General features: G+C 49.9%; 105 protein-coding genes and 1 tRNA gene (2 of these 106 only partly in view). 64 read left to right on the top strand and 42 right to left on the bottom strand.

Features of this window, described 5'->3' with window-relative positions; translation table 11 throughout:
- The 4 genes in view from thrC to moaE are tightly spaced (at most 18 nt apart) and all read left to right on the top strand, a layout consistent with a single transcriptional unit that may run on beyond the window.
- Positions 1-514, top strand: partial view of a threonine synthase gene (gene thrC / locus Q8M75_RS05955; protein WP_305487336.1) — the 3' end only. Its footprint begins 929 nt before the window's first position; only the last 514 of its 1443 coding nucleotides appear in the window; its start codon lies beyond the left edge, outside the window; it ends in the stop codon at positions 512-514.
- A 7-nt stretch (positions 515-521) separates the two neighbouring features.
- Positions 522-1760, top strand: coding sequence for a gephyrin-like molybdotransferase Glp (gene glp, locus Q8M75_RS05960; protein ID WP_305487339.1), 1239 nt, complete (start codon positions 522-524; stop codon positions 1758-1760).
- A gap of 18 nt (positions 1761-1778) precedes the next feature.
- A complete protein-coding gene (gene moaD, locus Q8M75_RS05965) occupies positions 1779-2036 on the top strand; it encodes a molybdopterin converting factor subunit 1 (protein WP_305487341.1) in 258 nt (85 codons plus the stop codon).
- Positions 2037-2504: a molybdopterin synthase catalytic subunit MoaE gene (gene moaE, locus Q8M75_RS05970; RefSeq protein WP_305487343.1), complete on the top strand. Its 468-nt coding sequence runs from the start codon at positions 2037-2039 to the stop codon at positions 2502-2504.
- Here the strand turns inward: moaE and Q8M75_RS05975 are convergent.
- Entirely contained in the window at positions 2470-2718 is a 249-nt protein-coding gene (locus Q8M75_RS05975; RefSeq protein WP_305487346.1) for a GIY-YIG nuclease family protein, read from the bottom strand. The genes moaE and Q8M75_RS05975 overlap by 35 nt on opposite strands.
- A gap of 123 nt (positions 2719-2841) precedes the next feature.
- Here Q8M75_RS05975 and clpB point away from each other — a divergent pair, with 123 nt between their 5' ends.
- The 4 genes from clpB to Q8M75_RS05995 all read left to right on the top strand — a co-directional run bounded on the left by clpB (position 2842) and on the right by Q8M75_RS05995 (position 8851).
- Entirely contained in the window at positions 2842-5442 is a 2601-nt protein-coding gene (clpB, locus tag Q8M75_RS05980) for an ATP-dependent chaperone ClpB (protein ID WP_305487348.1), read from the top strand.
- A 40-nt stretch (positions 5443-5482) separates the two neighbouring features.
- Positions 5483-6733, top strand: coding sequence for an MFS transporter (locus Q8M75_RS05985; protein WP_305487350.1), 1251 nt, complete (start codon positions 5483-5485; stop codon positions 6731-6733).
- Between the two features lie 299 nt (positions 6734-7032).
- Positions 7033-8331 (top strand): isocitrate lyase, encoded by a 1299-nt coding sequence (gene aceA, locus Q8M75_RS05990; RefSeq protein ID WP_305487352.1) that lies wholly within the window; start codon positions 7033-7035, stop codon positions 8329-8331.
- Positions 8332-8422: 91 nt separating this feature from the next.
- Positions 8423-8851 carry an HIT family protein gene (locus Q8M75_RS05995; protein WP_305487353.1) on the top strand — a complete coding sequence of 143 codons (429 nt, stop codon included), beginning with the start codon at positions 8423-8425 and terminating at the stop codon, positions 8849-8851.
- Between the two features lies 1 nt (position 8852).
- On the opposite strand, the gene Q8M75_RS06000 is transcribed toward Q8M75_RS05995, so the two are convergent.
- From Q8M75_RS06000 to Q8M75_RS06020, 5 genes are read right to left on the bottom strand one after another with little or no spacing between them, the layout of a single operon-like run.
- On the bottom strand, positions 8853-9284 hold the full coding sequence (locus Q8M75_RS06000; protein WP_305487356.1) for a DUF1841 family protein: 432 nt from the start codon (positions 9282-9284) through the stop codon (positions 8853-8855).
- Entirely contained in the window at positions 9271-9927 is a 657-nt protein-coding gene (gene nth, locus Q8M75_RS06005) for an endonuclease III (RefSeq protein WP_305487359.1), read from the bottom strand. The genes Q8M75_RS06000 and nth overlap by 14 nt, the downstream gene beginning before the upstream one ends.
- A complete protein-coding gene (rsxB, locus tag Q8M75_RS06010; RefSeq protein ID WP_305487360.1) occupies positions 9924-10622 on the bottom strand; it encodes an electron transport complex subunit RsxB in 699 nt (232 codons plus the stop codon). Before rsxB ends, nth begins: the two co-directional genes overlap by 4 nt.
- A gap of 35 nt (positions 10623-10657) precedes the next feature.
- Positions 10658-11953 carry a polyhydroxyalkanoate depolymerase gene (locus tag Q8M75_RS06015; protein WP_305487362.1) on the bottom strand — a complete coding sequence of 432 codons (1296 nt, stop codon included), beginning with the start codon at positions 11951-11953 and terminating at the stop codon, positions 10658-10660.
- Positions 11954-11984: 31 nt separating this feature from the next.
- A complete protein-coding gene (locus tag Q8M75_RS06020; RefSeq protein WP_305487364.1) occupies positions 11985-13184 on the bottom strand; it encodes an amino acid aminotransferase in 1200 nt (399 codons plus the stop codon).
- 146 nt (positions 13185-13330) lie between these two features.
- Here Q8M75_RS06020 and uvrB point away from each other — a divergent pair, with 146 nt between their 5' ends.
- From uvrB to fdx, 8 genes are all read left to right on the top strand, one after another.
- Positions 13331-15475: an excinuclease ABC subunit UvrB gene (gene uvrB / locus Q8M75_RS06025; protein ID WP_371131773.1), complete on the top strand. Its 2145-nt coding sequence runs from the start codon at positions 13331-13333 to the stop codon at positions 15473-15475.
- A gap of 117 nt (positions 15476-15592) precedes the next feature.
- On the top strand, positions 15593-16168 hold the full coding sequence (locus tag Q8M75_RS06030) for a Fe-S cluster assembly transcription factor (RefSeq protein ID WP_305487369.1): 576 nt from the start codon (positions 15593-15595) through the stop codon (positions 16166-16168).
- 38 nt (positions 16169-16206) lie between these two features.
- On the top strand, positions 16207-17466 hold the full coding sequence (locus Q8M75_RS06035) for an IscS subfamily cysteine desulfurase (RefSeq protein ID WP_305487373.1): 1260 nt from the start codon (positions 16207-16209) through the stop codon (positions 17464-17466).
- 28 nt (positions 17467-17494) lie between these two features.
- Positions 17495-17881: a Fe-S cluster assembly scaffold IscU gene (gene iscU, locus Q8M75_RS06040; protein ID WP_108469385.1), complete on the top strand. Its 387-nt coding sequence runs from the start codon at positions 17495-17497 to the stop codon at positions 17879-17881.
- Between the two features lie 24 nt (positions 17882-17905).
- Entirely contained in the window at positions 17906-18229 is a 324-nt protein-coding gene (gene iscA / locus Q8M75_RS06045) for an iron-sulfur cluster assembly protein IscA (protein WP_305487375.1), read from the top strand.
- On the top strand, positions 18207-18734 hold the full coding sequence (gene hscB, locus Q8M75_RS06050; RefSeq protein ID WP_305487376.1) for a Fe-S protein assembly co-chaperone HscB: 528 nt from the start codon (positions 18207-18209) through the stop codon (positions 18732-18734). Before iscA ends, hscB begins: the two co-directional genes overlap by 23 nt.
- A gap of 11 nt (positions 18735-18745) precedes the next feature.
- A complete protein-coding gene (gene hscA / locus Q8M75_RS06055; RefSeq protein WP_305487378.1) occupies positions 18746-20611 on the top strand; it encodes a Fe-S protein assembly chaperone HscA in 1866 nt (621 codons plus the stop codon).
- Between the two features lie 21 nt (positions 20612-20632).
- Complete coding sequence (gene fdx, locus Q8M75_RS06060) at positions 20633-20971, top strand: ISC system 2Fe-2S type ferredoxin (protein ID WP_305487380.1); 339 nt, start codon at positions 20633-20635, stop codon at positions 20969-20971.
- Between the two features lie 28 nt (positions 20972-20999).
- Here fdx and Q8M75_RS06065 read toward each other — a convergent pair whose 3' ends face one another.
- On the bottom strand, positions 21000-21887 hold the full coding sequence (locus Q8M75_RS06065) for a LysR family transcriptional regulator (RefSeq protein ID WP_305487381.1): 888 nt from the start codon (positions 21885-21887) through the stop codon (positions 21000-21002).
- Positions 21888-21971: 84 nt separating this feature from the next.
- Between Q8M75_RS06065 and Q8M75_RS06070 the strand changes: the two genes are divergently transcribed.
- The 7 genes from Q8M75_RS06070 to Q8M75_RS06100 all read left to right on the top strand — a co-directional run bounded on the left by Q8M75_RS06070 (position 21972) and on the right by Q8M75_RS06100 (position 27463).
- Positions 21972-22703, top strand: a complete 732-nt coding sequence (locus Q8M75_RS06070; protein ID WP_108469381.1) for a succinate dehydrogenase/fumarate reductase iron-sulfur subunit — start codon at positions 21972-21974, stop codon at positions 22701-22703.
- Complete coding sequence (locus tag Q8M75_RS06075) at positions 22700-23068, top strand: succinate dehydrogenase (RefSeq protein ID WP_305487383.1); 369 nt, start codon at positions 22700-22702, stop codon at positions 23066-23068. The genes Q8M75_RS06070 and Q8M75_RS06075 overlap by 4 nt, the downstream gene beginning before the upstream one ends.
- Positions 23065-23424: a succinate dehydrogenase, cytochrome b556 subunit gene (gene sdhC / locus Q8M75_RS06080; protein WP_305487386.1), complete on the top strand. Its 360-nt coding sequence runs from the start codon at positions 23065-23067 to the stop codon at positions 23422-23424. The genes Q8M75_RS06075 and sdhC overlap by 4 nt, the downstream gene beginning before the upstream one ends.
- A gap of 11 nt (positions 23425-23435) precedes the next feature.
- Positions 23436-24311, top strand: a complete 876-nt coding sequence (locus Q8M75_RS06085; RefSeq protein ID WP_305487388.1) for a fumarate hydratase — start codon at positions 23436-23438, stop codon at positions 24309-24311.
- 8 nt (positions 24312-24319) lie between these two features.
- Entirely contained in the window at positions 24320-24931 is a 612-nt protein-coding gene (locus tag Q8M75_RS06090; RefSeq protein WP_305487390.1) for a fumarate hydratase C-terminal domain-containing protein, read from the top strand.
- Complete coding sequence (locus Q8M75_RS06095) at positions 24928-26664, top strand: L-aspartate oxidase (RefSeq protein WP_305487393.1); 1737 nt, start codon at positions 24928-24930, stop codon at positions 26662-26664. Before Q8M75_RS06090 ends, Q8M75_RS06095 begins: the two co-directional genes overlap by 4 nt.
- Before the next feature lie 124 nt (positions 26665-26788).
- Complete coding sequence (locus Q8M75_RS06100; protein ID WP_371131774.1) at positions 26789-27463, top strand: sulfite exporter TauE/SafE family protein; 675 nt, start codon at positions 26789-26791, stop codon at positions 27461-27463.
- Here the strand turns inward: Q8M75_RS06100 and Q8M75_RS06105 are convergent.
- The 3 genes from Q8M75_RS06105 to Q8M75_RS06115 form a co-directional block, all read right to left on the bottom strand.
- Entirely contained in the window at positions 27446-28873 is a 1428-nt protein-coding gene (locus Q8M75_RS06105; RefSeq protein WP_305487395.1) for an FAD-binding oxidoreductase, read from the bottom strand. The two genes, Q8M75_RS06100 and Q8M75_RS06105, sit on opposite strands and share 18 nt — an antisense overlap.
- A 7-nt stretch (positions 28874-28880) precedes the next feature.
- Positions 28881-30518, bottom strand: coding sequence for a thiamine pyrophosphate-binding protein (locus Q8M75_RS06110; protein WP_305487397.1), 1638 nt, complete (start codon positions 30516-30518; stop codon positions 28881-28883).
- A 98-nt stretch (positions 30519-30616) separates the two neighbouring features.
- Positions 30617-31606 carry a Bug family tripartite tricarboxylate transporter substrate binding protein gene (locus Q8M75_RS06115; protein WP_371131755.1) on the bottom strand — a complete coding sequence of 330 codons (990 nt, stop codon included), beginning with the start codon at positions 31604-31606 and terminating at the stop codon, positions 30617-30619.
- Between the two features lie 148 nt (positions 31607-31754).
- Here Q8M75_RS06115 and Q8M75_RS06120 point away from each other — a divergent pair, with 148 nt between their 5' ends.
- Genes Q8M75_RS06120 through Q8M75_RS06140 form a run of 5 tightly spaced genes read left to right on the top strand, consistent with a single transcriptional unit; the run spans position 31755 to position 35951 of the window.
- Positions 31755-32690: a hydroxyacid dehydrogenase gene (locus Q8M75_RS06120; protein WP_305487400.1), complete on the top strand. Its 936-nt coding sequence runs from the start codon at positions 31755-31757 to the stop codon at positions 32688-32690.
- A complete protein-coding gene (locus tag Q8M75_RS06125; RefSeq protein ID WP_305487402.1) occupies positions 32687-33697 on the top strand; it encodes an Ldh family oxidoreductase in 1011 nt (336 codons plus the stop codon). The genes Q8M75_RS06120 and Q8M75_RS06125 overlap by 4 nt, the downstream gene beginning before the upstream one ends.
- A gap of 29 nt (positions 33698-33726) precedes the next feature.
- Positions 33727-34008, top strand: coding sequence for a UxaA family hydrolase (locus Q8M75_RS06130; RefSeq protein ID WP_305487404.1), 282 nt, complete (start codon positions 33727-33729; stop codon positions 34006-34008).
- Positions 34009-34047: 39 nt separating this feature from the next.
- Positions 34048-35220 (top strand): UxaA family hydrolase, encoded by a 1173-nt coding sequence (locus Q8M75_RS06135; protein ID WP_305487405.1) that lies wholly within the window; start codon positions 34048-34050, stop codon positions 35218-35220.
- An 11-nt stretch (positions 35221-35231) separates the two neighbouring features.
- Positions 35232-35951 (top strand): GntR family transcriptional regulator, encoded by a 720-nt coding sequence (locus Q8M75_RS06140; protein ID WP_305487407.1) that lies wholly within the window; start codon positions 35232-35234, stop codon positions 35949-35951.
- A gap of 24 nt (positions 35952-35975) precedes the next feature.
- On the opposite strand, the gene Q8M75_RS06145 is transcribed toward Q8M75_RS06140, so the two are convergent.
- On the bottom strand, positions 35976-37727 hold the full coding sequence (locus tag Q8M75_RS06145) for a hypothetical protein (RefSeq protein WP_305487408.1): 1752 nt from the start codon (positions 37725-37727) through the stop codon (positions 35976-35978).
- A 15-nt stretch (positions 37728-37742) separates the two neighbouring features.
- Complete coding sequence (locus Q8M75_RS06150) at positions 37743-38741, bottom strand: AAA family ATPase (RefSeq protein ID WP_305487410.1); 999 nt, start codon at positions 38739-38741, stop codon at positions 37743-37745.
- A gap of 225 nt (positions 38742-38966) precedes the next feature.
- Here Q8M75_RS06150 and xsc point away from each other — a divergent pair, with 225 nt between their 5' ends.
- A complete protein-coding gene (gene xsc, locus Q8M75_RS06155) occupies positions 38967-40775 on the top strand; it encodes a sulfoacetaldehyde acetyltransferase (RefSeq protein WP_305487413.1) in 1809 nt (602 codons plus the stop codon).
- 41 nt (positions 40776-40816) lie between these two features.
- On the opposite strand, the gene Q8M75_RS06160 is transcribed toward xsc, so the two are convergent.
- The 6 genes from Q8M75_RS06160 to Q8M75_RS06185 are packed head-to-tail and all read right to left on the bottom strand — an operon-like array spanning position 40817 to position 47670.
- Positions 40817-41395 (bottom strand): nitroreductase, encoded by a 579-nt coding sequence (locus tag Q8M75_RS06160; protein ID WP_305487415.1) that lies wholly within the window; start codon positions 41393-41395, stop codon positions 40817-40819.
- Positions 41396-41409: 14 nt separating this feature from the next.
- Positions 41410-42342: a DmsC/YnfH family molybdoenzyme membrane anchor subunit gene (locus Q8M75_RS06165; RefSeq protein WP_305487416.1), complete on the bottom strand. Its 933-nt coding sequence runs from the start codon at positions 42340-42342 to the stop codon at positions 41410-41412.
- Positions 42332-43030: a 4Fe-4S dicluster domain-containing protein gene (locus tag Q8M75_RS06170; protein WP_305487418.1), complete on the bottom strand. Its 699-nt coding sequence runs from the start codon at positions 43028-43030 to the stop codon at positions 42332-42334. The genes Q8M75_RS06165 and Q8M75_RS06170 overlap by 11 nt, the downstream gene beginning before the upstream one ends.
- Before the next feature lie 19 nt (positions 43031-43049).
- Positions 43050-45920, bottom strand: coding sequence for a molybdopterin oxidoreductase family protein (locus Q8M75_RS06175; RefSeq protein WP_305487420.1), 2871 nt, complete (start codon positions 45918-45920; stop codon positions 43050-43052).
- Between the two features lie 31 nt (positions 45921-45951).
- The gene (locus Q8M75_RS06180; RefSeq protein ID WP_305487422.1) at positions 45952-46854 is read right to left on the bottom strand and encodes a bifunctional enoyl-CoA hydratase/phosphate acetyltransferase; all 903 of its coding nucleotides are present in this window, start codon (positions 46852-46854) and stop codon (positions 45952-45954) included.
- Between the two features lie 15 nt (positions 46855-46869).
- Positions 46870-47670, bottom strand: coding sequence for an IclR family transcriptional regulator (locus Q8M75_RS06185; protein WP_305487424.1), 801 nt, complete (start codon positions 47668-47670; stop codon positions 46870-46872).
- Positions 47671-47839: 169 nt separating this feature from the next.
- On the opposite strand from Q8M75_RS06185, the gene Q8M75_RS06190 reads away from it, so the two are divergent.
- Genes Q8M75_RS06190 through Q8M75_RS06200 form a run of 3 tightly spaced genes read left to right on the top strand, consistent with a single transcriptional unit; the run spans position 47840 to position 51849 of the window.
- Positions 47840-48823, top strand: a complete 984-nt coding sequence (locus tag Q8M75_RS06190) for a tripartite tricarboxylate transporter substrate binding protein (RefSeq protein ID WP_305487426.1) — start codon at positions 47840-47842, stop codon at positions 48821-48823.
- A gap of 42 nt (positions 48824-48865) precedes the next feature.
- Positions 48866-50269: an aldehyde dehydrogenase family protein gene (locus Q8M75_RS06195; protein ID WP_305487428.1), complete on the top strand. Its 1404-nt coding sequence runs from the start codon at positions 48866-48868 to the stop codon at positions 50267-50269.
- Positions 50270-50304: 35 nt separating this feature from the next.
- Entirely contained in the window at positions 50305-51849 is a 1545-nt protein-coding gene (locus Q8M75_RS06200; RefSeq protein WP_305487430.1) for an AMP-binding protein, read from the top strand.
- A 5-nt stretch (positions 51850-51854) separates the two neighbouring features.
- Here Q8M75_RS06200 and Q8M75_RS06205 read toward each other — a convergent pair whose 3' ends face one another.
- The 6 genes from Q8M75_RS06205 to Q8M75_RS06230 form a co-directional block, all read right to left on the bottom strand.
- Complete coding sequence (locus tag Q8M75_RS06205) at positions 51855-53138, bottom strand: SulP family inorganic anion transporter (protein WP_305487431.1); 1284 nt, start codon at positions 53136-53138, stop codon at positions 51855-51857.
- A 57-nt stretch (positions 53139-53195) separates the two neighbouring features.
- A complete protein-coding gene (locus Q8M75_RS06210) occupies positions 53196-54800 on the bottom strand; it encodes a GMC family oxidoreductase (RefSeq protein ID WP_305487434.1) in 1605 nt (534 codons plus the stop codon).
- Positions 54801-54806: 6 nt separating this feature from the next.
- Positions 54807-55640, bottom strand: a complete 834-nt coding sequence (locus Q8M75_RS06215; protein WP_305487435.1) for a 3-keto-5-aminohexanoate cleavage protein — start codon at positions 55638-55640, stop codon at positions 54807-54809.
- 130 nt (positions 55641-55770) lie between these two features.
- Entirely contained in the window at positions 55771-57081 is a 1311-nt protein-coding gene (locus Q8M75_RS06220) for a TRAP transporter large permease subunit (RefSeq protein WP_305487438.1), read from the bottom strand.
- Position 57082: 1 nt separating this feature from the next.
- Positions 57083-57646 (bottom strand): TRAP transporter small permease subunit, encoded by a 564-nt coding sequence (locus tag Q8M75_RS06225; protein ID WP_305487440.1) that lies wholly within the window; start codon positions 57644-57646, stop codon positions 57083-57085.
- A 52-nt stretch (positions 57647-57698) separates the two neighbouring features.
- Entirely contained in the window at positions 57699-58721 is a 1023-nt protein-coding gene (locus tag Q8M75_RS06230; RefSeq protein ID WP_305487442.1) for a TRAP transporter substrate-binding protein, read from the bottom strand.
- 418 nt (positions 58722-59139) lie between these two features.
- Here Q8M75_RS06230 and Q8M75_RS06235 point away from each other — a divergent pair, with 418 nt between their 5' ends.
- The 4 genes from Q8M75_RS06235 (at position 59140) to Q8M75_RS06250 (ending at position 63109) form a co-directional block, all read left to right on the top strand.
- A complete protein-coding gene (locus tag Q8M75_RS06235) occupies positions 59140-59889 on the top strand; it encodes a sulfite exporter TauE/SafE family protein (RefSeq protein ID WP_305487444.1) in 750 nt (249 codons plus the stop codon).
- Positions 59890-59982: 93 nt separating this feature from the next.
- Complete coding sequence (locus Q8M75_RS06240; protein ID WP_305487446.1) at positions 59983-60759, top strand: ferredoxin--NADP reductase; 777 nt, start codon at positions 59983-59985, stop codon at positions 60757-60759.
- Positions 60760-60907: 148 nt separating this feature from the next.
- Positions 60908-61909, top strand: a complete 1002-nt coding sequence (locus Q8M75_RS06245; RefSeq protein WP_305487448.1) for a tripartite tricarboxylate transporter substrate binding protein — start codon at positions 60908-60910, stop codon at positions 61907-61909.
- Positions 61910-62071: 162 nt separating this feature from the next.
- Positions 62072-63109 (top strand): TauD/TfdA family dioxygenase, encoded by a 1038-nt coding sequence (locus tag Q8M75_RS06250; RefSeq protein ID WP_305487450.1) that lies wholly within the window; start codon positions 62072-62074, stop codon positions 63107-63109.
- 114 nt (positions 63110-63223) lie between these two features.
- Here Q8M75_RS06250 and Q8M75_RS06255 read toward each other — a convergent pair whose 3' ends face one another.
- The 5 genes from Q8M75_RS06255 to Q8M75_RS06275 all read right to left on the bottom strand — a co-directional run bounded on the left by Q8M75_RS06255 (position 63224) and on the right by Q8M75_RS06275 (position 69210).
- Positions 63224-63784 carry a YggT family protein gene (locus Q8M75_RS06255; RefSeq protein ID WP_305487452.1) on the bottom strand — a complete coding sequence of 187 codons (561 nt, stop codon included), beginning with the start codon at positions 63782-63784 and terminating at the stop codon, positions 63224-63226.
- Positions 63785-63799: 15 nt separating this feature from the next.
- Positions 63800-65350: a lysine--tRNA ligase gene (gene lysS / locus Q8M75_RS06260; protein ID WP_305487454.1), complete on the bottom strand. Its 1551-nt coding sequence runs from the start codon at positions 65348-65350 to the stop codon at positions 63800-63802.
- Positions 65351-65373: 23 nt separating this feature from the next.
- Positions 65374-66478 (bottom strand): peptide chain release factor 2 gene (gene prfB, locus Q8M75_RS06265; RefSeq protein WP_305487455.1). Its coding sequence is split into 2 segments (ribosomal slippage): positions 65374-66396 and positions 66398-66478, totalling 1104 coding nucleotides; the frame shifts between segments, so codons are not numbered across the junction.
- Positions 66479-66505: 27 nt separating this feature from the next.
- Positions 66506-68272, bottom strand: coding sequence for a single-stranded-DNA-specific exonuclease RecJ (gene recJ / locus Q8M75_RS06270; RefSeq protein ID WP_305487457.1), 1767 nt, complete (start codon positions 68270-68272; stop codon positions 66506-66508).
- The gene (locus tag Q8M75_RS06275; protein WP_305487459.1) at positions 68269-69210 is read right to left on the bottom strand and encodes a hypothetical protein; all 942 of its coding nucleotides are present in this window, start codon (positions 69208-69210) and stop codon (positions 68269-68271) included. Before Q8M75_RS06275 ends, recJ begins: the two co-directional genes overlap by 4 nt.
- 68 nt (positions 69211-69278) lie before the next feature.
- Between Q8M75_RS06275 and Q8M75_RS06280 the strand changes: the two genes are divergently transcribed.
- The 4 genes from Q8M75_RS06280 to Q8M75_RS06295 are packed head-to-tail and all read left to right on the top strand — an operon-like array spanning position 69279 to position 74549.
- Positions 69279-70541 carry a lipoprotein-releasing ABC transporter permease subunit gene (locus Q8M75_RS06280; RefSeq protein WP_305487462.1) on the top strand — a complete coding sequence of 421 codons (1263 nt, stop codon included), beginning with the start codon at positions 69279-69281 and terminating at the stop codon, positions 70539-70541.
- Complete coding sequence (locus tag Q8M75_RS06285; protein ID WP_305487465.1) at positions 70534-71235, top strand: ABC transporter ATP-binding protein; 702 nt, start codon at positions 70534-70536, stop codon at positions 71233-71235. Before Q8M75_RS06280 ends, Q8M75_RS06285 begins: the two co-directional genes overlap by 8 nt.
- 3 nt (positions 71236-71238) lie before the next feature.
- Positions 71239-72063 (top strand): TatD family hydrolase, encoded by an 825-nt coding sequence (locus tag Q8M75_RS06290; protein WP_305487467.1) that lies wholly within the window; start codon positions 71239-71241, stop codon positions 72061-72063.
- Positions 72064-72068: 5 nt separating this feature from the next.
- A complete protein-coding gene (locus tag Q8M75_RS06295) occupies positions 72069-74549 on the top strand; it encodes a DNA internalization-related competence protein ComEC/Rec2 (protein ID WP_305487470.1) in 2481 nt (826 codons plus the stop codon).
- A gap of 19 nt (positions 74550-74568) precedes the next feature.
- On the opposite strand, the gene Q8M75_RS06300 is transcribed toward Q8M75_RS06295, so the two are convergent.
- The 3 genes from Q8M75_RS06300 to Q8M75_RS06310 form a co-directional block, all read right to left on the bottom strand.
- The gene (locus Q8M75_RS06300; protein WP_108469342.1) at positions 74569-74751 is read right to left on the bottom strand and encodes a hypothetical protein; all 183 of its coding nucleotides are present in this window, start codon (positions 74749-74751) and stop codon (positions 74569-74571) included.
- Positions 74752-74806: 55 nt separating this feature from the next.
- A complete protein-coding gene (locus Q8M75_RS06305) occupies positions 74807-74977 on the bottom strand; it encodes a hypothetical protein (protein ID WP_305487473.1) in 171 nt (56 codons plus the stop codon).
- Positions 74978-75116: 139 nt separating this feature from the next.
- Positions 75117-75193: transfer RNA gene (locus Q8M75_RS06310), tRNA-Met, on the bottom strand.
- Between the two features lie 154 nt (positions 75194-75347).
- Between Q8M75_RS06310 and Q8M75_RS06315 the strand changes: the two genes are divergently transcribed.
- The 3 genes from Q8M75_RS06315 to radA are packed head-to-tail and all read left to right on the top strand — an operon-like array spanning position 75348 to position 79179.
- On the top strand, positions 75348-77294 hold the full coding sequence (locus Q8M75_RS06315) for a potassium transporter Kup (RefSeq protein ID WP_371131756.1): 1947 nt from the start codon (positions 75348-75350) through the stop codon (positions 77292-77294).
- Positions 77291-77800, top strand: a complete 510-nt coding sequence (locus Q8M75_RS06320; RefSeq protein WP_305487474.1) for a hypothetical protein — start codon at positions 77291-77293, stop codon at positions 77798-77800. Before Q8M75_RS06315 ends, Q8M75_RS06320 begins: the two co-directional genes overlap by 4 nt.
- A gap of 11 nt (positions 77801-77811) precedes the next feature.
- On the top strand, positions 77812-79179 hold the full coding sequence (gene radA, locus Q8M75_RS06325; RefSeq protein WP_305487475.1) for a DNA repair protein RadA: 1368 nt from the start codon (positions 77812-77814) through the stop codon (positions 79177-79179).
- 43 nt (positions 79180-79222) lie between these two features.
- Here the strand turns inward: radA and prmB are convergent, their stop codons facing one another.
- The 3 genes from prmB to dapD are packed head-to-tail and all read right to left on the bottom strand — an operon-like array spanning position 79223 to position 82117.
- Positions 79223-80131, bottom strand: coding sequence for a 50S ribosomal protein L3 N(5)-glutamine methyltransferase (prmB, locus tag Q8M75_RS06330; protein ID WP_305487477.1), 909 nt, complete (start codon positions 80129-80131; stop codon positions 79223-79225).
- A 4-nt stretch (positions 80132-80135) separates the two neighbouring features.
- Positions 80136-81287 (bottom strand): succinyl-diaminopimelate desuccinylase, encoded by a 1152-nt coding sequence (gene dapE / locus Q8M75_RS06335; RefSeq protein ID WP_305487479.1) that lies wholly within the window; start codon positions 81285-81287, stop codon positions 80136-80138.
- 2 nt (positions 81288-81289) lie between these two features.
- A complete protein-coding gene (gene dapD / locus Q8M75_RS06340; RefSeq protein WP_305487482.1) occupies positions 81290-82117 on the bottom strand; it encodes a 2,3,4,5-tetrahydropyridine-2,6-dicarboxylate N-succinyltransferase in 828 nt (275 codons plus the stop codon).
- A 175-nt stretch (positions 82118-82292) separates the two neighbouring features.
- Here dapD and smc point away from each other — a divergent pair, with 175 nt between their 5' ends.
- From smc to Q8M75_RS06360, 4 genes are all read left to right on the top strand, one after another.
- Positions 82293-85814 carry a chromosome segregation protein SMC gene (gene smc, locus Q8M75_RS06345; protein WP_305487484.1) on the top strand — a complete coding sequence of 1174 codons (3522 nt, stop codon included), beginning with the start codon at positions 82293-82295 and terminating at the stop codon, positions 85812-85814.
- Positions 85815-86849 (top strand): cell division protein ZipA C-terminal FtsZ-binding domain-containing protein, encoded by a 1035-nt coding sequence (locus Q8M75_RS06350; protein ID WP_305487486.1) that lies wholly within the window; start codon positions 85815-85817, stop codon positions 86847-86849. It abuts the gene before it with no gap.
- A 9-nt stretch (positions 86850-86858) separates the two neighbouring features.
- Complete coding sequence (ligA, locus tag Q8M75_RS06355) at positions 86859-88880, top strand: NAD-dependent DNA ligase LigA (protein WP_305487488.1); 2022 nt, start codon at positions 86859-86861, stop codon at positions 88878-88880.
- Between the two features lie 104 nt (positions 88881-88984).
- Positions 88985-89503 (top strand): NUDIX hydrolase, encoded by a 519-nt coding sequence (locus Q8M75_RS06360; RefSeq protein ID WP_305487490.1) that lies wholly within the window; start codon positions 88985-88987, stop codon positions 89501-89503.
- On the opposite strand, the gene Q8M75_RS06365 is transcribed toward Q8M75_RS06360, so the two are convergent.
- Both Q8M75_RS06365 and map read right to left on the bottom strand, forming a co-directional pair.
- Complete coding sequence (locus Q8M75_RS06365) at positions 89500-92094, bottom strand: [protein-PII] uridylyltransferase (protein WP_305487493.1); 2595 nt, start codon at positions 92092-92094, stop codon at positions 89500-89502. The two genes, Q8M75_RS06360 and Q8M75_RS06365, sit on opposite strands and share 4 nt — an antisense overlap.
- 30 nt (positions 92095-92124) lie before the next feature.
- Positions 92125-92952 (bottom strand): type I methionyl aminopeptidase, encoded by an 828-nt coding sequence (gene map, locus Q8M75_RS06370; RefSeq protein WP_305487497.1) that lies wholly within the window; start codon positions 92950-92952, stop codon positions 92125-92127.
- Between the two features lie 251 nt (positions 92953-93203).
- Here map and rpsB point away from each other — a divergent pair, with 251 nt between their 5' ends.
- The 16 genes from rpsB to Q8M75_RS06450 all read left to right on the top strand — a co-directional run bounded on the left by rpsB (position 93204) and on the right by Q8M75_RS06450 (position 108201).
- Entirely contained in the window at positions 93204-93953 is a 750-nt protein-coding gene (rpsB, locus tag Q8M75_RS06375; RefSeq protein ID WP_108469329.1) for a 30S ribosomal protein S2, read from the top strand.
- The gene (gene tsf, locus Q8M75_RS06380) at positions 93953-94834 is read left to right on the top strand and encodes a translation elongation factor Ts (protein WP_305487499.1); all 882 of its coding nucleotides are present in this window, start codon (positions 93953-93955) and stop codon (positions 94832-94834) included. Before rpsB ends, tsf begins: the two co-directional genes overlap by 1 nt.
- A 167-nt stretch (positions 94835-95001) precedes the next feature.
- Complete coding sequence (gene pyrH / locus Q8M75_RS06385; RefSeq protein ID WP_108469327.1) at positions 95002-95712, top strand: UMP kinase; 711 nt, start codon at positions 95002-95004, stop codon at positions 95710-95712.
- Positions 95713-95724: 12 nt separating this feature from the next.
- On the top strand, positions 95725-96285 hold the full coding sequence (gene frr, locus Q8M75_RS06390) for a ribosome recycling factor (RefSeq protein WP_305487502.1): 561 nt from the start codon (positions 95725-95727) through the stop codon (positions 96283-96285).
- A 31-nt stretch (positions 96286-96316) separates the two neighbouring features.
- Positions 96317-97090 (top strand): polyprenyl diphosphate synthase, encoded by a 774-nt coding sequence (gene uppS, locus Q8M75_RS06395; protein ID WP_305487504.1) that lies wholly within the window; start codon positions 96317-96319, stop codon positions 97088-97090.
- 8 nt (positions 97091-97098) lie between these two features.
- Positions 97099-97929, top strand: coding sequence for a phosphatidate cytidylyltransferase (locus Q8M75_RS06400; RefSeq protein ID WP_305487506.1), 831 nt, complete (start codon positions 97099-97101; stop codon positions 97927-97929).
- Positions 97926-99152 carry a 1-deoxy-D-xylulose-5-phosphate reductoisomerase gene (gene ispC, locus Q8M75_RS06405; protein WP_305487509.1) on the top strand — a complete coding sequence of 409 codons (1227 nt, stop codon included), beginning with the start codon at positions 97926-97928 and terminating at the stop codon, positions 99150-99152. Before Q8M75_RS06400 ends, ispC begins: the two co-directional genes overlap by 4 nt.
- 9 nt (positions 99153-99161) lie before the next feature.
- Positions 99162-100277, top strand: coding sequence for an RIP metalloprotease (locus tag Q8M75_RS06410; RefSeq protein WP_305487511.1), 1116 nt, complete (start codon positions 99162-99164; stop codon positions 100275-100277).
- A gap of 77 nt (positions 100278-100354) precedes the next feature.
- The gene (gene bamA / locus Q8M75_RS06415; RefSeq protein ID WP_305487512.1) at positions 100355-102613 is read left to right on the top strand and encodes an outer membrane protein assembly factor BamA; all 2259 of its coding nucleotides are present in this window, start codon (positions 100355-100357) and stop codon (positions 102611-102613) included.
- Between the two features lie 16 nt (positions 102614-102629).
- Positions 102630-103157, top strand: coding sequence for an OmpH family outer membrane protein (locus Q8M75_RS06420; protein WP_305487513.1), 528 nt, complete (start codon positions 102630-102632; stop codon positions 103155-103157).
- 3 nt (positions 103158-103160) lie between these two features.
- Entirely contained in the window at positions 103161-104228 is a 1068-nt protein-coding gene (lpxD, locus tag Q8M75_RS06425; protein WP_305487515.1) for a UDP-3-O-(3-hydroxymyristoyl)glucosamine N-acyltransferase, read from the top strand.
- Between the two features lie 60 nt (positions 104229-104288).
- Positions 104289-104738 carry a 3-hydroxyacyl-ACP dehydratase FabZ gene (gene fabZ, locus Q8M75_RS06430; RefSeq protein WP_305487518.1) on the top strand — a complete coding sequence of 150 codons (450 nt, stop codon included), beginning with the start codon at positions 104289-104291 and terminating at the stop codon, positions 104736-104738.
- Entirely contained in the window at positions 104738-105535 is a 798-nt protein-coding gene (lpxA, locus tag Q8M75_RS06435) for an acyl-ACP--UDP-N-acetylglucosamine O-acyltransferase (RefSeq protein WP_305487521.1), read from the top strand. Before fabZ ends, lpxA begins: the two co-directional genes overlap by 1 nt.
- Positions 105495-106763 carry a lipid-A-disaccharide synthase gene (lpxB, locus tag Q8M75_RS06440; protein WP_305487523.1) on the top strand — a complete coding sequence of 423 codons (1269 nt, stop codon included), beginning with the start codon at positions 105495-105497 and terminating at the stop codon, positions 106761-106763. Before lpxA ends, lpxB begins: the two co-directional genes overlap by 41 nt.
- A complete protein-coding gene (gene rnhB, locus Q8M75_RS06445) occupies positions 106763-107359 on the top strand; it encodes a ribonuclease HII (protein WP_305487525.1) in 597 nt (198 codons plus the stop codon). The genes lpxB and rnhB overlap by 1 nt, the downstream gene beginning before the upstream one ends.
- Positions 107356-108201: an RNA methyltransferase gene (locus tag Q8M75_RS06450; protein ID WP_305487527.1), complete on the top strand. Its 846-nt coding sequence runs from the start codon at positions 107356-107358 to the stop codon at positions 108199-108201. The genes rnhB and Q8M75_RS06450 overlap by 4 nt, the downstream gene beginning before the upstream one ends.
- 15 nt (positions 108202-108216) lie before the next feature.
- On the opposite strand, the gene Q8M75_RS06455 is transcribed toward Q8M75_RS06450, so the two are convergent.
- Entirely contained in the window at positions 108217-109044 is an 828-nt protein-coding gene (locus tag Q8M75_RS06455) for a pyruvate, water dikinase regulatory protein (RefSeq protein WP_305487529.1), read from the bottom strand.
- Positions 109045-109149: 105 nt separating this feature from the next.
- Between Q8M75_RS06455 and ppsA the strand changes: the two genes are divergently transcribed.
- Entirely contained in the window at positions 109150-111540 is a 2391-nt protein-coding gene (gene ppsA, locus Q8M75_RS06460; RefSeq protein ID WP_305487531.1) for a phosphoenolpyruvate synthase, read from the top strand.
- A gap of 79 nt (positions 111541-111619) precedes the next feature.
- Here the strand turns inward: ppsA and Q8M75_RS06465 are convergent, their stop codons facing one another.
- The 4 genes in view from Q8M75_RS06465 to Q8M75_RS06480 are tightly spaced (at most 36 nt apart) and all read right to left on the bottom strand, a layout consistent with a single transcriptional unit that may run on beyond the window.
- Positions 111620-112447, bottom strand: coding sequence for a proteasome-type protease (locus tag Q8M75_RS06465; protein ID WP_305487533.1), 828 nt, complete (start codon positions 112445-112447; stop codon positions 111620-111622).
- Between the two features lie 36 nt (positions 112448-112483).
- Positions 112484-113281 carry a transglutaminase family protein gene (locus tag Q8M75_RS06470; protein ID WP_305487535.1) on the bottom strand — a complete coding sequence of 266 codons (798 nt, stop codon included), beginning with the start codon at positions 113279-113281 and terminating at the stop codon, positions 112484-112486.
- Positions 113282-113301: 20 nt separating this feature from the next.
- On the bottom strand, positions 113302-114279 hold the full coding sequence (locus Q8M75_RS06475; protein ID WP_305487537.1) for an alpha-E domain-containing protein: 978 nt from the start codon (positions 114277-114279) through the stop codon (positions 113302-113304).
- Positions 114280-114281: 2 nt separating this feature from the next.
- A protein-coding gene (locus Q8M75_RS06480) for a circularly permuted type 2 ATP-grasp protein (RefSeq protein ID WP_305487539.1) crosses the window boundary here: on the bottom strand, positions 114282-115343 show its 3' portion. 351 nt of this gene lie beyond the right edge of the window; the window shows 1062 of its 1413 coding nt (coding positions 352-1413); its start codon lies off the right edge, out of view; it ends in the stop codon at positions 114282-114284.

Consider the following 115343-nt stretch of genomic DNA (forward strand, 5'->3'; position numbering starts at 1 on the left):
GCGCAAATCTGCTGAGACCTTGCACACCTCGAGCCCATCGATGGATATTTCCAAAGCCAGTAATTTTGAGCGCTTTGTTTTTGATTTGCTTTCGCAAGACGGCAAGCGAACAGCAGCTCTTTTTAAGCAAGTTGAAGACACCGGCGGCTTTGATTTATCGAGCGATCCTGCCTATGCGACGATGCAGCAGTTTGGGTTTGCCTCGGGCCGAAGCACCCATTCTGATCGCTTGAAGACCATTCGGGATGTGGACGGCAAGTATGGCGTGATGATTGATACCCATACTGCAGATGGCGTCAAAGTAGCGCGCGAGTATTTGCAAAAGAATATTCCAATGCTGGTGCTAGAGACTGCTCTGCCGATCAAGTTTGAAGAAACGATTGAAGAGGCCCTGGGGCGTCCCGCCGAGTGCCCACCGGCATTTAAAGACATCAAATCACTTCCCCAGCGGGTTGAATATATTCCGGCGGACGTTACAGTGGTGAAACAATTTATTGTCCGGCACGTCTCCTAAGTCTGTCATGACAAAGCCACCGATGTTGACAGCAGCGCAGGCACGCGAGCAGTTGCTCATGCCAGCAGTTCCTGTCTCCGAAGTGGAGTTGGTCCCCATGCAGGCAGCCCTTGGGCGCGTTTTGGCGGAAGATGTCGTTAGCTTGGTTGATGTGCCGCCGCTAGACAATACATCGATGGATGGTTATGCCGTCCGCACTGCGGATACCCAAAATCCTGGAAGCGTCTTAAAAATTGCACAACGTATTCCGGCGGGTTCAGTTGGCACAGAACTCCAAGCAGGAACTGCTGCTCGTATTTTTACAGGCGCTCCTGTTCCTCCAGGTGCGGACGCCATAGTCATGCAAGAGGATTGCTCTTCCCCTGAAGGTTCAATTGATCAAGTACAAGTCAATATTGCGCCTGCATTTGGCCAGTGGATTCGTCGTCGGGGCGAAGATTTAACTACTGGCAAAGTGGCTTTAAGTGCCGGTTGTGTATTGCGTCCGCAAGAACTGGGGGTCGCAGCATCGGCTGGTTTAACGCACCTGCCCGTAAAGCGCCGCGTACGGGTTGCCGCATTTTTTACCGGGGATGAACTATCGCTTCCAGGGGAGCCATTAAAGCCTGGCGGTATCTATAACTCGAATCGCGATACTTTACTCGCCTGCATTAAAGCCTTGGGTTGCGATGCGACGGATTTAGGTATCGTGCCCGATCGGCTTGATGCGACGCGCGCCGCTTTGCGTCAAGCAAGCAAAGATCACGATTTGATCATTACCTCTGGCGGGGTATCAGTTGGTGAAGAAGACCACATTAAGCCAGCCGTGACTGCGGAAGGCGAACTTAATTTATGGCAGATTGCCATTAAACCTGGCAAGCCCCTGGCATTTGGATCGGTGCGCCGAGAATCGAATCCAGGGACATCAACTTGGTTTATCGGCTTGCCTGGTAACCCCGTTTCGAGCTTTGTCACTTTCCTATTATTTGTTAGGCCATTTATTCTGAAGTTGCAGGGCCGTGAAGCAAATCAAACCCAATCGTATTTGATGCGCGCAGACTTTGATTGGTTCAAAGCCGATCGCCGCAATGAGTTCTTACGCGTAAAACTCAATAACAATGGCGGCTTGGATTTATTCCCCAATCAAAGCTCCGGTGTACTCACGAGTGCTTCTTGGGGTGATGGTCTAGTAGATTGCCCGCCAAACCAGCCAATTAAGGTCGGTGATTTAGTCAAGTACATCCCATTTGATGCACTTCTCAAATAATCGGATTACGATTTACCCATGAAACTACAGCTGCGCTACTTTGCCTCGATACGGGAAAGCCTCGGATTAGAGCAGGAGGTAATTGAATTGCCCATCTCCGTTCGTACGATGGATGATTTGCGTGCCCATCTGCGATTGCGCGGTGGCATTTGGTCCGAGGTCTTGGGTGAGGGCAAAGTATTGCGCTGCGCTCTCAATCACCAGATGGTTAATTCATCGACTGAATTAGTGGATGGTGCTGAAGTGGCTTTCTTTCCGCCGGTGACGGGAGGCTAGATGGCCATTCGTATTCAGCAGGCGGACTTTGATCTCACGACTGAGATTGCAAACCTGCGCCAGGGTGATTTACAGGTTGGTGCGATTACCTCATTTGTCGGTACAGTGCGGGATATGAACGAGGGCAGTACGGTAAACGCCATGACCCTGGAGCACTATCCAGGCATGACTGAAAAAGCCCTAGAAGATATTGTTAGTCAAGCAAAAGCGCGTTGGGATATTCGGGATGCGCTCGTGATTCACCGCATTGGACCCCTGATGCCAGCAGACCAAATTGTCTTGGTGGCGGTTACCAGTGCGCACCGCGGCGAATCCTTTTTGGCCTGCGAGTTCATCATGGACTACCTCAAAACCGCGGCGCCATTTTGGAAGAAAGAAGATACGCCCGAGGGTGGACGTTGGGTCGATGCCCGCGTTACTGATGATGCAGCCGCTACGCGCTGGAATCAAAAAAAGCCCGCTTCTTAGCTCGGGGTAGGCGCTTTAGTCTCATTTCTGCCTTGGATGCTTCCGATCGGTCGGGGTGTTCCTGGGTGGCTAGCAGGGTGACAGGGAGCCTAGAGCGGGTATAGCGCGCCCCTACACCCGTATTGTGGGCATTGAGGCGGTGTTCTAGCCGATTGGTAATCCCAGCATATAAGCTGCCGTCAGCGCACTCTAAGAGGTAAACAAGCCAGGTCAAATCCGATTTTTCCATTCAGAAACGCTTGAAATTGGGGATATTGCCCTAATATTCTAATGAAGAAAGCCATATCGAACGCCTAATGCTGTTCGGCTGGCGCAATCCCATTCAACAGGACGCAAAATGAGAATCGATAAATTAACGACTAAATTTCAAGAGGCCTTGAGCGATGCCCAAAGCTTGGCCGTTGGTAAAGACAACCAGTACATTGAGCCAGCCCATTTATTGCTGGCGATGCTCAAACAAAAAGACAGCGGCGTACGCAGTTTATTGACGCGTGCTGGAGTCAATGTAGCGAGCCTCGAAAAAGGTGCGGAGAAGATGATTTCTGCGCTACCAGAAGTGCAGGGTAGCGGCGAAGTTCAAGTTGGCCGTGATCTGGCCAATTGGCTCAATTTAACCGAAAAAGAAGCGAATAAGCGGGGCGATCAATTTATTGCAGGTGAGTTGTTTTTACTCGTCGTTGCAGACGACAAAGGTGAGCTTGGTAAGTTGGCGAGAGAATGTGGTCTGACTCGTAAAGCGCTCGAGGCAGCGATTGATTTGGTGCGTGGCGGGGAGTCCGTCAATAGTGCCGACGCAGAAGGTCAGCGAGAGGCCCTGAAAAAGTACACCCTTGATTTAACTGAGCGTGCCCGCATGGGCAAGCTGGATCCGGTAATTGGTCGCGATGATGAAATTCGCCGCACTATCCAGATTTTGCAGCGGCGTGGCAAAAACAACCCGGTATTGATTGGCGAGCCTGGCGTCGGTAAGACGGCGATTGTCGAAGGTTTAGCGCAGCGCATTGTTAATGGTGAGGTACCAGAGACCCTCAAGAATAAGCGCGTCCTGGTATTGGATATGGCCTTGTTATTGGCCGGCGCAAAGTACCGCGGTGAATTCGAGGAACGCCTGAAGTCAGTCTTGAGTGATGTCGCCAAAGACGAAGGCCAAACGATTGTCTTTATCGATGAAATCCACACCATGGTTGGTGCCGGCAAGGGCGAAGGCGCGATGGATGCTGGCAATATGCTCAAGCCCGCTTTAGCGCGCGGTGAATTGCATTGCATTGGCGCGACCACTTTAGAGGAATACCGCAAGTACATTGAAAAAGATGCTGCTTTGGAGCGCCGCTTTCAGAAAGTCATGGTCGATGAGCCCAGTGTCGAGGCAACCATCGCGATCTTGCGCGGCCTACAGGAGCGCTATGAGCTCCACCATGGCATTGAGATTACCGACCCAGCGATCGTCGCGGCTGCCGAGTTATCGCATCGCTACATTACGGATCGATTCTTGCCAGATAAGGCGATTGATCTGATTGATGAGGCGGGTGCTCGCATCAAGATGGAGCTGGACTCCAAACCAGAGGTGATGGATAAGCTCGATCGCCGATTGATTCAGCTCAAGATCGAACGTGAGGCCGTCAAAAAAGAGAAAGACGATGCCTCTAAAAAGCGCCTGCAATTAATCGAAGATGAAATCAAGCGCCTAGGCGCCGAGTACGCTGATCTCGAAGAAATTTGGAAGACGGAGAAGGGTGCTGCCTTGGGAGCCGCTCATCTCAAAGAAGAGATCGAAAAAGTGAAAGCTGAAATCGTCAAGTTGCAACGCGATGGCAAGCTCGAGCAGGTGGCAGAGTTGCAGTACGGCAAATTGCCCGAGCTGGAGCAAAAACTCAAATCGGCTGCCGCTGCTGAAGCAAAGGACAGCAAAGCAGGCGTTACTAAAAACAAATTACTCCGTACCCAAGTGGGCGCAGAAGAGATTGCAGAAGTCGTTTCACGTGCAACGGGTATTCCAGTATCCAAAATGATGCAAGGTGAGCGCGATAAGCTCTTAAAAATGGAAGACCATTTGCATCAGCGTGTCGTGGGCCAAGAGGAGGCCATTCGGGCAGTATCCGATGCGATCCGCCGTTCACGTGCCGGACTCTCTGAAGAAAACAAGCCCTATGGCTCATTTATGTTCCTGGGTCCTACAGGTGTTGGTAAGACGGAATTATGCAAAGCCCTTGCCGCATTCTTGTTTGATAGCGAGGATCGATTAATTCGGATCGACATGAGTGAGTTTATGGAAAAGCACAGCGTTGCCCGTTTGATCGGCGCGCCGCCAGGCTATGTAGGTTACGAAGAGGGTGGTTACCTTACCGAACAGGTGCGCCGCAAGCCCTATAGCGTGATTCTGTTTGATGAGATCGAAAAAGCCCATCCTGATGTGTTTAATGTTTTGCTGCAAGTGCTGGATGATGGCCGCTTGACTGATGGTCAAGGACGTACAGTCGATTTTAAAAATACGGTGATTGTGATGACCAGCAATATTGGTTCGCACCTCATTCAATCGATGACGGATAAAAATCAAGCAGAGATTAAGGAGGCGGTGTTTGGTGAACTAAAGACCCACTTCCGTCCGGAGTTTTTAAACCGCGTTGATGAGATTGTGGTGTTCCATGGGCTCGATAAAGCGAATATTGCATCGATTGCATCGATCCTGCTGAAAAACCTGGCGGCTCGTTTGGCTAAGGTGGATATGCAGCTGGAAGTGAGCGATGCTGCACTGAACAAAATTGCCGAAGTAGGCTTTGATCCGGTATTTGGGGCAAGGCCGCTCAAGCGGGCGATACAGCAGTACATCGAAAATCCCGTTTCCAAGATGATTTTGGAAGGGAAGTTTGGCCCCAACGATGTTGTGCCAGTGGATATTAATAAGGAAGGCGATTTCAGCTTTACCCGCTTAGTACATTAAAGCTATGCCGGCGGGTTTGCGGAACGAGTAAACTCGGGTCATGACTGTGACGCATGCTAGTGCGCGTGCCAGTGATGTCCGAGTGATTAGTTTATTGAGCTTGGCACACGGCAGCTCGCATTTCTTCCACCTGATTTTGCCGCCACTCTTTCCGTGGCTGAAGGCAGAGTTCGCCCTCAGCTACGCAGAGCTCGGTCTCCTAATGTCCGTTTTCTTTGTGGTCTCTTGCATTGTGCAGGCGGCTTCTGGATTTTTAGTTGACCGCATTGGGGCTCGGCCAGTCCTCTTCGCTGGCGTCGGTCTATTGGCCCTATCCGCAATCGTGCTCTCGCAAAGCAATGGTTACGCTCTGTTGATGCTAGGTGCGGTGATTGCGGGCTGTGGCAATGGTGTCTTTCATCCGGTAGATTACACCTTAATTAATCACAAGGTATCTGTGCCGCGTTTGCCCTATGCCTATTCGGCACATGGCGTAACGGGTTATCTAGGTTGGGCGGTAGCCCCCGTCTTTATGGCTGGAATAGCCGCGCTTGCGGATTGGCGCATCGCACTGCTGTGCGCAGCAGTCTTAGAGACTCTAATCTTAGTAGTACTTTGGTTCAATCGGGGCGACTTGATCGATGACGCCCAGCATCGCCGTGCGAGCGCCATCAAGGCCGCAGAAGAGGCGAACCCTGGGCGCGCGCCGCAAAGTGCATTTGCCTTTTTAAAGTTAACGTCGGTTTGGTTGTGCTGGCTCTTCTTTTTCTTCAGCATGATTGCCATGGCAGGCATCCAGTCTTTTGCGCCGAGTGCGCTGAATCAACTCTATGGCATTCCAGTTACTGCGGGTAATTTTTCAATTACCTTGATGGCCCTAGGAAGTGCGGCAGGAATGATTGTCGGCGGCATCATGGCAGCCAAACTCAAAATGCCCGATCGTATCGTCGGCACTTGCTTGTTTGCGTGCGCGGTCATTAGCCTCTTGATTGGAGCGGAGTTTGTGACCGCTGCATTAGTGCCGGGGCTCTTTTTTATGATTGGCTGCGGTCTTGGTATCGCTGCGCCATCGCGTGACATGATGATTCGTTCAGCAACCCCGCAAGGCGTATCGGGTAGTGTGTATGGCATTGTCTACTCTGGTATTGATCTCGGCGCCGCCGTGGGGCCTTTGTTATTCGGCATCTTGCTCGATGCCGGTAAGCCCAATTCACTCTTCCTGGGCGTTGCCTTTTTACAGTTACTATTGATTCTGACTGCGGTCAAAGTAGTCGCCTCCAATGCTAATGCGGGGATGCCAAAAACCCAGTAGCCACTTGCTTTTCATAATACGAAAAGCTGTTTTCATAGGCAAAATCTGCCCCTATTGATCATGTTCCACAGGCTTTCAAGCCGTGGCAAATCATTTCACATTGCAATAAATAAAATTTAAGTATCTGAATTTAATAAGATTATTTATTTTTTAGTGTCAACTAATTGCTATTGTCTCCGCTGTAAACCTCCCTATACTCTTATATAAGACATAAGACTTCGTCACTGCTTTGAGTTCAGGTGGCCCAGTCCAGTTCAACGATTTTTTTAGTCAATTGTTTTATATCTAAGGAGAGCAATATGGACAAGCGTAAAGAAGAAGCAGCAAAAATCCAGAAGGACTGGGATACCAACCCCCGTTGGAATGGCATCAAGCGTGGCTATACCGCAGAAGATGTTGTGCGTTTGCGCGGTTCGCTGCGGATTGAGTATTCCTTAGCCAAGGCTGGCGCAGAGAAGTTGTGGAATCAAGTCAACAACGAAGCCTACGTCAATTGTTTGGGCGCGCTCACGGGCGGGCAAGCAATGCAGCAGGTTAAGGCGGGCATCAAGGCGATTTATTTATCAGGCTGGCAAGTTGCTGCCGATGGTAATTCTTATGCGGCGATGTACCCCGACCAATCCCTGTATCCAGTGGACTCGGTACCGAAGATGGTAGAGCGCATCAATAACTCATTTGAGCGTGCCGACCAAATTCAGTGGGCAAAAGGCATAAATCCCGGTGACAAGGACTACATTGATTACTATGCGCCCATCGTTGCCGATGCGGAAGCCGGCTTTGGTGGCGTATTAAACGCCTACGAACTCAGTAAAGCATTAATTAAGCAGGGCGCTGCTGGTGTCCACTTTGAAGACCAACTATCGTCCGTAAAAAAATGCGGTCACTTGGGCGGTAAGGTGCTCTTGCCTACTACCGAGTCAGTACAGAAATTGGTATCAGCTCGTTTGGCAGCAGATGTCATGGGTGTGCCTACGATTATTTTGGCGCGTACCGATGCTGAGGCAGCAGACTTATTGACATCCGACTACGACGAAAACGATAAGCCATTCTTAACGGGTGAACGCACGCCAGAAGGATTCTATAAAACGCGCAAGGGCCTCGATCAAGCGATCTCGCGCGGCCTAGCTTACGCTGCTTACGCTGACATGGTGTGGTGTGAGACGGGGACGCCAGACTTGGATTTTGCGCGTAAGTTTGCAGAAGCGATTCGTGCCAAGTTCCCCGGCAAGATGTTGGCATACAACTGCTCGCCATCGTTCAATTGGAAGAAAAACCTCGACGATGCAACCATTGCTAAATTCCAGCGCGAGCTCGGTGCAATGGGTTACAAGTATCAATTTATTACCCTCGCTGGCATTCACTCGATGTGGTACAACATGTTCGACTTGGCGCAAGACTACTCCAAGCGCGGCATGACGGCGTATGTTGAGAAGGTTCAAGAACCCGAGTTTGCAGCGCGCGATCGCGGTTATACCTTTGTATCGCATCAGCAAGAAGTGGGTACTGGTTACTTTGATGACATCACCACCGTAATTCAAGGTGGTAAGTCTTCTGTAACTGCATTGACCGGCTCAACCGAAGAAGAGCAGTTCCACTAAGCATTCGCAACATACCAGTAGCGGCAGTATCGCAGCGCCAAGTTTGCCTCAGAAGGGTGACTTTGGCGCTGTTTTCGTTTACATTGGCTCAATGGTCAATTGCGTTTTATGTTCAGAAGAGGGTGGCACGCTAATTTGGCGTGGCGATGATTGCCGCGTCGTCTTGGTGGATGACCCGGATTTACCGGGATTTTGCCGCGTGATCTGGAATCGGCACATTGCTGAAATGACCCAACTCAGCTACGGTGAGCGGGACCTATTAATGCACTTGGTATTTGCGGTTGAAGGTGCAGTAGGTTCAGTCATGCGTCCAAACAAAATCAATCTAGCAGCACTCGGTAATCAAGTTCCCCACATCCACTGGCATGTGATTCCGCGCTTTGAGGATGATGCATTTTTTCCAGGATCGGCTTGGTCCAATCGCTTGCGAGATACATCGGACGCCACCTTGAAAATGCGCCGTCAGCAGGCATTAGAGTTGCCTCAGGCTATTCGCGCCGCGATTGCCACGCTGTCCTAAACTAAATCAGTTGTTTTAAGGCCAGCAGGTATTTTTCAGGGCTCAGTTGCCCACCATCCCGCTGGGATTCCCATAAGACCTGACCTAGGCACTCCATGATGCGGTGCTGCGCTTCGTGCTCCGAATCCAGTCGCTTCGCAATAACACTGGCGACGTGCCGAATGCCGGGCGGTTGATCGATTGAGATCTGTTCGCTAATCGATAAGTGCATCGATAGGTGCAGGAAGGGATTGGTTTCGCCACGCTCTGGTGTGTAATCTTGGCTTAATGCCGTATCGCTATCGCTCAGCAAGGCATGGTGCTCGGGGTGCTGCTCCATCCACTGGCCGGCCAGCGTTTCCAGTGGGGTCAAAATAGTATTGGCCTGTTTCTTCTGCCAGGTATCGCAAAAGAAACGCCGAACTTCCTCTCGGCTTGGATTAAATAGCGCCACGAATTTGTCCTTTCCCCGTTTTTTGCCGGTAGCCGCACAGCGGCTCCACTATGCATTGGGCGCATTCCGGCGATCGCGCTTTACAAACATAGCGTCCATGCAAGATAAGCCAGTGATGCGCATCCAGTAAATATTCTTTTGGAACTCGCTTGAGTAGTTGCTGCTCGACTTTCAGCACATCTTTTCCAGGAGCAAGACCGGTGCGGTTAGATACCCTGAAGATATGGGTATCGACTGCCATGGTGGGCTCACCAAATGCCGTATTTAAAATAACGTTGGCTGTTTTGCGACCTACTCCCGGCAGTGCTTCGAGTGCTTCGCGGGTGCGAGGGACTTCGCCACCATGCCGCTCTAGCAAGAGGCGGCAGGTTTCTTGTAAATGTTTGCCTTTGGTGCGAAAGAGGCCAATATGCTCGATGAAGGGCCGAACACCATCTTCGCCTAAAGCCAGTAAGGCGGCGGGCGTGTTGGCTATCTTGAATAACTGACGTGTGCCTTTATTAACGGATATGTCGGTTGCCTGCGCTGAGAGCAAGACCGCAACCAGTAACTCAAAAGGTGAGCTGTACTCAAGCTCCGTCTCCGGATTGGGATTGTTTGCTTTCAGTTGGGCAAAAAAAGCAGTGCGCTGTTCGAGATTCATTTTGTATTGTTCTTGTTTGCAGCTAACTTTGCGCGCTCAATCGCTGCTGCAATGATCGCACGTTTGCGCTCGGTCTCTCGTGCTACCGATTGGCTCGCAGCGCCATCGATCTCGTTCAGCGCCTTTAACTTGGCCTCGGCTTTTTTAGATAGGCGTAGGTTGTTATCGCGCTCCTCGCGCTCTAGGCGATCTTCACGCCCGTGGTAGCGTGCACGGGATAGAGCGGCCTGTTCGGGCGTCCATGCATCCCAGCCAGTCCGATTTTCTGTCGCCGAAACCATGCTGATGCAATCAACCGGGCAGGGCGGTACGCAAAGATCGCAACCCGTGCACCACTCGGTCAGGACAACATGCATTTGTTTGGATGCGCCCACAATCGCATCAACTGGACAGGCTTGTATGCAGAGGGTGCAACCGATGCAGGTTTTGGGATCAATTAGGGCAACTGGCCGTGGCCGCTCGATACCGCACTCGGGTTCCAGTTGAAGATGGGGTGGAAGTTGCCGTCCAGATGCCATCAAGATAGAGCTTAGGCGCTGTATTCCTTCGGCGCCTCCAGGAGGGCAGCGGTTCGGTAGGACTCCCTCATCGGCCATTGCTGCCGCATAGGATCGGCAGTCGGGGTAACCGCACTTGGTACATTGGGTTTGAGGTAGCACACCATCGAGTTGATTGCAGAGTTCAACTGGATTCATGCAGTGTTTATTAGCAATCAGTACGAACTGCGAACTTAGTCACTCGCAAAAACTGCTTTGGCCACCTTCTTTTTTGATGCCTTGGAAGTTTGCTCGTGCGCACGGATAAAGTCTTTAATGCGGGGATACACCTTCTCACGCCAGCGTCGGCCTGAAAAAATACCGTAGTGACCGGCTCCAACGACTTCGTAATGATCCTTGCGTTCCGTAGGGATGCTTTTACACAATTTATGTGCAGCGCGGGTTTGGCCGCTACCAGAAATGTCATCAAGCTCACCCTCGATAGTCAGTAGCGCCACATCGGTAATGTCATGGGGTTTGACTAACTTGCCAGAAACTTTCCAGGTACCACTGGGCAGGGCATATTCTTGAAACACGGTTTTGATGGTGTCTAAGTAGTACTTTGCATCCATATCCAAAACCGCGTTGTACTCGTCGTAAAAACGAATGTGTGCTTTAGCGTCAAGCTCATCACCGCGCACCAGATTCTGAAAATAATCCCAATGCGATTGCATGTGATTTTGGGGGTTCATGGCAATAAAGCCCGTGTGCTGTAAGAAACCAGGGTAGACACGGCGCCCAGCTCCAGCATGGGGCTGAGGCACTTCATAAATCACGTGGCTTTCGAACCACTCGTATGATTTTTTATCGGCCAAAGAATTGACTGCGGTGGGTGATTTGCGGGCATCAATTGGACCGCCCATCATGATCATGGAGGCGGGGGTTTCTTCGCCGTTCGATGCCATGAGGGAAATGGCGCCTAAGGTGGGTACCGTTGGTTGGCACACAGAGATCACGTGCAGATTTTTTGGGCCGATGGTGCGGATAAATTCTTGAATGTAATGAACGTAATCATCAAGCCCGAATTCACCTTTGTCAGCCGGCACAGTGCGTGCATCGAGCCAATCGGTGATGTAGACCTTGTGGTCCTGAAGCAGAGTTCGTACCGTGTCGCGTAATAGGGTGGAGTGATGCCCTGAGAGTGGCGCAACCACTAGAACAACCGGATCTTCTTTGAGTTTCTTGATGACTTCAAGATCATCCGAATAGCGCTTAAAGCGAATTAAATTGCAAAACGGCTTTTCAAGTGTAGTGATTTCGTGAATGGCGACATCACGACCATGCGCCTTTACAGCACGAATTCCAAATTCGGGTTTCTTATACTCTTTTCCAAGTCGGTGGAGTAATTCATAGCTTGCGGCGATGCGTTCCGCCCCAGGCATTTTTGATAATGGATTGGATGCATTCACAAACGTCTCAGATGCTGTTTGTGCCCACGAGCTCAATGGCTGCAGCAAGGCTTTTTGGAACTCGTACAGTTGATATAGCATGACGCCTCCTAGAAAACCAGTGTAACCGCCTTTACGCTAAGACGCGGGCAATTGCTTTGGCCACACGATCAATATTCTTGGTATTGAGGGCTGCAACGCAAATGCGGCCGGTGGACAGGGCGAAAATGCTGTCTTCCTTTTGCAGGCGTGCCACCTGTTCTGCAGTAAGTCCCGAATAGGAGAACATGCCGCGTTGTGACTCAATAAAACCAAAATCCTGTTTTGCGCCGTTTGCGGCCAAGCGCACAACCAGCTCATGGCGCATGGCCTTAATACGATCACGCATCAATGCAAGCTCATCCTCCCACTGCTGACGTAGCTTGGGGTTATTGAGCACCGCAGCCACAATTGCGCCACCATGGGTTGGTGGGTTGGAGTAGTTCGTACGAATCACACGCTTGAGTTGCGAGAGTACGCGCGCAGACTCATCTCGGCTTTGGGTCACGATAGACAAAGCGCCTACACGTTCGCCATACAAGGAGAATGATTTTGAAAAGGAGCTGGAAACAAAAAAGGACATACCCGATTCAGCAAATAGCCGCGCAGCAAGTCCGTCCTCTTCAATGCCTTGAGCAAAACCTTGGTAGGCCATATCTAAAAAGGGAATGAGGTCGCGCTCACGGCAGATCTCAATGACCTTGAGCCATTGTTCCTTGTTGAGGTCGGCGCCGGTGGGGTTGTGACAGCAGACATGCAATACAACCAAAGTGCGTTTTGGAAATGACTTGAGGGACTTAACCATCCCAGAAAAATCGACCCCGCGAGTTTTGCTATCAAAGTAGGTGTACTCAAGTACTTCGTAACCGGCGGCCTCAAAAACGCCGCGGTGGTTTTCCCAGCTCGGATTGCTAATAGCTGCCGGTACGTTTGGTTCAATGCGCCGCACAAAGTCGCCGCCGACGCGTAAAGCACCCGTGCCCCCAAGGCACTCTGCAGTAACGACGCGACCATCTTTAATTAATGGGGAGTCTTCGCCGAAAAGGAGTTTTTGCACGCCCATGTTGTAGGGGCTTGGACCCTCAATCGGGATGTAGCTACGGGGCGACTGTTTACCAACGATTTCTTTTTCAGCCTCAATTACGGCCTTGAGCAAAGGCACCTTGCCCTCATCGGTGTAGTAAACACCAACACCTAAATTTACCTTTTCTGGATTTTGATCGGCCACATAAGCCTCGGTCAGGCCAAAAATGGGGTCTTTAGGGGCAAGTTGTACTGAGGAAAACAGGTTCATGGGGTATTGGGCGTCTGTAAGTGGTTGAAAAGAAGGCTGGATCTTAAAGAATGGGTGATTTTTTGAGGAATGGCTGACTATCTTTAGATAAAAACGGCAAAATCAACGTTTATGTGAAATTCTCTGTGAAATGGTTTGCAGATGAAATGATAGCCGAGATGCCCCCAAAGTCCCCGAAACCAAGCCCTAAACCCATCGCTGCCAGCTTAGAGGCAGAGCTGCCGCTCAGCAGCGCGCCAGAGGGGCTGGATCAGGCTAAGTTTGTGCGTTTTCCGGACTCCCCATTTGAGTTGTATCAGCCTTTTCCTCCGGCAGGGGATCAGCCTCAAGCCATTGATCTGTTGGTCACCGGAATTGAGGACGGCCTATCCTTTCAGACCCTGTTGGGCGTGACGGGTTCGGGCAAAACCTTCACTATGGCCAATGTGATTGCCCGTATGGGTCGACCTGCCATCGTCTTTGCCCCGAACAAGACCTTAGCCGCGCAACTGTATAGCGAATTCCGGGAGTTTTTTCCGCGCAATGCGGTCGAATACTTCGTGAGCTATTACGACTATTACCAGCCCGAAGCCTACGTGCCGCATCGTGATCTTTTTATTGAAAAGGATTCGGCCATCAATGAACACATTGAACAGATGCGTTTGTCCGCCACCAAGAGTTTATTGGAGCGCCGTGACGTTGTGATTGTGGCATCGGTCTCGGCGATATACGGTATCGGTAATCCAGGGGATTACCACAGCATGGTGATGACTCTGCGGCCTGGCGACAAAATGAGCCAGCGTGAGATCGTGACCCGCTTAATTGCAATGCAATATGACCGAAATGAAATGGATTTTCAGCGGGGTGTATTTCGCGTGCGTGGCGATACCATCGATATTTTTCCTGCCGAACACAATGAGCTCGCGGTACGGGTTGAGTTATTCGATGATGTGATTGAAAGCCTGCAATTTTTTGATCCCCTCACGGGCCGCATCAAACAAAAAATTCCGCGCTTTACGGTTTACCCCAGCTCGCATTACGTCACGCCTCGGGAAACTGTGCTGAATGCCATTGAGACTATCAAAACTGAATTGCGTGATCGCTTGGCTGAGTTTGTGAAGGATGGCAAGCTAGTAGAGGCCCAGCGCCTAGAGCAGCGCACGCGCTTTGATCTCGAGATGCTCAATGAGTTAGGGTTTTGCAAAGGCATTGAAAATTACTCGCGCCATTTATCGGGCGCAAAGCCAGGCGAGTCGCCGCCGACCTTGGTCGACTATCTGCCCCAAGATGCGTTGATGTTTCTAGATGAGAGTCACGTCATGATTGGGCAGTTAAACGCCATGTACAACGGCGATCGGTCACGCAAACAGACTTTGGTGGACTTTGGCTTTCGACTGCCATCGGCGCTGGATAACCGGCCGCTGAAGTTTCCGGAGTTTGAAACCAAAATGCGCCAAGCCGTTTTTGTTTCGGCGACGCCGGCTGACTATGAGGCCAGCAAAACGGGGCAGGTGGTGGAGCAAGTAGCCAGGCCAACGGGCCTCGTGGATCCACAGATCGAAGTTTTGCCCGCAAGTTCGCAAGTGGATGATTTGCTCAATCAAATTCATGAACGCGTGAAGGTGGGTGAGCGCGTCTTGGTTACGGTGTTAACCAAACGGATGGCCGAGCAACTCACTGATTTCTTGTCTGATAACGGCGTCAAGGTGCGCTACGTGCACTCCGATATTGATACGGTAGAGCGCGTCGAAATTATTCGAGACTTACGCCTAGGCGCATTTGATGTTCTCGTTGGGATTAATTTGCTGCGAGAGGGTCTGGATATTCCGGAGGTGTCGCTGGTGGCGATTTTGGATGCGGATAAGGAGGGCTTTTTGCGCTCGGAACGCAGTCTGATTCAAACCATCGGCAGGGCAGCGCGCAATATGAATGGCAAAGCCATCTTGTATGCCGATCGCATTACGGATTCGATGCGCCGCGCGATGGATGAGACCGAGCGTCGCCGCACCAAGCAGATTGCCTTTAATAAGGACCATGGCATTGAGCCACGCGGGGTCAGCAAACGCATTAAAGACATCATTGATGGGGTTTATGACGTCAAAGAGAAGCGCTCCGAGTTTGTGGCCGCAGAAGAGCAGGCCCACTACGCCGGGATGAGTGAGCGGGCGCTCTCAGCAGAAATCAAGCGCCTAGAGAAGCAAATGAATGCAGAAGCCAAGAATCTCGAGTTTGAGAAGGCCGCCACCACCCGCGATCGCCTCAGTAAGGTCAAAGAAATGGCCTTTGGCGCCTTATCCCAAGATGCCCTATAGCCAAAATGGGTAGTACCCGAGCAAATTAGTCGGGTATCTGTTATTCTTGATCATAACGGTTGGGTATTACCCGCCCGACTGTGCGCTGTCCATAACAATCCATTACCAAGGTGCCATATGAGACTTACAACAAAAGGTCGTTTTGCAGTAACCGCCATGATTGATCTGGCGCTACGGGAGGCCCACGGCCCCGTTACCCTAGCTGGCATTAGCCAAAGGCAACATATTTCACTTTCTTACCTTGAGCAGCTGTTCGGTAAGTTACGCCGCTTTAATATCGTCGAGAGCACACGCGGCCCTGGCGGCGGTTATACCTTAGCGCGCAAGCCCGAAGAGGTTAGTGTGGCCGATATTATTGTTGCGGTGGACGAGCCCCTGGATGCAACCCAGTGTGGCGGCAAAGGCAATTGCCACGGTGATGATGAGGAACATGGCCGCTGCATGACGCACGATTTGTGGGCCAATCTCAATACCCGCATGGTGGAATACCTTGCATCGGTATCGCTCCGTGATTTAGTCGCGCAACAAGCAGACCGCGGTCAGGTTGTGCACGATTTGCGTGAGCGCAAAGTCAAAGTAGAACCAATCAAGGTCATGAAAGCAGCGCCTGCGCCGCTCGCTAAAAAAGAATCTAGCATCGCTGCTAAGCCATTACTCGTGAATTCCGTCTTTAACCTTGCTCGGCAAAGTTAAGTTTTAATACTACATCGTTTACTACTGAAGATTTATTTATGAACGCACCTGAAACCAAAGCCATCCAGCCCGTATCGCTGTTTAGCCCCAAGCATTTTCCAGTCTATATGGACTACTCTGCCACCACGCCGATTGACCCGCGCGTGGTCGACAAGATGATTCCTTATCTGCGCGAGCAGTTTGGTAATGCGGCATCGCGTAGCCATGCCTTTGGCTGGGCTGCAGAAGAGGCCGTTGAGGAGGCGCGCAATGAGGTAGCAAAGTTGGTGCATGCCGATCCCCGCGAGATTGTTTGGACCAGCGGCGCAACCGAAAGTATTAATTTGGCGGTAAAGGGAGCGGCGCACTTTTATCAAGAAAAGGGCAAGCACCTCATCACTATTAAAACCGAGCACAAGGCAACTCTCGATACCTGCCGTGAACTCGAGCGGGAAGGGTTTGAAGTCACGTACCTGGACGTATTACCCAATGGCCTGATTGATTTTGACGTCTTGCAGGCGGCCATTCGTCCCGATACGATTCTGGTGTCGGTGATGTACGTCAACAATGAGATTGGCGTGATTCAGGATATTCCCCGCATTGGCGAACTTACCCGCTCAAAAGGCATCATCCTGCACGTGGATGCAGCGCAAGCGACGGGCAAGATTGAAATTGACTTAGAAAAAATCAAAGTGGATTTGATGAGTTTTTCTGCACACAAATCCTACGGCCCTAAAGGCATTGGCGCTTTGTTCGTGCGTCGCAAGCCCCGCATCCGGATTGAAGCGCAAATTCATGGTGGCGGTCATGAGCGGGGTATGCGCTCGGGAACATTGCCGGTGCATCAAATTGTCGGCATGGGTGAAGCGTTTAAATTTGCCCGCCTCGACATGATTGAAGAAAACAAACGCATTCGTGCCTTGCGCGATCGCCTCTTAAGTGGCCTGCAGGATATTGAAGAGGTTTATGTCAATGGTGATATGGATCAACGTGTGGCACACAACCTCAACATTAGCTTTAATTACGTTGAAGGCGAATCGATGCTGATGGCTTTGAAAGACATCGCGATTTCATCGGGATCGGCGTGCACCTCGGCATCCTTGGAGCCATCCTATGTATTGCGTGCTCTAGGTCGTAATGATGAGCTGGCACACAGCTCCATTCGCTTTACCATTGGCCGGTTTACCACCGAAGAGGAAGTTGACTTTACGGTGCAATTGGTTAAAGAAAAGATCGCCAAGCTCCGCGAACTGTCGCCTTTATGGGAGATGTTCAAAGACGGCATTGATTTGAGTACGATTCAGTGGGCTGCCCACTAAACAGATTAAGACAGTAGGAGAAAGAACCATGGCATATAGCGATAAAGTAATTGATCATTATGAAAACCCCCGTAATGTGGGTTCCTTTGCAAAAACTGATGACAACGTCGGTACTGGCATGGTGGGTGCACCAGCCTGCGGCGATGTCATGAAATTGCAAATTCGGGTGAACGAGCAGGGCATTATTGAAGATGCAAAGTTCAAAACCTACGGATGCGGATCGGCGATCGCATCTTCCTCGCTCGTCACTGAGTGGGTTAAGGGCAAGACGCTCGATCAGGCTTTGGAGATTAAAAACTCCTTGATAGCCGAAGAGTTGGCCTTACCACCGGTCAAAATCCACTGCTCCATCTTGGCAGAGGACGCCATTAAGGCGGCGGTTCAAGATTACAAAGAAAAGCACCCGGGCAATTAAGTTGATCTGCACTTAGGAATCCTTATGGCAATTACACTCACTCAAAAAGCAGCTGCACACGTCAATCGCAACCTTCAGAAGCGTGGCAAAGGGTGCGGCTTGCGTCTGGGCGTTCGCACAACCGGCTGTTCTGGCCTAGCCTATCAGTTGGAGTATGTGGACGATGCCGCCCCCGAGGATCAGATGTTTGAGTCCAACGGGGTAAAGATTTTTGTTGATCCTAAAAGCTTGGCATACCTTGATGGCACTGAACTCGACTTTGTGCGAGAAGGTCTCAATGAGGGTTTTAAGTTTCAGAATCCAAACATGAAGGATGAGTGTGGTTGTGGCGAATCATTCCGCGTCTGAGGATTACTTTCAATTTTTTGGTTTAAGTCCGCAATTCAGTTTGGATCTAGCGCAGCTGGATCAGGCCTACCTCGCAATTCAAAAAGAAGTTCACCCCGACCGCCATACCCAAGGTAGCGACAGTGAGCAGCGGATTGCAATGCAAATGGCTACCTTGGCTAATACAGCACACCAAACCTTAAAGCACCCGATTCAGCGCGGCTTGTACCTGTGCAAACTGCATGGCGTAGAGGCGAACTTAGAAACCAATACCGCCATGCCAACGGCATTTCTATTGCAGCAAATGGCGTGGCGCGATAGTCTAGAGGAGAGCGCAGATGATTTTGCTGCGCTCGATGCATTGGCGACTGAAGTCGACTCGGCATATAAGGCCGCTTTAGTTGAATTGGCAGAGGCAATGGATCGGACGCATAATTACCAGCGAGCAGCCGAATTGCTGCGCGGCCTTTTGTTTATCGATAAATTTGCTACTGAATTAGATGACGCCATTGCGGCACTTGCTTGAGTTAATGATCAATGGCTTTATTACAAATTTCTGAACCCGGAATGTCGCTTGCGCCGCACCAGCGGCGTATTGCGATTGGCATTGATCTGGGCACCACGAACTCCTTGGTTGCGGTGGTGCGCGATGCCTTGCCAAAGGTCTTGGCCGATGAGCAAGGGCGCGAATTGCTTCCATCGGTTGTGCGCTATCTGCCTAGCGGCAGAACCCAAGCTGGATTTGAGGCGCTTGAGAGTGTAGTCAGCGATCCCAAGAATACGATTGTCTCCGTCAAGCGCTTTATGGGTCGCGGCCTCGGTGATGTAGATCATTTGGAAAATGCCCCGTACGACTTTGTGGATCAGCCCGGTATGCTCAAGTTGCGTACCGTTGCGGGTGACAAGAGCCCCATCGAAGTATCCGCTGAAATCTTAGCGCGCCTGCGGCAGTTGGCCGAAGATTCGGTCAACGATGACATCGTTGGTGCTGTGATTACGGTTCCAGCTTACTTTGACGATGCCCAGCGACAGGCCACGAAAGATGCCGCCAAATTAGCGGGGGTCGAGGTCTTGCGCCTGCTCAATGAACCCACTGCAGCAGCCATTGCCTATGGACTCGATAACGCATCCGAAGGCCTTTATGCAGTTTATGACTTAGGTGGCGGCACCTTTGACATCTCGATTTTGCGGATGAGCAAAGGCGTTTTCGAAGTCTTATCTACCGGCGGTGATTCGGCATTGGGCGGGGATGACTTTGATCATCGCCTTTACTGCTGGGTGATCGAACAGGCCAAGTTAGCCCCTATTTCAATTCAAGATCATCGTGCTTTGCTGATGGCTTGTAAAACGGCCAAAGAGCAGCTAAGCCATAATCCCTTGGCGCGAGTACACCAGACACTGAGTGACGGTACCGTGGTAAATGTTGGTGTTAGTCAGGCGCAATTTTTTGAGATGACTCAAAACTTGGTCGCCAAAACATTGGCAGCCGTACGCAAGGCATTGCGTGACTCTGGGTTCAAGGCAGAAGAAATCAAAGGCGTTGTCATGGTAGGTGGCGCAACGCGCATGCCGCATGTACAGCGCGCTGTGGGTGAGCTCTTTGGTACGGCGCCACTAAATAACTTGAACCCCGATCAAGTGGTTGCCATGGGCGCCGCAATGCAGGCCGACTTGCTTGCCGGCAACCAAGGCAAGAATGAGGAATGGTTGTTGCTTGATGTGATTCCGCTCTCGCTTGGCATTGAGACCATGGGCGGTTTGGTGGAAAAGATTATTCCGCGTAACACACCCATACCCGTTGCTCGGGCACAAGAATTCACGACCTTCAAGGATGGCCAAACCGCGTTGGCCTTGCATGTGGTTCAAGGTGAGCGCGAAACCTCGGCCGATTGCCGCTCACTTGGTCAGTTTGAGCTCCGCGGTATACCGCCAATGGTGGCTGGAGCGGCACGCATTCGGGTGACCTTTCAGGTGGACGCTGATGGCTTGTTATCGGTGCGCGCTACCGAGCAGGGCTCGGGCGTTGAGGCCTCGATCGATATCAAACCATCCTATGGTTTAAGTGATGCAGACATTACACGGATGCTCCAAGATGGCTTTGCGTCAGCTCAGGTAGATTTAAAAGCCAGGGCCCTGCGTGAAGAGCAAGTATCAGCCCAGCGCTTACTAGATGCAGTGCAGGCCGCCTTAAATAGTGACGGGTATTTATTAAGCGATGCTGAGCGTACTGCGGTAGATCAGGCCATGGCAACATTGCAAGGCATTCTGTCCTCCGAGGAGGATAGCGATGTGTTGCGACGCGCTGTTGATCATGCCGCCAAAGCAACCGATGATTTTGCGCAAAAGCGCATGAACGCGAGTATCCAAAAAGCCTTAACGGGAAAAAGTGTTTCCGAAATTTAATTAAACGATTGAGATCAAGTAATGACCCAAATTGTGATTTTGCCGCACACTGAATATTGCCCCGATGGTGCAGTACTCGAGGTTTCCCCTGGTACCAGCATTTGCGAGGCCTTACTGGAAAACGATATCCCGATTGAGCATGCATGCGACATGGTGTGTGCCTGTACTACCTGTCACGTGATTGTGCGTGAAGGGTTTAACAGCCTCAATGAGCCCGATGAAAACGAGGAAGATTTATTAGACCGGGCGTGGGGTTTAAATCCCTTATCCCGCCTGTCGTGTCAGGCCATTATTGCAAAAGACGACCTGGTGGTTGAGATACCTAAATACTCGATCAATCACGCCAAAGAAAATCATTAATTGCGCGTGGACTCAATGTCCCGGCGCTTTATGAAAGTGCGCTTAAGAACTGGGCTTTAATAGCGGTAGTAATGCTTTGCCTTCCATGCCGCTTACGCTCGAGTAAACCCACTTTTCTGTAAATGGTTTTTCCTGGCAAGGTATGAATACGCAGGCGCTGATCATGCTTCCAATCCACGTTGGCTAATTGCGGAATAATGGAATAGCCAAGGCCCTGTCTAACCAGTTCAATAATCGCTTCAACGGAGTTTATTTCCATACCTTCGTTCATCGCGAGCTTATTTACTTTGATGGTTTGATCAACTAAGTGACCGGTCCATGTTTTTCGCTCAAACCGAATAAAGGGCAAGTTCTTTGGGATGGTTTCATCGCTTACGGTTGATCGACTGCGTTTTTGACCGGTTTGCGGGAGTATGAGAACCATGGGCTCTTTGTATAGCTCGGTCCACATGGCGCTTTGGGGTAGGGTAAATGGCGACTCCGTCACAATGGCTGCGTCTAGCTTGCCATCCAGGACTTGATCGAGGAAGTCACTCGATAATCCGGCAATCAGTTTAATTTCCAGTTCAGGGTAGTTGCGCTTTAATTCATCCAAGGCTTTCCCAAAATGCCCCATCAGGGTTGAGACTAAAGCGCCCAGCACGATTGTCCCGCTTAGTTCATTTTTGAGGCCGCTTCCCAGAGACTCATAGCGCGCAATGATGTCCTGAATCGGCTCAATTAAGGCTCTGCCATGGTTATTTAATACCAAAGACCGTTTATTGCGATCAAATAAGGCAATACCAATTTCTGCCTCTAAGTGTTGCAATTGTTGACCAGCCGCCGCCGCAGTAAGCCCGATTTCTCGGGCAGCAGCAGCAACGCTGCCATGGCGGCTAATGGCGATGAAATTTTTAAGTACGCGGATGCTCGACATGGCCTTATTATAGTAAAGAAATACTTTATCTCGATAAAAAAACAATTCGATTTATTATTTACTATACCCCGATATAATTTTGCCATGTCTACCGTAAACCTCAAAGTCAAAGTATGGCGCGGAGCCGAGCAAGGCGAGTTTGTTGAATACCTTGTGCCGCGTAATTCCAATCAAACCGTTTTGGATGTAGTGACCTACATTCAGCGTAAATTAGATCCGACGCTTAGCTATCGTTTTGCTTGTCGAGTCGGGATGTGCGGTTCATGCGCGATGACGGTCAATGGAGTGGCCCGCTGGACCTGCCGTACCCACGTTGCAAAAATTGTGGAGGGCGATTCCCTTGAGATTGCGCCACTGAATAACTTACCCGTCATTAAAGACCTCGCAACGGATATGCGTGAGTTTTTTAATAAATGGAAAGGGGCAGTTGGGTTTTTTAAGGGTGAGCAAACGCGCCACGATGATTTTGCTATCGTCAAACCGGATTCAGAGGAGCGCCAACTAGCCAATGCAGGCATTGAATGCATAGGCTGTGCTGTCTGCTATGCATCATGCGATGTGGTGGCCAGTCGCTCTGATTATTTGGGACCAGCTGCGCTCAATCGCGCTTGGACTCTGACCAACGATGTGCGCGATACGCAACAATTGGATCGACTGCGTGCAGTGGCAGGCGATGCGGGTTGCCATACCTGCCATACCCATGGCAGTTGTACAGAGCGCTGCCCGAAGCAGCTAGAGCCGACTGCTGGTATTTCGGGATTAAAAAAGCTGGTAGCTAGGGCTGCTGTGCGTGGTACGAAGTGGGGTAAGTTGTGAGTTTGACGATTAGTAATACCGCGCTACTCCAAGCGAGACTCTGGTATGCCCAGCGCATCAGTGCCATGGTGCTCGGATTGTGTGTGGCCATTCATTTATTCATTATGTTTTACGCCATCCGTGGTGGCCTTACTGCGGGCGAAATCTTAGGCCGCACTCAGGGTAATTGGCTGTTTGCTATTTTTTATGAAGTATTTGTATTGGCATGCTTAGTGCATGCGCCGATTGGTTTGGCCAATATTTTGCGTGAGAACTTTCCGCGCTCTAGCGGATTGATCGTATTGCCCTGGATCTTGGCCGTCCTAATATTGGTATTGGGAACTACTGCTGTAATTGGTGTCTTTACGGGCGGAGTAGGGCGATGAGTAGTAGACCAAGGCTGGATCACCGCGCTAAATCGCACCTGTCGTACTTTATCTATATGGCACACCGGATTTCAGGCCTATTGCTTGCCTGTTTTTTGCCCATTCACTTCTTTTTATTGTCCCAGTCCCTGTTTGGGGCAGATGAGCTCGACCGCTACTTGAAGTTGACTGATTTTTGGGTAGTGAAATTCGGTGAGTGGGGTTTGGTGACTCTATTAACAGTTCACCTTGTAGGTGGCGTTCGCCTGCTGATGATTGAGTTTGGCACGTGGCGTGGATTACGTAAGGGCTGGATTCAGGCGGCCATCGTTATCTCGATTATTTCCGGCCTATTATTTTTAGCTTTAGCAGATTAATTGGGGGCAGTATGCAGTTACAGATGAATATGGTTGAGGATGCATGTAAAGAGCTATACATCCGCGCCTTAAAAAAATTACCAGACGATGTCAAGCAAGGCATCGATCGCTTGAACCAATCTGAGACAGATCAGCGCGCTCAGGTTGTCTTGCAAACCATGGTCACGAATATCGCTGTAGCTGAGCGGGAAGACAATTTACTCTGTCAGGATACGGGCTTACCGATCTATAACGTGAAGATTGGCCGTAATGTCGAGTTTGATGGTATGGCATTAAAAGCCGCGATTCGTAAAGGGTGTGAGCGCGCTACTACGGAGTATCCACTCCGCTCTTCGGTAGTGCATCCAATCACACGTAAGAATAACCATACATCCTGCGGCATTGATATGCCGGCAATACACCTTGATTTTTGTTCTGACAATGAGGTAGTTGAGATTGAAATGATTCCAAAGGGCAGCGGCTCAGAGAACAACTCTTATCTCAAGATGGCCATCCCTGCAGAAGGTATTTTGGGGGTGAAGGCATTTGTGATTGAGAGTGTTGTAGCCTCTGGTGGAAAGACCTGCCCACCCACCATCGTTGGGGTCGGCGTTGGCGGAACATCAGATCAGTGCGTGGCCATGGCTAAGCGGGCTGCCACACGCCCAATTGGCAGCGCCTGTGCCGATGCGGAGGGCGCAAAGCTGGAGCAAGAATTAAGTGCTGCGGTCAATCGACTTGGCATTGGCCCGCAAGGCTTGGGTGGTGACGGCACTGCGTTTGCAGTCCATGTCGAATTGGCTGCAACCCACATTACGATGAACCCAGTAGCGGTCAATATGCAATGCCATTCGGCAAGACGTGCGCGTGCCACCTTCACGCCGAATGGTGTTGAGTACGGATTTTAGGATCAGAAATGGCACATTACTATTTACCCACCCCTGTCAGCGAAGCCGATATCCGTCGCTTAAAAATCAACGATACAGTAACGCTACAAAATACCCTCTTTGGCATTCGGGACGCCACTCAGATTCATATGTTTGATCATGATCGCAAGACCAAGTTTGATCTAACTGGCCATGCCGTGATTCATACTGCGCCTAATGTTCGCAAGGTGCCAATCAGCCCTGAATTTCCAGCGGGGTATGAGCCTATTTGCATCGGTACAACCACGTCCGATCGCATGGAGCGCTTCACTCAGCCACTGATGGCTCAGAATGGTGTGCGCATGATTGTGGGTAAAGGGGGTATGCGCGAAGGCTCCTCCAAGGCATTTGCCGAGCTCGGCGGTGTGTACTTGGCGATTATTGGCGGCACTGCTGCCTTAGAAACGACTTGGATTGAGCAAATCGAAGACGTCGATATGGATGATCTCAATCCTGAGTCACTCTGGCGATTTAAGATTCGTGACTTTGGCCCACTCTTGGTGGCGATGGATAGCCACGGCGGCAGCATCTATCAAGAAGTCAAAGGTGACGTTGCGCGTAACAAGGTTGATGTACTCAAAAGCTTAGGAATCGAATCATGAATGCGCCCCTCAATATCAAGACCTTAGAAACGGATATCTTAATTTTGGGTTCCGGCGGGGCAGGTCTTTTTGCGGCCCTCCATGCCCATCAAACCAACCCCAATTTACATATTACGATTGCGGTTAAAGGCCTTTTAGGTAAATGCGGTTGTACCCGCATGGTGCAAGGTGGATATAACGTAGCCTTGGCTGAGGGTGATTCGGTGGAGCGTCATTTTATGGACACCATCGAAGGCGGTAAGTGGTTATGTGATCAAGACTTGGCATGGACTCTAGCAAGTATTTCGGTAGAGCGCATTCGGGAACTTGAGAATGAACTGGGATGCTTTTTTGATCGTAACCCCGATGGCACGATTCATCAAAAAGCCTTTGCAGGCCAGACCTTCGATCGCACTGTACACAAAGGCGACTTAACTGGCATCGAAATTATTAACCGTTTGGCCGAGCAGGTATGGGCGCGCGGCATCCATCGCCTGGAGGAATTCCGTGCGGTGGAGTTAATCCACAGTGAAGACGGGAAGTCGCTAGCAGGCGTTCTCATGCTGGATATGCAAACGGGGCAATTTACCTTGGTTCGTGCCAAAGCAGTTTTACTGGCTACCGGCGGTGGACCCACGATGTACAAATACCATACCCCATCGGGCGATAAGAGTTGCGATGGCTTGGCGATGGCACTCCGAGCAGGCTTGGTATTGCGCGATATGGAGATGGTGCAGTTTCATCCTACTGGACTTTTGGCAGGGCCTGACACCCGCATGACCGGCACCGTTCTTGAAGAGGGCTTGCGTGGGGCAGGTGGATACTTGCTGAACGGCAATAAAGAGCGCTTTATGGGCAATTACGATTCTCGGAATGAGCGTGCAACCCGCGACATTGTCTCGCGCTCGATTAATTCGGAGATTCGGGAGGGGCGAGCAACACCCAATGGTGGCGTTTACATCCAGATGAGTCACCTCGGCCCTGATAACGTGCGTAAATTATTTAAAGGAATGGTTGAGCGCTGTGCTGATAGCGGTTTTAATTTAGCTGAAGATATGGTCGAAGTTGTTCCAACTGCTCATTACATGATGGGTGGCCTCATATTCAGGCCGGATTGCAGTACCGATTTGCCTGGCTTATTTGCCGCCGGCGAAGATACGGGTGGGGTACATGGCGCTAACCGCTTGGGCGGTAATGGCGTAGCTAATTCCACTGTATTTGGCGGTATTGCCGGCGATGTCATGGCTAAGTGGGTTGTCAATCAACCCTTGGCCCAGTGCAACATGGAAGAAGTGGCTGCAAGTATCAAAGCACATGAAGCGCCGCTGGAGCGTGCGCCGGGCAATATTGAGCAAATCCGTGATGCGCTAGCCGAAGTGATGTGGGATGACGTTGGGATTTCGCGCACTAAAGAAAGTTTGTATCGGGCCCGAACAAAACTAGACGAGTTAGATCGCTCTCTAAATCAGATGGGTGTTGGAGATTTACAGCGTGCATACAATCTGACATGGCAAGACTGGATGAATTTACGCAATCTCATTTTGGTAAGCAAATCGGTGACGGAGGCTGCGATTTCCCGGGAAAACTCACGTGGCGCCCATTACCGTGAGGATTTTCCAGAACCTGGCGACTTAGATACGTCCTACTTTACCGCGGTGAAGCTATCGAATGAGCAGTTGCTGATTGAAAATAGACCGGTATTGTTTAATCGCGTAAAGCCCGGTGAAACTATTCTGGTTGAAGAGTTGATTTAATTTTCACTGAAAAAGCAGAAGGTAAATTATTTTAGAAATTCTGCAGCCCATCCCGGTAACGCTTGCGGTACTGATTATCTTTTGCGCCTATTTTATATTCGGCGTATCTGGTTTTGGCTCATCTATCGTTGCAGTTCCTTTGTTAGTTCAACTTTTTCCGTTGACTACCGTAGTCCCCATGATGGTTTTAATGGATATTTGCGCTTCTCTCTATTTGGGCAGGAAATCGTCTAACGAGGCAGATAAAAAAGAGCTACTTTGGCTTTTTCCGTTTACTTTAGTGGGTATGGTGATTGGCATCACTCTATTGATCAATGCACCAAGCGAACCGTTGCTGGTTATTCTCGGAATATTTGCCGGGGCAAATGGCTTAAGGGTGCTCACCAAGAAAAAAGTAGATCTACGTACACCGATTTCGAAGTGGTGGGCAATGCCGTTCGGATTTTTTGGCGGCATCTTTACCGCCTTATTCGCCACCGGGGGTGCAATTTATGCATCCTATCTGGAAATGCGCATGCGAGATCCGCGCATGCTCAGGGCGACTATGGCTTTTGCAATTTTAATTTTGACGGGGATGCGATTTGTATTCATGCTGGTATCGGAATTGCTCTTGCATGCAGACGTGATGTTGCTAGCGGTATGTATGCTGTTGCCAATGATTACAGGTTTGTGGGCCGGCTCAAAAGTGCATAGCAAGCTGAGTAGCTCAAGCATTCTCAAAATTTATGGCGGTATTTTGCTGTTTTCAGGGGCGATGCTATTGCTAAGGGAGCTTCCGAAGTTAGTTCGGATTTTGTAAAACGATTTTATTTGGATTCATAATGCAGTGCGGATCCAGACTGCGTTTAATCGATTGCATCAGAGTCATCTCAGTTAATGATTTACGCTCAAGTAACTCCGTCACCTTGGCTTGACCAATTCCATGTTCTGCTGAAAATGAGCCTTGGTGTAAATAGACCCGATCATGAACTAGGTGATTAATTTCATTGCGTCTGTCTGGCAACAGGCTAGATGAATCCAGGCTAAGGCCTACTAGGTTGTAGTGCAAATTACCGTCGCCAAGGTGCCCAAATACAATCACCTCGGTATCGGGCCACTTTTCCTTGAGTTTTAAATTAGTGCTATCAATAAATGCTGCCAGTTCTGAAATGGGCAAGGAAATATCATGCTTTATAACGTTCCCCAATTGCAGCTGGGCCTCTGGAATGGTTTCACGAATTTCCCACATTGATTTCGATTGCTGTATTGATTCAGCTACGATGCCTTCGACAATAAGCGAGGAGTCCATAGCATCAAGTAAGAGATTCTGAGTTTCTAATCTAATCTTGTCCTCGGAGTCCATGCTCGAGAGCTCGATTAGTACAATCCAATCTGCCGGATTTGCCAGTAGTTGCTGGGCCAATACAAATCGCTCAGATACCAACTCCATTGCTCGATTTGATATTAGTTCAAATGCCGTTAGGTCGGCACTGCACCCCTTTTGCACTTGCTGAAATAGGGCAATACTCGATGCAATATCATTTACTTTCACAAGGGCAGTGATCTTTGTTTTAGGCAGTGGGAAGACTTTTAAGGTCGCAGCGGTAATGATCCCGAGCGTCCCCTCTGATCCAATAAAGAGATCTTTTAATGAATAGCCAGTATTGTCTTTTCGAAGACTTCGTAGGCCATTCCAGATTTCGCCGCTTGCGGTAACCACCTCTAGCCCTAGAGTCAGGTCGCGCATATTTCCATACCGAAGAACTTGAACCCCGCCTGCATTGGTCGCTAGGTTGCCACCAATCGTGCAGCTGCCTTCTGCCGCTAAGCTAAGCGGAAATAAGGTGCCATGCTCTAACGCTGCATCCTGAACCTGCTTTAATATCGCCCCAGCCCCAACGGTGATAGTGGAGTTTTGAATGTCAACATCGAAAATCTGATTCAATCGATTCAATAAGATGATGACCGAATCTCCGGTGTTATCTGGCGTAGCACCACCGCACAAGCCGGTGTTACCGCCTTGCGGCACGATTGATATCCGATGCGTGTTGCAAATTTTGACAAGGCTAGCCACTTCGGCCGTATTGCCCGGCTTTAAGACAGCTAGCGCCTTGCCTGTATAACGCTTTCCCCAATCTGTTAGGTATGGATCTTTATCCTCATCTTTATCAAGCACGTATTGTTTTCCAATAGCGCTCTCAAATTCTGAAAGAACAGACTGAATGGGCATGTCTAATCTAGCTGCGTCGAATGCTTGGGGCTGGCACTCCATCGATCATGATGTTTAAGCATGACGGTAGCTTACTAGCGATTGCCCGATGCGCTGCCGGTAATACCTGTTCTTTTTCGGTGACCAGCTCTCCAAAACCACCAAAGGCAGCGCAGACTTTTTCATAATGGGTTGGTAGTAATTCACAGCCGATGACACGGGCTTGACCATACTCTCTGATTTGGATTTGATGTTCGGCGTTCCAGCACGCGTCGTTACCAACGATCAATAAGAAGGGTAGCTGATAGCGGACCGCCGTATCAATTTCCGAACTATGAAAGCCAAAGGTGCCATCACCCACAACTGCAACAACAGGGGCACCAGGCCTAGCTAAACTAGCGGCCGTAGCAAATGGCAATCCCGCACCAATCGACCCAGCAACGCCATTGATGACACGATTTGGTGCTTTTAAGCATGCTTGAGCCCACTGACCAATCTCACCGCCATCGCTCACTAAAACAGATTCGGGATGGCTATCCAAGATTGCCTGCAATGGGGCCAATGCTTGGGCTGGATGCAACTTATTTGGGCTTGAAGGGGCGCTACTCCAGGCAGCAGGGCGATAAGCAATTGCTGCATGAACCTCGGTTTGCCATTCACGCGCTACGCTAGCTGTGTGTCCATTTAATTCGATGATGGCCTGGATGGCGCTATGCACATCGGTGCATGCAGATAGTTGAAGTTTTGAGCCAACCGCTCTTTTAGTACGCTCAATCTCCGTTATTTCGGGATCGATTTGAAAAAATACGCAGTCTTGATTAAAGTTTGGCGCCTTACCAAATTTCAGAGTGAAGTCTAGCTTTTTACCTAGCAGCAAGACGCAATCGGATTGAGCGAGCACTTCAGAAAACGCTCCCAAACAAGGATCCCCAATACCTCTTGGGCTTTCCATACCGATGACCGGGATACCCAAAGAGGCCTCTAGGCTGGCTAACACTTTACGACCAGCCTGTGATTGCATCATCGGTCCTGTTAATACTAAGGGCTTCTTTGCTTTGAGTAACGCAGTAATCATTTCATTGATTACTAGTTTGTCTGCCTTCATCGGAATGGGTTCAAAATCAGCCGCCTTTGGCATTGATGTGCTGCTATCAAAGGCATTATCTAAAACATCCGAGGGGAGGCTAATGTGTACTGGACCAGGCCTACCCGACTTCGCAATTGAAACGGCTTTTGCAAAATCGCTCGGTAGTTCAGATACGCTTTTACAAACCCAAGATGCCTTTGTTAGCGGGGCGGCAATATCAACTTGCGCCATCTCTTGAAATGCGCCCATTCCCAGTTGATTGATAGGCGCATGTCCTGATAGCAGTACAAGTGGTGATTCAGCCATTCCTGCAGTGTAGAGCGCAGACACTGCATTGGCATGACCGGGACCGCCAGTAACCATGGCAATACCAATTTCTCCCGTGAGCCTTGCCCATGAGTCAGCCATATGAACTGCTGCAGCCTCATGTCGGGTATGAATCAGCTTGATTTTATGATCATATACAGCATCAAAAATAGGCATGATGTGGTTACCAGAGAGAGTGAATACATTACTTACTCCAGCAGTCTGCATCGATTCAACCAATGCATCGGCGCCACGTTTTATTTTGGTAGACATTGTTTACTCTTTAAAAATAACGACTTGATGTTCAATTTTCTTATCTGATAAAAAAGCCACGACTTTCATCGTGGCTTTGATAGTCTATTTTGCAATAATTAATTGGCAGTTAAGTTGCGTGCCTTAATTACTTTTTCCCATTTTGCAGATTCAGATGCAATCTGTGCCTCTAGTTCTTTAGTGGTGTTAAGAACAGGAGTAAGGCTATTAATTTCTAAGCTCTTCTGCATTGCTTCTGTTTTGACAGCTTTCACGGCCGCTTCGTAAATCTTATCTCTGATGATTTTTGGTGTATTGGATGGTGCCATTAAGGCAAACCAGCCGACATTTTCAAAACCTGGCAGTGATGCCTCTGAAACAGTAGGTATGTTCGGAAGCTGAGCTAAGCGTTTTGCACTAGTTACTGCTAAAGCTTGAATTTGGCCATTGCGAACGAAGCCCGTAGATGCAGGTACGTTACAAGCGCAAAAATCAATTTGCCCAGCCACTAAATCCGTTAACGCTGCTGCTTCGCCTTTATAGGGGATATGGGTTGCATTGATTCCTGCTGCTGTAATGAAATTCTCTCCAGCCAAATGGACCTGGCTGCCGATACCGGCTGATCCGAAATTGAGATTTCTAGTTTTTGCTAAGGCTATTAGCTCATTTAAGTTCTTTACGCCCAGCTTAGGATTAACAGAAATAATCATAGGGCCACTAGCTAGAGTGGTAATAGGTGAAAAATCTGTCCCATAATTAATGCTCATCTTTTTATACATGTATGGGTTGACGGTAAGCATGCTGCCAGAAGCCAGTAAAAGCGTGTAGCCGTCTGCTGGCGATCGTGCAACTGCCTCAGCTCCGATATTTCCACCGGCACCGCCGCGATTTTCAACAATCACATTTTGTCCCAATACGGTACTCATTTGCTGAGCTAAGATGCGGCCCAAAATATCGGTCGTACCACCTGCCGCAAATGGGATGATTAATTTGATTGGCTTGGTTGGCCAGCTCTGGGCTTGTGCCATTGTGCTGACGCCCGCAATTAGCATCAAACCAAACAGCTTGATGGCATTTCTTTTCATAAAACTAATCTGCTTCGTAAACATGCGGCTCTCCTATTGATTTAAATTCCAAAACTTTTATTTTTTTTGGCGCTTCTTCTTTTACTTTTAATTCAACACTTAAACGATACAAGGAAAACATAAAAAAGACTTGGGTATTGCAAGACATCTAAATCATCTATATGATGTAGATATGTCATCTATTCTCATCTCTGAGTTCATTACAAGTCAAGCCCTAGAAACCCTCCGTGCTAGCCATGAGGTTATTTATGCGCCTGAGATCTACAAGCAACGAGCAGAATTAATTTCTGCATTGCAGCATTCTGATGCCCTTATTGTTCGTAATTTGACCCAGGTCAATCAAGAGCTTTTAAATGGGGCACCAAATCTAAAAGTGGTGGGCCGCCTTGGTGTGGGTCTCGAGAATATTGAATTGCCTGCATGTGCGCAGCGCAATATAAAGGTGATTCCTGCAACGGGAGCGAATGCGGAGTCGGTCGCGGAGTACGTGATTGGTACGGCCCTCGCATTAACGCGTGGCTTTTTACCGGCCACAGCACAAACCTTAAGCGGTGGCTGGCCGCGCCCTCATTTTTCTGGATACCATGAGTTCACCGGAAAGACCTTGGGTGTTGTTGGCTTTGGCAGCATTGGTCGCGTCACAGCGCAAAAGGCACTTGCCTTTGGCTTGAAATGCCTTGCTTATGATCCCATGCTATCTGGTCAGTCGGTCGATGTTGGCGGCACCGCCGTCCCGCTGGTCACGCTTGATGCCCTATTGGCGTCCAGTGATGCAGTTACTTTGCATCTGCCCCTTTTGCCAGAAACCCGTGGCCTATTTTCAGCAGCAAGTTTAGACAATATGAAGCACGGCGCCTGCTTAATTAATACAGCGCGCGGCGGCATTGTGGATGAAAAAGCCTTAGCTGAGCGTTTGCGCTCTGGCCGCTTAGGTGGTGCAGCCTTGGATGTATTTGAAAAAGAGCCGGCGACAGACCTTTCTCACTTCGCTGGATTAAGTAACCTCATTGCAACGCCACATATTGCAGGGGTGACAAGTGAGAGTAATGATCGCGTTAGCCAGATGATTGCAGATGAGGTAATTCAGTTTTTGAGGAACAGCAAATGAAGATGACATTCGATCAGATTGTTGAGTTGGCATCATCTGGTTTGCGAGCCAGCGGCATTGATCGCAAAGCGGCAATCGAAACAGCCGAATTTTTAGCCTTAGCCGAAGCGGATGGTTTAGCATCGCATGGCTTAGCTCGGGTGGGACAGTATGCCGGGCATGCCATGAATGGCCGCATTGAGTTAAATGCAAGGCCACAGGTAAAGCGATTTAAAACCGCTGCCGCCTTAGTAGATGCATGCGATGGTCTCGCATTTCCAGCGCTTAAACTGGCGACGGATTTGTCGGTTAATTTGGCCTCCAAAAATGGCATAGGGCTTGTGGCCGTTACCAATAGCCATCATTTTGGAGTCGCAGGTCATTACACTGAGGCAGCTGCGCGCGCTGGCTATATCTCCTTGCTCTTTGGTAATACCCCCGCGGCTATGCCAATGGCGGGCGGCAGTAAAGCCATCTTTGGTACCAACCCCTTGGCGGCAGCATTTCCGGTGGCCAAAGCAAATCCGCTTGTCATTGATATGTCCTTGTCTGCTGTAGCTCGTGGCAAGCTGCTCGTTGCTGCAAAAAAGGGCGAGCCGATTCCGGAAGGGTGGGCGTTAACCATCGACGGCAAACCCACCACCGATCCGAATGAAGGTCTTAAGGGCCTCATGGTTCCAATGGGCGGAGATAAAGGCGCTTTATTAGCATTGATTGTGGAGCTGCTCGTCGTTGGACTATCGGGGAGCCGTTTTTCATATGAAGCTGATTCCTTCTTTGATGCGCAGGGCAATCGCCCCCGTATTGGCCAGCTGCTTTTAACCATTGATCCGGGCCTTGCCGGTGGGCAGGTATTTGCAAATCGTATGAGCGATTTTTTAAAGACATTGGCCACCGATGCGGGCGTTCGATTGCCAGGGCAGCGTCGCTTTAAACAGCGAGCAAATGCCTTGGATGGTGGAATTGAGGTTGCAGATGCAGTACTAGAAGAAATTCAATCCGGCATTCGTCGGAATTGGGCGAAGTAGTTTATATAACAATTTTTAAGGAGCAATAAATGATCCACTTTGTCGTGCATGAGCCAGGAGATGTTGTTGGTGTAGTGGTAGTCGAAAACATTAAAGCTGGAACAGAATTAACCGGCTGGGTAATGGAAGGCGACACTACCTTAACCATTAAGTCTGAAAGTGATATTCCAATCGGACACAAGATTGCATTAAAACCCTTGGTTGCCGGTGATACGGTAATTAAATACGGTGTAGATATCGGCAAAGTAGTTGCCCCTATCAAAAAAGGAGAGCACCTCCACGTTCAAAACGTAAAGACCAAGCGCTGGTAATCCAGTTTTTGCAACCTTATTTACTTGGAAAGATTAAAGATGATCAATTTAAAAGAAGCAACATTTATGGGCTATCGCCGTGAAAACGGACGCATGGGAATTCGCAATCACGTCGTTATCCTTCCTCTGGATGACCTATCGAATGCAGCCTGCGAGGCAGTTGCGAACAACATTAAAGGCACTATTGCAATTCCCCACCCATACGGTCGTTTGCAGTTTGGTGCCGACTTGGACCTCCATTTCCGCACGCTGATTGGCGCTGGCTGCAATCCGAACGTGGCAGCAGTGGTAGTGATTGGTATTGAAAGTCAGTGGACTGGCAAGGTAGTAGAAGGAATTAAGGCCTCTGGAAAGCCAGTTGAGGGTTTTTGGATTAGCGGCAATGGCGATACAGCAACTATTACTGCAGCCAGTAAATCTGCTTACAAAATGGTTAAGCATGCTTCAAAGCAGCAGCGTGTTTCGGCTCCGTTGTCAGAGCTCTGGGTTTCAACCAAATGCGGCGAATCCGATACAACCTCTGGCTGTGCTTCAAATCCAGCAGTAGGCAATGCATTTGATCGCTTGTATGAAATTGGCTCCACATTGGTGTTTGGTGAGACAACCGAACTAACGGGTGGCGAGCACTTAGTCGAAGCCCGCTGTCGGACTCCTGAGGTCAAAAAGAAGTTTCGTGAGATGTTTGACCGCTACCAAGGTGTGATTGAGCGTAATAAAACTAGCGATTTATCTGATTCGCAACCAACCAAAGGAAACATTGCTGGCGGCTTGACTACGATTGAAGAAAAAGCCTTAGGTAACATCCAGAAAATTGGTAAGAAATGCGTTGTGGATGGGGTGCTTGATAAGGCAGAAACGCCTACTATTCCAGGACTGCACTTTATGGACTCCTCCTCAGCTGCCGCTGAAATGGTGACTTTGTGCGCAGCTTCTGGATTTGCCGCTCATCTCTTCCCAACCGGACAAGGTAATGTGATTGGCAATGCAATCCTTCCCGTTATCAAGTTATGTGCGAATCCAAGGACGGTTCGTCTTATGTCAGAGCATATTGATGTTGATGTATCTGGTTTATTGCGCCGCGAGGAAACGCTGGATTCAGCTGGAGAGAAGCTCATCGATTCCCTGTTGCGAACTGCAAACGGCGAATTAACTGCAGCTGAAATCTTGGGCCACCGCGAGTTTGTGATGACCCGTCTGTATGAGTCTGCATAAGTCTTACTAGTATGAAGTCCCTGACCGCTTATCAAGAGGTGAAACAAAAAATCACCGAAGATTTGGTCAGGGGCCGTTTTCCGATGGGGCAGGCTCTGCCTGCTGAAAAAGATTTTGCAAAAGAATTGGATGTATCGATCGGCACGCTGCGCAAAGCAGTGGATGAGCTGGTAGCAGATGGCATTGTTACGCGGCGCCAAGGAAAAGGGACGTATGTAGTTGAGCACGACCTAAAGCGGCTCCTCTATTACTTTTTTCATGTTGTGCGTCACGATGTTGATAAAAAAGTCTATCCCAAAGTGGAGCTGGCCAGTTTTTTATCTGCATCCGCCAATAAAGAAGAGTCTCTTAAGCTTGCAATTAAAGAGGGCTCGCCCGTATGGCGTATTACGAATCGACTTTATCTGGATGGCCAGTGCGTCATGATTGATCAAATTACCTTAGACAAAATGCGTTTTAAAAAATTAACGCGTGAGGATTTTGCCGCTAGGGAAGGCAGTATTTATCAGTTGTATCAAATGCATTATGGGCAAACGGTAGTGCGGACTAATGAGCGTTTGCGCGCTGCGCTTCCGAACAAACAGTATGCCGAATGGCTAAATCTCACTCCAGGTTCCCCCGTTCTTGTCATACGACGCGTTGCGCTTGGTATACAAGATGAGCCACTGGAATGGCGTATATCGACTTTGAATACCACTAGCCATGAGTATTTCAGCGAGCTAGTGGCTTAGTGAGCTTAATAAACCCTGAGTAATTTACAGTTGTTTTTGGAGTTCTTGAGCCCATGCGTTCATCAGCTTAACTGGCGCATCGTTTTCATTCCAGCTGAGTCGTTTTGAAAAGTACCCGCGCATTTCTTGTCCAATGCCGCAGCCCCATACCCTAATCTGATTTTGATTTTCTGCCCACTTAAGGGCAAGTTTCAGGTGGTCCATCAGATAGTCTTCATCTTCATTGGCTTGCTGAGTAGCCCGATCCATGGGGCACCCATCCGATAGCAAAATAATATGATGCTTGAATTCATCGAGCGCTAAATCAGAGATGCTCAATTGGGGTTTAAACGATAAACTCCGCTTAGCAGCCCATAGCAGAGCCTCGCCATCCAGACTCTCTTTATAGATATCTGGTTTCATCATGCCTGCAATACTTAGGCGGGAATTTTTCCAGCTAGTTTTGAAGTCCTTAAAAATCCAATGCGCCTGTTCACTGAGGCGCCCAGGATTTTTGGGTTTTCCGGCAGAGTGCCATTTTTTGATGCACTGCCCGCCGTTCCAACTGGCAGTTGTATAGCCAAGCACTTCACAGGGGATATTTGCTTTATCTAAAATCCGCACCATGATATCGACCCATGCCGCCATAAACAGGCGATTTTCTTTCATCGAGCCGGAGCAATCAATTAAAAAGCTGACGGTCGAATCAGGCTTGGGCGCTGCATATTCTTTCTGATAAATGGAGGATGCATTTTGGGATGCAATCACCCTACTCAGTTGTTTTCGGTTGAGAAGTCCCTCTTCTGATGATTCCCACCCATTTCGAACCGGTTTGGAAAAGAGCGTTCCATAGGTTTTAATGAGCCGTAACCATGGGATCGACCAGCTATGAATGGTTTCATCGATTTCTTCCCGAAAGGCGATGAGTTGAGCTACCCGCATGGTATCTAGGGGCTTCATTTCAACATCAAATGATCGATCAAAAATGCGGTATTTACTGAGCGCGCGCTCGTACAATGCATTTTGCTGGCCTACGCCATTTGGATGGGGGCTGTTTTCTGCGATCGGATGCTTTTGTTCATCCGAAAATTCCCATGGAATTTGAAACTGATTTTTACTGGCGTTTCTGCGCTTGATGCGAATGCTAGGTACCGCTTGATATTCTTTGGCGACCAAGTTCGAAACTAGCTCAGCCATTTCCAAAGCGGGCTCAGCGAATTTTTCTTGGTCAAAGCGATTTTGTTTGAGCCTTTCTAGTAGAGGCCCAGTTTCGCTATAAAGCTCTGCTCGTGGTATTTCAATCGTATCTTGCATTAACTGCGGCAGGGGTGCATTGTTTAGGCGCGACCAGGCTCCACCAAATATCGCCAAGAGCAATAAGTTAATGCTGCCTTCAGTGCCGCCCTTGGCCATAAATTGCTGTAACCAAGCAACAAAGTGGCTTTGAACATTTTGTCTCGCTCCAGATAAGCCAGCAGGGCAAATGCTTTCAATGCGAATTTGTTCTAATACTTCAAAGACAAGAGAGCCGATTAAATCCAATGGCTGCATTTTGCGGTGCAGGGCTAAATCAGAGTGCGCAATACGTAAGCCTAGACCATCCAGCATGCCGCGATGATTTGACCAGGACTCAAAGAAATGAATGGGATTGAGGTGCGGTGCTAACTGACCAATCAATTCATCGTTTTGGTAAAAATTCCAATCGCGCACATTGACGTGGGGATCGCCTGAAATCGAGCGAACGATCGCCCCATAGCGCTCTTGGATTAATAGGTCTTCAGAAGAAAGGAGTTGCAAGGCGTAGAGCTCGCGCTAGTCGGAGGATGGAGCCGTAATGCTGAGGGCGCTATTAAAACAGCGTTGATAGTATTCGCCGATGAGTAATTTTTCCTCGAAATCGCATTTATTCAAGAAGGCTAAACGGAATGCGGTCTCCAGGTCACCAAAGATGGTCCAGTTTTCAGCCCACGTAATGACCGTTCTGGTTGACATGAGGGTAGATAAATCACCCGCAGCAAAGCCTTTGCGCGTAAGGTTGGCTAGTGCAATCATTTGACCAGCAATTGCCGCATGCTCTGGTGCATTTAATAGCGGTACTTTTGCTTTGATGATTCGTTCTTCAGCCTGCGGCTCGAGGTAATTGAGTGCTGCCACAATATCCCAGCGATCCATCTGCCCCTGATTTAGTAGCTGCGTTCCATGGTAAATGTTGTTCCAATTTCCTAAGCCAACCGTGTTGCTGGTTGCAAAAATTCTAAAATACGGGTGTGGCTCGATGACGCGATTTTGATCAAGCAAGGTGAGGCGGCCTTCGCGCTCCAACATGCGCTGAATCACAAACATGACATCCGGCCTACCGGCATCGTATTCATCCAGTACCAGGGCAACCGGTCTCTGCAATGCCCATGGGATGAGACCCAACTGAAAGTCGGTTACTTGCTTGCCGTCTTTTATAGTGATGATGTCTTTACCCAATAGGTCCATGCGGGTAATTTGCCCATCCAAATTAATGCGAAGGCAGGGCCAGTTTAGGCGCGCTGCCACTTGTTCAATGTGGGTCGATTTACCTGTGCCATGCATGCCTTGTAACAACACTCTGCGGTTAAATCGAAATCCAGCCAATAGCGCAATCGTTGTGTCGGCGTCTAATTGATAGTTTGGATCGACCGCTGGAACGAGATCGCTGTGCTCTGAAAAGTGTGGCACATCAAAATCGCATTTGAAATGGCATTCAGGAAAGAGTGCTTTTGCCGACAGGGAGGTATCCGGCTGTAAAGTCATGAGCTCTGCTAATTCAGGGGTGTTGGGCATGTGTTTTCCAAGTCTTTACAATCGGCAACAAAAGAATATGTTCAATTAATTGGTGAATATCATTCCACTTTTTAATTTTTTCTAAGGGATTTCCCGCAATTTAATCAAATTTTCTTTAATTGTAGAACAATTTGTTCCATTTTATTGAGAAAGTGGTAAAATTTCATTCATTATTACAGCATCACCCTGGCTTTTCTTATTTTCTAACGATACATGGAGAGTTTTATGTCGAAATCAGATCACGCAGTCGTAGTTGGCCCACAGAAGATGACGCCTTCAGAGGCTTTTGTGGAAACAATGGCCGCGAACGGCGTTACTGACACCTTCGGCATTATGGGGTCGGCATTTATGGATGCGATGGATATTTTTGCACCCGCTGGCATTCGTTTAATTCCGGTCGTGCATGAGCAGGGTGCAGCCCACATGGCTGATGGCTACTCTCGCGTAAGTGGTCGTCATGGCGTTGTTATTGCTCAAAACGGCCCAGGCATTAGCAATTGCGTCACTGCCATTGCTGCGGCTTACTGGGCTCACAGCCCAGTAGTTATGATTACTCCAGAGACTGGAACCATGGGCATGGGACTTGGTGGTTTTCAGGAAGCAAATCAATTGCCAATGTTTGAGGAATTCACGAAATATCAGGGGCATGTGAATAATCCTAAGCGGATGGCAGAGTACACCGGCCGTTGCTTTGATCGCGCTATGTCCGAAATGGGACCAACCCAATTAAATATTCCACGGGATTATTTTTACGGAGAAATTGAGGTTGAGATTCCTCAGCCGAATCGACTGGATCGCGGTCCAGGTGGCGAGAACAGCCTCAATGAAGCGGCTGAGTTGCTGGCCAAAGCAAAATTTCCAGTGATCATCTCTGGCGGCGGCGTTGTGATGGGCGATGCGGTTGAGGAGTGCAAGGCATTGGCTGAGCGCCTTGGCGCCCCGGTAGTGAATAGCTATCTCCATAATGACTCGTTCCCGGCAAGCCATCCTCTATGGTGCGGACCACTGGGATATCAAGGCTCGAAAGCCGCTATGAAGCTAATGGCGCAGGCCGATGTGGTGGTTGCCTTGGGTTCCCGCTTGGGACCGTTCGGTACATTGCCACAACATGGCATGGACTATTGGCCAAAAAATGCCAAGATTATCCAGATTGACGCCGATAACAAAATGCTGGGCCTCGTGAAGAAGATTTCCGTTGGCATTTGCGGTGACGCTAAGGCAGCAGCAATTGCATTAACGCAGCGCCTTGCAAACAAAACCTTGGTTTGCGATGCGACTAAAGCAGAGCGCGCTAAAACCATCGCGGCCGAGAAAGCGTCCTGGGAAAAAGAGCTGGATGAATGGACGCATGAGCGCGATGCATTCAGCCTTGACATGATTGAGGAGCAAAAAAAGGAGCGCACTCCTACTGGTGGAAATTACCTCAGCCCAAGACAGGTATTGCGGGAGCTCGAAAAGGCAATGCCAGCCGATGTAATGGTTTCGACTGATATTGGCAATATTAATTCGGTTGCCAACAGTTACTTGCGGTTTGAAAAACCCCGTAGCTTTTTTGCTCCCATGAGTTTTGGTAATTGCGGTTACGCTCTGCCCACAATCATTGGTGCGAAGGTTGCCGCTCCAGACCGCCCAGCAATTGCCTATGCAGGTGATGGTGCATGGGCAATGAGTATGGTTGAAATCATGACAGCAGTTCGTCACAACATCCCAGTCACAGCGGTCGTGTTCCATAACCGCCAGTGGGGCGCTGAAAAGAAAAACCAGGTTGATTTTTACAATCGCCGGTTTGTTGCTGGAGAATTAGAGAGCCCTAGTTTTGCAGGCATTGCTCAATCCATGGGCGCTGAGGGCATTGTGGTTGACCAGCTTGATCAGGTCGGTCCAGCGCTTAAAAAAGCAATTGATATGCAAATGAACGAAGGAAAAACCTGCGTACTCGAGATTATGTGTACTCGGGAATTGGGTGACCCATTCCGCCGTGATGCATTATCAAAGCCAGTTCGCTTCCTCGAGAAATACAAAGACTACGTCTAAGTGTTGTGTGCTCCCATTGCGGATCTGATCCGCTAGGGAGTTTAAAAAATCGAGTGGTATGCCGATAAGTCCGGTCGCAATCCGCTGCCGGACTTATTTTTTGAGACAGTGCCAATCGTAATAAAGCAAATTGGATATTCATCTGGCGGCAGTTTAAAAAGCTGCCTGAGGCGCTGGCTTGTGATTGCTTTGCCGCTTGATAGGCCTGATCCAAAGCCAAGCGCATGGGCTGATAAAAGAATGTTTTGAATTGCACAGCCCAAGGAGATCATCTTCTCATGTTCGCTAACGCCATCTGGAGTAATGCCGAGCTTGGCAACAGCAAGAAGCAGTAGAGGGCCACGAAGGGCCTTATCGTGTGCTTCCTGCAGTTCAATGGGGCTGGCCTGCGGATCTCTTTCCAGTAGGCATTCCTTAAAGACGGAGCCCAATCGAGAGCGGCTTGATTCACAGATTTCAATAAAGTGCCACGGCATATTGCGGCCGTGGTCTGGCGCAGCCTTTGCGGATTCGAGCATGCGTTTTTTTTGCTCTGCGCTAGGACCAGGCTCAATTAGGCGCTTTGGCGAAACATGAACCCGTCCATGAATTAAGACGTCCGCATAGTCTTCAAGCAGCATCGACTAAATACTGCCTAGGAAATCCGTTGGTAGTACAAATTTTGCGGGTGATTTGCATCTGCAAAGAAGAGAAACCGCTCTGCCATTAAGCCGCAACAATGAATCGCAAATGCGACAAAAATCCAGCCAGCCTGATCCTGGCTGATTGCGAATACAAGGGTAATCAGCGGCAGAATGTAGGCGGCGATGAGTGAAATGCGTCGCAAATTACGGATCACCAAATCGCTTTGATGATGAAAAAACTCCTTGGTATTAAAGCTCCCGCCAGTCATTCCCATGGATGTTTGGCGAACATTACTTGCTTTGAGTCCAGTAGCAGAGTTAATAGTTGAAATCGGGCGAAGATTTCGATTGCGCTTCCAAATCCAGAGCTTGATGACCATCGCTGCAGCTATCAAAATAAAGCCAACTTGGCTTAAGGCGAGGACAGATATCGTTTCGGATCCAAACCAAATGAGAAGCAGGGTAGATAGCAGCATCCAGCCCGATGCCAAACCAAGAATAATGAAATTAATGATGGTCGAGAAGTGAGCCCACTCTTGAATAAAACGAATGCATTGGTAGATTTTGGCCGTACAGACCCATAATGCAAACGATGCAGCAATGAGGGCACCCCAAACCCAGGAACTGCTCTGTCCTAGGAATGCGAAGAAGAGGGCGAGGCAAGTAATGCCGATGAAAATCGGCAGAATAATGACTTCACGTGACAGCCAAGAGGTGCGCCACATTAATACAGCGCGCCAGGCTCTTTCAGGATGGCCTAAGTGAAACATGGATGAAATTAAGCCAATCATGAGCAGAACCAATGAAATCGGCAATGCGAGCATGGCCAAGAAGTCATCCGGCAAGCCGCCTTGACCAATGCTCATGAGGCCTATAAAAACCAGCAAGCCTTGGGCCATGCCTGCCAAGGTGGTGAAGAAAATGAGAGAAAAACTAGGATGCATTATTTTCTGCCTTTACTGCATTAATGATTTCGGTAATAGAGCGTGGTAAATAGTGATTAGCTGGCTGTGTTTCCCACTCCGGCATGAGCTTGTAGCCTGAGCGCTTTTCAATTGCCTGGCTTGCCTCTGATTCAGGGTCATGAACATCGCCAAAAATACGAGCGCTGGTCGGGCAGGCGAGAACGCAAGCAGGCTTTCTTTCGCTCTCTGGCAAAGTTTCGCTGTAGATCCGATCTACGCACAAGGTACATTTAGTCATCACTTGGCGTTCTTCATCGAGTTCACGCGCGCCATAAGGACAGGCCCAAGCGCAATACTTGCAACCAATGCATTTGTCGTAATCGACGAGCACGATGCCATCTTCAGCACGTTTGTAGCTGGCGCCGGTGGGGCATACCGGTACGCAGGGAGGGTCCTCGCAGTGCAAGCATGATTTGGGGAAATGCACGGTTTCCATTTTGGGGAAGGTGCCAGACTCATACGTTTGAACCCGGTTGAAAAAAGCACCATTTGGATTCGCGCTATAGGGGTTGAGGTCGGTCAGTGGACCTGCTGAGCCGGATGTATTCCACTCTTTGCAAGAGGTGACGCAGGCATGGCAACCCACGCATACATTGAGGTCAATGACCAAAGCCAGTTGCTTGCGCTTTGGGGCTGACTTTGCAGAAGTGCTGTTATGTTGTGACATAGAAGTTCTATAGAAAAGGTTATTTAGTAATCATTCCGGGTACCCGATGAGCCTTTACTTGTGGCCATGTTTCTTCGGGTTCGTTTTCATCTGCAGCAGCCAACTTGACGCGCACGTCGTACCAGCCCGCTTGTCCTGTGATTGGATCGGAGTTGCTAACTGAAAATCCACCGAGCGAAAGTTCTTCAGAAATCAGGTGATTGAGCAAAAAGCCTTTTTTAGACTCGTCCGAACTGGGATCGAGGCTCCAGGCGGACTCTGCCTTACCAATAGCATTCCATGTCCAAACAGTGCCTGGATCAACGGCTTCGGAGTGGCGAGCCATACACTTCACCTTGCCCCATTGCGATTCAATCCACATCCAAGCGCCATCGTTAATGCCATGCTCTAGTGCGGTTTTGGTGTTGACGTACAGATAGTTATGACTATGAATTTGTCTCAGCCAGGCATTCTGAGAATCCCAAGAGTGATACATCGCCATCGGACGCTGAGTAATTGCGTTTAAGCTGTATTTTTCTAAGTCAGTAACCTCATCTTCGAGAGGTGGATACCAAAATGGCAATGGATCAAAGTATTTGAGGATGCGGGATTTGAGATGCTCGGGAGGACTTGAACCTGGCCGTTGTCCTTTTGCTGCCAAGCGAAATTTTTGCAAAATATCGGAATAAATGGCAATCATGATTGGATCATTTTTTTGGCGCAGCGCATTTGCCTTACTAAAGTCGAGATAGCCCCGATTCCAATTACGCATGTATTGATGCTCTACCGGCATTTTGTAATGAAAGACGCAATTGTTTTCAGCATAGCGTTTCCATTGATCTGGATTTGGCTCGCCGCGCAAACTCTTCTCACCATCTTTACCGCGCCATCCCGCTAAGAATCCAATGCCAGAATTGGGGGCGGTTTCAAAGCGCGTAATAAAGTCTGGGTAGTCTTTAAATTTACGGCCGCCATCTTCTGTAGTAAATGCAGGGAACTTTAAGCGTGAGGCCAATTCAATTAAAACTTCCTGGAATGGCTTGCATTCACCTGTAGTCGGCAAGACCGGAATGCGCACGGAATCAACCGGACCATCGTATTCCGAGATCGGTCGATCCAATAAGCTCATTGCATCGTGGCGCTCTAAATAAGTTGTATCGGGCAGAACGAGGTCGGCAAAATCAACCATTTCCGATTGGAAGGCATCGCACACCACCAGGAATGGGATCTTAAACTCACCATCCGCATTTTTAGAGTTCAAGAGCTCGCGCACTTCCATGGTGTTCATGGTGGAGTTCCATGACATGTTGGCCATAAAGATCATGAGCGTATCAATGGAGTAGGGGTCGCCCTTGACAGCATTGGTAATGACGTTATGCATTAAGCCGTGGGCAGCTAATGGGTGCTCCCAGGTATAGGCTTTATCGATGCGCAGGGCATTGCCTTTGGCATCGAGAGCCAAGTCTTCTGGCTGAGTGGGCCATCCGAGCGGGGCTTTTCCAAGCGGCGTATTCGGTTTGATGTCGTTTTCAGAAGAGGGCGGCTTCACGTTCGGCGGTACTTGCCGTGGGTAAGGCGCTTTATGCCTAAAGCCGCCTGGCCTATCAATCGTGCCAATCAATGACATCAACACAGCCAAGCCACGCGTTGTTTGAAAGCCATTGGAGTGAGCAGCCAATCCGCGCATGGCATGAAAGGCCACTGGCCTTGCGGTAACCGTCTGATGGGACTCACCCCAGGCGTCAGTCCACGCAACGGGCATTTCAAATGCTTGCTCAAATGCAGCTTGACCAATTTCAGTAGCTAATTTTTTAATTCGATCAGCCGGAATGCCGGTAATAGAGGAGGCCCATTCTGGCGTTGTATCTTGCACTTGCTTGCGCAGCAATTCAAATGCGGGCGCTACTTTTTTACCTTGGTGTGGGCCTGGGCCCATGATGAACTCGCCGCAGAGCGTTGGCGATACACCTTTTTCAAAGCAGGGTTTTGCGCTCTGGGTATTGGCATCCCATACGTATTTATTGTGCGGTAAATCGGCATTAATCGGATCAGAGTCGGGGTCAAACAAAAATAGACCTTCCTCGGGCCCTGCATCCAAACAGACCAGCTGACCAGAATTGCTATAGCGCTTTAGGAAGTCCGCATCGTATTGTTCGGTACGAATTAACTCGTGCATGAGGGCCATAAACAGGGCGCCATCTGTGCCTGGTTTAATCGGAATCCATTCATCGGCAATGGCAGAGTAACCGGTGCGTACGGGGTTGATGGATATAAAACGACCGCCTGCTCTTTTAAATTTTGAGAGCGCAATCTTCATTGGATTGCTATGGTGATCCTCAGCAGTACCAATCATGATGAAGAGCTTTGCGTGATCCAGATCGGGCCCACCAAATTCCCAAAAACTGCCACCAATCGTGTAAATCATTCCAGCGGCCATATTGACGGAGCAAAATCCGCCGTGCGCTGCATAATTCGGCGTGCCAAATTGGCGGGCAAATAAACCGGTCAAGGCTTGCATCTGATCGCGCCCAGTAAAGAGAGCAAACTTCTTTGGATCCGTTTCGCGGATCTTTTTTAATCGATCGGTAAGTAATTCAAATGCCTGCTCCCAGCTAATTTCATCAAACTCACCGGCGCCTCGGTCGCTCCCTTTCTTGCGCAGAAGGGGTTTGGTGATGCGCGCCGGAGACTTCTGCTTCATGATGCCGGCCGATCCCTTTGCGCAGATAACGCCTTGGTTCAAGGGGTGCTCTGGGTTGCCATCAATGTAGACCAGTTCACCGTCGCGGAGATGGGCTCGAATGCCGCAGCGGCAGGCGCACATATAGCATGTTGTTTTTTTGATTTCAGTTGCAGCTGCTTGCTTGTGAATCGGATCGTGAATTGGATCTTTGGAAAAAATCTTAAACATGGCTTGGTGGTTTCTTAAGAGGAGATTTAGTTTAGGCGAGACGCAGTGCTAATGCAGTGGATGCTACTCTGGAAAAAACGGAGTCGGAACGTGATGTGAGGATGATTGGCACGCTCGTGCCCAAGATGGCTCCAGCGCACTCAGCGCCTGCCATATAGATGAGCGACTTATACAGAATATTGCCGGCTTGAAGATCGGGGGCGAGCAAGAGATCAGGATCACCCGAGACCATGGAGTCGATCCCCTTTGTTTTGGCAGAGGTCGCTGAAATGGCATTATCAAAACCGAAGGGGCCCTCAATCAATGCCCCTGGAAAAAAAGCATCATCACGGTGTAAATCGACTAATGTCTTTGCGTCCACCGTTGCCTGCATGCTTGGATTAACGACCTCGGTTGCTGCAATGATGGCTACTTTGGCTTGATTGATTCCAATCTTGGCGAGTGCATCTAAGCTATTAAGCAAGATGTGTTTTTTATGCTCAACCGTGGGCGCAATGTTAACAACGCAGTCACTAATCCCAATGAGTTTATGGTAGCTGCTGAGCTCAAACAAAAAGAGATGGCTCGTTCTTCGCGCCGTTCTCAAACCTTCTTTGCTGACCACCGGGCCCATTAAATCCTCGGTATGCAGGGAGCCTTTCATCAGGGCGGCAAGCGCACCTGCTTTAGCCATGGCCACTGCAGTCTGCGCTGCTTCAATGGGGTTGTTCGGTGTATCAACGATTTGTATTCCGTTAATATTAGCCCCCATCTTCTTTGCCAATAGGGCAATTTGCTCCTGAGGCCCAATTAATACGGGGGCGCACAGAGACTGCTCCCTGAGCTGCGTCACGGTTTCAAGGGCAGGCTCACTGAGGGGAAAGACCACGCCAAGCGGCTTCGTTCCTTTTGACTCTTGAATGAGGGCCTCTAAGAGAGGGTATTTTGAACTCATGTTTTGATTATTAGCTCAACTAAGGGTGTTCGATATCCGCTCTGCTGCGGCGCGGAGCTGAGGGATGTACTCCATTGCTTGATTTAGCGGCAGCCGGGCTGTGGCAGCATGGATGGCAATGGCTGCAACGGCATCCCCATGTTTATCGCGTACCGGCACTGCTACGCAAGACACACCCAACACATATTCCTCGTTATCGACGGCGTACTCGGTACTCGTAATGCGATTGAGTTCAGATTCGAGCACGTCACGATCAACAATAGTGCGATGCGTAAATTGTTCAAGCGGGAGGTTGTCGAGCAGTTTTGCCCGCTCCTCGGGGGGTTTGAATGCCAAAAGCAATTTGCCGCTGGCACTGCAGTGCGGTGGCAAGACCGTTCCGGGCGGAAGATGCAGGCGCAAAGCCCAATTCGCCTCAACGCGATCGAGATAAAACAATTCGCCGCGGCGCAAAATGGCTAAGTTGCATGTTTCTTTAAGGTCGGAAACCAGTTTGCGCAATATAGAGTGCCGAACGCCGGAGACGTTGTCGTGGCATAAGGTTTCGAGGGCCAGATTCGCTAATCGATCGCCGGGTGTATAGGCTTTCCCACCAGGCTCTCGCATCACAAGGCCGGCCTCTTCAAAAATAGCGAGGGTTCGATGTAGGGATGCTTTTGGCATCCCGGTAATCTGCATGAGGTGAGCAAGGGAGGCGGGCTGACGGAGTGCCGTAAGCGCCTCTAGAATGACAATGCCCTTGAGCATCGACGAATTCTCGTTTGAGGCATCCTTTTTGGAGTTATCCAATAATTCGACCAACTCAAGCTCGGACATGGGACTTATCTCATAAAGTTACACAATTTGTTCATTTTAATAGAACATTCTTAGTTTAAAGCAAAAAAAAGTTAGTGTTTTTACTTATACGAAACAACTTGTTCAGTTAAGCTGAATAGAGTATGGTTATTGTTGGAGACTTTCAAAAATAACTTCTATAGGAGTTTGTATGAATAAGAAAATGATCATATCCTTGATATCTGGGGTTGCCGTATGCCTCTCCAGCGCCTTCATGGTTGGTGCAGCTCATGCTCAATCGTGGCCCACTAAGCCAATTAAATTTATTGTGCCTTATCCTCCTGGCGGCGGCACTGATGTGATTGCCCGAATCGTGCAGGAGCCCCTTGCAAAAGAGCTGGGTCAGCAAGTCATTATTGATAATCGCGGCGGTGCTGGCGGCTCCATTGGGTCTGCTTTAGCTGCACAATCGCCATCAGATGGATACACGGTGCTGTTCACGCTTTCATCCCACACTATCAATCCAGCTTTTTACCCACGATTACCGTTTGATACGGAGAAGGATTTTTCACCAGTAGTAACCATTGCATCCTTGCCACAAATTTTGGTTGCAAACCCAAATTTTCCTGCCAAGAATGTAAAAGAAGTGATTGAGATGGCCAAGGCAAAGCCTGGTTCAATCTCTTATGCTTCAGTTGGCAATGGTTCCCCAGGCCACCTTGCTGGAGCCATGATGGCAACAGATGCCGGCGTTGATATGGTGCATATTCCTTACCGTGGCGGTGGCCCAGCTATTACGGACGTCATTGCAGGACAAGTTCCATTGCTTTGGGTTTCGATACCGGCCGCAGCTCAGTTCGTGAAATCTGGAAAAGTAAAAGCCTTGGCAGTTTCAACCGTTAAGAGGTCTGCAGTATTTCCTGACGTGCCAACCATGGCCGAATCTGGCTTTAAGGACTTTGAAGTTGACTCGTGGTATGCCATGTTCGTTCCAGCAAGCACTCCAAAGCCAATCGTTGAGCGCTTAAATAAAGCAGCATTAAAAGTGCTTGCGCAACCCGAAGTAAAAGAAAAGTTACTCAGTCAAGGCGCAGAAGCAGTGGGTGATTCTCCATCCCAATTGGGCGCTGTAGTGAAAAAAGAGATCGCCAAGTGGAAGCAGGTTGTAAAAGCCGCCAATATTAAGGTCGACTAAGCGCATTAGTAATCATTTTTTTAAACTTTCAGCAAAGAGCATATGTCAGAAGTAGAAAACATCGTCAAGCGCGGCCGTGTTGCGCAAAAAGAGTATGAGTTGTACACGCAAGAGCAAGTTGATTTGGTAGTCTCTGCCGTGGCATGGGCCATTTTGGAGCCCGGGAGAAATGCTGAATTAGCAGAGTTAGCTGTGCGTGATACTGGGCTAGGTGATGCAGCTGATAAGTTTAAAAAGAACTTTCGGAAAACACTGGGCTTGGTGCGGGATTTGCAAAATGCCAAAACAGTTGGGGTTGTTTCGCATGATCCGGCAACTGGAATTACGGAGTATGCAAGGCCGGTAGGGGTAGTGGCTGCCATTACGCCCTCAACTAATCCTGGCGCTACACCAATCAATAAAATTTTGAATGCACTCAAGTGCCGTAATGCGGTTGTAATAGCGCCATCACCAAAAGGACTTTCCACCTGCGCGCGATTACTCCAGTTTGTGCATGCGCAGTTGGATTTAGTCAAGGCGCCACGGGATTTGGTGCAGATGTTGCCAGACCCGATCACAAAAGATGCGACGCACGAGTTGATGCGATTGGCTGATTTAGTGGTGGCTACCGGCTCACAAGCCAATATACGTTCAGCCTATACGAGCGGTACGCCGGCCTTCGGGGTGGGCGCTGGCAATGTTCTTGTGATTATTGATGAGAATGCCAACCTAGATAGCGCCGCACAAAAAATTACTCAATCCAAAACCTTTGATAACGCCACAAGCTGTTCGAGCGAAAATGGCGCCGTCTTACTGGATGCTGTTTATGATGCCGCAATCGATGCATTAGAGCGTGCCGGGGGCGTGCTCTTGGATGCTGCTGATAAGCAACGCTTGCATGATGTGATGTTTAGCAATGGGAAGCTAACATCAACCTTAACAGCGCAATCACCGGCAGTGATTGCGGAGCGGGCCAAGTTGCAGCACCCTAAAGCCAGTGGCGCCCGCTTTTTTATGGTGGAAGAAACTGGCTACGGCCCAACTGCTCCATTTTCAGGCGAAAAATTAAGTCCTATTTTGACCGTCTGGCGTGCTGCAAACTTTCAGGCTGCCAAAGAATTGGTTAGCAAAGTTTATTCCTATCAAGGTGCAGGACACTCGGTTGGCTTGCATACGGCAAGCAGTGGATCGGTGATGGAAGAGAGGGCAGCTGATTTAGCCCGTGATTTACCGGTTGCGCGCGTGATTGTGAACCAAGCACATGCGATTGCCACCGGCGGCAGCTTTGAAAATGGCCTACCTTTCTCCTTGTCTATGGGTTGTGGTACCTGGGGGAAAAATAATTTCTCCGATAACATGAACTATCGTCACTACCTCAATACCACGCGTGTGGTGCGGCCGATTACTGAAAAAGTGCCGGAGGTGGAGACCTTGTTGGCCAATTATTTCAGTCAGCATCCCAAATAGTCAGATTAACGTACTAGCAATTTATCCCCCTCAATATGGCAGAAATTCTGAACCAAGCTAGCGCTAGCATTGCCCAAGTCTTGACGAAGTGGGCCAAGCAGCAGCCCGACCATATCTTGCTGTTTGCTCCAGAGACTGAGCAGAAACTATCGTATGGGCAGATGGCGGTAGAGGCTGAGCATTTCATGGGCTGGCTGAAGGACAAGGAGATTAGTGCTGCTGGTCATGTGGGCATCTTTATGCACAATGGGCGGCAGACTACAACGGTTTTTATTGCCACCATGGTTTGTGGGCGGGTAGTGACTCCATTGAATCTGTTGGCGCCGGTAGATCAGCTGGCTTGGGTTTTGGACCATAGCGATATTGAGGTACTGTTTTATGCCCCAGAGAACAAGCCGAGCCTATTTGCGGCATTGAAAAAAACCCAACGTACCTTCGCCTTGGTGGAATTAGATCCGGATGCCGAATCCGGCCCTTTTTTGCAATCGGCCCGATTGCCCTTACCGCAAATTGATCCCAACAATCCCGCTTTGTTAATGTATACCTCGGGCACGACTGGCACGCCAAAGGGAGTGCTATTAACGCATCGAAATTTATTGCACGCAGCCAAGTCGATTAGCGAATGGCATCGACTTACTCCAGCAGATATTGTTCTGAGTTCGCTGCCCATCTACCATATCAATGGTCAAGTTATTTCAACCATTACGCCATTCTTTTCTGGTGGATCCATTGTTGCCCCCCATCATTTTTCAGTATCGACGTGGTGGAAAATGGCAATTCAATACCGCTGCACGTGGATCAATATGGTCCCGACCATCATTGCTTATTTAATTAATGCCGCGAAAAGCGGTGCCAGCAAGCCCGATATGGCTCAGCTTAAACACATCCGTTTCGGGCGCTCAGCATCGGCTCCTTTGCCGCCAGAGCACCATCGCGAGTTTGAAGCTTTATTCGGGATGCCCGTGATCGAGGCAATGGGCATGACCGAAACCTGCTCGATTGTGTTTTGCAATCCACACGACGAGCGTAGGCGCTTCGGTAGTCCCGGATTGCCCTGTGGAGTGACAGCAAAGATTGTGGACGACTCTGGCAACGTGGTACCGGATCTGGTTTCTGGGGAGATTTGCCTCAAAGGTGAGAATGTCCTGCATGCCTATTACAAAGGCGAAGCGGAAACCAAAAAGGCATTTGATGCCGAAGGGTGGATGAAAACAGGCGACCTCGGCATGCGCGATGTTGATGGCTTTTATTTCATTACCGGCAGACTAAAAGAATTGATTATTAAGGGCGGTGAAAATATTGCTCCGCGGGAAATTGATGAAGTGGTTTTGAAGCACCCCGCAGTCTTGGATGCCGCCTCGGTTGGAATACCAGATACAAACTACGGTCAAGAAATCATGGTGTGCATCATCCTTAAAGAAGGTCTAACTTGCTCTGAATCCGAGATGCGCCAGTTTTGTTTAGATAATTTAGGTAAGTTCAGAACGCCTAAGTTGATTCTATTTATGGATGATCTCCCCAGAGGCCCGTCTGGGAAGGTGCAGCGCTTGAAGTTGTTGGATTTAGTTCAATCCAAATAAGGCTGTTATTTCGTTTTCTTTTGCTTTCGTTTCAAAATCTGATGCATTACAGCAGATGAAAAAATACCAATTAGGATAGCCCATTCAAGCGCAATAGTGATTGTTCCAATCGCAGTAATCAGCATTGGTATCCATGCACCTTTACCTGCTTTGATTTCGTGGCGAATTTGCTCCAAATCAATCAACTTCCATGCGACAAGCAATAATAGCGAGGCAATGACAACATAAGGAATGTGCTTTGCCAGGGGCGATACAAAAGCCAGGATGATGATCAAGAAAAAAGCAGCGCAGATAGCAGAAAGCGGTGTTTTTGCTCCTGCAGCTAAGTTAACACCGGAGCGATTAAACGAACCGCTGGAGGGATAGGCAGAGAAAAAAGAACCCGCCACGTTAGCTAATCCTTGCCCGATGAACTCTTGATTGGCATTGAATGTATCTTTTGTTTTCAAGGCGATCGCGCGTGCAATTGCCATTGCCTCAGTAGAGGCCAGTAAAGTCATGATGAGCGTGGCAGCAAATAATTTTTGCAAGGTGGGGAGGCTTAAGTCCGGCATTGAGATCGGAGGAAATGCCCCTGGAATGCTGCTGACGCGCTTAAATGGAGTCATCTGGGGAAAGGCAAGCTCGATCAGCATTGCTGCAATAGCGCCAATAATGACCGCAATCAGCATGGACGGTATGTATTTATTGAGTGGGTTCCATAGGCGAATGATGCCAAGCGTGATCAACACCACGGCAATGGATTCCCATTGCATATCACCACTGAGCGCGAAAGTAGCAATGGCCTTAAGGGTACCAATGACATCTGTCCCTCGCGGTATGCTCATCCCCAGCAGGGTGCCAGCTTGGCTATTAATAATCAGTACAGCAGCTCCAGCGGTAAACCCAACAATCACCGAGTGCGGGACTTTTTCTACCCATTTTCCAATGCCGCTAAAACCCAATGTCAGCTGAATCACGCCCACCAGAAAGCTCAGCGTGAGAACGAATACAACGTATTGCGGTGACTCCGGTAGGGCAAGCGGAGCAATGAGTGCCATGGTCGTGAGTGATATTGCGTTTGCTGGGCCCGTCACCATCAAGCGGCTTGACCCAAATAAGGCAGCAATCAAGCAGGGCACCATAGCAGCGTAGAGGCCGTAGTGAGGCGGCATGCCCGCCAGTAACGCAAATGCAATCCCCTGGGGCAATACAACAATGGCGCCGGTTAGGCCAGCCAGAACATCAGCGCGGATCACCCCCGGTTTTTTGTATTCCGGCAGCCATTGCAAAAAAGGAAATAGTTTCATGTATGCCGGCAGATTGGTCTTGTCGATTGGCTGCCGAGGGAAGTAAAAGTCATGCCGTTATATTTTTTTGTTCAGTATGAGGTCTGCCGCTTTTTCAGCCATCATCACCGCCGGCCAATTGGTATTGCCGGATGGCAATGTCGGCATTGCAGAGCAGTCGACCACCCGTAATCCGGTTACACCCCGTACCCTCAACTCCGAATCCAATACGGCCATTGGATCTGAGTCCGTACCCATTTGGCAGGTACCTGTTGGGTGAAAAATCGTAGCACCATTATTGCGGCAAAATTCCAATAGATCGGCATCGCTCTGCGGATTATTCGGCTTAATCTCCCGAGTGATGAGCGATTTAAGCGGCTCGGTTTGTGCAATCTTGCGCGCAAACTTCACAGCAGCGACGCTAATGTCGCGATCGTGTTCTGTAGCGAGGTAATTGGCAACCATTTTCGGCGGCACTAATGGGTCTGCCGATTGAATGCGGACATAACCGCGAGACTCGGGCCTTAATTGACAAACTGACATGGTGAAGCCCGGAAAGGGGTGTACATTGCCGCCTGCCATGTCGGCTGACAGGGTTGCCATATGGAACTGGATGTCTGGCGTCTGCGATGATTCCATCACTTTAGTGAATAGTCCGCCTTGATTAATGCCAATGGAAAGGGGGCCACCCCGAAACAGTAACCAATCGAGACCAATTTTGATTTTGCCAAAAAGCGATGAGAGCTGGACATTGGTTGATATCGGTTGATTGAGTTCGTAAATTAAACGGTACTGCAGGTGGTCCTGCAGGTTTTCACCAACGCCCGGAAGATCGTGAATGATCGGAATATTAAATTCGCGCAAGAGTGCCGCTGGACCAATTCCGGATAGCTGCAAAATTTGTGGGGATTGCAGGGCACCAGCGCTCAGAATGATTTCTTTGTTGGCTCGAATGGTTTGCTTTTTGCCATGGCGAATTAATTCGACAGCCACAGCGCGGCGGCCTTCAAAGACGATGCGCATGACCTGACTATCGGTCAAGATGGTCAGATTGCTGCGGTTTTTGATCGGATTTAAATAGGCCACCGCAGTGCTACAGCGTAAGCCTTTATGGGTTGTCAGTTGGTAGTAGCCTACACCCTCTTGGGTGAGGTTATTAAAGTCATCGGTTTCTGGTACGCCCAAACTAACTGCGCTTTTAATAAATGACTCTACTAGCGGGTGTTTTTTGGGTATGGACGACGCCTTCAAGGGGCCCGTTTTTGAATGGAGTGGCTCGCCTAAGCGGTCATTGCCTTCCGCTCTTTTAAAGTAGGGCAGAACATCATCCCAGCCCCAACCGGTATTGCCAAGATTCTTCCAGCCGTCGTAATCTTCTTTTTGTCCGCGAATAAAGATTAAGCCATTGATCGAGCTTGAGCCACCCAAACACTTTCCACGGGGCCAGTAAATCTTGCGCTGATTCATTCCCGGATCAGGCTCTGTTTCAAATTTCCAATTGACCTTTGGGTCCCACATGGTTTTCCCATACCCAATCGGCAGGTGTATCCAGGGCGAACTGTCTTTTGGGCCTGCCTCAACTAAGCAAACTGAATTGGCCTCATCTTTTGACAAGCGGTTTGCTAGAACGCAACCCGATGATCCGGCGCCAACAACAATATAGTCAAACTGGCTGTCTTGCATTCGAGGTTATCCAGCCGCTCTCAGGCCTAAGATTTCACGCGCTAGCTTTCCATTTGCAACGGGACGATTGTATTTAGCAGCCAGCTCGGCAACGCGTGAGACTAATTCTGCATTGTCTTTTGCGACGCGGGTCTGATCATATTTAATATTGTCCTCTAGGCCGGTGCGAGCGTGCCCACCCATTTCAAGTGCCCATTCGTTCACGGTCAGTTGGTGCCTTGCAATGCCAGCCGCGGTCCATGTTGCGTCTGGCATGATTTCCTTTAGCTCACTTACCAGGAATTCTAAAATGCTGCGCTTTGCTGGCATGGCATTGGGTACGCCCATCACAAACTGAACATGCGCAGGCGCCTTCAGTAATCCGCGTTTGATTAAATCAGCGGCGCTGTACAGCATTGCCATATCAAATACTTCAATCTCTGGCTTGATGTCGTACTTATTCATTTCATTTGCAAGTCCGTCGACAAAAGTTGGTGGATTTTCATAAATTCCATGGGGAAAGTTGACTGATCCTGTTGCCAACGACGCCATATCCGGGCGATGAAATAACATGGCACCTCGCAATGCTTGATCTTGTCCTCTACCACCGGTAGAAAACTGAATAATCATATCTGGGCAATGTTTTTTAATACCTTCCTGGACTTTTGCAAACTGATCGGGGTCGGAGCTTGGGCTCTCATCGGGCTTGCGCACATGCAAGTGAACCAATGCTGCGCCCGCCTCATAGGCTTTGTGCGTTTCTTCGATTTGCTCGGAGACGGTCACGGGCAGGCCTGGGCAGTCCTTTTTACGAGGGATTGCGCCAGTAATAGCTACAGTGATAATGACAGGTTTATTCATAATTCGCCTAAAAGTTATGACAGCTCAATACTCCAAATTTGGAGCAGAGCATGTCTTGGATAGTGAAATAAATATCTAGATGAATGCAGTTCAATGGCTGGAAAATTAAAGGGCAACTGAAAATAGCATATTAGTTAACTGATGGTAGCCAGGTAGCTAACTGCGGGAAAACTAGGAGCAGGATGACCGCAATGATTTGTAACACCATAAATTGGGACATCCCAGCATAAATATCCGTTATCTTCCAAGAGGGTGCTACTCCTTTAAGGAAATAAGCAGATAGAGCAACCGGCGGCGAGAGCCAAGCCGTCTGGAGTGTTACTGCCACTAAGGTGCTAAACCAAATTAAATCAATACCTGCTGCTTTAATAATGGGTAAGAAGATGGGTACAACGATTAAGACAATCGGAACCCACTCCAGCGGCCATCCTAGTAAGAAAATCAAGAACAAGATTAAGATCAACATCACCATGGGTGGCAAGGGTAGGGAGGTCAGAAAGCTAGCAATTAAATCCGCACTACCGAGCCTTGAAAATACCGACCCAAACAGGTTTGAAGTAGTCACCAATAGCAGAATCATGCTTGAGACACGCAAGGTTTGCATGACACAGTTTTTGATTTTGACTAACGTCATGCGCCCAGACATAGTAGTCAGTAAGAAGGTGGCCACGCAACCAACTGCGCCTGCATCGGTTGGAGTTGCTATGCCTGCCAGAATTACGCCTAAGGTGGCAAATAAAACTACGATCACTGGCGCAATACCAATCATTAAATCAATTAAAACTGGCTTAAGTGACTTTGCACGCATTTCAACGGGCAGTGCTGGCCCCAAAGCCGGATTGATCCAGCAGCGAATCATGCACCAAGAGGCAAAGAGAAAAGCTAAAAGCAGGCCCGGTAAGACTGCAGCGGCAAATAAATCCGTTGCAGGTATCCCAACGACCGGCCCCATGACGATCAACATCACGGAGGGCGGTATCAGGATGCCCAATGTGCCGCCAGCGGTAATTGCTCCTGCGGACATGCGCACGTCATAACCACTTTTAATCATGGATGGCGCAGCCATTACGCCTAGTAAGACAACCGATGAGCCTACGATGCCTGTTGCGGCAGCAAAAATCGTGGCGGTAACAATGACTGCGAGATAGAGTGAGCCCCGAATACCGGCAAACAATTGCTGAATCGCACCAAACAAGCGCTCCATAATCCCGGACTGCTCTAGTAAAAATCCCATAAAAAGAAAGAAGGGGATTGATGCTAAGACGCTATCTTGCATAACGGACAGCGTTTGCAAGATCGCAAGATCAAATACAACGGGACCTAAGGCAATAAAACCCATGATGATGCTGAGCGCTCCGAGCGTGAACGCAATTGGAAAGCCAATAAAGATGGCGCAGAGTAAAACGCCTAAACCAACAATACCTAAAATTTGATGATCCATCTTATGCCCCTTCGCTTGTAGTATCTAAGGGCCATTCGTTTGATCGAATCGCAACTAGGCATTTGCTTACTTCGGAAAGTCCTTGAATAAAAAGCAGAAAACCGGTTAGCGGTAATGTCAGCTTAAAAGGCCAGGTAATTGCCATCCAAGGACTTGAGACAAAGCGCTCGTTGCTGGAGAAGGCTTTATAGAAATATTCCCATCCCACGATTGTAAAAATCAGCACAAAAGGGTAGAAGAGGATTAGGTAACAAGCAAGATCAACTAGGGCTTGCTTTTTTGGTGACCAATTGTCATAAAACATATCAGTACGAATATGGCCCTTGTGTTTCAGGGTATAGCTCGAGCCCAGCATAAAAAAGGCGCCGTAAAGCATAAATGTCATGTCATACGCCCAGATAGTTGGGGCGCTAAATGCATAACGCGCCACCACTTCATAAGCCAGACTAAGAATCATGGGAATCAGCATCCAACCCACAATGTTGCCTGCGATTGAAGTAATGCGATCCAGTTTTCTAGAAAATGCGATTAACTCTTGAGTTGTATTTAACACCGTTAATTCCATTTAAAAAAGGGGTGGGAATACCCACCCCTTTATGTATAGCTAAGACTTTAAATTATTTCTTCTTACTATTTACTACAGTTGCACCGATGTTGTAGTAAAGGCCATTAATTTGGGTCCAGTAAGGGACAACAATGCCTGCAAATTTACGCTGGGATTCAAGAACTTCTTTGAAGAAGGGGTTTTTCTCGGATTCGCGCGTATAAACTACGGCTGTTGCTTTTTGGAATGCAGTGAAGAACTCTTTTGGAGTGTCATGAACAGTTACGCCATGATCCTTCTTGAGTTTTTCTAAGGCAACTGCGTTGCGGTATACGTTAAATGTATATGTTTCTGCAATGGTTGCAGAAACTGCAGTTTCAACAATCACTTTAAGATCGGCAGGCAATTTATCCCAGAAGGTTTTGTTAATTAAAAGTTCTGCGACGTCAGTTGACTGATGTAAACCTTGTAGATAGTAATGCTTAAACACATTTTGGAAACCCAAAATCATATCGTCAGCTGGCCCAATCCACTCTGCGGCATCAATCACGCCACGCTGTGCTGCAGGAACAATTTCAGAGCCTGGCATCGCGACAGTAGTTAAACCCATTTCCTTAAAAATCTCCGCCGTTAATCCTGGGGGGGAGCGGTACTTCATTGGCTTCATATCCGCAATCGAATTAATAGGCTTTTTGAACCAACCAAATGGATCAGGACCCATAGGCTGAATCATGAATGGCTTGATATTGGTTTTGAGGACCTCAGTAAAAAGACGCTCATAGAGTTGGTCGCCGCCACCGTTTTTAAGCCAGGCCATGTGCGAGACCTGGTCCAAACCAACGCCTGAACCAGATGCTGGGTTGGAGAAAAGAGCTGCTGCAGAGTTTTTACCTGACCAGTAATGAGTCCAAGCAAAACCGCCGTCAACTACACCTTTATCAACCGCATCTAAAATTCCAAAAGCACCAACAACAGCACCATCGGGCAATACTTCGACTTTAAGGCGGCCATTTGACATCTTGTCAACGCGCTCTCCAAAGTTTTTCATGAGTTCAAAATAAATACTGGCAGAAGGCACGCCGGTCTGTAGCTTCATTTTGATTGGCGCTGACTGTGCAAACGTCATTCCGCATAGAGCGGCCGATAGAGCGGTAACTGCAGCCACCCGTTTTACAAATTGAATCATCATTTCAAACTCCTTATTTGAGTTAGTTACAAACTACTTTGTGTGTCAATACAAACAATACATCATTCAACTTAGCGGAACAAGATGTTTTATATTAGTAAAAACGATTAGGAATAGCACATAAAAACTTATTTTGTTCCACTCAATAGAACAAAAAATTACATTTATTCATCATTTTTGGAATATCCTCGCTACTGGCATTTGAAAACAATATCCCGTGCCAATTAATTTGCAATTTGCACATAATTGAGGACTTAAAGATGGGTGATCTTTTTGGTTTTACGTTCATCAGATACGTATTGGTGAACGGTAGTATGGATCGTATCAAGTGAGTGCGGTTGATCCGCTTTTAATAGGAATTTTGTTTTTCTCTGCCATCTTGGGTGGTTTAATACGACGCCTCAGTGGATTTGGTGGGGCGCTCATTATGTCGCCGCTGCTGATGTGGTTTTTCCCAGTTCCCTTTTTTATTCCCATTGTGATGTCGGCCGAACTGCTTGGCGGCCTCTGGCTCTCCACCCAATGGAAGGTCAATAAAGAGGACATGCCCAGCTTATATCGAATGTGGGTCTTGGCTGCAATACTGTTGCCCTTTGGTATTTTTTTGGGTGAGGCCGTTCCGATCGCCGTGCTCAAAATTACCACTGGAATTGTGGTGATTGCGTTTTCGATTTTTTTACTGGTCCGTGTCAATTTAGCTATCAAGCTCTCCGCGTTTCGGGATTCTCTTGCGGGTGGCTTGTCCGGAATACTCTTAGGCTCATGCGGCATTGGCGGCCCCCCTGTAGCGCTTTATTTGAATGCCAGTGGCCTGCAGTTTGAGCGTTCAAGGGCATTGCTGTCCCAATTTGTTTCTGGCGTCTGTTTGCTGGCAATTGTTGCCGCGAGCGTATTAGGAGGAGGGATTGCTTGGCTGCCTTGGCTCTTATTTGCGCTGCCTGCCTATTTTTTCGGTATGTACTTGGCAAAGATCTTGCTGCAGCGGCGAGATTTATCCGCCAGTTTTATTAAAACGTTTTGCCTGTATCTGCTTATTGTGAATGCAGCATTTAATTTGGCAGTGCTGGCCGTGCTATGACTGGGATACGCACTAAATACATGATCTATCTTGGCTTATCTCCATTGATCCTTAAGCGTATATCATTGGGATAATTCCTATTTTTTGTACCTTATGGCTACCTACAATACCGAAACCGTTCTCTCGATTCATCACTGGAACGACACTCTTTTTAGTTTTACGACTACCCGCCATCAAGGCCTGCGCTTTCGTAATGGCCACTTCTTAATGATTGGTCTGGAAGTCGATGGCAGGCCTTTAGCTAGAGCCTATAGCGTGGCTAGCCCCAACTATGCTGAGCACCTCGAGTTTTTAAGCATTAAGGTGCCCGATGGCCCCTTAACCTCGCGTTTGCAGCACATTAAAGTGGGCGACCCCATTTTGGTCAGCGAAAAGTCGGTAGGCACGCTAGTGATTGATGACCTTAATCCCGGCAAACACCTCTACCTCTTTAGTACCGGTACCGGCTTAGCTCCCTTTATGAGCATTATTCGGGATCCCGATACCTATGAGCGCTTTGAGAAGGTGGTGCTCATCCATGGGGTGCGCCTTGTTAGCGAACTCGCCTATGGCGAGTACATCAAGAACGAATTGACCCAAGATGAGTACATTGGTGAGCTCGTACGGAATCAGCTGATTTATTACCCCACGGTGACCCGGGAGGCATTTAAGCAAACCGGGCGCCTCACTACCGCCATTGAGACGGGCCAGCTCTTTAAAGACATTGGTTTGCCACCCCTCGACCCCAAAACCGATCGCGGCATGATTTGCGGCAGTCCTGCCATGCTTAAAGAAACCTGCGCCATGTTAGACGCTAGAGGCTTTGTGGTCTCTCCTAGCCTCGGGCAACTCGGGGATTATGTCTTTGAGCGGGCGTTTGTTGAGAAGTAGGTTGGGAGTTGTGTGCTTGGGTCTGCTGGTTCAAGTAAAGAGACTGTATTGCGATAAAAAACAGTATTAGGGGATTACTCGTATTGCATCTCTTTTATACGCTTGCTAACGTGAACTTATCTTTTAATGTTCTTACTGGAGTCATGAAATGGATAAAGATTTAAAGCGCACATTCTTAAAGCCAGCGTTACTATCGGTAGGTGCTTTGATAGCGACACTGAGTATTGGTGTGTCACAGGCCCAAACCTACCCCAACAAACCTATTACATTAGTGGCGCCTTATGCTGCCGGTGGTGATAGCGACTTCTCTGGCAGAAATCTCGCGGCATCCGTCACCAAGTTTATTGGTCAGCCAGTGGTCGTCACTAATATTCCAGGCGCTTCAGGCACGATTGGTTCACAACGGGTCAGAACTTCAGCCCCCGATGGATACACTTTATTAGTGTCACGGGGAGGTTCTCAAGCGATTACCCCGGCGCTGGATAGCAGCACACCCTATAAGTGGAACGACTTTACCTTCATCACATTATTGGATTTCAATCCTGTCGTTTGTATTGTCAAGGCCGATTCGCCATACAAAACATTTACAGACCTGATTGGCGGAATCAAAGCAAATCCAGGTAAATTAAATTACGCCACAGCTGGACCAGGAACCACTCAGCATTTAGCAGTAGAGGTTGTATTGAGTCAGCTCAATATGCCATCCACAGCCGCCATGATGATTCCCTATAAAGGTGCCGGCGAAGCTACAACCGCATTGCTGGGTGGGCAAGTTCAGTTTATCTGCAATAACCTTACTACCTTAGTCGGGCAGATCAAGGGCGGTGCTGTGCGTGCGCTCGTAACCTCGACACCAAGCCGCCTAAAGGATTTCCCAGATGTCCCCACTGCACGTGAAATGGGCGTTTCTAATCTTGAGCAAGTGATGGGGTGGAGCGGGCTTTATGGTCCGCCTGGATTACCTGCAGAAGTAGTGGCTAAATGGCAGGCTGTACTAAAACAAGTGGCTGTTGATCCAGGTTGGATACGAGGCAACGATACCGTTGGTGCGATCCCAGCAATACGCTCACCTCAGGAAACCGAAAGCTTTGCTAAAGAGCAATTTGAGCTCTACAGCAAGCTCGGCACTCAGCTTAACCTGAAAAAGTAACCTGAATTTTCTTTAGTGTGAATTGGCTCATGAGGCTAATTCACACTGAGAAAAAAGCGCAGCTAAAAAAGTCCCAAAAAAGATTTATGTAAGGCATTTCAATTTTTTATTTCTATGCTTAACAATATCAATAAAGAAATTAAAGCACCGAACGATTTTCCTATGCAAATCAGCGGCTCTAGCGTTTGGACCGGCGCTGAAATGCAACATGATCAATCGTGGAAGATAGAGTGGTCTCAAAGTCAGCTCGCTGAATTAAACCAAGCGGCTCACCATTTTTTAAGTTTGGGGAAGCCATTAGAGCAAATAACGAAAGAGGACTTTCCGCTCCCAACAATTCATACCTTAATAAATGAAATCTTAAAAGAGCTATTAGCCGGGCGTGGCTTTGTACTGCTCAGGGGAATTCCAGTTCAAGAGCTTGGCATTAAATTAGCGTCTGTGATCTATCTTGGTCTAGGCTGTCATTTGGGTAGCTTAAGAAGCAATAACGCAAAGGGGCACTTATTAGGCCATATTCGCGATCAAGGTGCTGATATTACCGATAGTAAAACCCGGTTTTATCAGACGAATAAAAAATTAGAGTTTCATACCGACTCATCGGATTTTGTTGCGCTCTTGTGTTTGCAAAAAGCGAAGAAGGGTGGCGAATCGTATCTCGCAAGCTCCATGAGCACATACAATGAAATTGCTCGAAGACGACCCGATTTAGTAGAGGCACTTTTTATGCCCTATCCCACGGACCGCCGTGGTGAGGTGCCTGCAGGCCTAAATCCCTGGTTTGATATGCCCATTTTTAGTTGGTATCAGGGCGAGTTAACCTGTGTCTATATTCGGCCCTATATAGAATCGGCTCAAACTAATTTTCCAGAGGCTCCGCGACTTACTCAAAAACAAATTGATGTCATGAATTTGCTCGATGAAATTATTGCAGAAGGTAAATTGATTCTGCCGATGAGTTTTGAGCCAGGTGACATTCAGATTATTCACAACCACCAGATTTTTCATTCACGTAGTGATTTTGAAAATTGGCCAGAGCCCGAGCGCCAGCGTCATTTACTCAGGTTATGGATATCACCCCTCGCTGGAAGACCGCTGCCCGATTATTTTGCTGCTCGATGGGGCTCTGTAAACGCCGGAGATCGTGGAGGGATTATTGTCCCTGGCACCAATTTGACTGTCGAGTTAAATTTTAACTAGTTGCATTTAAAGACTCTAATGCGCTCTTTGATGCATGTAATCTTGGGTGCGCAATCGTTTAGGAGGCCCTTCAAACGCATCTACTTGTAAGGGGATGAGACTGATTAACTCAGATCAAAGGAGGGCGCGCGCAATATTACTCAATACAATCTGCGCTATCTGAATCAAAACCAACAAGACGAGCGGCGATAAATCGAGCGGTCCCATGCTTGGTAGGATGCGCTTAATCGGCACAAGCATTGGATTTAATATCTCCGACAGCATGTATTGCGTCGGCGATCCACGGCCAACCCAGGACAAGACTACGTTGGCGATAATTAAGACGACCAGGATCGACAAAACAAGGCCAATCAGTTCCAGCACAGAGCCAATCAGCAAACTGATGATCGGCGGAATGGTCCCCAGCAGCAATCCGATCAAAAATACTTTGGCCAATACAACTAAATAGGCCCCCACTATGCAAGCGCTATCAATGCGTCCTACGCTTGGGATTATTTTGCGCAATGGCATGACCAGCCAGTTTGTCAGCGGCATCAAGTAAAGGCCGATCGGGTTGCCAGAGTGGGGTGATAAATTGAATTTCAGGTATTGCAGATAGCAGCGTAATAGGCACGCGCCACCAATGACCGTGATGGCGATTTCAGAAAGGAGATTGGCAATTTCAAGCAGCATCATGCGGTCAATCCCGTTTTATTGCTCTTCTTCGCGGCGCAAATGAGGGAACAAAATCACATCACGAATATTCGGCGCATCAGTGAGCAGCATTACTAGCCGGTCGATACCAATTCCGCAACCGCCGGTTGGAGGCATGCCGTACTCCAGTGCGCGAATAAAGTCGTGATCAAAGTACATGGCTTCTTCATTGCCCGCTTCCTTTTGCTCGACCTGCTTATGAAAGCGCTGTGCCTGGTCTTCAGCATCATTAAGCTCGGAAAAGCCATTGGCAATTTCACGGCCAGTGATGAAGAGTTCAAAGCGTTCGGTCACACCAGGGCGAGTATCGGATTCGCGAGCGAGGGGACTGACTTCAATCGGGTAGTCAATGATGTAGGTTGGCTCCCATAAATGATGTTCGGCCACCAATTCAAACAGAGCTAACTGCAAGGCGCCAATGCCCGCATTCTTTAGTGCTGGTGCATTAACATCCTCTCCGCCTTTTTTGAGTTCGGCGCGAATAAATTCAGCATCCTCGAGTTGCGCTGGGGTATAGCTCTTTTTAGATTCCGGGCCGTATTTTAGGATGGCCTCGGTAATGGTCAGGCGCTGAAATGGCTTGCTTAAGTCAAGTGGACGGCCTTGGTGGGTGAGGGTTGCAGTGCCTTGCGCATCAATCGCAGCAGCCCGAATCAAGCCTTCTGTGAAGTCCATCAACCATTTGTAATCGGTATACGCTGCATAAAACTCCATCATCGTAAATTCAGGGTTGTGGCGCGGACTGACACCCTCATTGCGGAAATTGCGATTGATTTCAAAAACGCGCTCAAAGCCGCCCACGACTAAACGCTTGAGGTAGAGCTCGGGTGCGATGCGCAAAAACATTTGCATATCGAGCGCATTGTGGTGGGTCATAAAAGGCTTTGCAGTTGCGCCACCCGGAATGGGGTGGAGCATGGGAGTCTCGACCTCCATGAAGTTGGCATCGAGCATATGGCGGCGTAAAGACGCAATGGCTTTACTGCGGGAGATAAAGGTCGCGCGGGTATCGGGGCTGACGATCAGGTCAACGTAGCGCTGGCGGTACTTGGTCTCTAAATCGGAGAGGCCGTGAAACTTATCGGGCAGGGGACGCAGCGATTTGCTGAGGAGTCGTAAGGTGCTGCACTCGACCGAGAGTTCACCCTTATTGGTTTTAAACAAGTGCCCCTCAGCTGCAATGAAGTCACCCATGTCCCAGTGCTTGAACGCATTGTGAATCTCAGCGCCGCTGATTTCATCGCTAATGTAAAACTGAATTTGCCCAGTGCGGTCTTGAATCGTCGCAAAACTGGCTTTACCCATCACGCGTTTCAGAACCATACGCCCAGCTACTTTGACCATCACCTTCTTGGCAGCCAATTCTTCTTTATTGAAGCCATCGTAGTGTGCATGCAGATCGGCTGCGTGGTGCGTCGGAACAAAGTCGTTCGGAAATGCAACGCCTTTAGCGCGCAGCTGCGCTAACTTTTCACGGCGCTCGGCGATGATGTGGTTTTCATCCACTGCTTCTGGCGCATTGTCTGGGGTTTGGGCTTTATCGTTCATGGGGTTTGAGCTAATCAGAGTAATTAAACGCCTTGCTTCAGGCTGGCTTCAATAAAAGCATCGAGATCGCCATCTAATACTTTTTGGGTATTGGAAATCTCAACGTTGGTGCGCAAATCTTTAATCCGGCTTTGATCTAAAACGTAGGATCGAATTTGATGGCCCCAACCCACATCGGTTTTATTGGCCTCTAATTTATCTTGCTCGACTCGGCGTTTTTGCATCTCGTGTTCATAGAGGCGTGACTTCAGCATGGTCATGGCCTCGGCTCGGTTGCGGTGCTGGCTACGATCATTTTGGCACTGGACCACAATGCCCGTTGGAATGTGCGTTAGTCGGACTGCAGAGTCGGTTTTATTGATGTGCTGACCACCAGCACCCGAGGCGCGGTAAGTATCGGTTCGAATGTCGGCTGGATTGACGTCAATCTCAATCGAATCATCAATTTCAGGGTAAACGTAGATGCTGGCAAAGGAGGTATGGCGACCGCCCGATGAGTCAAAGGGCGATTTACGTACTAGGCGATGCACTCCAGTCTCGGAGCGGAGGTGGCCGTAGGCATACTCCCCATCAATCTTGATGGTGGCGCTCTTAATGCCAGCAACATCGCCATCGGATTCTTCGAGGATCTCAGTTTTATAGCCTTTGCGTTCGCAGTACTTGAGGTACTGGCGAAACAGCATGCTCGCCCAGTCGCAAGCCTCAGTTCCGCCGGCGCCCGCCTGAATATCAATAAAGCAGTTGCACGGATCCATCTCATTGTGAAACATACGCCGAAACTCGAGGTCGGCAATCGTTTTGCTATATCCCTCGGTATCAAGCTCAATTGCACTTAAGGTCTCAAAATCACTTTCTTCTTTGGCCATCTCAAATAATTCGAGGGCGCCCGTGATGTTGGTATTGAGCTTGTTCAGGGTAGAGACGACCCCATCCAATAACTTTTTTTCTTTGCCGAGCGCTTGGGCCCGCTTTTGGTCATCCCAAATCGAGGGATCTTCGAGGATGGAATTGACTTCCGTTAGGCGACGTGACTTGACGTCGTAGTCAAAGATACCCCCGAAGTGCTTGCTCGCGTGTGAGCAGATCCTGAAGGGTATTGGAGATGAGGTTGAGTTGTTCGGCTTCCATGCTGCCGATTATAAAGTCAAGCTGCCTTTAGGCCTCTGTTCCGATTGATTCATCCAGGGCTTCAATCATGAGTTGTACCCGTGCTTGGCCGCCGAAGCGATCTGCAACCAAGCGGTAAGCCAAATGCACTCGTGCTGGCAGGGTTTGAGTATGGTTAAACCAGACCCCGCTGACCGGCTTTTCTCCCGGCGCACTGCCAGGCGGCTTCAGTTGCAGTCGTAGGTGTTTTTCTTTCATTAAGGCTTGGCTAATCACTTCAAATTCACCATAAAAGACCGGCTGTGGGAAGCCTTGGCCCCAGAGTTCTTCCGCCAATAGGTCGCCTATTTCTACAGTCAATTCATCGGGGCGCAGGCTGCCGTCATGAATGTATTGCCTAGCTAAGAGTCCGTCATCGAGTAATTCATCGGCAACCGCCTGAAAGCAGGCATCAAAGCGGGCAAAGCTCGCTTGATCAATCGTGAGGCCCGCTGCCATGGCATGACCACCAAATTTAAGAATGAGACCAGGCTCACGTTTAGAAACCAAATCCAATGCATCGCGCAGATGAAAGCCGCTGATCGATCGGCCTGATCCACGCAATTGCGACTGCACATCTTCGGTATCGGCTGGAGCGAATACGATGGCTGGGCGATTGAAGCGTTCCTTTAGGCGCGAGGCAACAATACCTACGACGCCTTGATGCCAGTTGGCATTCCACAGGCAGAGGGCAGAGCGGGCTGCTACAAGGCCATCCAACTGCTCTTCTGCTAAATGAGCCAAGGCCGCCTCTTGCATGCCGCCCTCAATCACCCGGCGTTCGCGGTTAATGCGATCGAGTTCTTGGGCGATGCGCAGAGCAACATCCACATCGTCTGCCAGCAGCAGCTGAATTCCTAAGGTCATATCGGCTAGGCGTCCGGCTGCGTTGAGCCTCGGGCCAATGGCAAACCCCAAATCGCCCGCCGTGGCTTTCCGAATATCGCGACCCGCGACATTAAATAAAGCAGCGATACCAGGCTGTCCAATGCCTTGGCGCATGCGTCGTAGACCGTTGGCAACCAAAATGCGGTTGTTGTAATCGAGCTGCGCAACATCAGCTACCGTTCCTAAGGCAACCAAGTCGAGCAGATTTTCAATCTTGGGTTGCGTATCTGTCGTAAACATTCCGCGCTGACGAAGTTCGGCACGCAAGGCAATCAGCAGATAAAACACCACACCAACGCCGGCCAGCGCTTTGCTGGGAAAACCACAACCCGTTTGGTTGGGGTTAACGATTGCTAGCGCACGGGGTATGCAATCACCTGGAAGGTGATGGTCTGTGACGATGACATCCATGCCTAATTCGCGGGCACGCTCGACACCCGCATCGCTGGCAATGCCGTTATCTACCGTAATCAAAATGGCAGGCTTGGGCGTTTGGGTGGCGGCAAGATCCACTACTTCGGGTGTGAGGCCGTAGCCCATCGTAAAGCGATTGGGGACTAAAAAATGAATATTCGTATTCGGTCCACCCAGTAAACGCAGGCCACGAACAGCAACGGCGCACGCGGTTGCTCCATCGCAGTCATAGTCGGCGACAACCAGCATTGGTTTATTTGCCGCAAGCGCATCGGCCAGAATGGTAGCAGTGGAAAGGCACTGGCTTAACTGGGTTGGGGAGATTAAATGCTTGAGCTCCAGAGCCAGCTCATCGGCGGTCGATACGCCGCGGGCAGCATAGAGTCTAGCCAGCAATGGGTGCAGTCCTCCCTTACTTAGGGCATCTGCCGCCTCAAGCGAAAAGTCGCGCTGCCGAAAGACGGAATCAATCATGCTGCTTTGGACCCCGTTAATTCTTGCCAGCTCAGTAATGTGGGTGCGCGCCAAAATGCCCAGGATCCTTTTTTGACATCGCTCTTTTGAATAGTGCATTTACGCAGCGCGCCGTTCGGAAAGTCAATCAGTTTGAGTTCGTCGAGCGATTCATTCAGCAAGGCGGATTGAAGTATTGGCCAAATGGCGGCCGGATCCTTCAGCCAGGCAAACCCACCGATCAGGGTATCGGCAGTGACTACGCCACTACAGGGAATAGTGAGGTGGCGGGCAATACCTTTTAAAACGGGATGGTCAGTAATGATGTAGCTTGCTGCTCTAATTTCATTCGGAGCCTGCAAATCATCGATAGAGCCGATGCCGCTGATCCAAATCGAATTAATGGCAGGCAGGCCACTGGCTTGGCGGGCCTCGTTAATCGGACTAATGTGCCACAGCATCTGAATTTCATTCTGCAATTTACGCCAAGCGCGCGCTTTACCGACTTCCGTGGTGTCACGCGGCAACCACCAATCAATATTGCGGCCGTGCGCTTGATCAACGGAGTGGGTTGCTAGGCTGACAAAGTGAGCTGGGTTGATAAACCAGTGGCATGGATCGGCAGCGATGATCTCGGCTTTGAATTCATCTTGAAATAGGGGCTTTGCTTCTTCCAGCAGGGCGGCTGACTCAGCGGCGGTGAGCGGAATGTGATCGGGGTGCATCAAGACCAAATGGTCGCGGGTGGCATGCAGGTGAATCGGCTGAATGCAGGCCAATACGGAATTGGAGTCAATGACTCCACCTTGAAGACCAAGCATTACAAATGGGGCCGCTGGCACACCATCGCCCAGCAAAAATCGCTCATGTGGCAAGCCCTGTGTGGGCACGGTCTGTAGGGAGTCAGCCACAGCATCATCACCAGACAGAAGGAGGGTAAATCGTCTTTTTGTTGTCATTCTTCTGATTTTAGGTGGCATTTACCCATTTCTCCAGCTAGGGCGTCACTATTCACTAAACTAAGGGTATGTTAAAGCTCCCCATCGAACTGGAAATTGGCCTGCGGTATACCCGCTCACGGCGCAGCAAAGCAGTGGGTAAGCGCGATGGCTTCCTGTCCTTTATCTCCGGGATATCGACTGCAGGCATCGCCCTTGGGGTTGCGGCCCTCATCGTCGTGCTATCGGTGATGAATGGTTTCCAGAAAGAAGTGCGCGATCGCATGCTTTCAGTGCTCTCCCATATTGAAATTACCGCTCCAGATGGTTTGCCGGATTGGCAAGCACTTTCAGCGAAAGTAGCCAGCCAGCCTCATGTGCTGGGTGTGGCACCGATGGTGAGCTCCCAGGGTTTACTCAGCCGCGGTGAAATTATGCGCGGCGTAGCGGTGCGCGGGGTATCCCCAGCGGAAGAGGGCGGCGTATCAGATTTGCCCAAGCAATTTGTGGCCGGTGACATTGCGGACCTGCGCCCCGGAAGTTTTGGTGTGGTGCTGGGAGCGCAGTTAGCCAATATGCTGGGTGTACGTTTAGGTGATCGCGTTAACTTGATTGTTCCCGAAGGCGATTTGACGCCAGCCGGGGTAATGCCGAGGATGCGCGCACTGAATGTGGTGGGCGTAGTCGATAGCGGCCATTATGAATACGATAGTTCCTTGGTCATCTTGCATTGGCAAGACGCAGCTGCTTTGCTGCGCTTACGCGATCCATCGGGCTTACGCGTGAAGGTCGATGACATGCAACGCGCCCCGCAAATTGCGAATCAATTGGCTAGTCTTGTGCCACAAGCGCTATGGGTAACCGACTGGTCACGCTCGAACCGCAATTGGTTTGCAGCAGTGCAGACTGAAAAGAAAATGATGTTCATTATTTTGACCCTGATTATTGCGGTCGCGGCATTTAATTTGGTGTCGACTTTAGTGATGACCGTCAATGAGAAGCAGGCGGACATTGCTATTTTGAGAACCATGGGCGCAAGTCCCGGCTTAATCCAGCGGATCTTTTTAATCCAGGGCTTGGCGATTGGTTTACTGGGTTCACTCGGTGGGGTTGGGCTGGGTTTACTAGTGGCACTCAACATCGATGTGATTGTGCCCACCATTGAAGCCATCTTCCGTGTGCAATTTTTACCGCGTGACATTTACTTTATTAGTCAGCTCCCATCCGATGTGCGCCTCAATGATGTGCTGACCGTGGGTTTGATGGCCTTCGGCCTATCTATTTTGGCCACCCTCTACCCCAGCCGCCGTGCGGCCAAAGTACAGCCTGCGGAGGCATTGCGTTATGAGTGATCACGCATTGGTTTTGAGTGCACGTGGTCTTGCCAAGACGTATGGCAAAGGCACTACCGCGGTTGAGGTATTGAAGGCGATTGATTTAGATGTAGCGCAGTCGGAGAAGGTGGCGATTGTGGGCTCATCTGGCTCTGGCAAAAGTACGCTATTGCATTTATTGGGCGGTTTAGATGCGCCAAGTGCAGGGCAAGTCACTTTGGCGGGATCTGACTTAAGTCGCCTCAGCGTTTCAGCCTTGGATCGCTTGCGTAATCAGTATCTCGGCTTTATTTATCAGTTTCATCACCTCTTAGATGAATTCACGGCGGCGGAGAACGTTGCGTTGCCCCTGCGTATCCGAGGCTTAAGCAAAGCCGAATCGCTGGAGCGAGCGCATGCGATGTTGATGGCCGTCGGACTACAAAAGCGGGTCATGCATACACCAGGTGAACTCTCTGGCGGCGAGCGCCAACGCGTTGCTGTAGCCCGCGCCTTAGTTGGTAACCCGGCCTGCGTTTTAGCGGACGAACCCACCGGCAATTTGGATACTGAAACCGCCGATAGCGTATTTGATTTGATGCTGGATGTTGCCAAAGAGCAGGGCACTGCCTTTGTGATCGTGACTCACGATCCTATAAGGGCGCGCCGCTGCGATCGCATCTTACGCTTGGACCATGGCAGCTTAAATCCGATTCCTATCGAGGCGAACTAAGGCATGTGGCTTGATACCCACTGCCATCTCGACGCCCCCGAATTCGTATCCCATTTAGGCGGAGTCATTGAGGCTGCCGCAAACAATCAGGTGCAAGGCATATTGCTGCCGGCAGTGAAGTCCAGCGATGCTGCAAATATCCGTACCCTAGTAGCCCAGTATGCACAGAAAATGCCGGGCCTCGTTTATACCCTCGGTATTCATCCGCTGTATGTCGAGCAGTCGACGCAAGCCGATCTTGATTTACTCGCTAGCGAAGTTAAGGATGCGCTGCACGACCCCCGCTTTGTTGGCATCGGTGAAATTGGTTTGGACTACTTTGTTGAAGGACTTGACCGTACCCGTCAGGCTTATTTTTTTGAGCAGCAATTGGATTTAGCGCAGGCGCATGACTTGCCAGTAGTCATGCACGTTCGTCGCTCGCAAGATGCGATCTTAAAGGCTTTGCGTCAGCGCAGTATCCGCAGTGGAATCGCCCATGCATTTAATGGCAGCATGCAGCAAGCAGAGCAATTTATTCAGCTGGGATTTAAGTTGGGCTTTGGTGGTGCCGCAACCTATACCCGCGCATTGCAAATTCGGCGCCTTGTTATGCAATTACCACTCAGTAGTTTAGTGACAGAAACCGACGCGCCCGATATACCACCGGCATGGTTGCGTGACGAAGGAATAGCCCACAACGCACCGCAATTTGTTTCACGCATTGGCACAGAACTTGCCGAATTACGGCAGATGGACGTCGCTGCTTTTGCTGCGGCAACCTGGAGTAACGCGCTGACCGCGCTGCCGCGTTGGTCGGCAACCCTCAATCCACTTAACAGTAAATAATCCTCTTGCGCTATGCAATTACGGCGTGGATCGCCGGGGGAGCGCTTCCCTTTTTGTTTTTAATACTGCCAGCCAATACGCTGCTTTTGGCTATTTCAGCATTGATAGTGACTGCATTGTTACTGCTCATTCCGGTCGCACCGCTGCGCAAAGTAGTCATCCTCTTGATGTGCGCACTTGCGGGTCTGGCATGGAGCCTGCATTTTGTTCAGCAGCGATTGCAATACGATTTTCCGAGAGAACTGGAAGGAGTCGATCTGCAGATTGAGGGGCGAGTGGATGGCTTGCCGCGCGGCGATCACCAAGGTGCGACTTTTGCTTTTGTGATTACAAACTACACGCGATTGCCGCGCGGGGTAAGCATTAATGTAGACAAACTGCCACGCCGGGTTTATCTAACCTGGTCATCTGCATGGCGTGAGTCAGAGCAGATACCAATAATTCAGCCGGGTCAGCAGTGGCGGTTACGGGTGAAGTTTAAGCGACCCCATGGCGTGATCAATCCCCATGGGTTCGATTTTGAGCAGTGGCTTTTTCATCAGGGCTATGGAGCGTACGGATCGATACGTTCAGGTACAAAGTTGGAGCAGGCAGCTCCATGGTCCTTTGCGCAATGGATCGAAAGCCATCGCTGGAATTTACGGGATAAGATTAAGCGCCTACTGCATGACAACAGACCCTATGCAGGAGTTTTGGTTGCTCTCGTGATGGGCGATCAAAATGCAATTGAACAGGTCGATTGGCGTGTCTTTAATGCAACTGGGATTGGGCACTTGATTTCGATATCGGGTCTTCATGTCACGATGCTGGCCGGAATGGGAGCACTACTGGCATCGCGCGTATGGCGCCGTGGCAGTTTGCCGCTGGCGATGCCAGTGCCGCGCGTCACAGCAGCAGCCGGTTTTATCACTGCCTTCATTTATGCCTGGATTGCGGGCTTTCAGATACCAGCGCAGCGGACTATGTATATGGTTGGAGTAGTGGCGATTGCGGTCTGGTCGGGCAGACTTCCGCGTGCCTTTGATATCTGGTGGTGGGCCTTGGCAGTGGTCTTGGTATTGGATCCCATGGCTGCTTATACCCCAGGCTTTTGGCTCTCGTTTGGCGCGGTTGCTGCCATTCTGTATGCGATGGGGGAATCCAGCGGATTAATTGGCATCCCCACCGGAAAAGAGCTTGAACTAAGTAGTCGAGAGCGATTGATTCAGGCTTTAAAAGAGGCTTGTCGCTTGCAGGCCGTTGTCACCTTAGCCTTAATTCCGTGCACGCTATATTGGTTCTACCAATTCTCGGTCGTGTCACCCTTAGCAAATGCGATTGCCATTCCGCTGGTGAGTTATGTTGTGACGCCGCTTGCCATGATTGGCGTTGTGATGCCGGATGCATTAGCGAGGCCGCTACTAATGTTGGCGCATACCGCGATGGAGTGGCTTGCAATGCTCTTAAAGTTAATGGCAGGCTGGGATTGGGCGGTGGCCTATTCACATCAGCCTAGCCTACTGCTGTTGGCTTTATCACTGATTGGTATCGCTATTGCCATTCGGCCAGGATTAATCCGCAAGACCATTCCATCGCGATTATTGGGTTGCGCCTTGTGCACCTGCTTATTTATTCCGCCAAAGACGGATTTAGCCTATGGTGAATTTCAGGCAACGGTACTCGATATTGGTCAGGGTACTGCAGTGCTGATCGAGACCCAATCAAAAAGACTGCTCTACGACACAGGCCTAATCCAAGGAAAGAAAGATGACGCGGGAGAGCGCATCATCTTGCCTTTTTTCAGGGGAGAGGGTATTCATCACATTGATCGTATGGTGATTAGTCACAGTGATAGCGATCACGTGGGCGGGGCCAAAACTCTATTGCGCGAGATTACCTTTGACTCAATGCTGGGCTCTTTGCCTGACCATAATCCATTGCTGCGGGCATTGCGTCAGAAAAGAGTTCCAGTCCTTCCATGTCGATATGGGCAATCGTGGCGCTGGGATGGAGTCGACTTTTTAGTTTGGCATCCGCATGAGGAGATAAATTTTGATGCGAGCCACTATGGCGGTAAGCCCAATGAAATGAGTTGTGTCCTCGAGGTGCGCAATCGCAGCACTTCCTTTTGGCTAACCGGCGATGCCGAGCGCGAGGCGGAGGTGGCGCTGCTAGAGCGTTTACGCCATCAACCAATCCCAAGGCAAGGGCGTAGTGTCGTCTTTATGGCGCCGCACCACGGTAGTAAAACATCCTCCTCATTAGATTTGCTTAAGGCGATCAATCCAGATTCGGCCTTTGCACAAAATGGCTACCGCAATCGCTATAACCACCCGCACCCAACCGTACGTGCCCGGTATCAGGAGTTGGGTATTCCATTTTTACAAACTCCAAATACGGGCGCCCAGTTGTGGCGTTTCGGAAATACGCCTGGACAAAAAAATACGCCTACCCTGTTGCGTGAGGATAGGCGTCGTATTTGGCATGACCGAAGTACTCAGCCATAGCGCATAAAACCGAATCGTCTTAATGCTGCTTAAGTTCTTTATTCCAATTGCGATCTTGAAAGACGGAGCGGGGCGCATCGGGATCAAGCTCCTCGACGGGAATAAATTTCTGTCTGGAGCTCGACTTGCTCGGCTTCTTGGGCTGCTCTGCAGGCACTTCAGTGACCTTGGCGTCAACGGGAGTTTCTGTTGGTGATTTCATGTTGGTTAAAAATAGAATGGGTTCTAAAAAGTGCTTCTAAAGCGCCTTAGGCGTTTTAACTTCTGCGACGGTTGCAGTAGGTGCAGAGGTTTCCAGAGATGGCAACCAAAAAATAAGCAATCATGCCGATCGCAAAGATGGCGTAGTCACCGCTGCTAATAAAAACAACCAGACCAACCACGATCGTGACTGCGCTTAATACGCTGATTAAGGTTTTGGCAAACATGTGTTCATTCCCCTTTTGCGACAAAAATTATCATTCTCAATCTAGAGGTGTCAATAGCAGCTTGCTTAATGCCCTCGGATTGCCGTAAATCAATAGAAAAAGGATACTTTCGTATCCCATTGTTCTATATCACTAAATTTGGTTGCGGGGACAGGATTTGAACCTGTGACCTTCGGGTTATGAGCCCGACGAGCTGCCAGACTGCTCCACCCCGCGTCTGAGACTCTGATTCTAGCATTTTTAAGCCTTCTCTGTCGAGCTTTATTGCTGAATTGAGCTGTTTCACGCTGAATTTATCTTCTATTTCTCGGTCATTTAGACCCCCCTAAGGAGTAACATATTGCCGTGCAACACCAATTAAGGCAGTTTCATGTCCATTAGTAATCCCGAATACTCAAGCTCAACCCTGCTCAAGCCCGTTGACCTGCATAGCAGTGGCGATGGTGGTGAGCACAAGAAGGGTTTAGGCGTTCTCATGCTGGCTGCAATTGGCGTGGTTTTCGGTGATATTGGTACTAGTCCCTTGTATGCACTCAAAGAATGCTTTGATGCCGAGCATGGCATTGCCTTTAGCCCTGAGGCCCTTTATGGAGTGATCTCCATGATGATCTGGGCCTTGATTTTGGTAGTGACCTTTAAGTATGTCCTATTCGTGATGCGCGCCGATAACAAAGGTGAGGGCGGTGTTCTATCCCTCATGGCCCTGGCACTGCGTTCCGTTAAAAGCGGTACAAAAGAATATTTTGTGTTGATGATTCTGGGCATGTTAGGTGCCTGCATGCTGATCGGCGAGTCCGTCATTACTCCAGCGATCTCCGTATTGTCTGCAGTAGAGGGTATTGAAATTGCAACACCGGCATTAAAGCAATTCATTATTCCGATTGCCGTAGTCATTCTCTTTTGCCTCTTTGTAATCCAGAAATACGGCACGGCAATGGTGGGTAATTTATTCGGGCCCGTTACATTAATTTGGTTCTTGGCGATTGCCGCATTGGGTATTTGGAATATTAGTAACGCCCCCGAAATTGCCTTGGCGTTTAATCCAATGTACGCCATGCGCTTTATTACCGACCACCCCTTAACGGCTTACATCGTGATGGGCGCTGTAGTGCTGGTAGTGACTGGAGTAGAGGCGCTCTATTTAGATATGGGCCACTTTGGTCGTAACCCCGTGCGCTTCGCTTGGCTCTTGATTGTTCTGCCTAGTCTGCTGCTTAATTATTTAGGGCAGGGCGCCTTGGTGCTCTCCAACCCCGAAGCTATTCGCAATCCCTTTTACATGATGGTGCCAGAGTGGGCTCTTTGGCCGATGGTAGGGCTTGCTACCGCAGCAACTGTGATTGCATCCCAAGCCGTGATCTCTGGCACCTTTTCCTTGGTGAGTCAGGCCATCTCGCTGGGCTTTTTGCCCCGCATGAATATTCTGCACACTTCTGATTCCGAGCGCGGGCAGATTTACATCCCAGTAGTGAATTGGGCTTTGCTCGTGATGGTGATTGTGACCATTATCGAATTTGGTGAGTCGGTTAACTTGGCTGCAGCCTATGGCCTCTCCGTTACCTCAACCATGCTGATTACTACCATCTTGCTGTCGGTTGTGATGCGGCGCGAATGGCATATCAACCCCATTTTGATCGCTTTGTTGATTGTATTTTTCTTTGCGGTTGACTTGGCTTTCTGGACCGCCACGTTGATCAAGGTTAAAGATGGCGGCTGGTATCCCTTGCTGCTAGCACTGATCTGCTTTACCTGCCTAATTACTTGGTACAAAGGCCGCAAATTGCTTCGCGATAAGTTGATCAGCAATTCCATTCCGATGGAGGCGTTTGTTAGTAGTCTGCTGGCGCATCCACCGCACCGCGTAGAAGGAACTGCGATCTTCTTAACTGCGCACATTGATTATGTGCCGGTAGCCATGCTGCACAACTTGAAGCACAACCGTGTGATGCATGAGCGGATATTCTTCTTAAAGTTGAGTACGTGGGACGTGCCCTATGTGAATGATAGCGAGCGCATCACCATGCGCGATCTGGGAGGTCAGGTGTTCCTGGTGCGTGCGGTCTATGGCTTTAAAGAAACGCCGGATATCAATTCCATCCTAACCCTGCTGGAGAAACAAGAGAACCTCACCTTTGATTTGATGGACACCTCTTTCTTTATCTCGAAAGACACCATCATTCCATCGGCATCCCCCGGAATGGCGCTGTGGCAGGAAAGCCTCTTTTCATGGATGATGCAAAACGCGGCAAAGCCTTCGGACTTTTTCAAGATCCCAACCAATCGCTTGGTTGAATTGGGCGCAAAGGTCGAGATTTGATTCGCGCATCCTCTCTTCGCGCCTGTCTTTCTGTTGCGATGGCAATTGGCCTCGCACTTGGGGTGGGTGCCGCACGCGCAACGCCGGCACAAGAAGCAGAGCTCGACAAGTTAGACAAGATCGAGGCCGAGCTGAGCCTGCAGCGTGAGTGGGCAGATTACCGATGGAAAAAAGCATCTGCTGAGTGCTACCAAAAATATTTAGTGAATCGATGTCTGAGCCAAACGCGTGCTCAATATCGTAAAGAGATCGATCCGATTCGGGCGCAAGAGGTGGAGCTTAATACGGCGCAGCGCGAGTTACGTAAGCTTCTTAAGGATGAGCGCGACGCCAAGCGTAAAGCGGAAAAAGCCGATCCCGCCAAAGCAGCAGAGCGCGCCGAAAATGTCCGCGCCTTTGAAGAAAAACAACAGGATGCCGCTAAGCGGGCTGCAGACTTAGAGGAGCGACGCAAAGATGCCCCGCGTCGCGCACAAGAAAACAAAGCTGGTACGCAGTTACAGTAAAGAACACTATTTTGGCTAAAGCAAAAACCATTTATGTATGTACTGCTTGCGGTGGCAATACGCCCCGTTGGCAAGGCCAGTGTCCTGCCTGTCAGGCTTGGAACACGCTAGAAGAGAGCCTGTCGGAATCGACCTCGACCAATGCCCGCTTTCAGGGTTTGGCGCAAGCCGTACCCCGTCAAAAGTTATCGGCTATCAAGGCCGAGGATATGCCGCGATTGCCAACTGGCGTAGACGAGTTTGATCGCGTCCTTGGCGGTGGTTTAGTGCCGGGTGGTGTCGTACTCATCGGCGGGGATCCAGGCATTGGTAAATCGACACTATTGTTGCAAGCCTTAGCAGAAATGAGCGCTGCTGGGGTCTCCGTTTTATACAGCAGCGGCGAAGAATCGGCTGCGCAGATCGCGCTGCGCGCAAAACGCATTGCATTGGCTGCGCCACAGCTGGAAGTTCTTGCGGAAATCCAACTCGAAAAGTTATTGACCACCATTGATGCTGCTCATCCCCAGGTAGTGGTGGTGGATTCGATTCAGACGGTCTACTCCGATGCCTTAACCTCTGCGCCGGGCTCAGTTGCACAGGTGCGCGAGTGTGCTGCGCAGCTCACCCGCTACGCTAAATCCACTGGCATTTGCATGCTGATGGTGGGGCATGTGACCAAAGACGGTCATCTTGCTGGTCCGCGGGTGCTCGAGCACATTGTTGATACGGTGCTGTATTTTGAGGGCGATACCCACTCGTCGTTTCGTTTGGTACGCTCGATTAAAAATCGCTTTGGCGCAGTCAACGAGCTTGGTGTATTTGCCATGACCGAAAAAGGCCTCAAGGGCGTTTCTAATCCATCGGCCATCTTTTTATCGCAGCATGCGGAGATGGTGCCGGGCGCTTGTGTGCTCGTTACACAAGAAGGTAGCCGTCCCTTATTGGTTGAAATCCAAGCTTTAGTAGATACGGCCCACATTCCCAATCCAAGGCGCTTAGCAGTGGGCCTCGAGCAGCATCGCCTCGCTATGCTGCTGGCAGTATTGCATCGCCACGCTGGCATAGCCTGCTTTGATCAGGATGTGTTTCTCAATGCCGTTGGTGGCGTGAAGATCTCTGAGCCAGCGGCTGACTTAGCTGTCCTCCTGGCAATTCAATCGTCGATTCGGAATCGCGCCTTACCAAAGGAGTTGATCGTATTTGGTGAGGTGGGTTTGGCGGGAGAAATTCGTCCTTGCCCGCGTGGCCAAGAGCGTCTCAAAGAGGCTGCCAAACTTGGCTTTACGATTGCCATCATTCCCAAAGCCAATCTCCCCAAGAGCAAAATCCCCGGCTTGCGGGTGATTCCGGTAGAGCGCATTGATCAGGCTATTTCTGCTGCAAACGAACTCAGTTAGCAATATTGTTAGCACTATTGTCAGCGCTATTGATTAGCGCGCTTTAGCGCAAGTCTTCTGCTTGGATTAGTAAGACTTGCTCGTTCCCTGCAGAGACGTCCATCCAAATCACCGGAATCTGCGGGAAGGCTTTATGAAAGTGCTCCACTTCATTGCCAATTTCCAGTACCAGTGCACCGCGCTCGCTCAGGTAGTCCGGTGCATTGGCAATGATCTTTCGAATCAGGTCCATGCCATCTTCGCCGCCAGCTAAAGCAAGGGCTGGTTCAGCGTGGTATTCAGCGGGGAGATTGCGCATGCTGGCTGCATTGACGTAGGGCGGATTGCAGATGATCAAGTCAAAGCGGTTTTCATCATTGGGGTCGGGCAAGGGGCTCCAAAGATCGCCATGGAACAACTCAACGTGAGAACTCAGGCCGTGACGATCCAAGTTACGTGCCGCCACCGCTAATGCAGGCGCGCTGATATCGCACGCACTCACATGAATATCCGGACAGGACAGGGCTAGCAAGACGGCAAGGGAGCCATTACCAGTGCATAAATCAAGTGCACGACCATCGGCAGGTAACCATGGCTCCAGTGCGCCTTCTGTAATTAGCTCCGCAATCCACGAGCGGGGAACGATACTCTGTTCATTGCAATAGAAGGGCACGCCCATTAGCCATGCCTCTTCTAAAATGTAAGCTAATGGTTTGCGCGTTTGAATGCGCTTATTGGCCACTGCCAGGGCAGCGTCATAAAGACGGTGATCGAGTGGCGCCTGCAGTTGATCTAACGTATCGCTTGGACTGATCTGGAGTTGTTTACTAATAATCCACAACGCCTCACTTTGGGCGTCGATTGCGCCGTGCCCGTAGCTGAGTTTGGCCTGATCGAGGTGTTGCGCAAGCCGATCGATCGCTTGTTCTACGGTGGCGACGGTATTGCTCTGCGACTGAGGCTCTGGATCCATGGGTTTAGGCGATCAACTGCTCAAGTACGCGCTTGTAAATGTTCTTGAGCGGGACAATGTCCTCGGCGCAAACAGACTCATTCACTTTGTGGCTGGTTGCATTAATGGGCCCAAACTCAACCACTTGAGAACAAATCTTGGCAATAAAGCGGCCATCGCTCGTACCGCCAGTAGTAGAGAGCTCGGTAACAACACCGGTTTCATCTTGAATCGCCTTACGCAGCGCGCTCGCCAAGGCTTCATCTCCAGTAATGAAGGGACTGCCCCCCAAAACCCAATCAATTGAAAACGTCAGGCCAGCTTCGGTCAGAATCGACTCGACCCGCTGACGCAATTGCTCGGGCGTGCTCTCGGTTGAAAAGCGGAAATTAAAGTCGATGGTGAGTTCACCCGGAATGACGTTATTGGCGCCAGTACCTGCGTGAATATTCGAAATCTGAAAACTCGTCGGCTGAAAGTAACGATTGCCTTGATCCCATTCGGTGCTCACTAGCGCCTGAATAGCGGGTGCAGATAAATGAATGGGGTTCTCACCGAGGTGAGGGTAGGCAATATGGGCTTGGATGCCCTTGATGTGCAATTTGCCAGACAGGGAGCCGCGTCTGCCGTTCTTAATCATGTCACCCAATTGATTGACTGAGGTAGGTTCGCCAATGACGCAGTAGTCCAGCCGTTGGCCCCGCTCTTTAAGTCGTTCGCACATGACCACCGTGCCATCGTTGGCTGGGCCTTCTTCGTCGCTGGTAATTAAAAAAGCAATCGTTCCGGCGTGCTCCGGATTAGCGGTGATGAACTCCTCCGTTGCCACTACAAAACCGGCGAGGGAGGTTTTCATATCGGCCGCGCCGCGGCCATATAAATAATCGCCGCGGATGGTGGGGGTAAATGGATCGCTCTCCCACTTTTCCAACGGGCCAGTAGGAACCACATCGGTATGGCCAGCAAACATCAATACCTTGCCAGCATCACCTTGCGTGCCTTTTTTGATGGCCCACAGATTCGTTACCTGAAAATCACTAGGACCACCCACCACACTTTCCGTATGAAAGCCCAATTCCTTTAAGCGATCAGCGATCAAATCCTGACAGCCGCCATCGGCTGGTGTAACCGAGCGGCAGGCAATCAGGGCTTTGGTTAATTCAATCGCTGCGCTCATGATTAATCGCGCAAGAGTTCGTTAATGGCGGTTTTTGCTCGCGTTTGAGCATCGACTTTCTTGACGATGATGGCAGCGTAGAGGCTGTATTTGCCATCTGCGGAGGGGAGTGAGCCAGGCACCACTACAGAACCAGCAGGCACACGACCATAATGAATTTGACCGGTTTCGCGATCATAAATCTTGGTGCTTTGGCCAATAAAGACGCCCATCGACAGAACGCTGTTTTCTTCAATCACGACGCCCTCGACTACCTCGGAGCGTGCGCCAATGAAGCAGTTATCCTCAATGATGACGGGACCAGCCTGAATCGGCTCTAAAACACCGCCAATACCAACGCCGCCGGATAAATGCACGTTCTTGCCAATTTGAGCGCAGGAACCAACGGTTGCCCAGGTATCGACCATGGTGCCTTCACCGACATATGCGCCAATGTTGACGTAAGAGGGCATCAAAACGGCATTCTTACCAATAAAAGAGCCGCGGCGTGCGACAGCTGGAGGAACGACCCGAAAGCCACCCTCGATGAAATCCGCCTCAGTCCAGTTCTCAAACTTGCTGGGTACTTTGTCGTAAAACTGGGTAAAGCCACCGGCTGGCATGACCTTATTGTCTTCGAGGCGAAAGGACAGTAAAACCGCCTTTTTAACCCACTGGTTAACTTCCCATTGCCCAACGGAACGGCGCTCAGCAACGCGAATTCGACCCCGATTGAGGCCGTCTATGACAGCGCTTACGGCATTGCGGATTTCAGTGGAAATGTCCCCTGCAGAGAGGTTTGCTCGGTTGTCCCAGGCTTGTTCGATAACGCTTTGTGGTGATTGGCTCATGCTTTTTAGATAACTATCAGATTGTTAAGGGGTTTTAGCCCTAAATGGCGAAACATCATTATATCGGCGGGGAAAATTCCGGTGTAAAGCTTTGTGAACTTGCTATCATCCTAATCACGGAATTTACCCCTTTTTTCTTGAACCAGTCAGACTTTTTTACCCCGCAAAGCGCCCTGTGCAACTCAAATCAATCAAACTTTCTGGCTTTAAGTCATTCGTCGATCCAACCCATTTTGAGATGCCAGGCCAACTGATTGGTGTGGTTGGCCCCAATGGATGCGGAAAATCCAACATTATTGATGCCGTTCGCTGGGTTTTAGGCGAATCCAGAGCCAGCGAATTGCGCGGCGAATCGATGCAAGATGTGATTTTTAATGGATCTGGATTACGTAAGCCATCGGGCCGTGCCAGTGTCGAGTTACTGTTTGATAACGCCGATGGCCGCGCACACGGACAATGGAGCACGTTTGCAGAGCTTGCAGTAAAACGGGTACTCACCCGCGATGGCAACTCCAGCTATTACGTCAACAACCAAGTAGTGCGTCGTAAAGACATTCAGGATATTTTCCTGGGCACCGGCATGGGGCCACGCGGATACGCAATTATTGGTCAAGGTACGATTAACCGTATTTTGGAATCCAAGCCAGAAGAGCTGCGAGTATTTTTAGAAGAGGCTGCAGGCGTTTCCAAATACAAAGAGCGCCGCAAAGAAACTGCCTCGCGCCTTGAAGATACCCAAGAGAATTTAGTGCGCGTACAAGACATCTTGCGCGAGCTGGAAAAGCAACTCGAGCGCCTGGAGAGCCAGGCTACGGTAGCAGAGCGCCACAATCTATTGCAAGTGGAAATGAAATCACAGCAGCAATTGCTGTGGTTCGTGCGTCAAACTGAAGCAGGCAAAGAGCAAGAGCGCCATGCCAACGGTATCCGCGATACGCAAGTCCAGCTCGAAGAACAGACTGCCAAATTACGCCATGCCGAAGCTGAGCTCGAAGCAATGCGCACGCAGCAGTACGCCTTGCAAGATAAAGTATCCGAAGCACAAGGTGAGCTCTATCAAACGAATGCCGATGTCACTCAGGTTGAAGCGGAAATTCGGTATGTGCAGGAGGCGCGTTTGCGTCTACAACAGCAAACTCAGGATCTGCAGTCGCAATTGCAGCGTTGGACCGTTCAAGAAACCGACGCAGCGCAAGCACAGCGTTCTGCAGAGCAGGAGTTAAGCCTGGCCGCAGAACAGGAAAGCAATTTACAAATTGAACTTTTAAGCCTGCAAGAGCAGTTACCTGCGCGCGAAGAGGCATACCAAGCAGCTGTTACGCAGTTAAATACAACACGTGACAGTGTTGCTGCGATTGATCAACGCTTGGCAAGCCTCGGTGAGCGCGCTAAAGCCATTGCCTTGCAACTCGAGGAATCTGGGGCGCGTCAAGCGCGCTTAGAGGCCGAATTGTCTAGCATGCGCAAGCCTGATGCGACTGCCTTGCAGATGGCACTTGATCGTCAAGTGATGGCGCAGCGTAAGGTAGAAGAAACCAAAACCCGTGCGCTTGAAATGCAGCAACGTGTGCCAGCAGCCGATGAGGCGCGTAACCAAGCGCAGCAGCAAATACAGTCAGCCAATCAAGATTTAGCTCAAACCGAAGCTAAGCTTACCGCCCTAACCGCGCTGCAAGCCAGTGTGCAGGCACAAGGCAAGATCGGGCCATGGTTGGAAAGTAAAGGCCTTAAGGAAAGCAAGCGTTTATGGCAAGACCTCAAGGTCGAGAGTGGTTGGGAAACTGCCCTTGAGTCGGTTTTGCGTGAACGTCTTGCTGCGGTCACGGGTAAAAATGCAGAAGAGGCGGTTGCTTTAGCGAAAGACGCACCGCCGAGTCGCCTAGCCATTTTATTGGCTGACGAATTGCCTGCATCGCAGATCAATGCACCCGCGGACTTCACCTTATTACTGTCGCGTATTCAGAGTGCGGGCGCGCCACGCGTCATGCAAGTATTACAAGAGTGGCTCGGCGCTGTCTTTATTGCTAATAACCTAGAGGATGCACTTCACCGCCGGGACAAGTTGCCGGTAGGCGCAACCTTAGTAACCCAAGAAGGTCATTTAGTTAGCCGGGTAGGCGTACAGCTCTATGCTGCCGATTCAGAGCAATCGGGTATGTTGGCCCGCGCTCAAGAAATGGAGAGCCTGGAGAAGCAGTTAAAGGCGCAGCGTTTAATTCAGAGCGAGTTGCAAGGTGAGCTTGATCAGTGCGCCGCCAATTACCAAGCGGCTCACCAAGCAGCCGAGCAGTCGCGCATCAATGCCGAACATGCAGTGCAGGAAGCCCATGGCTTTGAAGTAGAGCAGATGCAGCTCACGCAAGCTGAAGAGCAATACAGTCAGCGCGCTGCGCAAATTCAGTCGGAGATGGCTGAAATTAGCGGGCAGCAGCAGCAGTTCAACAGCAATGGCGCGCAGTCGCAATCTGAGTTAGATCAGGCGCAGGCCGACAAAGAGCGGTTGCATCTTGAATTAGAGAGTGCGCAAGCGAATCTAGCGCGCACCAGTGAAGAGCGCGAGACGTTGCGCACGAACTTGCGTACTGCGGAGATGGCGGCTCAAGAAGCAGCCTTTGCTACCCGTTCATTACAGCAGCGCATTGCCGATTTGCAGCGGGATCAAAGCACAGCACGCGACCAAATCATCGAGATTCAGGATAAATATGCTGCCAGCGAGCAAGAGCTTGCCGGTCTCAGCGATGAGGCAGCCCAAGAGAAGTTGCAAGGACTACTAGTGGTGCGTGCCGAGCGCGAAGCAGCCTTAGCGAATGCCCGCACTGAACAAGATGCATTGCTGCACCAGTTGCGTGAAGCGGATGAGGGGCGACTCTTAATTGAGCGCAGCTTGCAGCCGATGCGCGACAAAGTGATGGATCTGCAATTGCGTGAGCAAGCTGCTCGTCTTAACTTCGAACAGTTTGCGACCTTGCTTGCCGATGCAGAAGCAGATCTCACTAGCCTCGAAACCCGTTTCAGTAGTGACCTCAAGGTTGGGCATTTGCAAAGTGAAGTCAATCGCTTAAATAGTGAAATTCAGTCGCTGGGCCCAGTCAATATGGCCGCACTCGATGAGCTAGCCAGCTCACGTGAGCGCAAATCATTCCTGGATGCGCAATCAGCCGACTTGAATGAGGCGATGCAAACCTTAACCGACGCAATTGCGAAGATTGATGCAGAGACCCGTGATTTATTGCAGGGCACCTTCGATCAGGTCAATGGCCATTTTGGACGCCTCTTCCCTGAGCTGTTTGGCGGCGGTCACGCTGAGCTCGTGATGACCGGCGAAGAAATCTTGGATTCAGGCGTGCAAGTGATGGCACAACCACCGGGCAAGAAAAATAGCTCGATTTACTTACTTTCGGGCGGGGAAAAGGCCTTAACTGCGATTGCCCTAGTGTTCTCTTTATTCTTGCTGAACCCAGCACCATTTTGCTTGCTTGATGAGGTTGATGCGCCGCTGGATGATGCCAACACATTGCGCTATGCAGAGATGGTTGCTAGGATGTCTGCTAAGACCCAGTTTGTTTTCATCTCGCATAATAAGATCACCATGGAAATTGCCCACCAATTGATTGGCGTCACCATGCAGGAGCAGGGTGTATCGCGCATTGTGGCAGTGGATATTTCATCTGCGGTATCCATGGTCGAGGCCGCCTAAATGGGATTAGAGCAAATCGCAGCCAAGCTGGGTTTGTCGGAATTGCAATTTGCCTTAGGCCTCATTGGCATTTTGCTTTTAGTCTTGGTGGCAATCTTGAATTTGCGAAGTGCACGCGCCAAGCGCCAGGCGCACACCCAAATTGAGCCTGGATTTGCTGATGCGTCTGGACAAAACTACGCCGGCGATCGGGTAGAGCCTGGATTTTCTGAGCCCATGAATGCGGCTCCTGCCGAAACACTTCGGTTTGCAATCGACCCGCGGATTGATTGTGTGATTACCTTGCGCTTTGAAAGCCCCATTAAGGGAAGTGAAATTATCAGTGAGGTCGCAGATTGGCCGCGCTTTGGGGCACATTGGATATACGAGGGCTTGCGAGCGGATGATCATGAGGGTGAGTGGGAGCCAATTGAAATGGACGCCCATTACGCCGAACTGCAACTCGCAATACAGCTGGCCAGCCGCAAGGGTCCGATCGGGGTGCTGGAGCTCTCGGATTTTTGTTCCCGCAGCCAGGCTTTAGCCGACGTATTGGGCGCACAGATTGATATGCCCAGCGTCAGCACCATGATGGAGAACGCCAAGGAGCTGGATGCGATTGCGGCAGAAAGCGATATTCAGCTCAGCATTAATGTGGCTTTTGATGGCAAAGCAAAAACGCGCGCTGAATTGGATGCGCTGATGCTTGAGCGTCATTTTGTTTTATCTAGCAATAATCGGTCCTATGTGTTTTATTCCAACAACCAAGTCTTGTTTGTGAGTAATGGCTTGGATCCAAATCAGCCCATTACCGGAATCTCACTGTTATTAGAGGTTCCTTTAGTGGCGCAGGAGCAAATGGGATTTGAGCGCATGCTGGCCGAAGGTGTGGCTGTGGCTGAGTCGATGCAGGGTCGTATAGTTGATGACAATGGCGTTAACCTGACCGAGAATGCCGTGATCGCGATTCGCCAACACCTGGATGGTCTATATAGCCGCTTGGAGCAAAGCGGTATCGCAGCTGGCTCAGCGACTGCTGCGCGCTTATTTAATTAGGGATAGGGCATGCCGCATTCGGATCCGATGCAGTCAGCGGAGCGATACGCTTGGCTCCAATCCGAGCTGGCACGTTTAGATCACGCTTACTATGTGCTTGATACTCCCTTATTACCCGATAGTGAATACGACCGTCTGTATCGCGAGTTAATTGCGCTCGAGCAAGCCCATCCCGATTGGGTGACGCCAGACTCGCTATCGCAACGCGTCGGCGGCACCGCATTAAAAGAGTTCATGAGCGTGAAGCACGCCGTACCCATGCTCTCCCTCAATAATGCCTTTGATGATGCAGAGGTAATCAATTTTGATCGTCGCTGCCGTGAGGGATTACAACATACCCAGGTTATTTATGCCGGTGAGTTGAAGTTTGATGGCCTAGCCATTTCCCTGCGGTATGAAAATGGCCTATTAGTGCAAGCGGCAACGCGCGGCGATGGCAGTAGCGGTGAAGACGTTACGGCCAATATTAAAACCATCCGAGCAATACCTCTTCGCCTTCAAGGCAACGCTATACCAGCAGTCCTTGAGGTTCGTGGCGAGGTCTTTATGTACTTGGCTGATTTTGCCAAGATGAACCAAGAGGCAGCCCGCCTGGGTGAAAAAGAATTCGCTAATCCACGCAATGCTGCTGCAGGAAGCCTGCGTCAACTGGACTCGAAAATTACCGCAAAACGGCCTTTATCCTTTTTTGCCTATGGCGTGGGTGCATGTGAGCCACAAAGTTGGTTACCAAAATCCCACAGCGCATTACTTGATCAATACCTCAGCCTGGGTTTACCAGTGTGTGCGGAACGCAAAGTTCTGTCATCGGTGGACGATATCCTAAGCTTCTATCAGGAGATCGGTAGCAAGCGCGATCGTTTGCCCTATGACATTGATGGCGTTGTCTATAAAGTCAATGCATTTGCAGAACAAGCCGAGCTTGGCTTTGTTTCGAGGGCGCCGCGCTTTGCCCTAGCTCATAAGTATCCAGCCCAAGAAGCGCTCACAACCGTATTAGGTATCGATGTTCAAGTGGGACGTACTGGCGCCATTACGCCTGTTGCCCGCTTATCCCCAGTCGAGGTGGGCGGCGTCACCGTGACCAATGCCACGCTCCACAATGAAGATGAAGTGAAGCGTAAAGATGTACGCATTGGTGATACCGTAGTGGTGCGGCGTGCGGGCGATGTGATACCCGAAGTGGTGTCGGTGGTGCTGGAGCGTCGACCGAATGACACTAAGGCATTTGAGATGCCAAGCCGCTGCCCGGTATGCGACTCGCACATTGAGCGCGTAGCAGATGAAGCCATTGCCCGCTGCAGTGGTGGCTTATTTTGCGGCGCGCAGCGCAAACAGGCCTTAGTCCATTTTGCGCATCGCCGTGCCATGGATATTGAGGGTCTTGGAGAAAAGATTGTCGATCAGCTCGTAGACAATAATCTGGTTCGTACTCCAGCCGATTTATACCGCTTGGGATTTACGGCAGTGGCCAACCTAGAGCGCATGGGTGAGAAGTCGGCGGATAATTTAATTGAGGCGATTAATCAATCGCGAAGCACGACCTTGGCCCGCTTCATCTTTGCCTTAGGCATTCGCCATGTAGGCGAAACAACCGCAAAAGATTTAGCCAATCACTATCAAAATATGCATGCCCTCATGGACGCCACAGGCGAAGACCTGCTCACGGTTCGGGATGTTGGTCCCGTTGTGGCAGATTCAATCACGGGCTTCATGCAAGAACCCCATAACCGTGAGGTAATCGAGCAGTTGCTGGCATCGGGCATGGTACTCAGCGTTGAAGAAAAAAAGGTCAGCGCAGCCGTAGCAGGTAAAACATTTGTACTCACGGGCACGCTGCCTACCTTATCGCGGGATGAAGCAAAAGAGCGACTTGAGCGCGCCGGTGCCAAAGTAGTAGGCTCTGTTTCTAAAAAAACCGATTATGTTGTGGCAGGCGATGACGCGGGCAGCAAACTCACCAAAGCAGAAGAGCTTGGTGTAGCTGTGATTGACGAAGCAGCGATGCTGAGCTTGCTTGCGCAAGATTGAGATAGTAGTGCCCCTAGCTTAAATTGATAGGCAATTGAGTCGTCAGCCATTTCCTACAGAAGAATCAGGTCGCTCTGAGAGAATGATTTCATTACGATTCTGTGATGCCAAATACATATCTAAATTTAAATTTTTTAGTCACTCCACATGACGCCGTGGTGAGTCAAATTTTAAATTCACCAAATCCCTTTAGGCGCTCTAATTTGCATGGTCATATAACTGCTAGCGGCTTGGTTATAGAGTTTGATAAGGTTCTTTTAGTTCGTCATCCTTATTTGGGGCTTTGGATTCAACCAGGTGGTCATATTGATGAGGGTGAGACGCCAGAGTCTGCTGCTATACGCGAGACCCAAGAAGAAACTGGTGTTTTATGTGAATTAGTTTGGCAGGAGAATTCTCTTGTCGATGTTGATGTTCATACGATTCCGAATAATCCCGCCAAAAAAGAACCTGAGCATATTCATATTGATCTTTGTTTTGCTCTGAAACCATCTCGAATGGTTAATACGGTCGAGGCAATAGAGTGGAGATGGTGCGAGCAGAGTGCTGTTACGGATGTCCGAACTAAAAGGGCGGTTAAAGCTTATTACGAATTGTTACAAGCTAGTGCTAATAAGTGTTAGCTGGCCAATACATCCAGGATTTCAGTTTCAATCTGAATTTGTAGTTTTGGATTCTTGCTCAGTTCTGCGGCGTTCAGTAGCAATACATCTTCCACGCGTTCGCCTAAGGTGTTGATGCGGGCGGTGTGAATCGATACCCGGTGTTTTGCAAGGACTTGTGCCACTGCATAGATTAGCCCAGTACGATCGCTTGCCGATAGGGATAGCACGACGTACTGACCGCGATCATCGGGTTGCATATTGACCCTGGCTTGTACTGGAAAGCTGCGGGACTGTCTGGACAGACGACCCATGCTGGGCTGGGGTAGCGGATCGGTTTTTTCAAGCGCCGTCTTGAGTTCGTATTCCACTAACTGAATGAGGTCGCGGTAACTACCGGTTTCGGTTAAGCGATTCATGCCAGTGACCTGAAAGGTATCTAGGGCATAGCCATGCCGCGTTGTATGAATGCGGGCATCCCAGATAGAAAAGCCGTGGCGCTCAAAGTAGGCACAGATGCGCGCAAAGAGATCCGCTTGATCCGGCATATAGACAGCGACTTGCAAGCCTTCGCCTACGGTCGATAATCTAGCGCGTACTACGGGCTCTGAACTATCGACGCGATTAAAGAGGTGCCGAGTTAGCCAGGCAATATCGCCAGCATCTTGGCGTAAGAAAAAGGCAACATCCAATTTTTGCCATAAGTCAGCATAGGCCTCATCCTCAATGCCATTCAGGCGCAAATTACGCCGGGATTCTTCTTGGTGCTGGGCTAATTCGGATGTGGCATCGGTTTTGGCGCCACCCAGTACGCGCAAGGTGGCTCGGTAGAGATCTTCTAAGAGCTTGGCTTTCCAGGCATTCCATACCTTGGGGCTAGTGCCCCTGACATCGGCAACGGTGAGCAAATAGAGCGCAGTCAGATGACGCTCATCGCCCATCTCTTTGGCAAACTGCGCAACGACATCGGGATCGGAGATGTCTTGCTTTTGCGCCACCTGGCTCATTTTCAGATGCTTTGCAACTAGCCAAACCAAGAGCTCGGTATCGGCTTTGCTAAGGCTGTGGTCTTTAGCGAACTGCCGCATATCGCGCATGCCCAGCTCGGAATGGTCCCCGCCACGGCCTTTAGCGATGTCATGAAAGAGGGCAGCTAAAACAATGAGCCATGGTTTGTCAAAGTTGGCAATCAAGCGACTGCAGTAAGGAAACTCCTGCGTATGCTCCATGATCATGAAGCGCCGTACATTGCGCAGCACCATCAAGATGTGTTGATCTACGGTATAGACGTGAAATAAATCATGCTGCATTTGCCCGACAATTTTTCGGAAGGCAGGTAAGTAACGACCCAATACGCTGGTTCGGTTCATCAGCTGAAAGGCGCGCGTGACCCCGTCTGGCTGCTTAAGGATTTCCATGAACAGCGCGCGGTTCGCAGGATCTTTACGCCACTGGCTATCCATGCGTTTGCGCACGTTGTAGAGCGCTCTAAAAATGGTTGCAGAGAGGCCCGTTAAGGTGGGTGATTGGGTAAAGACTAAAAACGTTCTGAGAATCTGCTCGGGGTGTTTCTCGTAAAGCATGGGATCGGTGATATCGAGTAAGCCCTGGCGCTCAATAAAGAATTGGTTCTCTTCCCCCGGAATAGCGTGGGTTGTTTTTGATTCTTGCGGGAAGAGCAATGCTTCAATGTTTTGCAACAGCACATCATTGAGCTGGGTTACGGCTTTTGCGGCCCAATAATAGCGACGCATGATGGCTTCGCTTGCGGCGCGATTGCTTTCAGCCTCAATTCCCATAGCGCTTGCGAGTGGCGCCTGTAAATCAAATGCCAGCACATCTTGTCGGCGTTTTGCCAGCAAATGCAAGTGAGCGCGAATGGTTTCGAGAAGGCGCTTATTGCGCTTAATTTCGGTGAGCTCGCGCCGAGTAATGACCCCTTTTTTGTACAGATCCTGAAAGCCATTGCCAAACTGCGCCGCTTTACTGACCCAGGTAATGATTTGGATATCGCGTAAGCCGCCTGGACTCTCTTTGCAATTGGGCTCTAAGGAGTAGGGCGTATCTTGGTATTTTTGATGGCGTTGCTTGAGCTCAAGCAATTTAGCCTGGAAGAAGGCCTTGGGATCCATGGCATTCCAATAGGCTTTGGAGAATTTCGTAAATAGACTGCGATTCCCTCCTAAGAAGCGCGCTTCCAATAATGAGGTGCGCACCGTAATGTCCTGGGCTGCTTCCGATAAGCACTCGGCGCTATTGCGCACAGACGAGCCAATCTCCACTCCCGCATCCCAGCATTGCGCAATGAATTGCTCCACGCGAGTCGAGAGCGTTTCTGATTCGTGGTCAGGTAGCAAAATCAAGATGTCGACGTCGGAGTAGGGAAAGAGTTCGCTACGACCATAGCCGCCGACCGCAAGCAGGGCGGCATCATCATGCAATTCGCATTGCGACCACAAATTCATGAGCAGTACGTCACTCATATTGCTCAGTTGCTTACTTAGTTTGTCGACGCCTTGGTGGGCTTGAAACTCCGCATACGCTGCTTCACGCGCACTGCGCAACTCGGCTCCATTGCTGATTGCAACTTGATTTTGTTTGGCCGTACGCATGGATGAGGGTATGCCGTTTGTAGGGGCGTTCTATGCGCTGGGGCGGAAACGCAAGCCGGCGACGCATTCAGGGGGTGGGTTGCTGCCTTCCGACCAGGTTAGGACTTCTACACCGCTCTGGGTCACGAGTAAGGTGTGCTCCCACTGCGCTGAAAGGCTTCGATCTTTGGTTTTGACAGTCCATTGATCTGGCATCGTCCGAATATCGCGTTTGCCAGCGTTGATCATGGGCTCAATAGTGAAGGTCATACCAGCTTCTAATGTTTCGCCAGTGCCTGGCCTGCCGTAATGCAGAATTTGCGGATCTTGGTGAAAGACTTTGCCAATGCCATGACCACAGTACTCACGCACAATCGAGTAACCGGCTTTTTCAGCATGGGTTTGGATGACGTGCCCGATATCGCCGAGGCGCGCACCTGGCTTCACTTGGGCAATGCCCAGCCACATGCATTCAAAGGTAATTTGGGTTAAGCGTTTTGCCAACACTGATGGCTCGCCCACCATAAACATGCGACTTGTATCCCCAAAGTAGCCAGCAGGGGTGATCACGGTAATGTCGAGATTCACTACATCACCGGATTTCAAGATTTTGTCACCGGGGATGCCATGGCAAATGACGTCATTCACCGAGGTGCAGATCGAGGCCGGAAAGGGTGGATATCCCGGCGGTTGGTAATTAAGTGGTGCTGGAATGGTTTTTTGCACATCGCGCATATAGGTGTGGCAAATGCGATCCAGCTCGCCTGTGCTAATGCCAGGCTGCACAAAAGGCGCTACGTGGTCCAGTACTTCGCTGGCCAGCCGGCCCGCTTCGCGCATCCCTTGGATGTCGTTTTCGTCGGTAAATACACTATTCATGCTTTTATTATCAACGACTTGGCGGTTTTATGGGCAATCGAAGGCCATTTCAGGTGCTTTCAGGCAGAGGGCCTGACTAAGCTGAGATGCCCTAGTTAATTGATATGTAAGCTATAATTTTGGAATCGGTTGATTCGATGACGTCCATGTGACGGCATCTAGTGAACCGAAATTGCGGGTTAGGCCTTCCAGGGTGGCACTTTTTAGTGCAGCTAGGACCTAATCTTAGATCAAACCCTTAGGAGAATGTTATGTCAGTGACTATGCGTCAGATGCTGGAAGCCGGTTGCCATTTTGGCCACCAAACACGTTTCTGGTCCCCCAAGATGGCCCCTTATATTTTTGGCCATCGCAATAAAATTCACATCATCAATTTGGAAAAAACATTGCCCATGTTTCAGGAAGCCCTGAAAGTGGCAAAACAAATTGCAGCCAATCGCGGCACCATTTTGTTTGTTGGTACCAAGCGCCAATCCCGCGAGATCATCGCCGAAGAGGCAGCACGTGCAGGTATGCCATACATCGATAGCCGCTGGCTCGGCGGCACCCTCACCAACTTCAAAACTGTTAAAGGTTCACTGAAGCGTCTGAAAGACATGGCCGTTGCGAAAGAAGCGGGCGATTGGGAAAAACTTTCCAAGAAGGAAGCCCTCACCAATGACCGTGACCTCGACAAATTACAAAAAGCCTTGGGCGGTATTCAGGATTTGAATGGCGTTCCCGATGCGATTTTCGTCGTGGACGTCGGCTATCACAAGATTGCGATTACCGAAGCCAAGAAATTAGGCATTCCAGTGATCGCCGTTGTGGATACCAACCATTCCCCTGAGGGCGTGGATTACATCATTCCAGGCAACGATGACTCCAGCAAAGCAGTCACCCTGTATGCCCGCGGTATTGCCGATGCCATTTTGGAAGGAAAAGCCAACGCAGTTCAAGAGATTTTGACTGCCGTTAAAGAAGGCGAAGAAGAGTTCGTTGAAGAAGGGAAGGCTGAGTAATGGCTGCAATTACCGCTGCAATGGTTGGCGACCTGCGCGCCAAAACCGATGCTCCGATGATGGAGTGTAAAAAAGCATTGACCGAGGCTGATGGCGATATGGCTAAAGCAGAAGAAATTCTGCGTGTGAAGCTAGGTAGCAAAGCCAGCAAAGCTGCTTCCCGTGTTACGGCTGAAGGTGTCGTGGCTGCGTTTATCAATGGCACGACTGGTGCCTTAATCGAAGTCAATTGCGAAACCGACTTTGTGTCGAAGAACGATGATTTCTTGGCGTTTTCGGACAACTGCGCCAAGCTGGTTGCGAACAGCAACCCAGCTGACGTGACTGCCTTGGCTGCATTGCCACTCGAAGGCGAAACCGTTGAGGCCGTTCGCACCAAGTTGATTGGTCGTATTGGTGAAAACATTACCCCACGCCGTTTTCAGCGTTTTGCTGGCGACAGCAAATTGGTTTCCTATTTGCATGGAACCCGCATTGGTGTGATGGTGGAGTTCACTGGCGATGAAACAGCCGCGAAAGACGTTGCGATGCACATTGCTGCAATGAAGCCTGTTGCCTTGTCTACTGCGGATGTTCCAGCAGAAAACATCGCGACCGAGCGCAATATTGCAGAGCAAAAAGCGGCCGAATCCGGCAAGCCTGCGGATATTGTTGCCAAGATGGTTGAGGGCTCAGTGCAAAAGTACTTGAAAGAGGTATCCCTATTGAATCAACCCTTCGTGAAAAACGATAAGCAAACCGTGGAGCAAATGCTCAAGGCCGCGAACACGACGATTAAGTCATTTACGATGTTCATCGTGGGCGAGGGCATTGAGAAGCGGCAAGATGACTTTGCAGCGGAAGTGGCAGCCCAGGTTGCCGCAGCAAAAGCAAGCGCATAAATGACCATTTAAACGCAGGGGGTCATTAAGCCCTTGTATTGATTTGGTTTAGTACCCGAACAGGGCGTGGAAGCGAAAGTTTCTACGCCCTTTTCTTTGCCCTTTATAATGGGAATCAACCATTAAAAAATACATATAAATCAATAACCTAAGCAGAATAAACGACCATGCCAGCATACAAGCGCGTACTCCTAAAACTTTCTGGTGAAGCGTTAATGGGTGAGGATGCTTTTGGCATCAACCCAACCACCATCGACTCCATGGTTGCGGAAATCACCGAGGTGGTTCGCCTGGGCATTGAATTGGCGATTGTGATTGGTGGCGGTAATATTTTCCGCGGTGTTGCTGGTGGTGCTGCCGGTATGGACCGCGCCACGGCTGACTACATGGGTATGTTGGCCACCATGATGAATTCCTTAGCGCTACAAGATGCTCTCCGTCAGAAGGGCGTTGAGGCTCGCGTTCAATCGGCTTTGCGCATGGATCAAGTGGTAGAACCCTACATTCGCCCGCGGGCCATTCGGGCGATGAGCGAAGGTAAGGTCGTGATTTTCGCTGCCGGTACCGGCAATCCATTTTTTACAACTGATACTGCTGCGGCGTTACGTGGTGCCGAGATGGGCGTTGATATCATGCTTAAAGCCACCAAGGTGGATGGCATTTACAGCAGCGATCCCAATAAAGATGCGAGCGCGACGCGCTACGATTCGATTACCTTTGATGAGGCAATCATTCAAAACCTGCAAGTGATGGATGCCACTGCATTTGCCTTATGCCGCGATCGCAAATTGCCGATTAAAGTATTTTCAATCTTAAAACCGGGAGCCTTGCTGCGCGTAGTGCAGGGCGAGTCCGAAGGCACTTTAGTGCACGTTTAATAGGAGAACAGCATGTCTGCAGTTGAAATCAAAAACACGACTGAACAAAAGATGCAGAAGTCGCTCGAGTCCTTAAAGAGTGGACTGGCAAAAATTCGTTCGGGCCGTGCCAATCCTGGCATCTTGGAGCACATTCAGGTTGATTACTACGGTAACCCCACGCCCTTAGCGCAGGTGGCCAATTTGGGCTTAGCAGACGCACGTACGATCAATGTTCAGCCTTTCGAAAAAACCATGGTGGCGGTGATTGAAAAAGCCATTCGGGATTCCGACCTAGGCTTAAATCCAGCATCGCAAGGCACAATCATTCGAGTACCAATGCCGGCCCTTACGGAAGAGCGCCGACGTGAACTAACTAAGCTGGTGAAGAGTGAAGGTGAGGACGCGAAGATTGCGGTGCGTAATTTGCGCCGGGACGCCAATGAGCATTTAAAGCGCTTAACGAAAGATAAAGAAATCTCGGAGGACGAAGAGCGTCGCGCTACCGATGACATTCAGAAGATGACAGATAAAGCAGTCATCGATATCGACAAAATTGTGGTTGATAAGGAAAAGGAAATCATGACGGTGTAGTCGCCGTCACGATTCCCATTCATTCAAGTCCATGGTTCGACACGCTAGCTCCACAATTGAAATCCCCGAGGTGAGGGCGGTGCCACGCCATGTGGCGATCATTATGGATGGCAATGGGCGTTGGGCAAGTAAGCGTCACATGCCGCGCGTTGCGGGCCACTCGGAAGGCTTAGGCGCAGTTCGGAAGGTAGTCGAAGAATGCCGTCGTCAGGGCGTGGAATTTCTTACGGTGTTTGCTTTTAGTTCCGAGAATTGGCGCCGCCCGCCAGAGGAAGTTGGTTTTTTAATGAAGCTCTTTCTTAAATCCTTGCGGGGCGAAGTCGGCCGCTTGGCAGAAAATGGCATTCAACTACGTCTGATTGGCGATTTAAGTCAATTCGATCAATCGATTCAAGAGATGATTACCTTCTCCGAAGAAAAGACCGCGCACTGCAAAGACCTCACCTTGACGATTGCGGCGAATTACGGAGGTCGATGGGACATCTTGCAAGCAACGCGCGAAATGTTACGCGCTAATCCCAACATCGAAGCCGACGCAGTATCTGAAGAATTACTGCAACCCTATTTGTCGATGGCATATGCACCCGAACCGGATTTGTTCATTCGCACTGGAGGCGAGCAGCGGGTGAGTAACTTCTTGCTTTGGCAATTGGCCTATACCGAGCTGTACTTTACCGATACGCTGTGGCCAGACTTTAGTGCGACTGATTTACAAGCGGCATTTGATTGGTTTAGTCAGCGTGAGCGCCGCTTTGGTCGCACCAGCGCCCAGCTTGCTTCAGAAGCTCTTTCTCCTTCCGCTTAAGCGACCTTATGCTGAAAACCCGGGTAATTACTGCAACTGTTTTGCTAGCAGTTTTTTTACCTATCCTGTTTCTATTGCCACCGATCTACATCAATGTCCTTTTTCTGATCATGATTATCTTGGCTGCGTGGGAATGGAGTCGCTTGATTGCTCCCGGTGCGACTAGAGCAGCTTTGATTTATGCCGGGCTTTGTTTCCTTGCAATTGCAGCCTTGCTCTTCTTTTCCAATGTGGATGTGGATATCGCTCTGCTTTTATTGGCAACCGTATTTTGGATTATTGGGGCGCCACTCATCATGTCGCGCGGTACCCGGCTAACGCTATCGAAATGGCAATTCTTTTTTGCTGCGTTGGGTTTAATCGTCCTGCCGGCCACGTGGTTTGCTTTAGTGTTCTTGCGGGAAATGGGATTGCTGTGGCTGCTCACCGCAATGGCCTTGGTTTGGGTGGCTGATATCGGCGCTTATTTTGTGGGCAAGGCCTTTGGACGTCGTCGCTTAGCGCCTCAATTAAGCCCGGGCAAAACCATGGAGGGTGCTTTAGGTGGGATCGTGCTCTGCTGTTTGTTTGCGACCCTATGTGCCCTGTATTTACCGCCAACAGCAACGATCTTTGGTGCCTTTGCAGTCAGTTGGGGTTGGCTACCGATGTTTTTATTGGTGATCAGTCTAACGGTGCTCAGCATTGTGGGCGATTTGTTTGAATCGCAGCTCAAACGCCTTTCTGGGGCTAAAGATAGCAGTAATTTATTGCCGGGCCATGGCGGTGTTCTCGATCGTATCGATGCACTGTTGCCAACCATGCCGATTGTCGTATTACTGGTCGGGCTGTTGAAATGACTAGCGCTAGTAAGTCTTCTTTGCGCCGCCGCGTTGCGGTATTAGGATCTACTGGTTCAATCGGCGTCAATACCCTGGATGTGATTCGGGCGCATCCCGAACGCTTTCAGGTGGTGGCGCTAACGGCAGGTCGGCAGGTCGAGCGCTTGGCACAGCAGTGCCTGGAATTTAAGCCCCGCATTGCCGTGGTAGCCGATGCCGCTGGGGCCGCACAGTTGAGTCAATTGCTTGCAGAAAAGGGTGGTGAGCTGACGATTCTCCATGGCCCAGAGGCGTTGCTCGCTGCCGTTCTCGAATCAGATTGCGATACGGTGATGGCGGCAATTGTTGGGGCAGCCGGCTTAGCGCCTACCTTGGCTGCAGCACAAGCAGGTAAACGTATTCTGCTTGCGAATAAAGAAGCCCTCGTGATGTCGGGCGATTTATTCATGAGCGCAGTTAAAGCGGGTGGTGCAGAGCTATTGCCGATTGATAGTGAGCACAATGCGATTTTCCAATGCTTGCCGGATCGGTTTGGTTCCGTATCCAATGGAAATACATGCGACCATTTTGGCGTTGAGGAGTTGTGGCTGACTGCATCGGGCGGTCCATTTCGCGAGAAGAGTCTTGATGCCCTCAAAACCATCACCCCCGATCAGGCATGTGCGCACCCGAATTGGGTGATGGGGCGAAAGATCTCGGTCGACTCAGCAACCATGATGAATAAAGGCTTAGAGGTAATCGAGGCACACTGGTTGTTTGGATTGCCTTTGTCTCAAATACGCGTATTAATTCATCCACAGAGCGTAGTGCATTCGATGGTGCGTTATCGCGATGGTTCGGTGATTGCGCAATTGGGTCAGCCGGACATGCGCACACCGATTGCTTATGGTTTGGCTTGGCCTGATCGCATCGATGCCGGAGTGCCGCCATTAAATTTGGCGCAGATGGCCAACCTGCATTTTTCGGAACCTGATTTTGAACGTTTTCCGTGCTTGGCTCTCGCCTTTGAGGCAGCAAAAGCAGGCGGTACTGCTCCAGCTATTCTGAATGCCGCCAATGAAGTGGCAGTCGCGGCATTTTTAGAGCAACGCTTGCCTTATTTACAGATCGCTAGCGTGGTTCGCGAAACACTCTCCGCCATTCAATCTCTCCCTGCTAGTTCAATTGAGATTGTGCTGGGTGCGGATGCGCAAGCACGCCAGGTTGCCGCGCAGCTGATCTCCACACGTGCGAATTCGTAGAGGCACCCAGTGCAAGGACTTATTACTCTTTTTACCTTCGCCGTCACGATCGGGATATTGGTGGGCTTTCATGAGTATGGCCACTATGCAGCGGCGCGCATGTGTGGAGTACGAGTGCTGCGGTTTGCCATTGGTTTTGGCAAGCCCTTATTTCGCTTCACCAGTAAAAATAAAACCGAATGGGTGATTGGCTCGATTCCGCTGGGTGGCTATGTCAAATTACTCGACGGCCGCGATCCTGAACAGCAGATTGATGCAGCAAACGAGGCGAATGCCTTTGACCGCAAGCCGCTTTGGCAACGTTCCTTTATTGTGGCCGCCGGACCACTGGCCAACTTCATTTTGGCGATTGCTTTTTTGATGGTCATTTACCTTGCCGGCGCAGTCCAATTGCCGGCGCGTTTGCAGGCTCCGCCCGAGGCATCAGTTGCTGCAAAGGTGGGATTGGTTGCGGGCGACCTGGTCACGGGTTGGCGCGATATTGATTCTGCCTCTTCCGATTTTGAGCCAGTCATCAGCTGGAATCAATTGCGCTGGCAACTGCTGGATGCGATTACGGGTGAGAAGGGTTTTGTGTTGGAGTTAACAAGCCCCAGCGGCGGCCGCATTGCAGTGCCATTTCCTGCTGATGCTTTGCCGCAGATTCAGCCCAAGCAAGACCCACTTCAAGCCTTAGGCATTAGACCAGCAAGCACCAAGCCAGAGGATATGGTGATGTTGCGCTTGGGCCCGATAGATGCACTGATCTATGCCAGCGAGCGGGTTTGGCTGATTACCGTGGTTTCAGCCAAATTAATGCTCGGCCTAGTGACGGGAGAAACGTCCTTAAACCAGCTGGGTGGGCCCTTAAGCATCGCCGATATGGCAGGCAAGTCCGCGCAAGTGGGGTGGCAAGCGTTTTTTGGCTTTTTGGCCCTGATGAGCATCAGTATTGGCCTCTTGAATTTGATCCCAATCCCCATGCTTGATGGGGGTCAGCTCCTGTATGATGCATGGGAGCTCGTATCTGGAAAACGCTTACCTGTTTCAGTGCAAGAATGGCTTCATAAATTTAGCTTTATCTTATTGATTTCGTTAACACTTTTTGCTTTATTTAATGACTTACAACGGTATTTCTTATCTTGAATTTGTTCCGCCTAACCCCTCGATTTAGTCTCCGACTGCTGATTCAAACAGCTTTTGTTTTGCTGACCAGTTTTGCTATGCCATTGCAGGCTGCTGAGAGCTTTGTAGTGAAAGACATTCGGGTGGAGGGCCTGCAGCGGGTTGAGCCAGGCACCGTTTTTAGTTATTTGCCGATTCAGGTAGGCGAAACCTTCACGCCAGCAAAAGGCGCCGAATCGATTAAAGCTCTATACAGTACCGGCTTTTTCCGTGATGTCCAAATTCAGGCGCAAGGCAATGTCCTGATCGTGATCGTGGAAGAGCGGCCAACGATTTCCCGTATTGAATTTACGGGAATGAAAGAATTTGACCAGGAGGTCGTGCGTAAATCCCTCAGGGCTGTTGGCGTCGCCGAAGCTCGGTTTTACGATAAGGCGCTAATTGACAAGGCAGAGCAGGAGCTCAAACGCCAATACGTTAGCAAAGGCCTCTATGCCGCTGAGGTGGTGGCGACCGTTACTCCAGTTGAGCGCAATCAAGTCGCCATCTTTTTCAATGTGGACGAAGGTCCTGTCGCTAAGATCCAAGAGATCAACTTCATCGGCAATAAAGTCTTTAGTGAAAGCACGCTTCTCGGTGAGATGCAGCTAAAGACCGGCGGCTGGCTCTCATGGTACAGCAAAGACAATTTGTACTCTAAGCAAAAACTCACAGCCGATCTCGAAACCATTCGTTCCTACTATTTAAACCGCGGCTACCTTGAGTTTGTGATTGATTCCACTCAGGTTTCGATTACACCAGACAAGAAGGGTATTTTTCTTACGATCAGCATTAGTGAAGGCAAGAAATTCACGGTTAAGAATATGCGTCTGGCTGGCGATTTGCTTGGTAAGGAAGCGGAATTAAAGCAACTCTTGGCCCTGAAAGCGGGTGATACCTTTTCATCTGCCAAGTTGGCAGAAACCACCAAAGCCATTGCAGAGGTTTTAGGCTCTTACGGCTATGCCTTTGCGTCGATTAATCCGCAGCCCGATATTCGCCGTGATTTGGCCGAAGTTGACATTACATTAGTAGTTGATCCCGGACGACGCGTCTATGTCCGCCAAGTCAATATCACTGGCAACGCAAAAACCCGTGATGTGGTGGTTCGGCGCGAGATGCGTCAGTTTGAAAGCTCCTGGTTTGATAGCGACAAGATTCGACTCTCCAAAGAGCGTATCGGCCGTTTGGGTTATTTTACGGAGACCGATATTTCAACTGCTGACGTGCCTGGCTCACCCGATCAAGTGGATGTCAATGTTGCCGTGAAAGAAAAGCCGACGGGCGCCATTAATATTGGTGCCGGTTTCTCATCCACCGAAAAATTAATTTTGTCTGCGGGTATTAATCAAGAGAATGCCTTTGGAACGGGAACTGCGATTGGCCTTAATTTCTCCTTAGGCAAGATTAATCAAAACTTAACCTTGTCGCAATTTGATCCTTATTTCACCGATGATGGAATTAGCCGATATACCGACTTGTATTACCGCTCTGCTAAACCGCTCTACTATGTCGGTGACCCTGACTACCAAATCAAGACCGTTGGTTCCAATATCAAATTCGGCGTCCCGTACACCGAAGTCGACCGCGTCTTCTTTGGTACCGGCATTGAGATCTTCTCGATTTATGCGACAACCAATACGCCATTGCCATACCAGCAATATGTTCAGGATTTTGGCACCTCGGTCCCGGGGCGCCTCCAAACTTATAACGTACCGATTACCGCAGCGTGGGCGCGCGATGGTCGAGATAGCGCCTTGATACCCTCAAAGGGATCCTTGCAGCAGCTGTCCGCCGAAGTGGGTACCCCGGTGGGCGATTTGACCTTCTATCGCTTATTTGGCCAATATCAAAAGTACCATTCCTTCTCTAAGGGCAATATTTTGTCCTTTAACGGCGAAGTTGGTTATGGCGAGGCCTATGGCAGCAAACCCTTCCCGATCATGAAAAACTACTTCGTGGGCGGTATTGGATCGGTGCGGGGCTATGCGCCAGGATCCCTCGGCCCAGTATTCTTTAATAGCGTTACAGGTCTGTTTCAGCCTACCGGCGGGCAGTCTAAGATCGTTACCAATTTGGAGTACACCTTCCCAGTGCCTGGCTCCGGGGTTGATAAAACCCTGCGTTTATTTACCTTTGTGGACGGCGGTAATGCCTTCGGTGAGAACATTAACCTAGTTCTGCGATATTCTTATGGCTTGGGTTTATCATGGATATCACCGCTGGGCCCCTTGAAGTTTAGTTATGGTTTGCCTGTAAATGCCCAGCCAACCGATAATATCCAGCGTTTGCAGTTCCAGGTAGGTACTGCGTTTTAATTGTAAGGAACGATTTATGAAGCATCAAAACTCCATTCAGTGGGCCAAGCGCAGTTTGGTTGCCCTTATTTCTGCTGGCATGCTTGCGCCAGTTATGGCTCAGGATGTTGGAAATCGCGTTGCGGTAGTTAATTCAGAAAAAGTCTTTAACGAGTCTAACTTGGCTAAAGCCATGCAAACGCGTTTGCAGAATGAATTTACCAAACGCCAAAACGAGTTGCGTGATAGCGCACAAAAAATTAAATTGGCTGCTGAGAAGTTAGACCGTGATGCAGCAGTCATGTCTGAAGCAGAGCGCATTCGCCGTCAGCGCGAACTCGCCGATCAAGACCGTGAATTGCAGCGCAAGCAGCGTGAATTTACCGAAGATTTGAATCAACGTACCTTTGAAGAGCGCGCTAAGATTGCGGAGCGTGCCAACGTCGTCCTCAAGCAAATTGCTGAACAGCGAAAAATTGACGTCATCGTTCAAGAGGCGGCCTATGTTAGTCCTCGTGCCGATATCACCGACGATGTCATCAAGGCCCTCAATAACCTGAAGTAAGTTATGCCCACTGCCATCGAGCTGGCCAATCAATTTCAAGTCAGCTTGGTGGGTGATGGCTCTGTGTTGCTGGACTCCTTAGCACCGCTTGAGCGAGCCACAGCGCAGCAAATCTCTTTTTTATCCAACCCCCTTTACCGTCAACAGGCTGTTGACAGTGCAGCCGGCGCATTGATTGTGGGGCAGTCTGACCTAGACCATCTACAAGCAAATGTTGCCGCATCTAAAGCGGACCGCGTTTATTTTGTGTCGCGCAATCCCTACGCTACCTTTGCGCGTATGGCGCAGTATTTTGCAGCGCAAAAGCCAAATCAGCGTCAGCCCGGCGTTCATCCTCAGGCTGCAATTGATCCGAGCGCAACGGTTCCCGCATCCTGCCATATTGGCCCCTTCGTGCATATTGCGAAAGGGGCGGTACTGGGTGAGCGGGTTTCGATCATGGCCAATACAACGGTGGCCGCGGGTGCACGAATCGGTGATGACAGCCTTATTTACCCATCGGTGTCGATTTATGCCGATTGCAAAATCGGCAAGCGTTGCATTATTCACAGTGGTGCCGTGATTGGAGCAGATGGCTTTGGTTTTGCGCCTGACTTTAATGCCAGTGGCGGCGAATGGGTCAAGATTCCGCAGACGGGCGCAGTACTCATTGGGGATGATGTGGAGATTGGCGCATCTACCACCATTGACCGGGGTGCCATGAGTAATACCGTGATTGGATCCGGCTGCAAAATCGATAATCAGGTCCAAATTGGCCATAACGCAGTGATTGGTGTGTGTACTGTGATTGCAGGGTGTGCCGGTATCTCTGGGAGCACCACTATTGGCAACTATTGCGTGATTGGCGGCTACGCTAATTTTGCCGGTCATTTAACTATTGCGGACCGAACTACTGTTTCGGGTGGAACATCCATTATTCGCTCGATTACCGAGCCGGGGCAGCACTTTACGGGTGTTTACCCATCCATGCCCCATGCCGCCTGGGAGAAAAACTCCGCAATTGCGCGCGGTCTAGATAAAATACGGCAACGCTTACGCCATTTAGAGAACACAAAGACCAAACTGGATTAAGCCAACTCTTTCTGCTAGTTTGTTTGTCACTTAATTTAGCCTTTTTATTGGATTGCATTTATGACTAACGCCATTTCCATCGACATTAATCAGATTCTGAAGCTGCTTCCACATCGCTATCCTTTCTTGCTGGTCGATCGTGTTTTGGAGATAACGCCACGCGTGAGTATTAAGGCATTAAAAAATGTCACGATGAATGAGCCCTTCTTTCAGGGGCACTTTCCGGATTTTCCGGTGATGCCGGGCGTATTGATTATTGAGGCCTTGGCTCAAACTGCGGCATTGCTGACTTTTTCAGAAGCGAAGGCAGAGAATGCGATTTACTACTTTGCAGGCATCGATGGGGCGCGTTTCAAAAAGCCAGTATTGCCTGGCGATCAACTCATTATGACGGCTATCCTCGAGCGCGAAAAAGCCGGCATCTATAAATTTCAAGTCAAGGCAACGGTGAATGATGAGCTGGCAGCAGAAGCCAACATTACCTGTGCCGTTCGGACTAAGGGTGTGTAATGAGCCGGATTCATGCCACTGCGATTGTTGATAGCAAAGCCCAGTTAGCCAGTGATGTGGAGGTAGGGCCTTATTCCGTCATTGGTCCCCACGTGCAAATTGGTGCAGGTAGCAAAATTGGTTCGCATACCGTGATCGAGGGCCACACAACTTTGGGTATTGAAAATACGATTGCCCATTTCGCGGCCATCGGTGGTCCGCCACAAGACATGAAATACCGTGGTGAACCAACCCGCTTGCAGATCGGCGATCGCAATACCATTCGCGAGTTCACCACGATTCATACTGGTACGGCGCAAGATGATGGCATTACGCAGCTGGGTAACGACAATTGGATCATGGCGTATGTGCACATTGCGCACGATTGCAAGATTGGCAACAACACCATTTTTTCGAGCAATGCACAGATAGCTGGCCATGTACAAGTACATGATTGGGCCATTATGGGCGGCATGTCGGGCGTGCATCAGTTTGTTCGTATTGGCCAGCATGCCATGCTCGGCGGCGCTTCAGCCTTGGTACAAGACATCCCACCATTTGTAATTGCTGCGGGCGACAAAGCATCGCCCCACGGAATCAATGTCGAGGGCCTCAAGCGGCGCGGATTTTCACCAGAAACCATTGCAGCGTTGCGGCAAGCATACAAAGTGCTCTACAAGGATGGACTGAGTTTTGAAGAGGCCAAAGTGGCGCTTCAAAAAATGGTTCATGAGAATAGTAGCGATGCAGCCACAGCTCAAAAATTGACTGAGTTTCATGACTTTATCGCTGCGTCGACGCGCGGCATCATTCGCTAGGATTGCATTGCCTAAGTTAGCCTGCGTTGCCGGTGAGCCTTCGGGTGATTTATTGGCGGCACCGGTATTGCATGCCCTCAATCAGATACCCGAGATGGCCAGTCTTTCTGCCTATGGTGTCGGTGGACCCTTAATGCAGGCGGAAGGATTTGATTCGCGCTGGCCAATGGAGACGCTGAGTGTGCGCGGCTACGTTGAGGCATTAACCCAGCTCCCCGCCATTTTGCGTCTGCGCAAAGACCTGCTCAATACCTTAATTCAGCTAGACCGCCCCGATGTGTTTCTGGGGATTGATGCACCGGATTTTAATTTGGGCGTGGAGCTAAAGCTCCGTGCTGCTGGTATCCCGACGGTGCACTTTGTTTCGCCATCGATTTGGGCTTGGCGTGGCGGCCGGATTAAAAAAATTAAGCAAGCAGTGGATCGGATGCTGTGCATCTTTCCGTTTGAGACCGAGATCTATGCGCGTGCCGGGATTGCCGCAAGTTATGTTGGCCATCCATTGGCAAGTACTATTCCGATCGAGGTTGATCCCAAAAGCGCGCGTGATCGCTTGAGTTCGTTTCCTGAGCTTAAAAGCGCTGGCATAGAGCGTGCTGATTTAGATGGGCTTGTGATTGCTGTTTTGCCGGGCAGCCGCGGTTCTGAAATTGAATTCATTGCTCCGGTTTTTTTTGAGGCGATGGGTTTAATTGCCAACCGCCTTCAAGGGCAGTCTCTGCAATTTGTCATTCCCGTTGCAACGCCCCGGTTACGTCCTGCCTTGGAAAATCTGGCGGCACAAATGCGTGCGCAGCACCCGGATATCCAGATTCATCTGATTGATGGGAATGCCGATACGATCTTGGAGGCTGCGGATGTAGTACTGATTGCCAGCGGTACGGCAACCTTGCAGGCAGCGCTTTGGAAAAAACCGATGGTGATCTCGTATAAGGTGCCCTGGCTCACTGCGCAAATCATGAAGCGTCAGGGTTACTTGCCTTATGTTGGTTTGCCTAATATCTTGGCTGGCGAGTTTGTCGTTCCTGAATTACTGCAAGACGATGCAACGCCGGAAAAGCTGACTCAGGCCGTTTTACACTGGCTGGGTAAGCCACTAGAGTTAGCGCGCTTAAAAGAGCGCTTTGCTGTTCTGCATGAGACTTTGCGTAAACCAACAGGTTTGCTGGTAGCCCAAGCGATCACCCAAACCATCACGGAGTCGCGCCAAGGGCGTCAGATAAGCTGATGAGCGAGGTCGTCTGGATTTGCGGCGTAGATGAGGCTGGGCGAGGCCCCTTGGTTGGCGCAGTCGTTGCGGGTGCAGTGGTACTGGATCCACTCAATCCGATTTTGGGGCTTAAAGACTCGAAGCGCTTAACCCCTACGCGGCGTGAAGCCTTATATGCAGAAATCCTTCTTAAAGCTAAGGCCTGGGGCGTGGGTGAGGCTAGCCCACTCGAAATTGATCAGATCAATATTTTGCAGGCCACCATGCTGGCAATGCAAAGGGCAGTGGATGATTTGTGCATACGCCTTGGTTGCTGGCCTGATAAGGCCCTCATCGATGGCAATCGATGTCCAAACTTACCCATCCCAGCAGAAGCGATTATTAAGGGTGACAGTAAGGAGCCGGCCATCTCTGCGGCATCAATCGTGGCTAAAGTCACGCGTGACCGTCAAATGAAAGCCTTGCACGCGCGCTATCCCGACCATGGGTTTTTGCAGCACATGGGTTACCCCACACCGCTTCACCTAGCGGCGCTGCGTCAATGGGGTGCATGCCCCGAACACCGCCGTAGCTTTTCTCCGGTGCGTGCAGTGTTGGATCAAGCTACTGTATGAGCGACTTTATTTCCTCTCGCGATAATCCCTTATTTAAAGAATTAAGGGCGCTGCAGGCAACAGGCTCGAAGGGGCAAAAAGCGCGCCTCAGCTCAGGGCGGGTTTTATTAGAGGGTATTCACATCGTGCAGGCTTGGGTGTCTGATCCTGCCCTGGGCGTTTTAATCACCTCGGATATTGGCATGGCCAATCCCGAAATTGATGCCCTGGTTCGTCAGCATTGCGCTACCTGTCCGGATACGCGCGTCATTCATCTGGATATTGGTTTATGGAGCGAGCTCAGCGAGCTCGCCAATGCGCCTCAGATTGCAGGCCTGCTTTCGTTGCCGGATTCCCTCGCACAAATTAAGTCCTCAAATCAGGATGTAATCACCGGAGATGTGCTGGTGCTGGATCGTATTCAGGACGCAGGCAATGTCGGAGCCATGCTGAGAACTGCCGCCGCCGCTGGTTTTGTTGATGTCGTTGCGATGAGTGGCTGTGCCCACCTCTGGTCAAGTAAAGTATTGCGTGCTGGTATGGGCGCACATCGCACCTTACGCTTGCATGAGGGCTGGTCGACGGAGCAGGCGATTGAGTGTATTACCGTACCATTCTATTTAGCCAGTGCGCATGGTGAAACTTCTTTATACGCACTGGATCAGCAATTAAGTCAGCCGGTTGCTTGGGTTTTTGGTAGCGAGGGACAGGGCATAAGCCATGCCTTTTTAATGCATGGAAAGGCCGTATCGATCCCAATGCATTCGGAAGTAGAATCGCTGAATGTAGCTACTGCAGCAGCGGTGTGTTTGTTTGAAACCGTCCGCGTTCGCAGCAGTAGCAAAGCAATCAAGAAGAGCTGAAAAGAACAGCCGAAGCTAACCCAAGATGGTTTTATCGGAGCGGATAGTTTGCAGCACGGTTGTAGCGATTTCTTCGATGGATTTGCTGGTGGTTAAAATCCACGGTATCGACTGACGGCGCATCATCGATGTTGCTTCGTTAATTTCATAGCGGCAATTTTCTAATTTGGCGTAATTGCTGCCGGGTCGGCGCTCATTGCGAATTTCGGAGAGTCGCTCGGGATCGATCATTAGTCCAAAAATCTTCGATCGGTGGGCAATTAAATCCTTGGGCAATTGACCGCGCTCGAAATCTTCAGGAATTAGGGGGTAGTTGGCCGCCTTCAGTCCGTACTGCATGGCAAGGTAGAGGCTAGTCGGCGTTTTACCAACGCGCGATACTCCAACCAAAATGACATCGGCATCGGCTAAGTTCTGATTGGACTGCCCATCATCGTGTGCCAGGGAGTAGTTAATCGCTTCAATACGGTTCTTATAGGCCGCTGTATCGGCATTGTGGTGCAAGCGATTCATCGCATGGGTCGACTTGAGGCCTAGGGCCTGCTCCAAGGGGGCAACGAAAGTCTGGAACATATCCAAAACCAAGCCTTGGGCTTTAGAGACAATGCCATTGAGCTCGGTATTGACGAGGGTGGTGAAGACAATCGGCTGGACTTGATCGCGCTGAAATGCCTCATTAATAGCCTCTACCGCGCTCTGTGCTTTTTCTACGCTATCCGTAAAAGGGATGCGGATTAGCTTAAAAGTAAGCTCAAATTGGGCCAAAATCGACTGGCTGAAGTTCTCGGCGGTGATTCCAGTGCCGTCAGACACAATAAACACAATGCGGGTGATGTTAGACATGGTTTTTTGAGGGGAAATAGAGGGGCTAGCACTACAATAGTCTTATATAAGTATGCCGTATTTATTCGGCTGCAGCACCGGTTTCCTTATCTTTAGAGAGTATTTATGTCCAACCCAAAACACCAAGACGCTTACGTTTTACCTTTTGAAGAACTCCGCATGACCGACGTTGAATCGGTTGGCGGTAAAAATGCCTCCCTCGGCGAGATGATTTCCCAGCTTGCCTCTGCTGGGGTTCGTGTTCCTACCGGTTTTGCGACGACCTCGCTGGCATTTCGGGACTTTTTAGCCCATAACGCCCTTACCGAGCGCATCCAGCAGCGTTTAGTCAATTTAAATATTGACGATGTCCGCGCCTTAGCAGAAGCTGGGGCAGAGATTCGTGGCTGGATTGAAACGGCCCCACTGCAGCCTCGCTTAGAGCAGGAAATCCGTGCTGCATTTGCCACGTTGGATGATTCGGGCAAAGGTTCATTTGCCGTACGTTCCTCTGCAACCGCAGAAGATTTGCCAGACGCTTCATTTGCTGGTCAACAAGAGACCTTCCTGAACGTAGAGGGTATTGACGATGTGCTCAAGACCATTCGTGAAGTCTTTGCTTCGCTCTACAACGATCGGGCGATTTCTTACCGGGTGCACAAAGGTTTTGCGCATGCAGAAGTTGCACTGTCTGCGGGTATTCAGCGCATGGTACGTTCCGATTTGGGTGCAGCGGGTGTCATGTTTACCCTGGATACCGAATCGGGTTTTGAGGACGTTGTTTTCATCACGTCCAGTTACGGACTGGGTGAGACAGTAGTGCAGGGCGCTGTCAATCCTGACGAGTTTTATGTCTTTAAGACCACCTTGGCTCAAGGTAAAAAAGCCATCATTCGCCGATCATTGGGGTCCAAGTTAATCCAGATGCAATTTGCCCCTGCAGGTTCTGCAGAGCGGGTAGTCACGGTGGATGTAGCCCCAGAAATGCGCAATCGCTTTTCTTTGGAAGATGCAGACATTACCGAGTTAGCCAAGTTTGCTGTGATTATCGAAAAACACTACGGCCGTCCAATGGACATCGAGTGGGGTAAAGATGGCAAAGATGGTCGCATCTATATTCTCCAAGCCCGCCCTGAAACTGTTAAGAGTCAGGCGGCAGGGCAGGTGGAGATGCGCTACAAACTCAAAGGTAACTCCACTGTCTTGGTAAAGGGTCGCGCGATTGGTCAGAAGATTGGCGCTGGTCCTGTGCGTATCATTCGCGATCCAAGCGAGATGGATCGGGTGCAGCCAGGTGATGTATTGGTAGCAGACATGACCGACCCGAATTGGGAGCCGGTGATGAAGCGGGCCTCGGCCATTGTGACTAACCGTGGTGGCCGTACTTGCCACGCCGCCATCATTGCGCGCGAACTTGGTGTTCCTGCAGTGGTTGGTTGTGGTGATGCAACCGACAAACTGCAAGACGGCATGATGGTTACGGTGTCGTGCTCTGAAGGCGATGAAGGCAATATTTACGACGGCTTGATTGAGACCGAAGTCACTGAAGTATCGCGTGGTGACTTACCTGAAATCCCCGTCAAGATCACGATGAACATCGGCAATCCGCAATTGGCATTTGATTTTTGCCAACTGCCAAACAAAGGCGTTGGCTTGGCACGCCTGGAGTTCATTATTAACAACTACATTGGACTCCATCCCCGCGCAGTATTGGAGTATCCAAACATCGATCCGGACTTAAAGCGCGCGGTCGAGAGCGTGGCTCGGGGTTATGCGAGTCCCCGCGCGTTTTATGAAGATAAATTGGTCGAAGGCGTTGCAACCATTGGCGCAGCGTTTTATCCCAAGCCGGTGATTGTGCGTTTATCGGACTTCAAGTCAAACGAGTACAAAAAGTTGATCGGAGGTTCACGCTACGAGCCCGATGAAGAGAACCCCATGCTGGGCTTCCGCGGGGCTTCGCGCTATGTCTCTGCTGATTTTGGTGAAGCCTTTGCGCTAGAGTGTTCCGCTATGAAGCGGGTGCGCGAAGATATGGGCTTGACCAACGTCGAAATCATGGTGCCCTTTGTGCGCACGATTAAGCAAGCAGAGCGCGTGATCGACATGATGGCCAAGTTTGGACTCAAGCGCGGCGAGAATGGCTTGCGCCTCATCATGATGTGCGAGATTCCGTCGAATGCCATTCTGGCGGATCAATTCTTGGAGTACTTTGATGGCTTCTCGATTGGCTCCAACGACATGACCCAACTCACCTTGGGCCTGGATCGGGACTCCGGCATGGAGCTGCTTGCAATCGACTTTGATGAGCGAGATCCGGCCGTGCAGTTCATGATTGAGCGCTCGATCGATGCCTGCTTAAAGCAAAACAAGTACGTCGGTATTTGCGGTCAAGGCCCATCGGATCACCCCGACTTTGCACGTTGGCTCGTGAAGAAGGGCATTACCTCGATTTCCCTCAATCCGGATAGCGTTGTTGGTACCTGGGAAATGCTGGCCAAGTCGGATTTAAGCTAATTGATGGGATGACTAGGCCCAAAGCCTAGGAGTAGTAGAGAGTGGATGGAATTTGAGGAGACTCAAAACCGCCACTCTTTTATTTTGCTTTTTTATTGGAGTTTGGCTTGGATTTGCCGCGATGAATTGGCACTGGGCCTAATCGCTTTGCCGTAGCAATAATCGACTTACCGCGGCGCGCACCATTCCAGTTGGGCTCGGGAATGTCCATAAATACATTCTTTAATTTTTCGCCCCACACTTGATGAATCATTGCAAAGTAGGGGTTAGCCTCGTCGATCGTAACTACCTTATCCGATCGAAATTGATTGCGTTCGTAGACGAGGAGATCTAGAGGTAGTCCAACCGAGATATTGCTATTTAGGGTCGAGTCCATCGATATCAAGGCGCACTTTGTTGCTAGGTTCAGCGGCGTTTTAAAGTTGACGACGCGATCCAGAATGGGTTTTCCGTACTTGGACTCACCAATCTGAAAGTAGCAGGTTTCTGGGGTAGCTTCGATGAAGTTACCAGCAGAGTAGATATTAAAGAGCCTGGGTTTTTCACCTTGTACTTGACCGCCAAAAATAAGATTGCAATTAAAGTCTATGCCGGCTTTTTGCAGTGCTTTAAAGTCACGGTCATATACCTGCTTGATGGCATCCCCTACAACAACCGCAGCTTCATGGGTATTTTCTGCATTCCATAGGTTGTTGCCATTGAGTAGAGTGCCTTGTAGCAAAATCTCCTTGACCGCCTGTGTAATTGCCAGATTGCCTGCACTCATTAGTGCAAAAAAACGATCCCCTTCCTTTTGAAATAAAGTCATTTTTCGAAAGGTGCCAACTTGGTCTACGCCAGCATTGGTGCGGGTATCGGCTAAAAATACTAAGCCCTCGTCTAAGCAAAGGCCGACGCAATAAGTCATACGGATTATTCCTTGGAAATCATGAAAAAAGTACTGCTAGGATAATTGATGTATGGAAATACTGGCGCTGAGCGATTCAGTGCCGCCCCCAGAGCGAACCCCTTTAATCGGGGCTGCAGAGTAATAGTCGCGACCCACCGCGAGGCGCACATGGCGCGAGTCGATTAGGCAGGCATGGGTAATATCGACGCTAATCCATTTGCCTTTATTGATGTCGAGGCAAAAATCAATCCACGCATGGCTCGCTAGATTCGGAGACTCTTCAGCAAAAAAGTAGCCGCTGACATAGCGTGCAGGGATATTCGCAGCGCGGCAAAGACCAAGCATGATGTGGCTGTGATCTTGACATACCCCAGCTCCCATTGCGAATGATTGCGCAGCAGTAGTGGCAAAGTGGGTTTTACCGGGGGAGTAAGGTATAGCATCTTGTACAGCCGTTGCTAATTGAAGTATGGCGTCGATCTGATTTAATTTGGGCATCACCCCAGAAAAGTAGTCCAGCATGGCATCCGATGGTTCGGTCAATGGGGTCTGCTGCAAAAGGTAGAAGGGTGATACAGCATGACTGGAGTCGCCAAGCTCAAATGCATCTACCGTATCAACCTCTCCCTCTGCCTCGATCACCATCGAGGTGTAGGGCGCTTCCTGAACAAAGACATGGCAGCGGTTTTCAAATGGATCTGAGCTCTGAGTTGACTTCATGGGGGTATGCAGTTTCCATTTGCTGGTTTTTTGCCCTGCCACATCAGGCGGGGTCAGGCGTAGCTCTTGAATGGAGTAATGCACTGGTGATTCATAGCGGTATTCAGTGCGGTGGTGAATTTTTAAGTGCATATATTCAGTCAGGGCTGAGTTTAGGCAACTGCCAAAGGGATCAGATATGTTTTGCTAAACGCATCGCCAATGTGGTTAATGCGCTCCAAAAATACCTTGATGTATTGTTCAAGGCCGATTTCAAAGACCTCGTCGATGTCGGCATAATCCAGGCTAGCCTGCAGTTTGCCCAGCAGTCGCTCGATGTCTTTTGCCTGGTGATTTTTGACTTGCGCCATTAATGGTATTAATTCATTAATGCAGCATATGAGTGAGCGCGGCATTTGCCGGTTAAAAATCAGCAGCTGGGCTACTTGTTTCGGCGTAACTTGATCAGAGTAAATTTGACGGTAGATTTCAAAAGCAGAAACCGAACGAAGCAATGCAGCCCAGTGGTAATAATCAAAAAAGTCACCATCAGCGCTACCCTCGGATCGTACCGTGCCACGCATTCCATCTAATGCATCACCGTCCTCGTACTTGGTTTCTAAAATGCGGGCGGTATTGTCGGCCCGCTCAAGCAGGGTGCCAATGTTCATAAAGTAAAAAGACTCATTCTTGAGCATGGTGCCGTACATGACTCCACGAAAAAGATGGCAGCGGTACTTAACCCACTCCAAAAGTCGACTGGGATCATCTTCCCCGCGCCGCTCGAGCCACTGTTGTAACTCGAGCCAGGTCGTATTTTGTGTCTCCCATACTTCAGATGTAATGCGGCCGCGGATGACTCTGGCATTTTCGCGTGCGGCAAATAGGCAGGAGACAATACTCGATGGATTGCCGCTATCGTAAATCATAAAATCCAGCACGTTGGTGCGGTTCACCGCCTCATACCGTTGATGAAACGCGCCCTCTAACTTAGAGATGGTGAGCAGCTTTAACCAACTCTGCGCTAAAAATGATTCGGGTTGTGGCAATAAAGACGTTTGGTGATTGACATCCAGCATGCGCGCGGTATTTTCTGCTCGTTCGGTATAGCGGGCCATCCAATAAAGGCAGTCTGCGGTTCTACTCAGCATGGCTATCCCTCAAGTACCCAGGTATCTTTAGTGCCGCCCCCTTGGGACGAGTTCACTACCAAGGAGCCCTCTTTGAGGGCAACTCGGGTGAGGCCGCCAGGAACCATCTTGATTGCTTTCCCAGAAAGCACAAAGGGTCGTAAATCAATGTGCCGCGGTGCTATTCCAGCATCAACAAAGGTCGGGCAGGTTGACAGTGCTAAGGTGGGTTGTGCAATGTACTTGCTGGGATTGACAATTAGATGCCTGCGGAATTGTTCAATCTCTTCCTTGCTTGAAGCAGGGCCAACTAACATGCCGTAGCCTCCAGCGCCATGCGTTTCTTTGACGACGAGTTCGGGCAAATGTGCCAGGGTATAGGTGAGGTCCTCGGTTTTTCGGCATTGATAGGTCGGGACATTATTGAGAATTGGTTTTTCTCCTAAGTAGAACTCAATCATTTGAGGAACGTAGGGGTAGATGGATTTGTCATCGGCAATACCCGTACCGATGGCATTGGCCAGGCTAACATTACCTGCACGATATGCTGAAAGAAAGCCAGCGACACCTAAAGTGGAGTCGGAGCGCAAGGTGAGGGGGTCTAAAAAATCATCGTCTACGCGGCGGTAAATCACATCAACGCGTTCAGGCCCCTGAGTCGTGCGCATGAATACCTGTTCGTTTTTGACAAACAGATCTTTGCCTTCGACGAGCTCCACCCCCATTTGCTGGGCAAGGTAGGTATGTTCAAAATAGGCCGAGTTATACATGCCGGGGGTTAGCACTACTACAGTTGGTTTTTTAACTTCATCGGGTTTTACTGCCTTGAGGCACTCGAGTAAGAGATCGGGATAGTGCTCTACAGGGGCTACCCGATAACGTTGAAACAAATCAGGAAATAACCGCATCATCATTTTGCGGTCTTCCACCATATATGAAACCCCCGATGGAACACGCAGGTTATCTTCTAGTACGTAAAACTCACCTTCGCCGGCACGCACAATATCGATGCCTGCAATTTGGGCATAGGTGTTTTTTGGAATATCGATGTGCCGCATTTCGGGGCGGTATTGGGCGTTATTGAA

It is taken from the genome of Polynucleobacter sp., from assembly GCF_030693775.1.
Lineage (GTDB): Bacteria > Pseudomonadota > Gammaproteobacteria > Burkholderiales > Burkholderiaceae > Polynucleobacter.

What these genes read in the sequence shown, in the direction of transcription:
- glp (WP_305487339.1), top strand. Translation starts at nt 522, where the DNA reads ATGACAAAGCCACCGATGTTGACAGCAGCGCAGGCACGCGAGCAGTTG.
- moaD (WP_305487341.1), top strand. Translation starts at nt 1,779, where the DNA reads ATGAAACTACAGCTGCGCTACTTTGCCTCGATACGGGAAAGCCTCGGA.
- moaE (WP_305487343.1), top strand. Translation starts at nt 2,037, where the DNA reads ATGGCCATTCGTATTCAGCAGGCGGACTTTGATCTCACGACTGAGATT.
- clpB (WP_305487348.1), top strand. Translation starts at nt 2,842, where the DNA reads ATGAGAATCGATAAATTAACGACTAAATTTCAAGAGGCCTTGAGCGAT.
- Q8M75_RS05985 (WP_305487350.1), top strand. Translation starts at nt 5,483, where the DNA reads ATGACTGTGACGCATGCTAGTGCGCGTGCCAGTGATGTCCGAGTGATT.
- aceA (WP_305487352.1), top strand. Translation starts at nt 7,033, where the DNA reads ATGGACAAGCGTAAAGAAGAAGCAGCAAAAATCCAGAAGGACTGGGAT.
- Q8M75_RS05995 (WP_305487353.1), top strand. Translation starts at nt 8,423, where the DNA reads ATGGTCAATTGCGTTTTATGTTCAGAAGAGGGTGGCACGCTAATTTGG.
- nth (WP_305487359.1), bottom strand. Translation starts at nt 9,927, where the DNA reads ATGAATCTCGAACAGCGCACTGCTTTTTTTGCCCAACTGAAAGCAAAC.
- rsxB (WP_305487360.1), bottom strand. Translation starts at nt 10,622, where the DNA reads ATGAATCCAGTTGAACTCTGCAATCAACTCGATGGTGTGCTACCTCAA.
- Q8M75_RS06015 (WP_305487362.1), bottom strand. Translation starts at nt 11,953, where the DNA reads ATGCTATATCAACTGTACGAGTTCCAAAAAGCCTTGCTGCAGCCATTG.
- Q8M75_RS06020 (WP_305487364.1), bottom strand. Translation starts at nt 13,184, where the DNA reads ATGAACCTGTTTTCCTCAGTACAACTTGCCCCTAAAGACCCCATTTTT.
- uvrB (WP_371131773.1), top strand. Translation starts at nt 13,331, where the DNA reads ATGATAGCCGAGATGCCCCCAAAGTCCCCGAAACCAAGCCCTAAACCC.
- Q8M75_RS06030 (WP_305487369.1), top strand. Translation starts at nt 15,593, where the DNA reads ATGAGACTTACAACAAAAGGTCGTTTTGCAGTAACCGCCATGATTGAT.
- Q8M75_RS06035 (WP_305487373.1), top strand. Translation starts at nt 16,207, where the DNA reads ATGAACGCACCTGAAACCAAAGCCATCCAGCCCGTATCGCTGTTTAGC.
- iscU (WP_108469385.1), top strand. Translation starts at nt 17,495, where the DNA reads ATGGCATATAGCGATAAAGTAATTGATCATTATGAAAACCCCCGTAAT.
- iscA (WP_305487375.1), top strand. Translation starts at nt 17,906, where the DNA reads ATGGCAATTACACTCACTCAAAAAGCAGCTGCACACGTCAATCGCAAC.
- hscA (WP_305487378.1), top strand. Translation starts at nt 18,746, where the DNA reads ATGGCTTTATTACAAATTTCTGAACCCGGAATGTCGCTTGCGCCGCAC.
- fdx (WP_305487380.1), top strand. Translation starts at nt 20,633, where the DNA reads ATGACCCAAATTGTGATTTTGCCGCACACTGAATATTGCCCCGATGGT.
- Q8M75_RS06065 (WP_305487381.1), bottom strand. Translation starts at nt 21,887, where the DNA reads ATGTCGAGCATCCGCGTACTTAAAAATTTCATCGCCATTAGCCGCCAT.
- Q8M75_RS06070 (WP_108469381.1), top strand. Translation starts at nt 21,972, where the DNA reads ATGTCTACCGTAAACCTCAAAGTCAAAGTATGGCGCGGAGCCGAGCAA.
- sdhC (WP_305487386.1), top strand. Translation starts at nt 23,065, where the DNA reads ATGAGTAGTAGACCAAGGCTGGATCACCGCGCTAAATCGCACCTGTCG.
- Q8M75_RS06085 (WP_305487388.1), top strand. Translation starts at nt 23,436, where the DNA reads ATGCAGTTACAGATGAATATGGTTGAGGATGCATGTAAAGAGCTATAC.
- Q8M75_RS06090 (WP_305487390.1), top strand. Translation starts at nt 24,320, where the DNA reads ATGGCACATTACTATTTACCCACCCCTGTCAGCGAAGCCGATATCCGT.
- Q8M75_RS06095 (WP_305487393.1), top strand. Translation starts at nt 24,928, where the DNA reads ATGAATGCGCCCCTCAATATCAAGACCTTAGAAACGGATATCTTAATT.
- Q8M75_RS06105 (WP_305487395.1), bottom strand. Translation starts at nt 28,873, where the DNA reads ATGCCCATTCAGTCTGTTCTTTCAGAATTTGAGAGCGCTATTGGAAAA.
- Q8M75_RS06110 (WP_305487397.1), bottom strand. Translation starts at nt 30,518, where the DNA reads ATGTCTACCAAAATAAAACGTGGCGCCGATGCATTGGTTGAATCGATG.
- Q8M75_RS06115 (WP_371131755.1), bottom strand. Translation starts at nt 31,606, where the DNA reads ATGTTTACGAAGCAGATTAGTTTTATGAAAAGAAATGCCATCAAGCTG.
- Q8M75_RS06120 (WP_305487400.1), top strand. Translation starts at nt 31,755, where the DNA reads ATGTCATCTATTCTCATCTCTGAGTTCATTACAAGTCAAGCCCTAGAA.
- Q8M75_RS06125 (WP_305487402.1), top strand. Translation starts at nt 32,687, where the DNA reads ATGAAGATGACATTCGATCAGATTGTTGAGTTGGCATCATCTGGTTTG.
- Q8M75_RS06130 (WP_305487404.1), top strand. Translation starts at nt 33,727, where the DNA reads ATGATCCACTTTGTCGTGCATGAGCCAGGAGATGTTGTTGGTGTAGTG.
- Q8M75_RS06135 (WP_305487405.1), top strand. Translation starts at nt 34,048, where the DNA reads ATGATCAATTTAAAAGAAGCAACATTTATGGGCTATCGCCGTGAAAAC.
- Q8M75_RS06140 (WP_305487407.1), top strand. Translation starts at nt 35,232, where the DNA reads ATGAAGTCCCTGACCGCTTATCAAGAGGTGAAACAAAAAATCACCGAA.
- Q8M75_RS06150 (WP_305487410.1), bottom strand. Translation starts at nt 38,741, where the DNA reads ATGCCCAACACCCCTGAATTAGCAGAGCTCATGACTTTACAGCCGGAT.
- xsc (WP_305487413.1), top strand. Translation starts at nt 38,967, where the DNA reads ATGTCGAAATCAGATCACGCAGTCGTAGTTGGCCCACAGAAGATGACG.
- Q8M75_RS06160 (WP_305487415.1), bottom strand. Translation starts at nt 41,395, where the DNA reads ATGCTGCTTGAAGACTATGCGGACGTCTTAATTCATGGACGGGTTCAT.
- Q8M75_RS06165 (WP_305487416.1), bottom strand. Translation starts at nt 42,342, where the DNA reads ATGCATCCTAGTTTTTCTCTCATTTTCTTCACCACCTTGGCAGGCATG.
- Q8M75_RS06170 (WP_305487418.1), bottom strand. Translation starts at nt 43,030, where the DNA reads ATGTCACAACATAACAGCACTTCTGCAAAGTCAGCCCCAAAGCGCAAG.
- Q8M75_RS06175 (WP_305487420.1), bottom strand. Translation starts at nt 45,920, where the DNA reads ATGTTTAAGATTTTTTCCAAAGATCCAATTCACGATCCGATTCACAAG.
- Q8M75_RS06180 (WP_305487422.1), bottom strand. Translation starts at nt 46,854, where the DNA reads ATGAGTTCAAAATACCCTCTCTTAGAGGCCCTCATTCAAGAGTCAAAA.
- Q8M75_RS06185 (WP_305487424.1), bottom strand. Translation starts at nt 47,670, where the DNA reads ATGTCCGAGCTTGAGTTGGTCGAATTATTGGATAACTCCAAAAAGGAT.
- Q8M75_RS06190 (WP_305487426.1), top strand. Translation starts at nt 47,840, where the DNA reads ATGAATAAGAAAATGATCATATCCTTGATATCTGGGGTTGCCGTATGC.
- Q8M75_RS06195 (WP_305487428.1), top strand. Translation starts at nt 48,866, where the DNA reads ATGTCAGAAGTAGAAAACATCGTCAAGCGCGGCCGTGTTGCGCAAAAA.
- Q8M75_RS06200 (WP_305487430.1), top strand. Translation starts at nt 50,305, where the DNA reads ATGGCAGAAATTCTGAACCAAGCTAGCGCTAGCATTGCCCAAGTCTTG.
- Q8M75_RS06205 (WP_305487431.1), bottom strand. Translation starts at nt 53,138, where the DNA reads ATGAAACTATTTCCTTTTTTGCAATGGCTGCCGGAATACAAAAAACCG.
- Q8M75_RS06210 (WP_305487434.1), bottom strand. Translation starts at nt 54,800, where the DNA reads ATGCAAGACAGCCAGTTTGACTATATTGTTGTTGGCGCCGGATCATCG.
- Q8M75_RS06215 (WP_305487435.1), bottom strand. Translation starts at nt 55,640, where the DNA reads ATGAATAAACCTGTCATTATCACTGTAGCTATTACTGGCGCAATCCCT.
- Q8M75_RS06220 (WP_305487438.1), bottom strand. Translation starts at nt 57,081, where the DNA reads ATGGATCATCAAATTTTAGGTATTGTTGGTTTAGGCGTTTTACTCTGC.
- Q8M75_RS06225 (WP_305487440.1), bottom strand. Translation starts at nt 57,646, where the DNA reads ATGGAATTAACGGTGTTAAATACAACTCAAGAGTTAATCGCATTTTCT.
- Q8M75_RS06230 (WP_305487442.1), bottom strand. Translation starts at nt 58,721, where the DNA reads ATGAAGCTACAGACCGGCGTGCCTTCTGCCAGTATTTATTTTGAACTC.
- Q8M75_RS06240 (WP_305487446.1), top strand. Translation starts at nt 59,983, where the DNA reads ATGGCTACCTACAATACCGAAACCGTTCTCTCGATTCATCACTGGAAC.
- Q8M75_RS06245 (WP_305487448.1), top strand. Translation starts at nt 60,908, where the DNA reads ATGGATAAAGATTTAAAGCGCACATTCTTAAAGCCAGCGTTACTATCG.
- Q8M75_RS06250 (WP_305487450.1), top strand. Translation starts at nt 62,072, where the DNA reads ATGCAAATCAGCGGCTCTAGCGTTTGGACCGGCGCTGAAATGCAACAT.
- Q8M75_RS06255 (WP_305487452.1), bottom strand. Translation starts at nt 63,784, where the DNA reads ATGATGCTGCTTGAAATTGCCAATCTCCTTTCTGAAATCGCCATCACG.
- lysS (WP_305487454.1), bottom strand. Translation starts at nt 65,350, where the DNA reads ATGAACGATAAAGCCCAAACCCCAGACAATGCGCCAGAAGCAGTGGAT.
- recJ (WP_305487457.1), bottom strand. Translation starts at nt 68,272, where the DNA reads ATGATTGATTCCGTCTTTCGGCAGCGCGACTTTTCGCTTGAGGCGGCA.
- Q8M75_RS06275 (WP_305487459.1), bottom strand. Translation starts at nt 69,210, where the DNA reads ATGACAACAAAAAGACGATTTACCCTCCTTCTGTCTGGTGATGATGCT.
- Q8M75_RS06280 (WP_305487462.1), top strand. Translation starts at nt 69,279, where the DNA reads ATGTTAAAGCTCCCCATCGAACTGGAAATTGGCCTGCGGTATACCCGC.
- Q8M75_RS06285 (WP_305487465.1), top strand. Translation starts at nt 70,534, where the DNA reads ATGAGTGATCACGCATTGGTTTTGAGTGCACGTGGTCTTGCCAAGACG.
- Q8M75_RS06290 (WP_305487467.1), top strand. Translation starts at nt 71,239, where the DNA reads ATGTGGCTTGATACCCACTGCCATCTCGACGCCCCCGAATTCGTATCC.
- Q8M75_RS06300 (WP_108469342.1), bottom strand. Translation starts at nt 74,751, where the DNA reads ATGAAATCACCAACAGAAACTCCCGTTGACGCCAAGGTCACTGAAGTG.
- Q8M75_RS06305 (WP_305487473.1), bottom strand. Translation starts at nt 74,977, where the DNA reads ATGTTTGCCAAAACCTTAATCAGCGTATTAAGCGCAGTCACGATCGTG.
- Q8M75_RS06315 (WP_371131756.1), top strand. Translation starts at nt 75,348, where the DNA reads ATGTCCATTAGTAATCCCGAATACTCAAGCTCAACCCTGCTCAAGCCC.
- prmB (WP_305487477.1), bottom strand. Translation starts at nt 80,131, where the DNA reads ATGGATCCAGAGCCTCAGTCGCAGAGCAATACCGTCGCCACCGTAGAA.
- dapE (WP_305487479.1), bottom strand. Translation starts at nt 81,287, where the DNA reads ATGAGCGCAGCGATTGAATTAACCAAAGCCCTGATTGCCTGCCGCTCG.
- dapD (WP_305487482.1), bottom strand. Translation starts at nt 82,117, where the DNA reads ATGAGCCAATCACCACAAAGCGTTATCGAACAAGCCTGGGACAACCGA.
- Q8M75_RS06350 (WP_305487486.1), top strand. Translation starts at nt 85,815, where the DNA reads ATGGGATTAGAGCAAATCGCAGCCAAGCTGGGTTTGTCGGAATTGCAA.
- ligA (WP_305487488.1), top strand. Translation starts at nt 86,859, where the DNA reads ATGCCGCATTCGGATCCGATGCAGTCAGCGGAGCGATACGCTTGGCTC.
- Q8M75_RS06360 (WP_305487490.1), top strand. Translation starts at nt 88,985, where the DNA reads ATGCCAAATACATATCTAAATTTAAATTTTTTAGTCACTCCACATGAC.
- Q8M75_RS06365 (WP_305487493.1), bottom strand. Translation starts at nt 92,094, where the DNA reads ATGCGTACGGCCAAACAAAATCAAGTTGCAATCAGCAATGGAGCCGAG.
- map (WP_305487497.1), bottom strand. Translation starts at nt 92,952, where the DNA reads ATGAATAGTGTATTTACCGACGAAAACGACATCCAAGGGATGCGCGAA.
- rpsB (WP_108469329.1), top strand. Translation starts at nt 93,204, where the DNA reads ATGTCAGTGACTATGCGTCAGATGCTGGAAGCCGGTTGCCATTTTGGC.
- tsf (WP_305487499.1), top strand. Translation starts at nt 93,953, where the DNA reads ATGGCTGCAATTACCGCTGCAATGGTTGGCGACCTGCGCGCCAAAACC.
- pyrH (WP_108469327.1), top strand. Translation starts at nt 95,002, where the DNA reads ATGCCAGCATACAAGCGCGTACTCCTAAAACTTTCTGGTGAAGCGTTA.
- frr (WP_305487502.1), top strand. Translation starts at nt 95,725, where the DNA reads ATGTCTGCAGTTGAAATCAAAAACACGACTGAACAAAAGATGCAGAAG.
- uppS (WP_305487504.1), top strand. Translation starts at nt 96,317, where the DNA reads ATGGTTCGACACGCTAGCTCCACAATTGAAATCCCCGAGGTGAGGGCG.
- Q8M75_RS06400 (WP_305487506.1), top strand. Translation starts at nt 97,099, where the DNA reads ATGCTGAAAACCCGGGTAATTACTGCAACTGTTTTGCTAGCAGTTTTT.
- ispC (WP_305487509.1), top strand. Translation starts at nt 97,926, where the DNA reads ATGACTAGCGCTAGTAAGTCTTCTTTGCGCCGCCGCGTTGCGGTATTA.
- bamA (WP_305487512.1), top strand. Translation starts at nt 100,355, where the DNA reads ATGCCATTGCAGGCTGCTGAGAGCTTTGTAGTGAAAGACATTCGGGTG.
- Q8M75_RS06420 (WP_305487513.1), top strand. Translation starts at nt 102,630, where the DNA reads ATGAAGCATCAAAACTCCATTCAGTGGGCCAAGCGCAGTTTGGTTGCC.
- lpxD (WP_305487515.1), top strand. Translation starts at nt 103,161, where the DNA reads ATGCCCACTGCCATCGAGCTGGCCAATCAATTTCAAGTCAGCTTGGTG.
- fabZ (WP_305487518.1), top strand. Translation starts at nt 104,289, where the DNA reads ATGACTAACGCCATTTCCATCGACATTAATCAGATTCTGAAGCTGCTT.
- lpxA (WP_305487521.1), top strand. Translation starts at nt 104,738, where the DNA reads ATGAGCCGGATTCATGCCACTGCGATTGTTGATAGCAAAGCCCAGTTA.
- lpxB (WP_305487523.1), top strand. Translation starts at nt 105,495, where the DNA reads ATGACTTTATCGCTGCGTCGACGCGCGGCATCATTCGCTAGGATTGCA.
- rnhB (WP_305487525.1), top strand. Translation starts at nt 106,763, where the DNA reads ATGAGCGAGGTCGTCTGGATTTGCGGCGTAGATGAGGCTGGGCGAGGC.
- Q8M75_RS06450 (WP_305487527.1), top strand. Translation starts at nt 107,356, where the DNA reads ATGAGCGACTTTATTTCCTCTCGCGATAATCCCTTATTTAAAGAATTA.
- Q8M75_RS06455 (WP_305487529.1), bottom strand. Translation starts at nt 109,044, where the DNA reads ATGTCTAACATCACCCGCATTGTGTTTATTGTGTCTGACGGCACTGGA.
- ppsA (WP_305487531.1), top strand. Translation starts at nt 109,150, where the DNA reads ATGTCCAACCCAAAACACCAAGACGCTTACGTTTTACCTTTTGAAGAA.
- Q8M75_RS06465 (WP_305487533.1), bottom strand. Translation starts at nt 112,447, where the DNA reads ATGACTTATTGCGTCGGCCTTTGCTTAGACGAGGGCTTAGTATTTTTA.
- Q8M75_RS06470 (WP_305487535.1), bottom strand. Translation starts at nt 113,281, where the DNA reads ATGCACTTAAAAATTCACCACCGCACTGAATACCGCTATGAATCACCA.
- Q8M75_RS06475 (WP_305487537.1), bottom strand. Translation starts at nt 114,279, where the DNA reads ATGCTGAGTAGAACCGCAGACTGCCTTTATTGGATGGCCCGCTATACC.